The 115,343-nt window shown below is 64.8% G+C and carries 96 protein-coding genes, 2 tRNA genes and 2 pseudogenes (1 of these 100 running past the window's edge); 48 read left to right on the top strand and 52 right to left on the bottom strand.

The genetic code is table 11. The features are described 5' to 3' along the window. From AB3347_RS22515 to AB3347_RS22485, 7 genes are all read right to left on the bottom strand, one after another. Positions 1–887: the 5' portion of an amidohydrolase gene (locus AB3347_RS22515; RefSeq protein WP_369093965.1), read on the bottom strand. Its footprint begins 349 nt before the window's first position; 887 of the gene's 1,236 nt are visible here — the first part of the coding sequence; its start codon is at positions 885–887; the stop codon falls past the left edge of the window. 137 nt (positions 888–1,024) lie between these two features. After that, complete coding sequence (locus AB3347_RS22510) at positions 1,025–2,854, bottom strand: M61 family metallopeptidase (protein WP_369093947.1); 1,830 nt, start codon at positions 2,852–2,854, stop codon at positions 1,025–1,027. 83 nt (positions 2,855–2,937) lie between these two features. Further along, entirely contained in the window at positions 2,938–3,525 is a 588-nt protein-coding gene (locus AB3347_RS22505) for an NTP transferase domain-containing protein (protein ID WP_369093946.1), read from the bottom strand. Positions 3,526–3,529: 4 nt separating this feature from the next. Next, positions 3,530–5,761 carry a molybdopterin cofactor-binding domain-containing protein gene (locus AB3347_RS22500; RefSeq protein WP_369093945.1) on the bottom strand — a complete coding sequence of 744 codons (2,232 nt, stop codon included), beginning with the start codon at positions 5,759–5,761 and terminating at the stop codon, positions 3,530–3,532. Positions 5,762–5,770: 9 nt separating this feature from the next. Further along, positions 5,771–6,229 (bottom strand): (2Fe-2S)-binding protein, encoded by a 459-nt coding sequence (locus tag AB3347_RS22495; protein ID WP_369093944.1) that lies wholly within the window; start codon positions 6,227–6,229, stop codon positions 5,771–5,773. A gap of 77 nt (positions 6,230–6,306) precedes the next feature. Beyond that, positions 6,307–7,026, bottom strand: a complete 720-nt coding sequence (locus AB3347_RS22490; protein ID WP_369093943.1) for a DsbC family protein — start codon at positions 7,024–7,026, stop codon at positions 6,307–6,309. Positions 7,027–7,058: 32 nt separating this feature from the next. Next, entirely contained in the window at positions 7,059–8,285 is a 1,227-nt protein-coding gene (locus AB3347_RS22485) for an FAD-dependent monooxygenase (RefSeq protein WP_369093942.1), read from the bottom strand. A 130-nt stretch (positions 8,286–8,415) separates the two neighbouring features. Here AB3347_RS22485 and AB3347_RS22480 point away from each other — a divergent pair. From AB3347_RS22480 to AB3347_RS22460, 5 genes are all read left to right on the top strand, one after another. Beyond that, a tRNA-Phe gene (locus AB3347_RS22480) sits at positions 8,416–8,491 on the top strand. A gap of 54 nt (positions 8,492–8,545) precedes the next feature. Further along, positions 8,546–8,884 (top strand): zinc ribbon domain-containing protein YjdM, encoded by a 339-nt coding sequence (locus tag AB3347_RS22475; RefSeq protein WP_369093941.1) that lies wholly within the window; start codon positions 8,546–8,548, stop codon positions 8,882–8,884. A 121-nt stretch (positions 8,885–9,005) separates the two neighbouring features. Next, positions 9,006–9,596, top strand: a complete 591-nt coding sequence (locus AB3347_RS22470) for a TetR/AcrR family transcriptional regulator (RefSeq protein WP_369093940.1) — start codon at positions 9,006–9,008, stop codon at positions 9,594–9,596. Between the two features lie 96 nt (positions 9,597–9,692). After that, a complete protein-coding gene (locus tag AB3347_RS22465; RefSeq protein ID WP_369093939.1) occupies positions 9,693–10,727 on the top strand; it encodes an NADP-dependent oxidoreductase in 1,035 nt (344 codons plus the stop codon). A 23-nt stretch (positions 10,728–10,750) separates the two neighbouring features. Beyond that, entirely contained in the window at positions 10,751–11,431 is a 681-nt protein-coding gene (locus AB3347_RS22460; RefSeq protein ID WP_369093938.1) for a type 1 glutamine amidotransferase domain-containing protein, read from the top strand. 5 nt (positions 11,432–11,436) lie between these two features. Here AB3347_RS22460 and AB3347_RS22455 read toward each other — a convergent pair whose 3' ends face one another. The 9 genes and pseudogenes from AB3347_RS22455 to AB3347_RS22415 form a co-directional block, all read right to left on the bottom strand. Further along, complete coding sequence (locus AB3347_RS22455) at positions 11,437–12,603, bottom strand: ABC transporter permease (protein WP_369093937.1); 1,167 nt, start codon at positions 12,601–12,603, stop codon at positions 11,437–11,439. Further along, positions 12,600–13,781, bottom strand: a complete 1,182-nt coding sequence (locus AB3347_RS22450; protein ID WP_369093936.1) for an ABC transporter permease — start codon at positions 13,779–13,781, stop codon at positions 12,600–12,602. Before AB3347_RS22450 ends, AB3347_RS22455 begins: the two co-directional genes overlap by 4 nt. A 10-nt stretch (positions 13,782–13,791) precedes the next feature. Next, positions 13,792–14,769: an HlyD family secretion protein gene (locus AB3347_RS22445; protein ID WP_369093935.1), complete on the bottom strand. Its 978-nt coding sequence runs from the start codon at positions 14,767–14,769 to the stop codon at positions 13,792–13,794. A gap of 5 nt (positions 14,770–14,774) precedes the next feature. Next, positions 14,775–16,196, bottom strand: coding sequence for a TolC family protein (locus tag AB3347_RS22440; protein ID WP_369093934.1), 1,422 nt, complete (start codon positions 16,194–16,196; stop codon positions 14,775–14,777). A 138-nt stretch (positions 16,197–16,334) separates the two neighbouring features. Next, positions 16,335–17,006, bottom strand: a complete 672-nt coding sequence (locus tag AB3347_RS22435; RefSeq protein ID WP_369093964.1) for an EAL domain-containing protein — start codon at positions 17,004–17,006, stop codon at positions 16,335–16,337. Further along, positions 16,969–17,538, bottom strand: a pseudogene (locus tag AB3347_RS22430) (diguanylate cyclase); the annotation flags it as partial. The pseudogene AB3347_RS22430 and the gene AB3347_RS22435, both read right to left, overlap by 38 nt. An 18-nt stretch (positions 17,539–17,556) precedes the next feature. Next, the gene (locus tag AB3347_RS22425; RefSeq protein WP_369093933.1) at positions 17,557–19,245 is read right to left on the bottom strand and encodes a GAF domain-containing protein; all 1,689 of its coding nucleotides are present in this window, start codon (positions 19,243–19,245) and stop codon (positions 17,557–17,559) included. Positions 19,246–19,331: 86 nt separating this feature from the next. After that, positions 19,332–20,981 carry a M28 family metallopeptidase gene (locus AB3347_RS22420; protein WP_369093932.1) on the bottom strand — a complete coding sequence of 550 codons (1,650 nt, stop codon included), beginning with the start codon at positions 20,979–20,981 and terminating at the stop codon, positions 19,332–19,334. A gap of 59 nt (positions 20,982–21,040) precedes the next feature. Next, positions 21,041–21,580, bottom strand: a complete 540-nt coding sequence (locus AB3347_RS22415) for a hypothetical protein (protein ID WP_369093931.1) — start codon at positions 21,578–21,580, stop codon at positions 21,041–21,043. Positions 21,581–21,818: 238 nt separating this feature from the next. Between AB3347_RS22415 and AB3347_RS22410 the strand changes: the two genes are divergently transcribed. The 3 genes from AB3347_RS22410 (at position 21,819) to AB3347_RS22400 (ending at position 23,791) form a co-directional block, all read left to right on the top strand. Next, positions 21,819–22,190: a VOC family protein gene (locus AB3347_RS22410; RefSeq protein WP_369093930.1), complete on the top strand. Its 372-nt coding sequence runs from the start codon at positions 21,819–21,821 to the stop codon at positions 22,188–22,190. A gap of 13 nt (positions 22,191–22,203) precedes the next feature. Then, positions 22,204–22,374: a DUF2256 domain-containing protein gene (locus AB3347_RS22405; RefSeq protein ID WP_369093929.1), complete on the top strand. Its 171-nt coding sequence runs from the start codon at positions 22,204–22,206 to the stop codon at positions 22,372–22,374. A gap of 106 nt (positions 22,375–22,480) precedes the next feature. Then, positions 22,481–23,791 (top strand): diguanylate cyclase, encoded by a 1,311-nt coding sequence (locus tag AB3347_RS22400; RefSeq protein ID WP_369093928.1) that lies wholly within the window; start codon positions 22,481–22,483, stop codon positions 23,789–23,791. 6 nt (positions 23,792–23,797) lie between these two features. Here AB3347_RS22400 and AB3347_RS22395 read toward each other — a convergent pair whose 3' ends face one another. The 3 genes from AB3347_RS22395 to AB3347_RS22385 form a co-directional block, all read right to left on the bottom strand. Continuing rightward, a complete protein-coding gene (locus AB3347_RS22395; RefSeq protein WP_369093927.1) occupies positions 23,798–25,870 on the bottom strand; it encodes a M13 family metallopeptidase in 2,073 nt (690 codons plus the stop codon). 129 nt (positions 25,871–25,999) lie between these two features. Continuing rightward, positions 26,000–27,145 carry a branched-chain amino acid ABC transporter substrate-binding protein gene (locus AB3347_RS22390; RefSeq protein WP_369093926.1) on the bottom strand — a complete coding sequence of 382 codons (1,146 nt, stop codon included), beginning with the start codon at positions 27,143–27,145 and terminating at the stop codon, positions 26,000–26,002. A 97-nt stretch (positions 27,146–27,242) separates the two neighbouring features. Beyond that, entirely contained in the window at positions 27,243–28,127 is an 885-nt protein-coding gene (locus AB3347_RS22385; protein ID WP_369093925.1) for a class I SAM-dependent methyltransferase, read from the bottom strand. A gap of 331 nt (positions 28,128–28,458) precedes the next feature. Between AB3347_RS22385 and AB3347_RS22380 the strand changes: the two genes are divergently transcribed. Then, positions 28,459–28,965, top strand: coding sequence for a host attachment protein (locus AB3347_RS22380; RefSeq protein WP_369093924.1), 507 nt, complete (start codon positions 28,459–28,461; stop codon positions 28,963–28,965). A 56-nt stretch (positions 28,966–29,021) separates the two neighbouring features. Here AB3347_RS22380 and AB3347_RS22375 read toward each other — a convergent pair whose 3' ends face one another. Beyond that, on the bottom strand, positions 29,022–30,356 hold the full coding sequence (locus tag AB3347_RS22375) for a diguanylate cyclase (protein ID WP_369093923.1): 1,335 nt from the start codon (positions 30,354–30,356) through the stop codon (positions 29,022–29,024). A 325-nt stretch (positions 30,357–30,681) separates the two neighbouring features. On the opposite strand from AB3347_RS22375, the gene AB3347_RS22370 reads away from it, so the two are divergent. The 4 genes from AB3347_RS22370 (at position 30,682) to AB3347_RS22355 (ending at position 34,008) form a co-directional block, all read left to right on the top strand. Beyond that, positions 30,682–31,614 (top strand): CAP domain-containing protein, encoded by a 933-nt coding sequence (locus AB3347_RS22370; RefSeq protein WP_369093922.1) that lies wholly within the window; start codon positions 30,682–30,684, stop codon positions 31,612–31,614. Positions 31,615–31,731: 117 nt separating this feature from the next. After that, positions 31,732–32,619 carry a UV damage endonuclease UvsE gene (locus tag AB3347_RS22365; protein WP_369093921.1) on the top strand — a complete coding sequence of 296 codons (888 nt, stop codon included), beginning with the start codon at positions 31,732–31,734 and terminating at the stop codon, positions 32,617–32,619. A 25-nt stretch (positions 32,620–32,644) separates the two neighbouring features. Further along, complete coding sequence (locus AB3347_RS22360; protein ID WP_369093920.1) at positions 32,645–33,304, top strand: heme-binding protein; 660 nt, start codon at positions 32,645–32,647, stop codon at positions 33,302–33,304. An 8-nt stretch (positions 33,305–33,312) separates the two neighbouring features. Next, the gene (locus tag AB3347_RS22355; protein WP_369093963.1) at positions 33,313–34,008 is read left to right on the top strand and encodes an SDR family oxidoreductase; all 696 of its coding nucleotides are present in this window, start codon (positions 33,313–33,315) and stop codon (positions 34,006–34,008) included. Here the strand turns inward: AB3347_RS22355 and AB3347_RS22350 are convergent. Next, complete coding sequence (locus AB3347_RS22350) at positions 33,981–34,709, bottom strand: alpha/beta fold hydrolase (RefSeq protein ID WP_369093919.1); 729 nt, start codon at positions 34,707–34,709, stop codon at positions 33,981–33,983. The genes AB3347_RS22355 and AB3347_RS22350 overlap by 28 nt on opposite strands. A 50-nt stretch (positions 34,710–34,759) precedes the next feature. Beyond that, the gene (gene epsC / locus AB3347_RS22345; protein ID WP_369093918.1) at positions 34,760–35,677 is read right to left on the bottom strand and encodes a serine O-acetyltransferase EpsC; all 918 of its coding nucleotides are present in this window, start codon (positions 35,675–35,677) and stop codon (positions 34,760–34,762) included. 246 nt (positions 35,678–35,923) lie between these two features. Between epsC and AB3347_RS22340 the strand changes: the two genes are divergently transcribed. From AB3347_RS22340 to AB3347_RS22325, 4 genes are all read left to right on the top strand, one after another. Then, the gene (locus AB3347_RS22340) at positions 35,924–37,711 is read left to right on the top strand and encodes a methyl-accepting chemotaxis protein (protein WP_369093917.1); all 1,788 of its coding nucleotides are present in this window, start codon (positions 35,924–35,926) and stop codon (positions 37,709–37,711) included. Between the two features lie 62 nt (positions 37,712–37,773). Next, entirely contained in the window at positions 37,774–38,259 is a 486-nt protein-coding gene (locus AB3347_RS22335; RefSeq protein WP_369093916.1) for an acyl-CoA thioesterase, read from the top strand. Between the two features lie 81 nt (positions 38,260–38,340). Next, positions 38,341–38,910, top strand: a complete 570-nt coding sequence (locus tag AB3347_RS22330; protein ID WP_369093915.1) for a lipocalin family protein — start codon at positions 38,341–38,343, stop codon at positions 38,908–38,910. Positions 38,911–38,978: 68 nt separating this feature from the next. Next, positions 38,979–39,054, top strand: a tRNA-Phe gene (locus AB3347_RS22325). A 151-nt stretch (positions 39,055–39,205) separates the two neighbouring features. On the opposite strand, the gene AB3347_RS22320 is transcribed toward AB3347_RS22325, so the two are convergent. Genes AB3347_RS22320 through AB3347_RS22280 form a run of 9 tightly spaced genes read right to left on the bottom strand, consistent with a single transcriptional unit; the run spans position 39,206 to position 55,483 of the window. Continuing rightward, a complete protein-coding gene (locus AB3347_RS22320; RefSeq protein WP_369093914.1) occupies positions 39,206–40,147 on the bottom strand; it encodes a COG2958 family protein in 942 nt (313 codons plus the stop codon). An 18-nt stretch (positions 40,148–40,165) separates the two neighbouring features. Further along, positions 40,166–42,214, bottom strand: coding sequence for a BREX system Lon protease-like protein BrxL (gene brxL, locus AB3347_RS22315; protein ID WP_023113964.1), 2,049 nt, complete (start codon positions 42,212–42,214; stop codon positions 40,166–40,168). Between the two features lie 3 nt (positions 42,215–42,217). Continuing rightward, on the bottom strand, positions 42,218–44,572 hold the full coding sequence (pglZ, locus tag AB3347_RS22310) for a BREX-1 system phosphatase PglZ type B (RefSeq protein ID WP_369093913.1): 2,355 nt from the start codon (positions 44,570–44,572) through the stop codon (positions 42,218–42,220). Beyond that, positions 44,563–46,395: a DUF262 domain-containing protein gene (locus tag AB3347_RS22305; protein WP_369093912.1), complete on the bottom strand. Its 1,833-nt coding sequence runs from the start codon at positions 46,393–46,395 to the stop codon at positions 44,563–44,565. The genes pglZ and AB3347_RS22305 overlap by 10 nt, the downstream gene beginning before the upstream one ends. After that, positions 46,392–49,739 carry a DNA methyltransferase gene (locus AB3347_RS22300; RefSeq protein WP_369093911.1) on the bottom strand — a complete coding sequence of 1,116 codons (3,348 nt, stop codon included), beginning with the start codon at positions 49,737–49,739 and terminating at the stop codon, positions 46,392–46,394. The genes AB3347_RS22305 and AB3347_RS22300 overlap by 4 nt, the downstream gene beginning before the upstream one ends. A gap of 13 nt (positions 49,740–49,752) precedes the next feature. Beyond that, positions 49,753–53,193 carry a BREX system P-loop protein BrxC gene (gene brxC, locus AB3347_RS22295; protein WP_369093910.1) on the bottom strand — a complete coding sequence of 1,147 codons (3,441 nt, stop codon included), beginning with the start codon at positions 53,191–53,193 and terminating at the stop codon, positions 49,753–49,755. Positions 53,194–53,206: 13 nt separating this feature from the next. Continuing rightward, the gene (locus AB3347_RS22290) at positions 53,207–53,758 is read right to left on the bottom strand and encodes a BREX protein BrxB domain-containing protein (RefSeq protein WP_369093909.1); all 552 of its coding nucleotides are present in this window, start codon (positions 53,756–53,758) and stop codon (positions 53,207–53,209) included. After that, positions 53,745–54,545, bottom strand: coding sequence for a hypothetical protein (locus AB3347_RS22285; protein WP_369093908.1), 801 nt, complete (start codon positions 54,543–54,545; stop codon positions 53,745–53,747). The genes AB3347_RS22290 and AB3347_RS22285 overlap by 14 nt, the downstream gene beginning before the upstream one ends. 26 nt (positions 54,546–54,571) lie before the next feature. Further along, positions 54,572–55,483, bottom strand: coding sequence for a WYL domain-containing protein (locus tag AB3347_RS22280; protein WP_369093962.1), 912 nt, complete (start codon positions 55,481–55,483; stop codon positions 54,572–54,574). A 333-nt stretch (positions 55,484–55,816) separates the two neighbouring features. Here AB3347_RS22280 and AB3347_RS22275 point away from each other — a divergent pair, with 333 nt between their 5' ends. From AB3347_RS22275 to AB3347_RS22240, 8 genes are all read left to right on the top strand, one after another. After that, a complete protein-coding gene (locus AB3347_RS22275) occupies positions 55,817–55,978 on the top strand; it encodes a hypothetical protein (protein ID WP_369093907.1) in 162 nt (53 codons plus the stop codon). 101 nt (positions 55,979–56,079) lie between these two features. After that, positions 56,080–56,667: a hypothetical protein gene (locus AB3347_RS22270; protein WP_369093906.1), complete on the top strand. Its 588-nt coding sequence runs from the start codon at positions 56,080–56,082 to the stop codon at positions 56,665–56,667. Positions 56,668–57,055: 388 nt separating this feature from the next. Then, a complete protein-coding gene (locus AB3347_RS22265; RefSeq protein ID WP_369093905.1) occupies positions 57,056–58,222 on the top strand; it encodes a radical SAM protein in 1,167 nt (388 codons plus the stop codon). A 13-nt stretch (positions 58,223–58,235) separates the two neighbouring features. Beyond that, positions 58,236–58,967 carry a hypothetical protein gene (locus AB3347_RS22260; RefSeq protein WP_369093904.1) on the top strand — a complete coding sequence of 244 codons (732 nt, stop codon included), beginning with the start codon at positions 58,236–58,238 and terminating at the stop codon, positions 58,965–58,967. Positions 58,968–59,200: 233 nt separating this feature from the next. After that, complete coding sequence (locus tag AB3347_RS22255; protein WP_369093903.1) at positions 59,201–59,497, top strand: hypothetical protein; 297 nt, start codon at positions 59,201–59,203, stop codon at positions 59,495–59,497. A gap of 587 nt (positions 59,498–60,084) precedes the next feature. After that, positions 60,085–61,254: a tyrosine-type recombinase/integrase gene (locus AB3347_RS22250; protein ID WP_369093902.1), complete on the top strand. Its 1,170-nt coding sequence runs from the start codon at positions 60,085–60,087 to the stop codon at positions 61,252–61,254. A 637-nt stretch (positions 61,255–61,891) separates the two neighbouring features. Continuing rightward, positions 61,892–63,910, top strand: coding sequence for a phage/plasmid primase, P4 family (locus tag AB3347_RS22245; RefSeq protein ID WP_369093901.1), 2,019 nt, complete (start codon positions 61,892–61,894; stop codon positions 63,908–63,910). Positions 63,911–64,009: 99 nt separating this feature from the next. Beyond that, positions 64,010–64,327 carry a hypothetical protein gene (locus AB3347_RS22240; RefSeq protein ID WP_369093900.1) on the top strand — a complete coding sequence of 106 codons (318 nt, stop codon included), beginning with the start codon at positions 64,010–64,012 and terminating at the stop codon, positions 64,325–64,327. A gap of 577 nt (positions 64,328–64,904) precedes the next feature. Here AB3347_RS22240 and AB3347_RS22235 read toward each other — a convergent pair. The 5 genes from AB3347_RS22235 to AB3347_RS22215 form a co-directional block, all read right to left on the bottom strand. Next, a complete protein-coding gene (locus AB3347_RS22235; RefSeq protein ID WP_369093899.1) occupies positions 64,905–65,300 on the bottom strand; it encodes a hypothetical protein in 396 nt (131 codons plus the stop codon). Positions 65,301–65,480: 180 nt separating this feature from the next. After that, positions 65,481–66,509: a glycosyltransferase family 2 protein gene (locus AB3347_RS22230; protein WP_369093898.1), complete on the bottom strand. Its 1,029-nt coding sequence runs from the start codon at positions 66,507–66,509 to the stop codon at positions 65,481–65,483. After that, positions 66,506–66,907, bottom strand: a complete 402-nt coding sequence (locus AB3347_RS22225) for a GtrA family protein (RefSeq protein ID WP_369093897.1) — start codon at positions 66,905–66,907, stop codon at positions 66,506–66,508. Before AB3347_RS22225 ends, AB3347_RS22230 begins: the two co-directional genes overlap by 4 nt. A 2-nt stretch (positions 66,908–66,909) precedes the next feature. After that, positions 66,910–67,668, bottom strand: coding sequence for a class I SAM-dependent methyltransferase (locus AB3347_RS22220; protein WP_369093896.1), 759 nt, complete (start codon positions 67,666–67,668; stop codon positions 66,910–66,912). Continuing rightward, entirely contained in the window at positions 67,652–69,214 is a 1,563-nt protein-coding gene (locus AB3347_RS22215) for a hypothetical protein (RefSeq protein ID WP_369093895.1), read from the bottom strand. Before AB3347_RS22215 ends, AB3347_RS22220 begins: the two co-directional genes overlap by 17 nt. Positions 69,215–69,421: 207 nt before the next feature. On the opposite strand from AB3347_RS22215, the gene gdhA reads away from it, so the two are divergent. Next, a complete protein-coding gene (gdhA, locus tag AB3347_RS22210; protein WP_369093894.1) occupies positions 69,422–70,765 on the top strand; it encodes an NADP-specific glutamate dehydrogenase in 1,344 nt (447 codons plus the stop codon). A 30-nt stretch (positions 70,766–70,795) separates the two neighbouring features. Here gdhA and AB3347_RS22205 read toward each other — a convergent pair whose 3' ends face one another. The 3 genes from AB3347_RS22205 to AB3347_RS22195 form a co-directional block, all read right to left on the bottom strand. After that, positions 70,796–71,005: a DUF2945 domain-containing protein gene (locus AB3347_RS22205; RefSeq protein WP_369093893.1), complete on the bottom strand. Its 210-nt coding sequence runs from the start codon at positions 71,003–71,005 to the stop codon at positions 70,796–70,798. Positions 71,006–71,054: 49 nt separating this feature from the next. Further along, the gene (locus tag AB3347_RS22200) at positions 71,055–72,017 is read right to left on the bottom strand and encodes a MerR family transcriptional regulator (protein ID WP_369093892.1); all 963 of its coding nucleotides are present in this window, start codon (positions 72,015–72,017) and stop codon (positions 71,055–71,057) included. Between the two features lie 136 nt (positions 72,018–72,153). Next, positions 72,154–72,699 carry a DUF2058 domain-containing protein gene (locus AB3347_RS22195; RefSeq protein ID WP_369093891.1) on the bottom strand — a complete coding sequence of 182 codons (546 nt, stop codon included), beginning with the start codon at positions 72,697–72,699 and terminating at the stop codon, positions 72,154–72,156. A gap of 225 nt (positions 72,700–72,924) precedes the next feature. Between AB3347_RS22195 and AB3347_RS22190 the strand changes: the two genes are divergently transcribed. The 4 genes and pseudogenes from AB3347_RS22190 (at position 72,925) to AB3347_RS22175 (ending at position 79,439) form a co-directional block, all read left to right on the top strand. Further along, entirely contained in the window at positions 72,925–77,259 is a 4,335-nt protein-coding gene (locus AB3347_RS22190) for a DUF4214 domain-containing protein (RefSeq protein ID WP_369093890.1), read from the top strand. A gap of 195 nt (positions 77,260–77,454) precedes the next feature. Continuing rightward, positions 77,455–78,102 (top strand): choice-of-anchor J domain-containing protein, encoded by a 648-nt coding sequence (locus tag AB3347_RS22185; protein WP_369093889.1) that lies wholly within the window; start codon positions 77,455–77,457, stop codon positions 78,100–78,102. 162 nt (positions 78,103–78,264) lie between these two features. After that, positions 78,265–78,660: pseudogene (locus AB3347_RS22180) on the top strand (FAD-dependent oxidoreductase); the annotation flags it as partial. Between the two features lie 23 nt (positions 78,661–78,683). After that, entirely contained in the window at positions 78,684–79,439 is a 756-nt protein-coding gene (locus AB3347_RS22175; protein ID WP_369093888.1) for an FAD-dependent oxidoreductase, read from the top strand. 109 nt (positions 79,440–79,548) lie between these two features. On the opposite strand, the gene AB3347_RS22170 is transcribed toward AB3347_RS22175, so the two are convergent. After that, positions 79,549–80,346: a hypothetical protein gene (locus AB3347_RS22170; RefSeq protein ID WP_369093887.1), complete on the bottom strand. Its 798-nt coding sequence runs from the start codon at positions 80,344–80,346 to the stop codon at positions 79,549–79,551. Between the two features lie 142 nt (positions 80,347–80,488). After that, entirely contained in the window at positions 80,489–81,796 is a 1,308-nt protein-coding gene (locus AB3347_RS22165; protein WP_369093886.1) for a serine hydrolase domain-containing protein, read from the bottom strand. Positions 81,797–81,923: 127 nt separating this feature from the next. Between AB3347_RS22165 and AB3347_RS22160 the strand changes: the two genes are divergently transcribed. Next, a complete protein-coding gene (locus AB3347_RS22160; protein WP_369093885.1) occupies positions 81,924–82,910 on the top strand; it encodes an LLM class flavin-dependent oxidoreductase in 987 nt (328 codons plus the stop codon). A gap of 59 nt (positions 82,911–82,969) precedes the next feature. On the opposite strand, the gene AB3347_RS22155 is transcribed toward AB3347_RS22160, so the two are convergent. Then, on the bottom strand, positions 82,970–83,560 hold the full coding sequence (locus AB3347_RS22155; protein ID WP_369093884.1) for an isochorismatase family protein: 591 nt from the start codon (positions 83,558–83,560) through the stop codon (positions 82,970–82,972). A 100-nt stretch (positions 83,561–83,660) separates the two neighbouring features. Here AB3347_RS22155 and AB3347_RS22150 point away from each other — a divergent pair, with 100 nt between their 5' ends. Then, positions 83,661–84,731: a serine hydrolase domain-containing protein gene (locus AB3347_RS22150; protein WP_369093883.1), complete on the top strand. Its 1,071-nt coding sequence runs from the start codon at positions 83,661–83,663 to the stop codon at positions 84,729–84,731. A 40-nt stretch (positions 84,732–84,771) separates the two neighbouring features. Here AB3347_RS22150 and AB3347_RS22145 read toward each other — a convergent pair whose 3' ends face one another. Both AB3347_RS22145 and AB3347_RS22140 read right to left on the bottom strand, forming a co-directional pair. Further along, entirely contained in the window at positions 84,772–87,564 is a 2,793-nt protein-coding gene (locus AB3347_RS22145) for a M16 family metallopeptidase (RefSeq protein WP_369093882.1), read from the bottom strand. Between the two features lie 119 nt (positions 87,565–87,683). Beyond that, the gene (locus AB3347_RS22140; protein ID WP_369093881.1) at positions 87,684–88,844 is read right to left on the bottom strand and encodes a PQQ-dependent sugar dehydrogenase; all 1,161 of its coding nucleotides are present in this window, start codon (positions 88,842–88,844) and stop codon (positions 87,684–87,686) included. 136 nt (positions 88,845–88,980) lie between these two features. On the opposite strand from AB3347_RS22140, the gene AB3347_RS22135 reads away from it, so the two are divergent. From AB3347_RS22135 to AB3347_RS22125, 3 genes are read left to right on the top strand one after another with little or no spacing between them, the layout of a single operon-like run. After that, positions 88,981–89,520: a DUF882 domain-containing protein gene (locus tag AB3347_RS22135; RefSeq protein ID WP_369093880.1), complete on the top strand. Its 540-nt coding sequence runs from the start codon at positions 88,981–88,983 to the stop codon at positions 89,518–89,520. 4 nt (positions 89,521–89,524) lie between these two features. Beyond that, a complete protein-coding gene (locus AB3347_RS22130) occupies positions 89,525–90,331 on the top strand; it encodes a hypothetical protein (protein WP_369093879.1) in 807 nt (268 codons plus the stop codon). Next, a complete protein-coding gene (locus tag AB3347_RS22125; RefSeq protein ID WP_369093878.1) occupies positions 90,328–90,636 on the top strand; it encodes a hypothetical protein in 309 nt (102 codons plus the stop codon). Before AB3347_RS22130 ends, AB3347_RS22125 begins: the two co-directional genes overlap by 4 nt. 47 nt (positions 90,637–90,683) lie before the next feature. Here the strand turns inward: AB3347_RS22125 and AB3347_RS22120 are convergent, their stop codons facing one another. Further along, the gene (locus AB3347_RS22120) at positions 90,684–91,925 is read right to left on the bottom strand and encodes a diguanylate cyclase (RefSeq protein WP_369093877.1); all 1,242 of its coding nucleotides are present in this window, start codon (positions 91,923–91,925) and stop codon (positions 90,684–90,686) included. Between the two features lie 252 nt (positions 91,926–92,177). Between AB3347_RS22120 and AB3347_RS22115 the strand changes: the two genes are divergently transcribed. The 3 genes from AB3347_RS22115 to AB3347_RS22105 all read left to right on the top strand — a co-directional run bounded on the left by AB3347_RS22115 (position 92,178) and on the right by AB3347_RS22105 (position 95,514). Then, complete coding sequence (locus AB3347_RS22115) at positions 92,178–93,479, top strand: M20/M25/M40 family metallo-hydrolase (protein WP_369093876.1); 1,302 nt, start codon at positions 92,178–92,180, stop codon at positions 93,477–93,479. Positions 93,480–93,597: 118 nt separating this feature from the next. Further along, a complete protein-coding gene (locus AB3347_RS22110) occupies positions 93,598–95,055 on the top strand; it encodes a sorbosone dehydrogenase family protein (protein WP_369093875.1) in 1,458 nt (485 codons plus the stop codon). A 15-nt stretch (positions 95,056–95,070) separates the two neighbouring features. Next, positions 95,071–95,514, top strand: a complete 444-nt coding sequence (locus tag AB3347_RS22105; RefSeq protein WP_369093874.1) for a thioesterase family protein — start codon at positions 95,071–95,073, stop codon at positions 95,512–95,514. Positions 95,515–95,571: 57 nt separating this feature from the next. Here AB3347_RS22105 and AB3347_RS22100 read toward each other — a convergent pair whose 3' ends face one another. Further along, a complete protein-coding gene (locus AB3347_RS22100) occupies positions 95,572–95,973 on the bottom strand; it encodes a hypothetical protein (RefSeq protein ID WP_369093873.1) in 402 nt (133 codons plus the stop codon). Positions 95,974–96,093: 120 nt separating this feature from the next. On the opposite strand from AB3347_RS22100, the gene AB3347_RS22095 reads away from it, so the two are divergent. Genes AB3347_RS22095 through AB3347_RS22085 form a run of 3 tightly spaced genes read left to right on the top strand, consistent with a single transcriptional unit; the run spans position 96,094 to position 98,374 of the window. Beyond that, entirely contained in the window at positions 96,094–96,723 is a 630-nt protein-coding gene (locus tag AB3347_RS22095; protein WP_369093872.1) for an RNA polymerase sigma factor, read from the top strand. Positions 96,724–96,741: 18 nt separating this feature from the next. Then, the gene (locus AB3347_RS22090; protein ID WP_369093871.1) at positions 96,742–97,239 is read left to right on the top strand and encodes a hypothetical protein; all 498 of its coding nucleotides are present in this window, start codon (positions 96,742–96,744) and stop codon (positions 97,237–97,239) included. Positions 97,240–97,270: 31 nt separating this feature from the next. After that, complete coding sequence (locus AB3347_RS22085; RefSeq protein ID WP_369093870.1) at positions 97,271–98,374, top strand: hypothetical protein; 1,104 nt, start codon at positions 97,271–97,273, stop codon at positions 98,372–98,374. 123 nt (positions 98,375–98,497) lie between these two features. Here AB3347_RS22085 and AB3347_RS22080 read toward each other — a convergent pair whose 3' ends face one another. Together AB3347_RS22080 and AB3347_RS22075 are read right to left on the bottom strand one after the other, a co-directional pair. Further along, entirely contained in the window at positions 98,498–98,989 is a 492-nt protein-coding gene (locus AB3347_RS22080) for a DUF3016 domain-containing protein (RefSeq protein WP_369093869.1), read from the bottom strand. Between the two features lie 186 nt (positions 98,990–99,175). Next, a complete protein-coding gene (locus AB3347_RS22075) occupies positions 99,176–99,661 on the bottom strand; it encodes a DUF3016 domain-containing protein (protein WP_369093868.1) in 486 nt (161 codons plus the stop codon). A gap of 159 nt (positions 99,662–99,820) precedes the next feature. Between AB3347_RS22075 and AB3347_RS22070 the strand changes: the two genes are divergently transcribed. Continuing rightward, positions 99,821–100,561 (top strand): DNA-formamidopyrimidine glycosylase family protein, encoded by a 741-nt coding sequence (locus AB3347_RS22070; protein WP_369093867.1) that lies wholly within the window; start codon positions 99,821–99,823, stop codon positions 100,559–100,561. Between the two features lie 193 nt (positions 100,562–100,754). Beyond that, the gene (locus AB3347_RS22065) at positions 100,755–102,260 is read left to right on the top strand and encodes an HD domain-containing phosphohydrolase (protein ID WP_369093866.1); all 1,506 of its coding nucleotides are present in this window, start codon (positions 100,755–100,757) and stop codon (positions 102,258–102,260) included. Between the two features lie 33 nt (positions 102,261–102,293). On the opposite strand, the gene AB3347_RS22060 is transcribed toward AB3347_RS22065, so the two are convergent. Together AB3347_RS22060 and AB3347_RS22055 are read right to left on the bottom strand one after the other, a co-directional pair. Continuing rightward, on the bottom strand, positions 102,294–104,234 hold the full coding sequence (locus tag AB3347_RS22060) for a GAF domain-containing protein (protein ID WP_369093865.1): 1,941 nt from the start codon (positions 104,232–104,234) through the stop codon (positions 102,294–102,296). An 86-nt stretch (positions 104,235–104,320) separates the two neighbouring features. Then, positions 104,321–104,827 (bottom strand): hypothetical protein, encoded by a 507-nt coding sequence (locus AB3347_RS22055; protein WP_369093864.1) that lies wholly within the window; start codon positions 104,825–104,827, stop codon positions 104,321–104,323. Between the two features lie 573 nt (positions 104,828–105,400). On the opposite strand from AB3347_RS22055, the gene AB3347_RS22050 reads away from it, so the two are divergent. Continuing rightward, positions 105,401–105,775, top strand: coding sequence for a hypothetical protein (locus tag AB3347_RS22050; protein WP_369093863.1), 375 nt, complete (start codon positions 105,401–105,403; stop codon positions 105,773–105,775). Positions 105,776–105,932: 157 nt separating this feature from the next. On the opposite strand, the gene queC is transcribed toward AB3347_RS22050, so the two are convergent. Further along, on the bottom strand, positions 105,933–106,643 hold the full coding sequence (queC, locus tag AB3347_RS22045; protein ID WP_369093862.1) for a 7-cyano-7-deazaguanine synthase QueC: 711 nt from the start codon (positions 106,641–106,643) through the stop codon (positions 105,933–105,935). A gap of 161 nt (positions 106,644–106,804) precedes the next feature. On the opposite strand from queC, the gene AB3347_RS22040 reads away from it, so the two are divergent. The 3 genes from AB3347_RS22040 (at position 106,805) to AB3347_RS22030 (ending at position 114,190) form a co-directional block, all read left to right on the top strand. Next, a complete protein-coding gene (locus tag AB3347_RS22040; protein ID WP_369093861.1) occupies positions 106,805–108,667 on the top strand; it encodes an autotransporter assembly complex family protein in 1,863 nt (620 codons plus the stop codon). Then, positions 108,667–113,106 carry a translocation/assembly module TamB domain-containing protein gene (locus tag AB3347_RS22035; protein WP_369093860.1) on the top strand — a complete coding sequence of 1,480 codons (4,440 nt, stop codon included), beginning with the start codon at positions 108,667–108,669 and terminating at the stop codon, positions 113,104–113,106. Before AB3347_RS22040 ends, AB3347_RS22035 begins: the two co-directional genes overlap by 1 nt. A gap of 226 nt (positions 113,107–113,332) precedes the next feature. Then, positions 113,333–114,190 (top strand): PEP-CTERM sorting domain-containing protein, encoded by an 858-nt coding sequence (locus AB3347_RS22030; protein WP_369093859.1) that lies wholly within the window; start codon positions 113,333–113,335, stop codon positions 114,188–114,190. Positions 114,191–114,302: 112 nt separating this feature from the next. On the opposite strand, the gene AB3347_RS22025 is transcribed toward AB3347_RS22030, so the two are convergent. After that, a complete protein-coding gene (locus tag AB3347_RS22025) occupies positions 114,303–114,488 on the bottom strand; it encodes a hypothetical protein (RefSeq protein ID WP_369093858.1) in 186 nt (61 codons plus the stop codon). Positions 114,489–114,624: 136 nt separating this feature from the next. Between AB3347_RS22025 and AB3347_RS22020 the strand changes: the two genes are divergently transcribed. Continuing rightward, entirely contained in the window at positions 114,625–115,143 is a 519-nt protein-coding gene (locus AB3347_RS22020) for a hypothetical protein (RefSeq protein ID WP_369093857.1), read from the top strand. Positions 115,144–115,343: the final 200 nt, after the last annotated feature.

The following is a 115,343-nucleotide window of genomic DNA, read 5'->3' as shown; positions in this document are numbered from 1 at the left end:
GGCGCACCGGCCATGGCGGCGGAGGCGTTGGCGACGCGACGCACGCCCTCGAGCAGCCTGGCGCGCACGGCCGGGCTGTAGGAACGGATGGTGCCGCGCACCTGCACATTGTCCGGAATGATGTTGCCGACCGTGCCGCCCTGGATCGCGCCGATCGTCACCACGCCGAATTCCTTCGGATCCTTCTCGCGGCTGACCACGGTCTGCACGTCGACCACGAAGCGCGCGGCGATCGTGATCGGGTCGAGCGACTTGTCAGGCGCCGAGCCGTGGCCGCCGCGGCCCTTGAACACGATCTCGATCGCATCCGAATTCGACGACACCGGGCCATCGTTGAAGCCCACCGTGCCGTAAGCCAGCGGCCAGGAATGCAGGGCAAAAGCGTAGTCGGGCTTGGGGAAGCGCTTGAACAGGCCGTCGTCGAGCATGGCCCTGGCGCCCGACACGATCTCTTCTGCCGGCTGGGCGATGAACACCAGCGTGCCTTTCCACTTCGCCTTCATGTCGGCCAGGGTGCGCGCGGCGCCGAGCCAGCCGGCCATGTGCACGTCGTGGCCGCAGCTGTGGGCGACAAAACTTTCGCTGCCGTTGCTCACTGCCTTGGCGCGGCTGGCGTAAGGCAGGCCGGTCTTTTCTTCCATCGGCAGGCCGTCCATCTCGGTGCGCACCAGCACCGTGGGACCGGCGCCGTTCTTCAGCACCGCCACGATGCCGGTCTTGCCGACCTTCTCCGTCACCTCGAAACCGAGTTTTCGCATTTCGGCGGCCAGCTTGCCGGCGGTGCGCACTTCCTGGAAGGCGATCTCGGGGTTGGCGTGCAGGTCCTTGTACACCGTGTCGAGCCAGGGATAGATGGCGTTGACGCGGGTGCTGATGTCGGTTTTCAGCGGTGCGGGGAGCTGGGCGGATGCGGATGCGGTACAGAGAGAGAGGACGGCGGCGGTCAGGGCGTTTTTCAAATGAGCCTCAATGCGGATTCTGGTTGAACGCGCGGACGGCAACGCCGTCCACCCTACGAACGGCCTTAGACGGCGCTGGGGCGCTTGAGCGCAGTCGACTTCTTGCCGGCGACGGCCTGCGACACTGTGATGGTCGGCACCTTGTCGCCTTGCAACGTCACGTCGAAGGCCATCAGCTCGTCGCGGCGGAAGGCATGCACCGTCACCTTGTCGCCCACGCGGTAGCGCCCCAGCAGGGTATCCACGTTGGACGGGTTGCCGTTCACGCGCAGGCCATCGATCGCGATCAGCACGTCGAGCGCCGACAGGCCGGCCCGGTGCGCGGCGCCGCCTTCGTGGACCTGGTTCAGCTTGCCGCCCAGCGGGTCGCGACCGATGCTGGCGTCGAGCGAAGGCTTGCCGCCCTTGCGCTCGTCGGCCAGCTTGACGCCGAAGGGTGCGTACAGCTTGGCCAGCGGCAGGTCTTCGGTGCCGCGCACCCAGCGCTCGAACTGGGTGCGCAGGCGGGTGCCGGCCACCTCGTCGAAGATCGCCTCGACCTCGCTTTCCGTCACGCCGCGGCCGGCGCCGTTGTAGAAGTCGCGCCCGAAGCGCTCCCACAGCGCCAGCATCACGTCGTCGAGCGATTTGGCGCCGTTGGTCTTGGCGCGGATGGTCAGGTCGAAGGCCAGGCCGATCAGCGAACCCTTGGTGTAGTAGCTGATGATCGCGTTCGGCGAGTTCTCGTCCTGGCGGTAATACTTGCTCCAGGCGTCGAAGCTGGAATCGGCCACGCTCTGCTTCAGGCGGCCGCTGCCGCGCAGCACGCCGCCGACGGTCTTGGACAGCAGCTTAAGATAGGTCGCTTCGCCGATGATCCCGGCGCGTACCAGCAACAGGTCGTCGTAGTAGCTGGTGAAGCCCTCGAACAGCCAGAGCAGCGGCGTGTAGTTCTCCACCTGCAGGTCGTAGGGGGCGAACACGGCCGGCTTGATGCGCTTGACGTTCCAGGTGTGGAAGTACTCGTGGCTGCACAAGCCCAGGAAGCGCAGGTAGCCCTCGCCCGGTTCGGCGCTCTTGGGCGTGGCCAGGCTCGGCAGGTCGGCGCGGGCGCAGATCAGGGCCGTCGAAGCGCGGTGTTCGAGGCCGCCATAGCCGTCGCCGACCGCCATGGTCATGAACACGTAGCGGTCCATCGGCGCGCGTTTCGCTTGCGGGTCGAAGAACGCGATCTGGGTTTCGCAGATGGCTTTCAGGTCAGCCTGCAGGCGCGCCATGTCGAGGTTCGGCACGCGGCCGGTGATGACGATGTCGTGCGGGATGCCGTGCGCCTTGAAAGTGGCCAGCTCGAACTCGCCCATCTCCACCGGATGGTCGATCAGTTCGTCGTAGTCGGCCGCGACATAGGTGCCGAAGCCGTAGCGCTTGGCGCCCAGTTCCTTCATCGCGGTGGCGACGCGCCAGTTCCTGGCGGCCGGGTCGCCGGGGCGCTGGATGTCCACCTGGTGCGCGAGCGCCTCCTGGCCGGCCACGCGCAGGAACACGCTGGTGCCGTTGAAGAAGCCGTGGGTCTGGTCGAGGTGGGCGGCGCGCACCGACAGATCCCAGGCGTACACCTCGTAGTGCAGGGTCAGCGGACCGTCGACGCGCGCGGCGCGCCAGCTGTGCTTGTCCAGTTTGACCAGCGCCACGTCCTGTCCTGCGCTCTCGGCGCGGATGCGCACGATGTTGCGGGCGAACTCGCGGATCATGTAGCTGCCCGGGATCCATGCCGGCAGCGCGAATACCTGTCCTTCCGGATCCGGGGCCGCGACCGTGACCGTGACGTTGAACAGGTGCCCGGCCAGGTCCTTGGGAACGATGGTGTAGAGGATGGCTGGCTGCCCTGGCTTCTTTTTGGAGGAAGGTTTTTTCATATTGATTGGATGGTCATGCGGCCGGAATATGAGCCCTAGTGTAATCGGATTCCATCACGACTGGAAAGAATGACATGCATATGTCACGCCGGCAGGTCCGCGGGCGTATCGATGTCGCGCAGGATGCCGGGGTCGTCCACCGGCACTTCCTGCACCGGGTGCGCCTGCAGCAGGCGGCGCGCGCCCTGGTCGCCGCCCAGCGCCAGCAAGGCGTCGCGATGGCAGACCGCGAACGCGACCGGATTGCCGCGCCGCCCTTCGTGCACCGGCACGGCGATGCCCGCGCCCGCGCCCACCGCCGCGGCCAGCGCGGCCAGCGTCGATGCCGCGACCCAGGGCATGTCGCCCAGCGCCACCAGCCAGCCCTCGGCCGGCAGCGAATGGCGGACGGCGTGCACCAGCGAGGCGCCCATGCCGGTATCGGCGTCGGGGCACACGGTAATCTCGCAGCCGAGCGCGCGCAGGATCTCCGCCACGCCGCCGTCATCGGGCGGGACGACCGCGACCACACGCGGCACACAGGAGAGAAGCAGGCGGGCGCTGGCGGCGACCACCTGATCGCCGCCGGGCAGCTGCTGGAGCAGCTTGTTGCGGCCGCCCGCGGGATCGAAGCGACGCCCGCGGCCGGCAGCCAGCAGGATGCCGGTCAGGGAAGTGCGCGGCGGCGACATCGCGTCAGGCCGAGGCCAGGTCGAACGGCAGCTTGCGCAGGCGCTTGCCGGTCAGCCGGAACACGGCGTTGGCAAAGGCCGGCGCCAGCGGCGGCAGGCCCGGCTCGCCGATGCCGGTCGGCGGGTCGTCCGAGGGCACGATGTGCACCTCGACCTGCGGCATGTCGGTCATGCGCGCCACCGTGTAGTCGCCGAAGTTCTGCTGCTCCACCACGCCATCCTTGAGCGTGATGCGCGCGCCCGGCAGGGTCATGCCCAGGCCCATCAGCGCGGCGCCCTGGATCTGGGCCTCGATGGTGAGCGGATTGACGGCCAGGTTGCAGTGCACGCCGGCGACCGCGCGGTGCAGCTTCGGCACGCCGTCGACCACCGATGCTTCGACCACGTAAGCGACCACGGTGCCGAAGGACTCATGCACCGCCACGCCCCAGGCGCGGCCTTTCGGCAAGGTCTTCTTGCCGTAGCCGGACCTGGCAACCGCGAGGTCGAGCGCGGCGAGGTGGCGCTTGTGCTTCGGATCGATCAGGCGCTTGCGGTAGGCCACCGGGTCTTCGCCGGCCAGGTGGGCGGCTTCGTCGATCAGGGTCTCCATCACGAAGGCCGTGTGGGTCGAACCGACCGAGCGCCACCACAGCACCGGGACGTTGGCCTTGGCGATGTGCGCGCTCAGGTTCATCGGCACATCGTAGGGCGCGCCCATGCCTTCGACCATGGTGGCGTCCACGCCGTCCTTGATCATGAAGGCCTCGAACGGGGTGCCGGCGGCGATCGACTGGCCGACGATGACGTGATCCCAGCTCAGGATCCTGCCCTTGGCTTCCAGGCCGATCTCGGCGCGGTGCACGTGCGAGGGACGGTAATAGCCGCCCTTGATGTCGTCCTCGCGGCTCCAGACCAGCTTTACCGGTCCGCTGTGGCCGGCCGCCCGCCAGGCCTTGGCGATATGCACCGCCTCGACCACGAAGTCCGAGGTCGGCACGGCGCGCCGTCCGAAACCGCCGCCCGCCATCATGGTGTGCAGGGTCACCTGCGCAGGCTTCAGGCCGGCCGCGGCGGCGGCGGCGGCCTGGTCGCCGGTCTGGAACTGGGAGCCGACCCACAGGCTGCAGCTGTCGTCCTTGAGGTCGACCGTGCAGTTGATCGGCTCCATCGGCGCGTGCGCGAGGTAGGGGAACTCGTAAACCGCCGAGATTTTCCTGGTGGCGCTGCCCGGCGCCGGCGCCTTGGCCTTGCGCGCCACGGCGCCGCGGGTCTTCGACAGGGCGATGAACTCGGCCATCTGCGCCTCGCTGCTCGGCTTGCCGAGGCCATCGAGCTTCCAGTCGACCTGCAACAGGTCGCGGCCCTGCTTTGCGGGCCAGTAGCCGTCGGCGATCACGGCCACGCCGCGCCCGCCGCGGTCGAGCGGCACTTCCAGCACGTCGATCACGCCGCGCACTGCCCTGGCCTTGGCGGCATCGAACTTCGCCACCTTGCCGCCGAAGACCGGCGGGTGGGCCACCACGGCGACGGCCAGCTTGCCGCCTTCCGGCTTGAAGTCGATGCCGAACTGCTGGCGGCCGCTGGACTTGGCGCGGGCATCGAGGCGCCCCGTCGGCTTGCCGATGTAGCGGAACTGCTTCGGCTGCTTCAGCACGACCTCATTCGGCACCGGCAGCTGCATCGCCGCCTCGGCCAGCGAGCCGTAGCTCGCCTTCTGGCCTGCCGGGCCGTGCACCACGCCGCGCGCCGTGCGGCACTGCTCGGGACCGACCTTCCACAGCGCGGCCGCGGCGGCCACCAGCATGCTGCGCGCGGTAGCGCCGATCTGGCGGTAGCGGATGAAGGAATTCGGCACCGAGCTCGAGCCGCCGGTCATCTGCATGCCGAAGCCCGGGTCCTTGTAGACATCGGCCGCCGGCGCGAGCTCGGCGCGCATCTGCGCCCAGTCGGCATCCAGTTCGTCGGCGATCAGCATCGGCAAGGCGGTATGCACGCCCTGGCCGAACTCGAGGCGGTTGACCATGACGGTGACGGTATTGTCCGGCGCCACGCGCAGGAAGGCATTCGGCGCCTCTTGCACCTTGGGAGGAACGCCGGCCTGCGCCAGGCGCCCACCCGCGGGCAGGAAGAAGCCCAGCACCAGTCCGCCCGTGGCGCCGGCGCCCGCTTTCAGGAAAACGCGGCGCGAGGCCAGTCCGGGACCGCCTTCCTTGAGCACAGCCGCAGCTGCGCCATTCAACCATTCGGTACGCATGCCGGCTCCTCAGGCGAGGGTCCTGGCGGCATCCTTGATGGCCGCGCGGATCCGTTGGTAGGTGCCGCAGCGGCAGATGTTGCCGCTCATCGCGTTGTCGATGTCGGCGTCGCTCGGGCGCTGGTTGGTGCGCAGCAGGGCCACGGCGCTCATCACCTGCCCGCTCTGGCAGTAGCCGCATTGCGGCACGTCGTGCTTGACCCAGGCATCCTGCACCGCCTTGCCGACCTTGTCGTTTTCCATCGCTTCGATGGTGGTGATTTTTTGGCCTTGGGCCGCCGCGATCGGGGTGACGCAGGAGCGGATCGGGTTGCCGTCCAGGTGCACGGTACAGGCGCCGCACAGCGCCGCGCCGCAGCCGAACTTGGTGCCGGTCATGTCGAGATGGTCGCGCAGCGCCCAGAGGATGGGCGTGCTCGGGTCGGCGTCGACCTCGAGGTCGCGCCCGTTGATGTTCAAGGTGGCCATGGACTGCTCCCTGTTGGACTAGGTGGTTATTGGTTTTTTGCGAAAAGAGCGCCACCGGCGCTCTTTTATTTACTTGCTTACTTCAGCGACTGCAGCTTGGCTTCCAGCCCCTTCAGGTCGATCGCGCCCGGAATGCGCGAACCGTCGGTAAAGAAGATGGCCGGCGTGCCCTGGATCTTCAGCTTCTGGCCGAGGGCCGCGATCTGGTCGTTCGGCGATTCGCAGGCGGCCGGCGCGGTCGGCGGCAGCTTGCCGTTGATCATCCAGTCGTCCCAGGCCTTGACGCGGTCCGGCGCGCACCAGATGTTCTTCGACTTCACGAACGAATCCTCGGACAGGATGTTGTACATGAAGGTATAGATCGTGACGTTGTCGATTTCCTTGAGCGTGGTCTGGCGCAGGCGCTTGCAGTAGCCGCAGTTCGGATCCTCGAACACGGCGATGACGCGCTTGCCATTGCCCTTGACCTGCTTGAGCGCCATCTCGAGCGGCAGGTCGGAGAACTTGATCTTGTTGATCTCGTCCACGCGGGCGCGGGTCAGGTTGGTCGAGGTCTTGGTGTCGTAGACATGGCCGATGAACAGGTACTCGCCCTTCTTGTCGGTGTACAGGATGTCACCGGCGACACGCACTTCATACAGGCCGCCGTAGGGGGTCTCGCGGACCGATTCGATCTTGGCGCCGCCCAGGCGCGGTTCGAGCGCCTTCTTGATGGTCGCCTCGGTGGTGTTCTGCGCTTCCACGCAGGATGCAAGCAGGCCCGTCGCCAGCAGGACGGCGACCTTCGTTTTCAACATGACAATTCCTTAGAGGGGATCTTGATACTCGGTTACTTGCCCATCGCATGCGCCATCAAGCGGCGCTTTACTGCTGGCAATTTATCGAGCAAGTTTAATCCGAAATTACGGACCACGCGTAGGGGTTCAAGGTTGGCGCCGAACAAACGTTCGAGCCCGTCGGTTGCCCATTGCATGAGCAGCACGTCTTCCTTGCGCTTGCGGGCGTAGCGCGCCAGCACACGCTCGTCGGCGATGCCGCGCCGGTCTTCGCGCTCGCGCAGCACCTGCAGGAGGTCGACGATGTCGCCGAAACCCAGGTTCATGCCGTGGCCGGCCAGCGGGTGGACGGCGTGGGCGGCGTCACCCACCAGGGCGACGCGCGGCGCCACCAGCGAATGCGGGCGCACCAGCGCCAGCGGCACCGCCTTGACCGCTTCCGGCTGCAGGGGGCGCAGGGTGCCGAGTTTTTCGTCCGCGTATTCGGCCAGGCGGATCGCCAGTTCGCCGAGCGACTCTTCCATCACGGTGTCGGCCAGGGTTTCCGGAGCCGACCACACCAGCGAGACGCGCTTGCCCGACAGCGGCAGCAGCGCGATGATGCCGTCGGCGCAGGTAAACCACTGGTAAGCGACGCCGTGGTGCGGCTTGTCGCAGGCAAAATTGGTGACGATGGCGCGCTGGTGGTACATGCGGTAGTCGACGCCGATGTCGCACTGCCCGCGCACCCAGGATTCGCGGCCGTCGGCCCCCACCACCAGTTCGCAGGCGATCTTCGTGCCGTCTTCGAGCACGACCATCGCGCCCTGCTCGCTGCAGCTGAGGTCGCAGGCGCAGCCTGCCACCTGCTGGACGTTGGCGGCGAACTTGAGCGCCGCGTCCAGCGCGCCGTTCAGGTTGCTGTCCTCGACGATCCAGGCCAGCGTGCCGACGTGGGCGCCGAAGGCGTCGAAGCCGAGGTTGCCGCCCTGCTGGCCATCGCCGTGGATGTCCATCGCATCGACCGCCTGCACCCGGGCCAGGTCGAGGGCGCCCCAGACCTTGAGCGAGGCCAGCAGGTCGTGGGCGGTGTGGTTCAGGGCATAGACGCGCACGTCCCAGGGTTTTTCGGCAGCCGAGGAGCTGGGCGTCTCCGGCGCAGGGCGCGCTGGCGGCACCAGGAGGGTGACGCTGTATCCCGACTGGGCGAAACCGAGGGCGGCGGTCTTGGCGATGGCGCCATTGCCGACGATGCAGACGTCGCTGCGGTACTGGGCGGCGATGGTGGTAGTAGTAGTCATGAAACACATTATAGCGAGATGTCAACAGCGTGCTCCACCACTTGTGGCGTGCCGCCGGCCTCGCGATGCGGGGGAACGCGCGCGGGGACTTGCGCGGATGAGAATCGCTGGCTATAATCATGCCTCTCTTGGCCTGGTAGCTCAGTTGGTAGAGCAGAGGATTGAAAATCCTTGTGTCGGTGGTTCGATTCCGCCCCGGGCCACCAAGAATAAGAAAAAACGCCACCTCCGGGTGGCGTTTTTGTTTTCAAAGGTCTCCCATGCATACCCTGCCGCCCTGCCCCCAATGCCGGTCCACCCTCACCTATGAAGACGGTACCGGCCAGTACGTTTGCCCCGAATGCGCCCACGAGTGGCCGGTCCAGGCCGAAGCCGCCGAGGCGGCGCGGGTCTGGCGCGATGCCTCCGGCAACATCCTGCAGGATGGCGACACGGTCACCGTCATCAAGGACCTGAAGCCGAAGGGTTCCGGCGGCGTGATCAAGCAGGGCACCAAGGTCAAGAACATCCGCCTGGTCGACGCCGACCACGATATCGACTGCAAGATCGACGGCTTCGGCGCCATGAGCCTGAAGTCGGAATTCGTGCGCAAGAGCTGAACCACGGCGGGCAGGATGCGATGCAGCCTGCCCGCGACCCTTGCCGCATCGATGCGCGTCCAACGCCCGATTGAGGGCACGCCCCAAGACGACTGGTCTAATTGATGCTATCATCTGCAACATGAATACCGAACAGCACAGCGTGCGCCAGCACATCCTCGTCACCGGCCGCGACATCGTCATGGCCAAGGGTTACTCGGGCGTCGGCCTGAACGAGATCCTGTCCGCCGCCGGCGTACCGAAGGGCTCGTTCTATCACTACTTCAAGTCCAAGGAACTGTTCGGCAAGGCCATGCTCGAAGATTACGTCGATGGCTACCTGGCCGAACTGGACGCCCTGCTCGGCGCCGATGGCAGCGGGCTGGTGCGGCTGATGCGCTATTGGGACAGCTGGCTGGCGCTGAACGACCATGCCTGCGCGGGCAGCAAGTGCTTGGTGGTAAAGTTGAGCGGCGAGGTGGCCGACATGTCGGAAGCCATGCGCGAGGTCCTGCTGCAAGGCACCAATCGCATCGTGCAGCGCCTGGCGGACTGCATTGCCGATGGCGTCGCCGACGGCTCGGTCCGCGCCGGGACCGTGCCGCAACAGGCCGCCCTCGCCCTGTACGGGATGTGGCTGGGCGCGGCATTGCTGACCAAGCTGCGGCGTGAGCCGAGCGCGCTCGAGAACGCGCTGCAGGCGACCCGCGCCATGCTGGAGGCGCCGAACTGAACGGACACGGCGGCCGCGCGCCGCCTTTTTTTCACGCAGATGCTAGACGACCAGTCTAATATCCGCATGGCAATATTTACAAGAGAGGACCACGACATGCCCCAAGACCGCAACCGCAACCGCCGCTTCGTGTTGCAGCAACGCCCGCACGGCGCCCCCGACGCCAACACCTTCCGCCTGGAAGAGCAGCCGGTGCCCGTTCCGCAGGAAGGCCAGGTATTGCTGCGTACCTTGTTCCTGTCGCTCGACCCCTACATGCGCGGGCGCATCAGCGACGCCCCCTCGTATGCCGCGCCGGTCGAGCTCGGCGCCACCATGGTCGGCGGCACCGTGTCGCGCGTCGAAGCTTCGCGCAACCCCGACTTTCCGGTTGGCCAACTGGTGCTGGGCTATGGCGGCTGGCAGGATTACGCCCTCTCCGACGGCACCGGCCTGAACAAGCTGGGCGGCGACGTCGCCCAGTCCTCGCGCGCCCTCGGCGTGCTGGGCATGCCGGGCTTTACCGCCTACATGGGCCTGCTCGACATCGGCCAGCCGAAAGCCGGCGAGACCGTGGTGGTGGCGGCCGCCAGCGGCGCAGTCGGTTCGCTGGTCGGGCAGATCGCGAAGATCAAGGGTGCGCGCGCAATCGGCATCGCCGGCGGCGCCGAGAAATGCCGCTACGTGGTCGAGGAACTCGGCTTCGACGCCTGCATCGACCACCGCGCCCCCGATTTCGCCCAGCAGCTGGCGCAGGCCTGCCCGGACGGCATCGACGTGTATTTCGAGAACGTCGGTGGGGCCGTGTTCGACGCCGTACTGCCACTCCTGAACAGCAAGGCCCGCATTCCGGTGTGCGGCATGATCGCCGACTACAACGCCACTTCCCTGCCCCCCGGCCCCGACCGTCTGGGCCTGCTGGCGCGCACCATCCTGACCAAGCGCATCCGCATGCAGGGTTTCATCATCTTCGACGACTACGGCCATCGCTACGGCGAGTTCTTCAAGGAGATGAGCGCCTGGCTCGCCGAAGGCAAGATCAAGTTCCGCGAAGACATCGTCGATGGCCTGGAAAATGCCCCGCAAGCCTTCTCCGGCCTGCTCGAAGGGAAGAACTTCGGCAAGCTGGTCATCCGCGTCGCCCAAGATTGATTCATCACTGAAAGGAAGCAAACATGAAAAAGATTCTGATGGTACTGACCTCGCATGACCAACTCGGCGACACCGGCAAGAAAACCGGCTTCTGGCTGGAGGAATTCGCCGCGCCGTACTACGCGCTCAAGGATGCCGGCGCCGCCGTCACCGTGGTCTCGCCGGCCGGCGGCCGACCGCCGCTCGACCCCAAGAGCGACGAGCCGGATGCGCAGACCGACGCCACCCGCCGCTTCAAGGCCGATGCCGACGCCCAGGCCGTGCTGGCCTCGACCGGCAAGCTGTCCGAGGTGAAGGCGGACGACTTCGACGCCGTGTTCTACCCGGGCGGCCACGGCCCGCTGTGGGACCTGGCCGAGGACAAGGATTCGATCGCCCTGATCGAGGCGATGATGGCGGCCGGCAAGCCGGTCGGCGCCGTGTGCCACGCGCCGGGCGTGCTGCGCCACGTGAAGGCGGCTGACGGCAGCCCGGTGGTGAAGGGCAAGAAGGTGACCGGCTTCACCAACACCGAGGAAGAAGGCGTCGGCCTGACGAAGGTGGTGCCCTTCCTGGTCGAGGACATGCTGAAGGCGAATGGTGGCAGCTACGAGCGCGGCGCCGACTGGCAATCGTATGTGGTCACGGACGGCAAGCTGGTCACCGGCCAGAACCCGGCCTCGTCGGAAGCAGGCGCGCAAGCCCTGCTGAAGCTGCTGGGCTGAGCGGTTCAGCCGGCCGGCGGCGCCGGATCCATCGGCGCCGCCGGCCGGCGCCGCCATTTGCGCAGGCCCAGCACGATAAAGGCAAGGGTCAGCGCCGCCAGCACCAGCATCTCCTGGCCCACCTCGGCGAATGAAGCCCCCATCTGGTTGGTGGCGATGAAGCCCTGGATCCCCGCGGTCGAGGGCAGCAGCCAGCGCAGGGCCTGCAGCGGCAGCGGCAAGACCTGCGCCGGCCAGGCCAGGCCGGCCAGGAACAGCACCGGCATCGAGCTGGCCACCAGCAGCTGCACGCTGCGCTCGCGGGTGCGGAAGAACAGCCCCATGTAGATGCCGAGCGCCGCCACGCAGGCGCTGTACAGCAGGGTCAGCGCCAGGCTGGCGCCCGGATTGCCGCCGCGCGGATAATCCTGGAACCAGAACACGAAGCCGAAGAACCAGGCCGCATTCAGCACCACCACCAGCGAAAACGCGGCCAGCGCGCCGGCATATGCGGCGCCGCGCGGCGCATACGGAAAGCTACCCTCGCTGGTCCAGCTGCCGAACAGCAGGCCGATCCCCAGCAGGAAGGTCTGCTGCATCAGCAGCACCACCACTCCCGGCACGATGTAAGAGGCATAGCCCTCGCGCACGTTGAACATCGGCAGCGCTTCGACCGATACCGGCTGGCGCTGGGCCTCGGCCTGGGCCGCGGAGGGCGTGGCCGCGCCCAGGCGCTTGATTTCGACCCCGGCCGACAGCGTGCCCACCACTTCGGCCAGGCCGTTCAGGACCACCTTGTTCAGCAGCGGATAGGCGCCGAGTCCCCCAAGCTCCACTTCCGGCTGCCTGCCGGCCAGGATCTTGCGGCTGAAATCCGCGGGAATGATCATGACGCCGGCGGCCTCGCCGCGCCAGATCCAGTCCTGCGCCTGCTCGGGGCGGGTGGTGACGCCGGCCACCGCCAGGCCCGGATGGGCGCCGGTCCAGCGCACCAGCTGGCGCGACAGCGCAGAATTGTCCTGGTCGACGATCGCCACCGGCACCCGGCGCACCGTCTCGCCACTGTAGGGCAAGGGATAGAAAAAGGAATAGATGACCGAGGAGATAAAGAACAGCAGCAGCGCCGCCTTGTCGCCCAGGATCGCGCGCCAGGTCTGCCCCCAGGCTTGCAGGGCGGCGTCCAGCGCCTTCATGTCCGGCCCCAGCTGTCGGGCTGGCGCACGCGCGTGCGCAGGCGCAGGTAGGCGGCGGCCCCGAAGCCGGCCGTGAACAGGGCCAGCGCGCCCAGGGCGCCGAGACCGTAACGCAGCGGCGCGCCGCCCAGCCAGGTGTTGTTCACCAGTCCCAGGAAGTGGGTCAGCGGCAGCGCCTCGGCCCAGGCCCGCGCCGCGCCCGGCATCGCCTGCATCGGGAAGCCCTGGCCGGAAAAGGCGAAGGCCGGCGCCGTGATGAAGGCGCAGGCCGACAGCGCCGCGCGCAGCGAACCGCTCCAGGCGACCAGGCAGGCCCCCAGCGCCAGGTAGGCGCTCACCATCAGGATCGCGCCGAGCGCCATCGCCGGGAAGCTGCCCAGCACCGGCCAGCCGAGCAGTGCGCCGAAGGCCAGCGTCACCAGCGCCGCCTGCAGCAGGAACACGCCGAACGGGATCGCCAGCTTGGCCAGCAGCGCGATCCCGAGGCGGCCGTCGGCGGCGGCCAGCCAGTCCGGCACGGTGGCGTTGCGCAGCTCGCGTCCGACCGCGGTGAGCGCCGCCAGCGCCACGAAGATGTGCAGCAGGCTCCACACCGCCGGCAGCGCCAGCGCGGGCACCATGCTGCCGCTTTCGTTGAACAGCCCCACCGGGCGGATGGCCACCGGCTCGATCTGCTGCATGGCCTGCAGGCCGGCGCTGCCGCGCCTGGTGCGGCCCTGCAGCTCGGCGCCGGCCGACAGGGTCGCCACCACCGCGCGCACGTCGCGGGTCATGGCGCCCGTGTGCGAGGGGTACTGGGCGTTGTAGGCCCAGCCCAGGGTGACGTGCTCGCCGCGCGACAGGCGTTCGCCCATGTGCGCCGGAATCGAGACGATGCCGAACACGCGCCCGGCGCGCAAGGCATCCAGCGCCTCGGCGTCGCTGGACACGGACAAGGGCCGCAGGCCGGGCGACTGGTCGAGCATGCGCAGCAGGCCGCGCGATTGCGCCGACCGGTCGAGGTCGCGCACCGCCAGTGGCAGCTCGCGCGCGATCCCGGCCGAGAAGATCCACCAGGTCAGCAGGTATAGAAGCAGCGGGATCCAGCCCAGCATGGCCAGGTCCCAGCGGTCCGCGCGCAGGCGCGCCCACTCGCGCGCGAGCGAGGCCGACCAGGGCGAGGACGCGGCGGCTGGCATGGTCTTGCGCTCAGCGCTCGAACACCACCGTCATGCCCGGCCGCAGGCCCGGCACCGCCGCGGTCGGCCGCAGCCGCACCTCGAAGGTGCGCAGGTCGGTGCCGCCGGGGCGCGCCGCGCGCCAGGTGGCGAAGGCCGGCAGCGCCGACACCGCCGTCACCTTGAAGCGGGCGCTCGTCTTCAGGGCCGGAATGCTGGCCTCGTGCAGGCTGTCCTTGGCGAAGGGCTTGAACATGTCCTCGCGCACCGCCAGCACCACCCAGATGTCGTTCAGGTCGACCAGGGTCACCACCGGGAAGCCTTGCGGCGCCAGCTCGCCGGCCTGGATCGCCAGCTTGCTTACCTCGCCGGCGGCCGGCGCCACGATGCGGGTCTCGGCCAGCGCCGCGTCGGCCTCGGCCACCACGCCGTCGACCTGGCGCGCCTGGGCCTGGGCGGCGTCCTTGTCCTCTTTGCGCGCGCCCTGGCGCGCCAGCTCGTACTGGGCGCGCGCGGCGCGCGCCAGCTCGCGCGCGGAGCGCGCCTGGGCCCGGGCTTCGTCGCCCTTCTGGCGCGCCAGCACGCCTTCGGCCACCATCGCCGCCAGCCGCTCGTGCGTCACCTCGGCCAGGCGGGCGCCGGCTTCGGCACGCTCCCAGTTGGCGCGCGCAGCGGCAATCTCTTCGGGGCGCGCCCCGGCCTGCGCTTTCTGCGCGACCGCGCCGGCGGCCTCGCGCGCGGCCTGCGCCTGGACCAGCTTGGCGCGCACTTCCGGGCTGTCCAGCTCGAACAGCAACTGGCCGCGGTTCACCGCCTGGCCCAGCGCCACGTGGACTTGTCCGACCCGGCCAGGCAGCTTCGACGCGACGTTGATTTCCTGCGCTTCGACCTGGCCCTGCAGCGCATCCGGCACCGGCTGCAGCGAACGGTACAAACCCCAGCCCAGCAGGCCGAGCAGGAGGATGCCGGCGGCCCCGGCCAGCGCGCGTTTGCGGTGTGCGTTTGCCATGTTCTTCATTCCTTGTCCAACTCGACCACGTAGGTCGCGCCGCGCGCATGCTCGGCCAGACGCTCGGGCATGCCGGCGGTGCCGAGCAGGCGCGCCAGCGCCAGCACGTAGTCATGGGCGGCCTGGGCCCGCTCGAGGGCGGTCTTGGTCAGGTTCAGCGAAGCGTCGCTGACGTCGGCGGTGGCGGCCTGGCCATTCTTGAACGAGACCTGGGCCAGGCGCAGGGTTTCCTGGGCCAGCTCGATCGCCGACCCCATTGCCAGGTAACGCTGGCGGGCATCCTCCATCGCGCGCCACTGGCTCTCGGCCAGGGTCGGGATGTCGCGCCCGGCCTGCTCGGCGGCCACCTCGACGCGCTGCTGCTCGAGGCGGGCCGCGGCGCCCAGCCTGGCGCGGTCGATGCGGTCGACCAGGGGCACGCTCAGGGCCACCCCCACCAGCCAGTTGGCGCGCGCCGTGCCGCCGCGGTTCAGGTTGTAGTTGGCGACCCCGATCACGGTGGGGCTGAAGGCCTGGCCCTGCAGCTTGAGACTGGCGGCCGCCTGCCGGCGCTTGCTCGCGATCTGCTTCCAGGCCGCGTTCGAGGCCAGCGCCGCATCGACGAAGGACGCCAGCGAGCCGACCGCGCGCTCGTGCACGAACAAGGGCGTGGCCGGCACCACCTCCTGCTCTTCGGCCAGCAGGCGGCGCAGCGCCAGTCCGGCCACTTCCAGGTCGCTGGCGGCCTTGGCGGCTTCGCGCTGCGCATTGTCGACCGCGACGTCGGCCTTCAGGCGCTCGACTTTCGCGATCAAGCCGGTGCGCTCGAGCTTGCGCGCCATTTGCTGGTGCTCGCGGGCCACCTTCACGGCGGCGGCGCGCAGCCGGCTGGCCTTGCGCGCCAGCTGCACATCGAAATAGCGCTGCGCCAGCTGCAGCGCGGCCTCGTCCTGCGCGCTTTGCAGCGCGGCGCCGGCTTCGTCGGCGCGGCCCGCGGCCACCTCCTTCAGCGCCTGCAGGCGGCCGCCGGTATAGAGCGGCCAGACCGACCCCAGGCCCAGCGAACGGACATTGACGACGCGCTGCGCCTCGATGGTGTCGGGGATCTCGGGCAAGCTCAGGCCCGGCAGCGGCGGCAACAGCTCCAGCACCGGCGCCAGGCCCGGCTCCAACGCCTGCGTGATGCGGCTGGTGTCGACGCTGAGCGCGGTCGAGACGCGCCCGACGAAGCCGTTCAGGCGCAGGTCCGGGGCGTCGATGCGGCGCAGGGCCTGGGCCTGCAATTGCCTGGCGCGGTAGTCGAGGTCGGCACCCTGCACCGCGCCGGCGCGCTGGTTCAGCCGTTGCAATGCCTGGCCATATTCGAGAGGCGTGCCGTCCTGGGCCGGCGCCGGCGCGGCGACGAGCAATGCCGCCGCCGCGCCGGCCAGCATGAAGATACGAGGCATGGTCGGCTTCACCCGCCCTCCCTGTCGCGTGTGTGTTGTATGTACGACAATCATACAGCCGATTTGCTGAGTTCGGCCACACGCGATGCAGGCATCCGGCAGGGGGAATACGGCGGCAGGAAGGACAGGGCCGGCCGCTCAGCCGGCCAGGCGCACTTCGATGCGCTCGACCACCCGGTGCACGTCTTCGGGCGGCACCGGCGGGCTGAAGAAGTAGCCCTGGCCGATGTGGCAACCGTGGGCCAGCAGCCAGTTCATCTGCTCCCGGGTTTCCACGCCTTCGGCGACGACGCTCATCTTCAACGCATTTCCCATGACGACAATGGCCTGGGTCAGCTTTTCAGCATTCGCATCCTGCAACATGCTGCGGATGAAGGACTGGTCGATCTTGAGGCACTGGAGCGGCAACTGGCGCAGGTAACTCAAGGAGGAAAAACCGGTGCCGAAGTCGTCCAGCAAGGTGGCGATGCCGGCATCGTTCAGGGCCCGCAACACGTTCCGGGTCTCGTCGAGCTGGCGCATGAAACAGGATTCGGTCACTTCGATCTCCAGGGCCGCCGCTGGAACCTGGTATTCGTCCAGCAGGTCGGCCAGGTAGCCGGTCAGGTTCGGCGACAGGATATCGGCGATCGACAGGTTGATGGCGATCGGCAGCTTGGCCAGGCCCTGGCGGCGCCACTGGGCCTGTTCCGCGATGACGCTGCGCATGACCCAGCGATCGATCCGGATGATCTGGTCGCTGTTCTCGGCAATCGGGATGAAGGAGCCCGGACTATTCTGGCCGCGGGTCGGATGATTCCATCGGACCAGCGCTTCCAGCGCCCACCACTTTATGGCTGACCAGGTCTACCTTGGGCTGGAACACCAGCGAGAGCTGGTTGCGCTCCACCGCTTCGTCGAGGTCGCGTTCGAGCAGGTAATGGTCGCGCTGGTTGGCCGCCATCGCCAGTTCGAACACGACGCTGCGGCTGCGCCCGCGGGATTTGGCCTGGTACAGCGCCAGGTCCGCGTGCCGCAGCAGTTCGCTGAACGTACGGCCATGCCCGGGCGGGATTGCTATGCCGACCGAAATTCCCAGCCGGACTTGCTGCCCGCGGATGTCGAAGGGCATGGCGACCGCCTGGTGCAGGCGTTCGGCAAAGGTCAGGGCGGTGGCGGCGCTCGGGTGCGGAATCCGCAGCAACAGCATGAATTCGTCGCCGCCCAGGCGCGCCAGCAGGTCGAATTCCCGCATCACCGCCTTCAGTCTCAGGCTCAATTGCTGCAGCACCTGGTCGCCTGTTTCGTGGCCATAGGTGTCGTTGATCTTCTTGAAGTGGTCCAGGTCGAGCAGCATCAGCGCGGTATCGTATTGGCTGTCTTACAGGCGCCGCGACACTTCGTCTTCCATGGCCCGGCGGTTGTACAGCCCGGTGAGATGGTCGTGGTGGGCGCGCCAGTGCAGGGTCTCCTGCATTTTCCGGTTGACCTGCAGCTTGTTCACCTCGCACAACATCCGCAGCAGGTCCTGCAGTGCCTCGGCATCGGTATCCATCCAGGGGTCGGAATGGCCCAGCACGGACTCCTGCCACACGGCGAAGGACCGGCGCGGCTCCAGGCGCACGCGGCCATCGGGAAGCGCCACCATCTCCTTGGCGGGCTCTCCGCCCCAGCGCACCTGCTGCACGACTTCCTGCCGGGTCATGAAGCAAAAGATGATGTCCTCGTCATACCGCTGCGCCAGCAGCAGGCCCGCGGCTTCCGGCAGGAAGCGCAGTGCATGTTTTCCCGAGGCCAGCAGGTCGTCGCGCATGAATACCTGCGGCGTGAGGTTGCGCGGGTCCAGGCGCGTTCCGACCTCGTCGAGGATCTGGTGCGTGGCGCCCTGCCGCTTGCCCGGTCCCCCGACGAAGCCGAGCGTACCGATCCGCACCCCCATGCTGTTGGCATTGAATGCCGGCAACAACCTGGGCAACCAGAGTTCCAGCAGGTTCGGAATGCCGCCGTCCCGAATCGATGCGTGATGAAACTCGTTGAGCAAATGGTCCAGCTTCAGGCGGCGCTGTACCGTCTCCAGGCGGGACAGGGTCTCGATGCGCATGTTGACGATTTCCGCCAGCAACTTCGATAGCTGGCGCATGCCCTTCCCGAGTTGAAGCGGAGGCGTCCTGGGCCGATGGTGATGGCAGGCGACCAGGCCCCACAGCTTGCCGTCGAAGACGATCGACAAGGTCATGGTGGCGCGCACGCCCATGTTGCGAAGGTAGACCAGGTGTACCGGGGACAAGCCGCGCAAGATGCAGTGGCTCTGGTCGAGCAGCTCCCCGCTGGGTAGGACGGACGGAAACAGCGCATCCGTCGCGGCCTCGACATCCGCCAGCACGCGCAACTTGTTGCTCAGGTAGAGCCTGCGCGCCTGGCTGGGGACGTCGGACGCGGGAAAGCGCAATCCCAGGTATTTCTGCTGATGGCCCTTGCCGGTATGCTCGGCCACGATCTCACCGCAGCCGTCGGGAAGGAAGCGATAGATCATCACACGGTCGAAACCGCTGATTTCCTGGATCACCTTCACGCATTCGCGAAAGAAGGCCTTGAGTGCCTTGGCACGGCGCAGGCGGCCGATCACTTCGCCGAACTCGGCAAAGATCTGGTTCTGCCGCAGCAAGTCATCCGCGCAGGCAGTGACCGGCAGCCATTCGAGTACCGCCACCGTTCCGCTTCGGTGGCCGAGGCATTCCCATTGCGGCCCGGCCGCCCTGCCCTGCCGGCGGCGGGTGCGCTCGAAGCGCGGACGCCAGGGCAAGGCGACGAGATGCGTGGCGGGCAGCGATGCAATATCGGGGGCAGCGGCACCGGCGTCGACCCAGTCGGACAGCGGTTGCGAGAGGAGCGCGGCGGCATCCTGCAGCCCGGGCCAATGCCGTACGATGCCGTCGGAGACCTGGACGATGCAGCGGCTCGCCAGGTCCACCGCCATCGGGAAGCCGTAGGACTGTACGGTGCCCAGCAGATGGATCGGCTCCTGCGCACAGGATTGTTCCAGTTCCGCCGGAATGGTGTCGTCATGCACGCCCGGCCCCATGCTCTGCCGCCTCTTACATCGAAGACAACGGAACTAAGACCTGCGGCGAGGTCATTGGTTCCGGCGTGCTGCCCTTACTTGCGTTCGGATGCCGACTTGTCGCGGGTCACGCGGAACTCCGAATCGCGCGCCCAGTTCGGCCAGGCCGTCGAATTGGCCAGCTCGGCGCCGACGGCGTACAGCACTTCGAGGTCGCGCGCCATGCCGGTGAAGGTCCAGGCAGGGTCGAATGCATCCGATGGCTGGTGGTAGTTCTTCTCGGTGTAGGCCGCTTCGTCGGCCAGGCCCGCCTGCGTACCGCCCTCGACCCAGTCCTTGCCCGAGCCGAAGGAGATCGCCGGAACGCCGCGCTTGGCGAAGGGGAAGTGGTCGGAACGGAAGAAGTAGCCCGCTTCCGGCTTCGGATCCGGCGACAGGCGCATGTCCCAGCCCTTGGCCTTGGCCACCAGGCGGTCCAGCAGGTCGAGCTTGGCGCTACCCGAGATGTTGAAGTCGCGCGACGGGCCGCGCGGGCTGAGCGCGTCCATGTTGATCACGCCCACCGTCGAGGCCAGCGGGTACAGCGGGTTCGACGCGTAGTATTCGGAGCCGAGCAGGCCCTTCTCTTCCGCGGTGACCGCCAGGAACACGACGCTGCGCTGCGGCGCCGGCTGCTTGCCGTAGGCGCGCGCCAGTTCCAGCATCGCCGCGATGCCGGTCGCGTTGTCGATCGCGCCGTTATAGATCTTGTCGCCCTTGGCGTCGGGCTGGCCGATGCCGAGGTGGTCCCAGTGGCCGCTGTAGATCACGACCTGCTGCGGATGCTTGCTGCCTTCGCGGATCGCGACCACGTTCTTCGACTTGATGACCTGGGCGTCGGTCGCGTAGTCGGCCGACAGGCTGACGCCCTTGAGCTCGACCGGCTTGAAGGCGCGCGTCTGGGCCTGCTTCTTGAGCGCCTCGAAATCCAGGCCGGCCGACTTGAACATGGCGGCCGCGATGTCGCGCTGGATCCAGGCTTCCATCGGCGCGTGCGACTTGCGCGGTTCCTTGCGCACCACGTCGTACATCACGTTGGTATTCGAGTTCTGCACCGTCGGCCAGCCGTAGGAGGCCGGGGCGGTCTCGTGCACGATGATGGTGCCGAGCGCGCCGCGCCGCGCCATCTCTTCGTACTTGTAGGTCCAGCGGCCGTAATAGGTCATCGCCTTGCCGCCGAACTCGCCCTGCCCGGTCTCGAAGTCCGGATCGTTGATCAGGACCACCGCCAGCTTGCCCTTCAGGTCCATGCCCTTGAAATCGTCCCACTTGCGTTCCGGGGCAGTGACGCCGTAGCCGACGAAGACCAGCGGCGCGTTCTTGAACGAGACCTGTTGCAGGCCGCTCATCGAGGCGCGTACGGCCATGTCCGGCCCCTGTTTCAGTTCGCGGCTGGCGCCGCCTTCGGCGAGGGTCAGCTTGACCGGCCCCTTGATCTCGAAACGGCCGAGCGGCACGTCCTGGGTCCAGGCGCGCTTGCCCTTGACGAGGTCGCCGCCCGGCTGGAGGCCGGCAGCCTTGAATTGCTGGATCAGGTAATCGACGGTCTTGGTTTCGCCCGCGGTGTTGGGGCCGCGGCCTTCGAATTCGTCCGAAGACAGGACCTTCACGTCCTGCGCCAGGCGCTTGGGATCGAACTTCGGCGCTCCGGCCGCGTGCGCACCTGCCGCGGCAAGGCCCATCAGAACAAGCGTAAGGTGTTTCAAGGCAGTCTCCATAGTAGTAATGAACAGCATGATGACGGTAGCACAGGCGGCAAAATGCTTCAGCCCGGCACGCGCTCGAGCACGAATTCCGCGCGTGGCTTGTCGTGCCTGTCCAGGCGGTAGGTCAGCACGCTTCCATCCTGGCTGAGGCTGACGGTCCAGACATTGGTCTCGGCGCCGGGAACGAGCCTGGCGGTATAGGCATCGGCGCGGAAGGCCTGCGAGCGGGCCGACCCGCCCTCTTTCGCCAAACCGCCGTACATGGTCACCGCATCGGGCGTGCCGTCCGCGTGGCGATGATCGTGGCGCAGCTCCAGTCCCGCTGCCGGCCGGGTGAAGATCCAGGTACGCGAACGGTCCGTGCCGACCTGCACCGGCATGCGTACTTCGTTCGCCGAACACAGCACCTGGATGGAGATCTTCTTGCCGGCGAATTCGCTGTTGGGGTCGACCGCATACGACAGGCCGCCTTCGAAACGCTGGCCGCACATGCCCTGGAGCGTGGCCATGAACTGGTCGCGCATGTCGGTGGGCGCGGGCGCGGCGGCGCAGCCGGCAAGCAGGCCAGCGGCGGCGAAGCTGGTCAACAAGGATCGCATGGTGCTCCGTGAACGATTAACAAAACGCAAGAGTAGCACAGCAGCCCGGCAGCAAACACCGGCCCGGCGCTTCTGCCGAATGCGGTTCGCCGCCTCAAAGTTACGGTTCAGAACCCGGCAATGAATCGATATTGAACCGACAGAATCGATTCGCTCATCATGCCTTTTTCATGGGGGGCGCGACTGCATGGCCGCGCGCGGATGCGATAATGTCCGGCCCACCATTGCGGAGAATGCCATGCCCCACATTGCCGGTATCGACCACGTCCAGGTCGCCATCCCGCCCGGCGCCGACGAGCAGGCGCGCGCCTTCTATGGCGGCATCCTCGGCCTGCCTGAAATCCCCAAGCCGGCGTCGCTGAACGCTTCCGGCGGCCTGTGGTTCCAGACCGGCGCCAGCCAACTGCACATCGGCGGCCAGGCCGGCTTCATCGCCGCCAAGAAGGCGCACCCGGCCTTCGTCGTCGCGGATTTCGCGGCCTATTGCGCGCTGCTGCGCGAACGCGGCGTGGAGGTGCGCGAGGAGGTCCAGGTGAACGGCCGGCGCCGTGCGGGTATCGAGGATCCGTTCGGCAACCGGATCGAACTCATCGCAACTACCGTGGCGTGATACCCGACAGCCCATGAAGATGCGCAAAAAAACGATGTTGCCGTCGAAGATCTGCGTGCAGTGCGGCCTCCCCTTCAGTTGGCGCAAGAAGTGGGAACGCGATTGGGAGCAGGTGAAATATTGCTCCCAGCGTTGCCGGCGCACGGCCGCCGCGCCGACCCACGCGGAGCCGTCCGCAGCTTAGGCTATTCGAGGGATTGCACATTTGAAATAAATAATGATGTGCGTAAGTTTTTACGGTCCGCCCACCATTAGAATACATGCGTATGGGATACCGGATCGATACGCAGGTGAGCAGTTTCACCGACCTCTTGCTGGACGCCGTCTGCGTCGTCGACGCCGGCGGCAAGTTCGTGTTCGTCAGTGCCGCCGCCGAGCGCATCTTCGGTTACACCCAGCATGAAATGGTCGGCAAGGCGGTAGCCGACCTGGTGCTGCCCGAGGATCGCGAGCGCACCCTGGCGGCCGCCCGGGCCGTGATGGATGGCCGGTCCCATATCCACTTCGAGAACCGCTACCTGCGCAAGGACGGCAGCATCGTGCATGTCATGTGGTCGGCGCGCTGGTCGGAAGCCGACCAGGTACGGGTGGCGATTGCGCGCGACGTCACCGAACTGAAGCAGGCGCAGGCTGTGCAGGCCGCCCTGTATGCGCTGTCGGAAGCCGCCCACGTCAACGAAGACCTGGCCGGCCTGTTCCAGCGCAGTCACGAGATCATTGGCGGGCTGCTGCCCGCAGCCGGGTGTGCCGTGGTCCTGCGCGATGGGCCGGGCGAGAGCCTGCGCTTCGCCTACCGGGTCAGCGATATCGGACTCGAAACGCCGATGCGCCTGTTATGCGAAGCGGTGCTGTCCAGACAGGCGCCGATGCTGCTGGCGCCGTCGAGCGAGGCTGACGGAGCGCCGCCGGCGCCCGGCGTGTCGATGCTGGCGGTGCCTTTGCCAGCCGGCCAGAGCACGCTCGGCGTGCTGGTCCTGCACAGCGGGAACGACGGCCGGGCCTACGGCGCCCAGGAACGCAGCCTGCTGCTGTTCGTGGCCAACCAGCTTGCCGCCGCCATCCAGCGCAAGCAGCTGCAGGCGGGCATGCTCTTCATGGCGATGCACGACGAACTCACGCATCTGCCCAACCGGCGCCTGTTCCACGACCGCCTCGGCACGGCGCTGGCACGCGCCCAGCGCCAGCACACCAGGCTGGCCCTGTTGTTCATCGACCTGAACCGTTTCAAGCAAGTGAACGACCAGCATGGCCACCTGGCCGGCGACCGCTTGCTGCAGCAGGTGGCGCGCCGCATCGCCGCCTGCGTGCGCGATAGCGATACCCTCGCGCGCCTGGGCGGCGACGAGTTCGTGGCCTTGTTGGAGAACGTCAGCTCGCGCGAAGACGCGGCGCCGGTCGTCGACAAGATCCGCGAGGCGCTGTCCCAGGCTTTCGACCTGGGCGACGGACTCGTCCTGACGGCGTCCGCCAGCATCGGCGTGGCCCATTATCCCGAGCATGGCGACAGCATCCAGGAACTCATGTCGCGCGCAGACCAGGAGATGTACGGGGCCAAGCAGGCCCCGTCCGGCGCGCCGGCAACAGCGGCTACGCCGGACTGAACTCCCTTACCAGAAGATCACGCGGTCTTTCGGCTCCAGGTACATCTTGTCGCCCGGCTTGACCTCGAAGGCCTCGTAGAAGCCCGGGTGGTTGCGCAGGCTGCCGTTGACGCGGAATTCCGACGGCGAGTGCGGGTCGGTCTTGACCTGCGAGATCAGCGCCGCGTCGCGCGCCTTGCCCTTGCGTGCCTGCGACAGGCCCATGAACAGGCGCTGCTCGGCGGTGAAGCCGTCGATCACCGGGCCCGGCTTGCCTTTCAGGTAGATCTTGTAGGCGCGGCTGGCCATGATGGCGCCGGCATTGTCGGCGATGTTCTCGCCCAGGGTCAGCTCGCCGTTCAGGTTGTAGCCCGGCAGCGGGCTATAGCCGGCGTACTGGGCCACCAGCACCTTGCCGCGCGCCGCGAATTTCTCGGCGTCTTCCTTGGTCCACCAGTTACGCAGGTTGCCGTCGCCGTCGTACTGCGAACCCTTGTCGTCGAAGGCGTGGCTGATCTCGTGGCCGATCGAAATGCCGACCGAACCGTAGTTGACCGCCGGCTCGGCGTTGGCGTCGTACAGCGGATACTGCAGGCGCGCCGCCGGGAACACGACTTCGTTCAGGGTCGGGCTGTAATAAGCGTTGACGGTCTGCGGCGACATGCTCCACACCGTGCGGTCGACCGGCTTGCCGAGGCGGTTGACCATGTAGTCGTGGCCGAACTCGCGCGCGCGCAGCACGTTGCCCACCAGGTCGCCGCGCACGATCTTCAGCTTGGTGTAGTCGCGCCACTTGTCCGGGTAGCCGATCTTGACGTTGATCTTGGCCAGCTTGGCATGGGCCTGCTTCTTGGTCTCCGGCGACATCCATTCGAGCTGGTCGATGCCTTCGGCGAACGCGGTGATGAAGTTCTTCGCCATGTCCTGCACCTGCTGCTTGCGCTCGGCCGGGAAATGACGGGTGACGTATTCCTTGCCCACCACTTCGCTCAGGGTGCGGTTGACTTCGGCGATCGCGCGCTTCTCGAGCGGACGGTTTTCCTTGGAACCGGACAGCACGGCGCCGCGGAAGGCGAAGCTCTCGTCGACGAAGGCCTGCGACAGGTAGGGCGCGTAGGCGCTCAGCATGCGGAATTCGAAGTAGGACTTCCAGGTCTCGACCGGGGTCGCGGCGATCAGCTTGTCGAGGCCTTCCAGGTAGGACGGCTGGCTGACGATCACCGATTCGACCTTGCCGGCGCCGGTGCCCTTCAGGTAGGTGTCCCAGTCGAAGCCCGGGGCCAGGGCGCGCAGCTCGGCCAGGGTCTTCTTGTTGTAGCGCTTGACCGGATCGCGGTTCTCGACCTTGGTCCACTGGATGCGCGCGATTTCGGTTTCCAGCGCCAGGATCTGCTGCGCCTTGGCGGCGGCGTCCTGGTGGCCGGCCAGCGCCAGCATCTTCTCGATGTGGGCCTGGTACTTGGCGCGCGTGTCCTTCAGGCGCGCGTCGCTGTCCAGCAGGTAGTAGTCGCGGTCGGGCATGCCCAGGCCGGACTGCGAGATGCCGACCACGTAGCGGGTCGAATCCTTGTTGTCCTGGCCGACGCCCATGCCGATCGGGCCGCCGACGTCGATGCGCTCGAGGCGCGCCATCAGGGCCGCCATGCCGCGCTTGTCCTTCAGCGCCTGGATGCGGGCCAGTTCCGCCTTCAGCGGCGCCAGGCCGAGCTGGTCGCGGCGCGCCTGGTCGACGTAGCTGGTGTAGAGGTCACCGATCTTCTGGGCTTCCGAGCCGGCCTTGGCGTTCTTGTCGGCGGCGGATTCGGCGATGATGGCGCTGATCTGCTGCTCCACCTTTTCCTGGGCGATGTTGAAGGCGCCCCAGCTGGAACGGTCCGACGGAATGTCGACGTCCTTCAGCCAGGTTCCCTGGGTGTAGCGGAAGAAGTCGTCCTGCGCGCGCACGTTGCGGTCCATCGCCGCAACTTCGATGCCGGATACCGCGCCCGCCGCCGCCGCCGACGGCGCTGCGGTGTTGGCGGCGGTCCCGTCATGGGCGCCGGCCTGGGACGCTACTGCAAACAGCCCCGCGATCAAAGTGCTGCACAGGCTACGTTTCATCTCTCTCTCCAGATTGTTGGTGTTAGGAACCGAACGATCCTAATCCAACTGGAGGAGCAATGCCAAGGGCATTTTTGTATGCATGTTGTTTCAGAGCGCCTGTCAATACGGGCTTCCTGGCCGATCGCGCTACTTTCCGCGCACCACCTGCAGCTTCACTTTCCTGCCCTGGCGGTAGGTGTAGAGCGTCATCGCGGCGTCGCGCAGGTCGCCCTTGGGGTCGAAGGCGATGGTGCCGGTGACGCCTTCGTGCCGGAGCGCGGCCAGCGCCGGCAGGAAGCGGGCCGGCTCGGTGGATTGCGCCTTCTGCATGGCGCCGGCGAACACCATCACCGCATCGTAGGCATAGGGCGCATAGGTCTCGACCGGGCTGCCGTAGCGCCGGCGGAAGCGCTCGGTGAAGGCGGTGTAGGCCGCCTCCTGGGCGCCGCTGACGCCGCCCGCTACCGCGCAAAAGACCTTGTCGTCGCCCAGCGCATCGCCGGCCAGCAAGGGCAGCTTTTCCGAGCAGACGCCGTCGCCGGACACGAGTCTGGCCTGCACGCCCAGGGTCTTCATCTGCTTGAGCATGGGACCGGCCACCGCATCCATGCCGCCGTAGAAGATCACGTCCGGCTTGTGGGCGCGGACCTGGGTCAGGATGGCGCTGAAGTCGGTCGCCTTGTCGTGGGTGAACTGGCGGCTGACGATGGTCGCGCCGCCGCTGCTGCGCACCTGGCGCGCGAACTGGTCGGCCAGGCCCTGGCCGAAGGCGGTGCGGTCGTCGATCACCGCGATCCGCTTCGCCTTGAGGGTGCCGAGCGCATAGCGCGCCAGGGTGCGCCCGATCAACTCGTCGTTGGCCACCACCCGGAATGCGGTCTTGTAGCCCTGGCTGGTGTAGACCGGGGTGGTGGCGGCCGGCGAGATCTGCGGGATGCCGGCGCCGGCGTAGATCTTCGAGGCCGGCACGGTCGGCCCCGAGTTCAGGTGGCCGACCACGCCCGCGACGCGCGCATCGACCAGCTTCTGGGCCACCGCGGTTCCCGTCTTCGGGTCGCTGGCGTCGTCTTCGGCCTGCAGCACCCATTTGATCTTCTTGCCGCCGATGACGATGCCCTTGGCGTTCAGGTCGTCGATGGCCATGCGCGCGCCGTTCTCGATGTCCTTGCCCTGGTGGGCGCCGGGGCCGGACAGCGGCGAGGCGGTGCCGATCCTGACTTCGGTCTGGGCGCCGGCCGGCGCGGCCAGCAGGAGCGTGGAGACGAGGACGGACAAGGCAGGTGCAGGACGCATGGCAGGCTTTCTCGAATGGATGCGTCGATTGTACTGCCGTGCCCGCGCGGCACCAAGCGCGGGCACGGCGCTGGTGGGTGAAGGAGCTCAGAGCGCCTTAGTGCAGTACTTCGGGCGTGCGCTTGATGACCAGCGCTTCGAGGTACTCGGCCGGCACCACCAGCGAATTGTCGCCGGCGACGTTCCAGCGTTCGAGCAGTTCGGTCAGGTCCTGCTCCAGCGCCTGCCGGCCGCCCGGGTCGAGTGCGGCGAAGGCCTTGTGCACCGGCCCGTAGTAATCGCGGAACACCTGGATCATGTGCGCCGCCGAGGCATAGCGGAAGTTGAAGATCCTGGGCTGGGCGCGGATGCTGGCCGCCTCGCTGCCGAACAGCTGGCGCAGGTAGTCCTGCTTGCCCCACATCGCCGGCGACACCAGACCGGCCGGCGGCGGCACATGGCGGCCGACCGTCTTGAACAGCTGGCCGATGAAGCCTTCCGGCGTCCAGCTGGCCAGGCCGATGCGCCCGCCCCCGCGCACCACCCGCATCATTTCGCCGGCACAGCGGGCGTGGTCGGGGGCGAACATCACCCCGAAGGTCGAGAGCGCAACGTCGAAACTGCCGTCGTAGAAGGGCAGCGCCTCGGCGTCGGCCTCGCGGAACTCGACGTGCAAGCCTTCGGCGGCGGCGCGCGCCCGGCCTTTCTCGAGCAGCGCGGGCACGTAGTCGGTCGAGGTCACGTGGGCGAAGCGGCGCGCGGCGGCCAGCGTGGCATTGCCGTTGCCGGCCGCGATGTCGATGACGCGCTCGCCGGCGCGGATGTCGGCCGCTTCGGCGAGCGACTCGCCGACGATCTGCAGCGTCACCCCGATGATGGCAAAGTCGCCGCTGGCCCAGGTGGCCTGCTGGCGCTGCTTGATGGCCGCGTAGTCCGGCGTTGCGGCGGAGCCGGCATCGGGCGGCTGGCGCGGCGAGGGTGTGGAAGGTCTGGCTTGGCTCATGACAGGTCTCCTCGGAAATACCCGGCAACGGGTGCATGCCTGGACGCACAGGGAGAAGCAGGAAGCGGCAGCACCCTGCCGGCTCCTTCAGCTTATGCCGCCTGCGCCGGAAGTCCACCCCGGACGCGCGGGTTGGAGCGGGCGCGGCGGGCTGCGCACGACCGCTGGGCGTCGGTGCGCCGGGGTTCCGGAAGCGGCGATATACTGGGTTCATAGCCTGATCGACATGTGGGCAGGCCCGCATGCGGTCGCCGCTCCATGCCTTGTTTCCCGGCCGCTATTCCGGCGCGCCGCGGAAGACACTCATCATTCACTACTGACAGGGGGTAGCATGCCAACAACCTGGATTCTTTCGGCCAACGCCGGCCGTGCGCGCTTCTTTTCGGAGTCGGATCCGGCAGAGCCGCTGCAGGAAATCGAAGACATGGTCAGCTCCGCTGCGCAGCTGCGCACGGTGGATACGGAAACCGACCGGCTCGGCCCGACCGCGGCCGCCGGCAGCCGGCACGCCATCGGCGGCAACGAGGGGGCCGGCATGGCGCACAATGCCAAGGCCGGCGCACCCAACAAGCAGTACCAGCCGGCGCAGACGCCCGACCAGCACGCGGCCGACCTGTTCGCAAAGGACATTGCCACCTACCTGCTGAAAGCGCACAACGAAGGCCGCTATCAGCAGTTGACGATCTCGGCTTCGCCGGTTTTCCTGGGTGTCCTGCGCACCAAGCTGGACCCGCAAGTCCAGAAGCTGGTCAAGTCCGAGTTCAACAAGGACTATACGCACTCGAACGCGCAGCAGCTGCGCGAACAGCTGCACGCCCATCAGGCCAAGGCCGAGTAAGCCGGCACTGCCCGCCCGGGGCGACCGTACGCCAGCCGCGGCTGGCGTTTTTTCGTTCAGAGCGCGGCGGCGCGCGGCCGGCCCGGCTCCCGGGCGCAGATCTGGTTGCGCCCGCCCTGCTTGGCCGCGTACAGCAGCGCATCGGCGCGCAGGAACAGTTCGTTCTCGCTTCGGCATTCGGGATAGGACGCCACCCCGCCGCTGAAGGAAAAGTGGCGCAGGTCGCCGGGCCCGACCTCGAAGGGAATCGCGCCGAAGGCCAGGCGCATGGCGTCCAGGCGGCGCCGGCCCTCTTCCTGCGTGCAATTCCAGAACACCACGACGAATTCCTCGCCGCCGAAGCGGCTGAGCAGGTCGGACTCGCTCACGTGCGAGGCCAGGATCAGCGACAGGCGCTTGATGACGATGTCGCCGAAGTGGTGCCCCCAGGTGTCGTTGATGGTCTTGAACTTGTCAATGTCGAGCACGCCGAAGGCCAGCGGGCAGCCTTCCTGGGCGGCGCGCCGGATCAGGTCCTGCGTCTTCTTCTGCAGCCCGACCTTGTTGAGCAGGCCGGTGGCGCGGTCCTTGCCGATCAGGTCCTTGTTGGTGCGGATCTTGTTGGCGCGGCTGACCAGCTGGGCTTCCAGCAATCCATGTTCGCAATTCGCCAGCACGGCGTCGAAGCCGTCCGCCAGCGCGCGCCGCGTCAGGGCGGTGTCCGCGCGGCACTGCAGCAAGGCGATCTCGCGCACCGGGTCGGCTTCGATGTTCTTCTGCAGCACCCGGACGATGGCGTCGGTGCGCGCGTATTCGCTGTCGGTCACCAGCACCAGGTCGGGCTGCAGCTCCCTGACCCGCAGGTGCAGGGTGGTGGCATCGGGATGGCGGATCACTTCGACTCCGCGCGCCAGCAGCGCCGCATCGTCCAGTCCGGGCACCTCGCCGAGCACCACCATGCGCACCAGGTCGCCGCGCTTCTTCTGCACGAACAGCTTGAACAGCTTGTCGACGAACACGTCGTTGGGGATCGGCTTTTCGGCATACGCCAGGCAATGGCTGTCGACCAGGCGCTGCTGCAGCAGGAAACGGCTGCCCTGGCGCGCGCTCTGCAGGTAGACGTAGCTGTGGTCGCCCGGCAGGCGTTGCAGCAGTTCGCCCAGCATCAGGGTGCGGCGCCCGTCCGGCATGTCGGCCTGCATGTTGTGCAGGGCGTCGAGGTCGATCACATACAGGTTGTCGCCGCCGTCGCCGGCCACCACCTCGACGAAGCGCGAGACATCGTCGAAGAACAGGATGTCGAAGTCATACTTATGGGCGTGCAGGAGCAGTTCAGCCCGGTTGTCCTTGATGAAGAAGCTCTGCGATAGCAGCAGGACATGGTTCCTGTACAGCGGCACGGCGTGCGTCATGGTTCCTCGACTTCCTTGCTGATTGCCTGACGGCTGCACGGTGTCGGTGCGCCGCCCTCCCCTCGATTCCAATGTTATATTTATTGCAGGAATCTCATTGTGTCGCTGTCTGTTCCAAAAGGCAAACTCTTTGGGGGCATCCAAAGGTTTGATGTCGCACAAACCACAGTGCGCCTGAGCCCGACGCGCGCGCCGCCGACGCCCCTGTCGTGGAGCCGCGGCGGCCGGGCTGCTTGTTGCGCTTGCTTACAGCGGCGTGCTTTGCAGGCCCCGGCGGCGCTGCTATAGTGAGTGGACGCTCCCGACGGATGCGCCACCCGCACGCATGGCCGCGACGTCGCGGCCGTCGCCGATCACGCTACCGACCATGCCGACCCTGCCCTACCGGGCGCGCTGCGCCTTGCCCCTTCTGTTCTCCCTGGCCGCCTGGCCTGGCGTGGCGACAGCCGTGCCGGCGCCGGCCTACGGCGCCGAACAGCTGGCCACCCTGGTCAATGCCTACCGCCTGGCGCCGGGCAGCTGCATGGGACGTTCGGCCGCGCCGGCCCGTGCGCTGGCGCCGCATCCGGCGCTGGCCCGGGTGCGCATCGGACCGGCCACCTTCACCGAAGTGGCGCTGGAACAAGCCGGCTATGCCGCCGAACGTGCCGTCTCGGTGAGCGTCAACGGTCCCCAAACGCCGGCGGACGCACTGGCGGTGCTGCAACAAAAGTACTGCAGCACCTTGCTCGACACCCGCTTCTCCGCAATCGGCAGTTACCGCGAGGGCAACGAATGGACCGTGATCCTGGCGCGTCCGGCGCCACCCCTGCCCAGCGACAGCTACCCCGACTGGCACGATGCCGGCCAGGCCATCCTGGCCGGGGTGAACGCTGCGCGCGCCAGCGCGCGCAGCTGTGGCACCCAGCAGTTCGGGCCGGCCCCGCCGGTGAGCTGGAACCCGCAGCTGGGCGAGGCCGCGCTGGCCCACAGCCGCGACATGGCGGCGCGCCGCTACTTCAGCCACCGCGCCAGGGACGGCACCCAGCCGGCCGACCGGGCGACGCGGGCCGGCTACGCCTGGCAGCGCGTGGGCGAAAACATTGCCTTCGGCCAGAGCACCCCTGGCGAAGCCGTGGCCGGCTGGCTCGACAGCCCCGGCCACTGCGCCAACATCATGAACCCCGGCTTTACCGAGATGGGCGCCGCCTATGGCGTGAGCGCCGACAAGCGCAGCGGGATCGTGTACTGGACCCAGGTGTTCGGCCGGCCGCGCTGAGTTCCGGCGCCGTCGCCCTGCTGTCCCTCGTCTGTCCCGTTGGCGTCCGGCTGGCGGGCGCTTCGACAGCCTGGTTCGGCTAGACTGGCAGGCACCGGAAACCGCCCCAGGGAACCCATGCCACCGCATCTCGGCCTCGTCTGCATTACCGCTTCGAAAGACGTCCGCTACCGCACGGTCACGCGCAAGCGCCTGCTCGAGCACAGCCTCGACGCCCAGCGCAAGCTGCTCGAAGACCTGTACCGCGACAACATCCAGACCTTCGACAATGCCATGCGCTATTGCGAGGCCGAGGGTATCCGCCTGTACCGCCTGCCTTCCTCGATCTTTCCCTTCGCCGACGAAGACATCGGCCGCGAGGTGCTGGCGCGCTTCGCCGCCACGCTGGGACGCTCGGGCCGGCGTGCGCTCGATCGCGGCATGCGCCTGGTAATGCATCCGGACCAGTTCGTGGTCCTGAATTCCGATTCGGAAGGGGTGGTGGCGAACAGCGTCAAGATCCTGCAGATGCACGCCGACATCATGGACCTGCTGGAGCAGCCGCGCTCACCCTGGGCCCTGCTCGAGATCCATGGCGGCAAGGGACAACGCGCCGACGCGCTGGTCGAGCGCATCGGCCTGCTGCCCGATGCGATCCGCTGCCGCCTGGGGCTGGAGAACGACGAGTATGCCTATGGCGCCGAGGAGATCCACGAGATCTGCATGCGCGCCGGCGTGCCGATGGTGTTCGACGCCCACCACCACGTGGTGCACGCCAAGCTGTCGAGCTACGAGGACCCGAGCGTGGGCGCCATGCTGCGCAAGGCGCGCGAGACCTGGGCCGATCCGGCCCAGCAGCTGGTGCATATCTCGAACGGCCGCGAAGGCTTCAACGACCGCCAGCATTCGGACCTGATCGCGGTGATGCCCTCGTCCTACCTGGCCGCGCCCTACATCGAGATCGAGGCCAAGCTCAAGGAAGAAGCGATCCGCGGCTTGCGCGGCTGGTCGGCATCGGCGCAATGACGCGCCAACCTGTAAGAGGCCCACTATGAAACCCGCTTCGCAAGTCCGCCGCCGCAGCCTGCCCAGGCAGGCGCCATGGCTGATCGGTTCGCTGGTCCTGCTGGCGCTGGCGGTGCTGCCCGCGACCAGCCACGCGGTCGAAGAACCCGCCTACACGACGGTCCAGACCTTCCCTGCATTCGAGATCCGGCAGTATGCCGGCTATGCCGTCGCCGAAGTGGTGGTGCCGGGTCCCGCAAGCGATGCCGGCAACCAGGCCTTTCCCATCCTGGCGGGCTACATCTTCGGCAAGAACAAGGGCGAGCGCAGGTTCGCCATGACCGCTCCCGTGACCCAGGCTGCCGCGCCGGTCAGGCTGGAGATGACGGCGCCGGTCACGCAGCGCGCCAGCCCGGAGGGCTTCCTGGTCCAGTTCGTGCTGCCCGCGGGGGTCAGCATGGCGAATGCGCCGGAACCCCTGGATTCCCGCGTCGTGTTGCGCGACGTACCGGCCAGGCGGGTCGCGGTTCTTCGCTATTCCGGCTTCTGGTCGGCATCGAACTACGACAAGCACCTGGCCAAGCTCCAGGATGCCTTGCGCGCGGCCGGCATCGCCTGGAAAGGCGAGCCGGTGCTGTCGCGTTACAACGCGCCGATGACGCCCTGGTTCATGCGGCGCAACGAGATCTGGCTCTACCTCGATTGAGCATGACGATGGACAGTCTTCCCGAGGGTTTCCATGCGCTGGTGATCGGTTCGTCTGGTGCGATCGGCGCGGCCTTCGTCGACCTGCTCGGCAATGCGCCGCGCTGCGCCTCGGTGCGCGGCCTGCACCGGCAGTCCATGCCGCCGCTCGACTTCGCCGACGAGGCCAGCATTGCGCAGGCGGCGCGCGCCCTCGAGGACGGCCCGCGCTACCACCTGGTCATCAATGCAGCCGGAGTGCTGCACGGCCCTGGGTTCACGCCGGAAAAACGGCTGGCCGACCTGAATTACCCGCAGATGCTGGCGACCTTCCAGGCGAACGCCTTCGGCCCGGCCCTGCTCATGCGCCACTTCACGCCGCTGCTGGCGAACGAACGCGCGATCATGGCCATGCTGTCGGCCAAGGTCGGCAGCATCGGCGACAACCGGCTGGGCGGCTGGTACAGCTACCGGGCGTCCAAGGCGGCCCTGAACATGATGGTCAGGACCGCCGCCATCGAACTCGCCCGCAGCCGGAAGGAGGCCGTGCTGGTCGCGCTGCATCCGGGAACGGTCGCTTCGTCCCTGTCGCGCCCGTTCCGGGGCGACAGCATCGGACGGCCCGCGCGCGACGCCGCCGCCGACATGTTGCGGGTGCTCGATGCGCTGACGCCCGCCGACAGCGGCACGTTCAAGGCCTACGACGGCAGCGCGCTTCCCTGGTAGCCATCGTCGCCATGCCCGCGTTTTTCGAGCCAGGGCAGGACGATCGCCAGCAGCGCTTCGGGCGCCTCGATCGGCAGCATGTGGCCGCTGTCTTCGACGACGGCAAGCTCCGAACCGGGGATCCCGGCATGCAGCTCTTCGGATTCCTCGCGCGAACGCAGCCGGTCCTGTCCCGCCGCGACGATCAGGGTCGGGCAGCGGATCTCGTGCAGCCGGTCGATGTCGCCCGCGCGCACGATGGCCGACTGGCGCCGGAACACCTTGCCGCCGAGGCGCACGCCCATGGCGCGTACGCGCTCGACCAGCGCCTCGTTGCCGGCCTGCTTCGGGTGCAGCGAGGTGGCGATCGCGGTCTTGCTCAGGCCCGAGAACGCAACCGAGGCGGCGGCCTTGCCGACCGTGCCGCGGCTCTGGCGCAGCGAAGGCGTATCGGGGCGGGTGGAGGTGGCGATCAGCACCAGCGCGCGCACCCGCTCGGGCGCCAGGCGCGCGATCTCGCGGGCGACGTAGCCGCCCATCGAGAAACCGACCAGGATGAAGTGCGGCGGCGCATCGGCCAGCGCGCGGCCGGCCATCGCTTCGATGGAAGTATCGTGGCGCAGGTCGGCGTGCACCACGGGCCCGAACTTGCCGAGCGCCTCACGCACGTCGTCCCAGAGCGTTTCGTCGGCCATGTAGCCGGGTACGAGCAGGATGGACATCCTGCCATGATAGCAAAGGCCGGCAGGTACCCTGCGTCAGGTACCCTGCGTCAGGTATTGCGTGACTGCGCCTGCGACACGTTGCTGCCCGGCGGGACGCTCTGCGTCAACCAGACATTGCCGCCGATGGTCGAGCCGGCGCCCACCGTGATGCGGCCCAGCAGCGTGGCGCCGGCATAGATGACCACGTCGTCCTCGACGATCGGGTGGCGCGGCGCGCCCTTCACCAGGGCGCCGCTGGCATCCACCGGGAAGCGCTTGGCGCCCAGCGTCACCGCCTGGTACAGGCGTACGCGCTCGCCGATGATGGCGGTCTCGCCGATGACCACGCCGGTGCCGTGGTCGATGAAGAAGCTGCCGCCGATTTGCGCGGCCGGATGGATGTCGATGCCGGTGAGCGAATGGCCGATGTCGGCGATGAGGCGCGCCAGGAAAGGCACGCCGAGGCGGTGCAGGCAGTGCGCCAGGCGGTGATACAGGATGGCCAGGGTGCCGGGGTAGCACAGCATGATCTCGGCCACCGAACTGGCCGCCGGGTCGCCCGCCAGCGCGGCCTGCACGTCGGACACCAGCAGCGCACGCAGCGCCGGCAGGCTGGCGGCGAATTCGCGCGTGATCGCCTGCGCGCGCTCGGCCAGCCGGGCGTCGTCGGCTTCTTCGAACTGGGGCGAGAAGCGCAGGGCGCGCCGCACCTGCCCCACCAGCCGGTCGAGCGTCACGTTGAGGGTGTCGGCGACGAAGTAGTCGATGCTCTCGTCGTTGAGGTCAGGCCGCCCGTAATGGGTGGGAAACAGCGCCGCCGAGAGGCCGTCCACCACCTGGCCCAGCACCTCGCGCGAAGGCAGTTCGCGCACGCGGCCCTGGTGGCGGATGTTGTGGGTCGACTCGCGCGAGGTGCGTAGCGCGTCGATGATCGGGCCCAGGTGCCACTGCACCGAGCCGGAGGAGGTCGGGAAATCGCTGTTCATGCCCCCCAGCCTAAGCGCTTTTGCAGCGCCGGCGAACGATGTAGATCACAGATCGAAATGCAAAAACCATTGCGCCACATTGGTCATCGATACATTGAGCAACTTCATTACTCCTGGTTCACATTTTGCTCTATGTCAATGGACTGCGGTCTTCTCCAAGAGACCGTCGCCGACGAGGTGCAGCCCTGCCCCCTTCCGGGGCAGGCCGCGCCAGCATGGAAGTCCACCAGCCACCCGGGAGCAAACGTGTTCAAAGCCGTGTCCAGTGTCCGTGCCCAACTCCGCATCGCCTTTGCCTTCGTCATCCTCGTGTCCGCCATGGTGACCGCCGTCGCGGTCTGGCGCCTGCAGCTCATGTCCGGCGCAACCGAGGCGCTCACCCAGCGCCCGCTGATCAAGGAGCGCCTGAGCTCGCATTGGCTGCTCAACACCTCGGTGTCGGCCAAGCGCACCGCCGCGGTCGCCCGCTCGAGCGATCCGGAATTGGCCAAGGCCTTCGCGGCCGAAAGCACCGAATCGAGCCGGCGCACCAGCGTGCTGCAGGAACAGGTCGGCGCACTGCTCGACACGGCGGAAGAAAAGGCCTTGTTCGGCGCGATCGTCGAAGCGCGCAGCCAGTACATCGCCAGCCGCGACCGGGTGATGAAGCTGAAGACCGACGGCCAGGCGGCCGAGGCGACCGCGCTGTATGAGCGCGCTTTCCTGCCGGCCACCCAGCTTTACCTGGACAAGGTGTCGGCGCTGCAGGCGCTGCAGCACAAGGCGATCGACGCCGGCGCCGCGGCGGTGCTGGACGACGCCCGCGCCAGCACCGCCATGCTGGTCTCCCTGTGGCTGCTGAGCCTGGCCGGCAGCATCGCCGCCTCGATGCTGTTCGCGCACACGCTGTTCCGGTGCCTGGGCGGCGAGCCGGCCGAGGCGGCGCGCGTGGCCGAGGAGATCGCGGCCGGCAAGCTGAACGTGCGGATCGACCTGCGCGCGGGCGACCAATCGAGCCTGCTGCACGCCCTGCGGCACATGCGCGACAGCCTGGCCGGCATCGTCGGCCAGGTCCGCGAAGGCACCGCCACCATCGGCGCCTCGGTGGATGCGATGGCCAGCGAAGCGCAGGAACTGTCGCGCCGTACCGAAAGCCAGGCGGCGGCCCTGGAGCAGACCGCCTCCTCCATGAACGAACTGGCGCACGCGGTCCAGCACAGCGCCGCCAGCGCCGAAGAAGCGAACGGGCTCGCGGTCACCGCCTCGACCGTGGCGCAGCAGGGCGGCGCGATGGTGGGCCAGCTGGTCGACACCATGGGCGCCATCAACGCCTCGTCGGCGCGCATCGTCGACATCATCGGGGTCATCGACGGCATCGCCTTCCAGACCAATATCCTGGCCCTGAATGCGGCGGTGGAAGCCGCGCGCGCCGGCGAGCAGGGGCGCGGCTTCGCGGTGGTGGCCGGCGAGGTACGCAACCTGGCCCAGCGTTCGGCGGCCGCGGCGAAGGAAATCAAGGAGCTGATCGACGACTCGACGCAGCGCGTGTCGCAGGGCGCCGACCTGGCCGGCCGCGCCGGTACGACCATGACCGGCATCGTCGAGAGCATCGGCCGGGTGACCGCGATCATGGGCGAGATCGTCGATTCGAGCAAAGAACAGTCCAGCGGCATCCAGCAGGTGCACCGCGCGGTGGCGGACATGGACGGCGTCACCCAGCAGAACGCGACCCTGGTGGAAGAATCGGCTGCCGCCACCGAGTCGATGAAGGAGCAGGCCGTGCGCCTGGGCCAGCTGGTGGCGGTGTTCGAGCTGGCCGAGCGGCCGGCACGCGCCGCGGCAGCCAAGCCGGCGCCACGCCCGGCCTCCCGCGTGGCCGGGCCGCGCAAGGCGGAAGCGCCAACCGACGCCACGCGCGCCGCCAGGGCGGCTGCGCCCTCGGCCAAACGCACGCCGGCGGCAGAGCCGGCCGGGCCCGCCAAACCCGTCGGCCGCCCTGCCCCGTCCGGTGCGACCCAGCGCAAGGCCGCGGAAGCGGAGTGGGAAGAGTTCTGAGATTGCCGGCCGGGCGATTCTGAAGCACCATAGCAATATCTTTATTGACGATCGAGTCCCGCATGAACCTGCCTTCCCACCAGCTGTCGATGACGGTCCTGATGACCCCGGACACGGCCAACTTTTCCGGTAACGTCCACGGCGGCACCATCCTGAAGCTGCTCGACCAGGTGGCCTATGCCTGCGCCAGCCGCTATGCCGGCCGCTACGTGGTGACGATGAGCGTCGACCAGGTGACTTTCCGCCAGCCGATCCACGTCGGCGAGCTGGTGACCTTCCTGGCCTCGGTGAACTATGCCGGACGCAGCTCGATGGAGATCGGCATCAAGGTGATCGCCGAGGACATCCGCTCGCAGGCGGTGCGCCACGTGAACAGCTGCTTCTTCACGATGGTGGCCGTGGACGACGGGCGCAAGCCGGTCGCGGTGCCGCCCCTGCAGCCATCGACGCCGGACGAACAGCGCCGCTTCGAGGAAGCCAAGGCGCGCAAGGCCGCCCGCCTGGAACTCGAACGCCGCTACGCCGAACGCGCCGCCGCGCGCGCCTGAACCGCCCCGGCCAAGCCTGCCGTGCGTCGGTGCACGCCGGGCTTGGCTACCATTGAAGCTCGACCATTCCCGGACACCCATATGAAAACTGCCTTGCTTGCACCGCTGATCGCGGCCCTGTTGCTCTCGTCCGCGCCCGCCGTCCGCGCCGCCGACCAGCCGGCAGGCGCCGCCGCCCCCCTCGCCACCATCCCCGCACTCGACGCGAAGCGCTACATGGGCACCTGGTACGAGATCGCAAAATTTCCGAATTCCTTCCAGAAGAAGTGCACCGGCTTCACCACCGCCACCTACAGCCTGCGCGAGGACGGCCGGGTCGACGTGGTCAACCGCTGCCGGCGCGCCGATGGCGGCACCGAGGTCGCCGAAGCCGTGGCGCGCCAGCTGGGCGGCCCCAGCTCACCGAAGCTGGAGGTGCGCTTCGCGCCGGCCTTCCTGTCCTGGCTGCCGATGGTCTGGGGCGACTACTGGGTGATCGACCTCGACCCGGACTACCAGCTGTCCGCGGTCAGCGAGCCCAAGCGGGAATACCTGTGGATCCTGTCGCGCACGCCGAAGGTCGAGCCGGCCGCGTACGAGGCCCTGCTGGGGCGCCTGGCCGCCAAGGGACTGGACATGAGCCGCCTGGTGCCGACCACACAGGCACAGTAAGGCCGGACGCGGAGATTTCGCAGAAGCACTACCGCCGCGGAAACGCTTGTGCTAGAATGCGAGCCCTTGGCCTGGTAGCTCAGTTGGTAGAGCAGAGGATTGAAAATCCTTGTGTCGGTGGTTCGATTCCGCCCCGGGCCACCAAGAACATACCTCACGAAACGCCAACCCTCACCGGTTGGCGTTTTTGTTTGTCGGACGAAAAGTCCTTGTGTCCGGTCGATTTCCGGTAGCCATCTCGACAACCAAGAGTTTCTCTTAAAGCCTTAATTTGGCCTGCGAACAGTAACTACCTTTAGTTTGTCGCCTCGGACGCATCCCAATCCGCCAGCCGCGCTTCGCCGGTCTGGTAGAACTGTTTTACTAATTTCACATACTCCAGAAAATCCGGGTTCTCGGTGGCCAACCGGTTGGCCATGTCCCAATCGATTTCGTCCCTTTCGCGGGCTGGAATCAAGACCTGACTTTCTGCTGGATTGTCGGCATCCAGTTTGATCAAGCCGATCCCGTGGGCAGCGAACAGCATTCGCAGTTCCTTGAGCGTGTCCTGGCCCTCGATCTCGGCAGCCACAAGATATCCGAAATTCGACCATGATGAGTTTGAAACAGACTGAAAGAAGCACTCACGGACGTTCGACCGGTTGATCAATAGCTTGACCTCGAACGACCACAACTTGGTGCGCTTGTCTGAATACTGATTTACGCAGTCCTTGATCTCTTGGTGCCAGTCGGCGCCCAGGTCCTCCATACCAACCAGGTCCGGATAGAGCCAACGGTTGCCATTGGGTCCACGTTTATTTGACGAACGTTTCTCATCGATGCGCTTTGAGTACACTCCAAACTCGGCCCACAGATAGGCGCTCAGCAACGGATACAGACCATGTTCCCCGATCTTTGCATCCTCTTTTCCGACCGGAGCAGCGACGCCGACGTTTTCCGCTGCTGCGACCTCAGCGCTGTCGGATTTCTCCGAGACGTAGTATTTGCGGGGGCGGCCTTCGGTAGTCTTGAGACGGGGATGCTTCTTCTGCAAGCGCGGGCGCTGTGAGCCAATTTCCGCCACCAACTGCTGCAGAAGGTCCGCGTCCGTCTCCAGCGCCTGGCTGCTGGCCTTCTTGGCGCTACACTCGTCCGGAAAGGTCGCGACAAGCCACTCGGCAATTTGTCGAGCGGAGAATTTCTCTTCAGGATGCGCGGTCAAGAAGTCGACGACCGCCTTGCCAAGGTTAAGAGCCATAGTGTTGTTCCTTTGGGTTCACTCGGCCATGGCCTTCAGCAACGCGTCTCGGGCGTCGGAGTAGAACTGGATGTCAATCTTGGTCGCCATGTCATCGGACAAGTCGACCAACTGGCGCCGACACGCCACCGGCATGAGTAATGAGGTCGCGCCTTTCTCAACGGCGATCTCAGCGATCGTGACCGCGTTGTGGACTGGTTCGATTGAGCCGCCGAGGTTGATCTCGCCAACGATGATCAAGCCGCCGCGAACGCTTCGCTTCAAGAGCGACGTGCATAAGGCCACCAACGAGGCCACGCCCAGCTTCGCGCCGGACTTGGCAGCGTCAAACGCCCGAAGCTGCACAGTAAACTCGTGCTGTCTGGGATCTTTGTCACCAACCAACTGCGTGGATCTGGCGTACAGATTCTGCTCGGCGAAGCCAATGCTCTCGCGGAACGCTGGAGGAATGGGTTTGTTGAGCACCTTCAAGCCATTCCCCGGGCCTTCATTGACCTCAATGCGGTAAAGCCCCGAGTTTTCTTCGCCACCACCTGGGCTAATAGACCACACCTGACCTGGCTCTAGCGGATCGCCGCCGATGCTATTTTCGCTTTGCAGCTCCGGCGTAGAAACGAACTTCTCGACCCCGTCCGCGCCCATGATGTAGCTGAAGTGAGTGTTCCTAAACTCTGCGGCACCAACTCTCTTCTGTTGCTCTTTGACTCGGCGCCGAACTTCCATGGCGATGCGAACCGCCCACTCCAGGTCTTCGTCCGGCACAGCGGCATCCGAGCTGGGATAGAGCAGCTTGAGCAAACCGCTGACTGTCTTGTTAATCGCATTCGTATCGCGGCCAGACAAGGCACCGCCAAAGAACACGCGGTTTTGCAATTCGCTCACGCGGCTCTGATTGCGGAGCTGGCTCCAGCACTCGGACAGGAAGTCGCTGACTAGGCCGAAGTGGTTGGTGACCAAGTCCTTGTTGATCTTGGGCACGTCCCAACCCGGCAGGAATGCGTGGATGCGGTCCATGAAGGCGGTGTCGTCCCGCATTTCTGGCGGCATCGGCCCAAAGAGGTGGCCGATGCGCTGCTGGTGCTCTACATCGACGTCGAAATTGCCTACCATCACGATGCTGCCATCGGCGCGAATGCTCTCTTTGCCTCGACTGAATTCACCGGACTCCATGTAGCCTTTCATGATGTTCACGCCATCCTTCTGGTCGAAGGAGATGCCCGACACCTCATCGAAGCAGACCACGTCGTATTGGCAAACCAAGCCCCTACGACCTCTGGCCGTGTTTTCCACGAACATCTTGGCAACGGTAGCTTTTCCGCCTGATACAAGGTGAGCGTAGGGCGAGACCTGCTGGAACAGATGGCTCTTACCGGTGCCGCGAGGCCCGAGTTCAACCAGGTTGTAGTTGCGCTCGACGAACGGCACCATGCGCAGTAGCAGCGCATTCTTCTGCCGCTCGTTCAAACCAGCGGGTTCAATCCCAATGGACCGGAGCAGAAACGACTTCCACTCCTCGCTCGTGAATTCGGCGCGCGCCTTGGACAGTGTCTCCAGCACGTCGCGTTTCGATAGCTGAATCTCCCGCAGGGAGGTGATCCCAAACGGACGCCCCTTGGCTTCCTGCGCGATTGCCACATCAAACGTCACGCCCAGCTCGGCATAGAAGCCTCCCGTCAGCATGCGTTCGTGTTGGTTCACCAGCTCGCTGCTGATCCGCACATCCGTCAGCCGCAGGCTCGGCAAACTTGCAACGTACTCGCCCTTGTTGTCGACACGCGCCGTCACGAGGTCAATGATCTTTACCTCGCCAGTCTCCAGAGCCTTTGCCTTGAACAGTTCCTCCTCGCCGGCCCGCACCGTGCGGGACTTGAGCTGGCGTTGAACAATCTCTAGCCCTTCGTCAATTTCTTCCTGATCCGTGCTGGCGCAATACCTCCCGAGCATGAACTCGACCACGTATGTGGGTACCGGAAATTGCCGACTAAAGGTGCGGACCAAGTCTTTCCGGACCAGATACCCGTCGAGTACCGAGGCGGCTTTCTTGTCTATCTGATCCAATTCAATCATTCATCATCCTCCGCCAATCACGGTGTTTGCCTCTGCCGCCAGCTCGCCCGATGCGCTGAGCAGGACCAAAAACGCCGCGCGGCCTTGCAGTTCTTCGTTCTCAACAACCACCGATGCGGTGCCGTTGTCCTTGAACGACTTCACGCTCACGACCACGCTGGACGCCGGGTCGCCAGCCTGGGTGCGAATATCCACGGACAAATTCGCGTACTGGCCATCCACAGCTACCGTGCAGCGCAAACCCTTCCAGGCGATGTCGGTGACCTCGACTACCTGCTTGCCTAAAGCGTTCCCTCTTCGGGTCACCATCAACTCCAGCGTCAGACACTCCTGCAAACTCAATCCGCCGTGGTTGTAATCCACCGATTTGCCATAGCAGCTCACACCGTCCGCCAGCGCGAACTGCTGATTGGGGTTCCAAAACCAAGGGTACAAACGCTCACTGGTGGAAGCTCCAGGCTTGATTGAGGCGCAGCGTCCCCATTTGTTGTCAGTGAGGTCCTTGGACATTTGGATCGTGGGTAACTTGCCCGGCATAAGTAGCCAGCCGTGGTCAGTCACCACCCTAACGCTGTTCCAGCCTGCAGCCAACAAGGTGGCGATGCGTTCTGCAATTTCTGCGAGAAGCGCGTCTATGTGCTTGGCAAGTTTCCAGCCCCGCGCATGTCCCTCGTTGTCGATGTCGCCAAACTCGCACCACGCGTTACCCTGGCCGTGACCATTCTCAGTGCGCTCCAGCACTTTCCAGTGGTTATCGTTCAGCAGCTTCTTCAAGTGGTAGCCGCCCTTGAGCGACTGGCCAGTGGCGGCGACGCAAGGCTCAAAGTCGTCGCAGTCGTCGGTGCCGCTGATCTTGGTCCTTACTGGGGAAGCAGCCGCTTTGCCTGTCGCGGTCACGCTGGGCAATGCCGTCCAGCCGATGTTCTCCGCCACCAGGCAGCCGCGCGCCTCCAGGGTCGCCGAGAGACGGCGGGCCGCGTCAAAGCGCAAGCCATCCACGAAAAGCACACACTCACCCTTGGCGGTGGCGAAGGCCTTGGCACTGGCACTGGCACTGGCAATCGTCCCTCCGGGGTAGCTCGATCCATCGACCAGTTTCTGCAGGTAGCGCGCAGACTCCTCCAGCCAGGGTAGATAGATCGCCCGGGCGGCAGCCGTCACCGCATCAACATCCGCCACTTTGTCTACGCACGCCAGCGCCGACAGAATCGCATCGTCGGCGCGCCAGCCCTGCGTGGCATAACCGGCCTGCAAGTCCGCAACTGAGCCAGCCGCTAACGCCGTCTTGGTTACTTCCGCAACCAATGCTAGGTGCTTGGCGGCCAGCGCCAGCGGCGATTCACCCAACTCAGCCCACACCAACTCACGGCGCGGCGCATGGGTCCTCTCCAATTCCAGCACCCGCTTCCTCGCCTCGTGCGCCGGCATATGGCTTAAGGCGAGCAAGTCACGATGGAGTGCTTGCTCCTGTTCCTCGTTCCACTGTGGCCAGCCACCAGCAGAGTCAGCCGTGACGAAGAGGTCAAAAATCGGTGGCTTGCACTGACGGATTCGGCTCGGGATGTTGGGGTAACGCTTCGGCGCCTCGCCGTAGCGTTCCCACACCGAATGCCAGGGCCCCTCGCGCGTCGCCAATTTGCTTGCACCGGCCAGAACGCCGTCAGCTTGGGGGTTGAACGCCAGCTGTGACTTGCAGACCTCAACAAAAGCCTTCCACTCGTTGGTGCCGCGCGTGGCCTGGAACGCATCGCCGAGATCCAGCCACTGCAGCAGGTCGCGCACCGGGTCGCCGCCAGTCAGCAAAGTATTGAAGTAGTCCTTATCCAGCCGTTTGCCCTTCAGCAGTTCAAGCTCTTCATCCAGCAGCCGGTACAGCGCAAGTTGCATGGCATTCTTGGCATCGTTGTCCTGCGCCACATCCAGACCCATGCCGCCTTGGTCAGATTTCAAGAAGGCCATGATGGTCCAGTCCTTGGCATTGGCTTGAGACCAGATCACGCCCCGGTACTGCAGCTCAGCAAGGGGCTTCAAGAGCTCAGGGCAGTCCTCGATCGCTCGCAGGTCCTGGCGGCTCACCCCAGGCAGGTAGAACACCGGCACATGGTCGGCTGGCAGGGTGACATCGGGCGCATTGCCCGCGATCACACAGCGCAGCCAGATGGCTGGGCCCACACGATTTTCTGGGGCGTACTCGCCCAGTACCAGCAGCTCTGCCAATTCGCTCTGAAGGCGTGGAATCACCGCCTCCCACTGGCGGTCTTTGTCGGGCCACAGGATGCACGAGGGCGCGACTTGAACCTCGGGATTGAAAATCGCCGAGTCGCGCAGTGTTTTCACCAGATGCTCGATCACGCGCATGGCTGAGTCTCCGTCATGGCGAAGAGGCTCATCACCTGGTCAACCAGCGTGGCGGTCCGCGCATCGATCTGCGCCACGCTCCACGCCTCGGCCGTCGCCAATTCAGCGTTGAGCTTGAGTCCGTTCTTGTAGCCGACCTCGCGGCCCTTGCTATCGGTGCGGTCACGCTTGTCTTTGAAGCTTTTGTTGCCCAGCGCGCTGTTGAAACCGGAGATCGTCAGGTTGCCCAGCTTGTGAACGTGGGTCTCTTGAATGGCCTTCGCTTTCTTCGCATCGCCGTCAGCAATCATCGTCACCCATGACGCGGGGATGTTGTCGCCTTGGGGGAAGATGTGCTCAATGGTCCACACGAAGAGCTTGCCTTCATATTTCCACAGATCGACCCATGTCTCCTTGGTCATGCTCTGCTCGGCCAAGGCGCACAGCACAAACCGGGTGACCCCGGCGTTCTCCTCGTAGATCGCGCCTTCGAGCTTGTTGCGGAAAGTCGCATCGCTTGCCGACACTGCCAGCAACTCGTCGCAGATGATCTTCACCACGGCGGCCCCCGAAAGCTCTGCCACCTTATCGATGGTGGCCATGAACAGGCGCGTCAGGTCACGGGTGGGCGGCGTATCGGTGAGGTTGCGTCGAACGAAGAAGCAGACCAGCAGCCGCGCAATCTCTTCGAGCTGCGCTACGTCGATGCCCAGCGCCTCACGTCGCACCAACAGGTACAGCATCAACAGGTAAGACGGAGCGCCCTGAATGCGGTCCAGGTCCTTCAGTGGCTTGTCCAGCGGAGCCCAGGCCTCGTCCGTATTCCGGCCCAGCATCAACGCATATAGCTGGCCAGCGGAGCGAATAGCCTGAAGGTGGTGCTTGGCGTCCTGATTGATCAGCTTCTCGTAGATCTGGATCAGATTAGACCGTGTGGCCACCGGGCCCAGAGGGTCCTTCTTCTTGTCCTCGTCCTTGCGGAACGGCACGTTCAGGGGGTCTTTGAACGCGTTGTAGTAGTGCCGGAAGAAGCGCTCTTGGACGCTGTAGTCGTCGCCCAGATACCCCAACAGCTTGTTCCAAACATCAAAGTAGTGGTCAACCTTGCCGGGCTCGGCGGTCTCCAGCCGCGCCAGCAGCTTGTTCTTGATCAGGTCGATGGCCGTGAGCGGCATGCCACGGTTGTTGAGCGACTCAAACAGTGTGTAGGCATCAGCGTGGCTGGCCACTTCGATCTTCACCAAGCAGGCCTGGCTCACCTTGTCGAGAAAGGCCATGATCAACGCCAGGCGATCGCTCCCACCATTCACCATCTCTTCGATGCGTGCCTGGAAGTAGCGGAAAGCGCGGAAGATCTTGCGGTTGCCCGCATAGGCTGGCGTATCAAAGGGGCTGATCACGCCCACGTCGGACAAGACGGCACGGTAGTCGCTCTGGTTGTTATTCTGAATCTGCGGGATGACGCGCAACTGGTCGTCTCCCTTCTTCAGCACGAGCTTGCGCTTGAGGTTGATCAGCTCCACGCGCTGATCGTCATCCAGGTCTTTTTCGTGCAGTTTTAGCGACTGGTATACCGCAGCGAAAAGCAGCGACAGCGTCGTCAGCCGCTGCTGGCCGTCCACCACTTCCAGCCGCTGTACCGCCAAGGTGTCAGTAGTCTGGTTGATGCAGATGATCGAACCCAGGAAATAGCCGGGGTCGTTCTCTTGCACGTCATCAAACAGCGACTCCCACTGAGCCTTGCTCCAGGTGTACTCCCGCTGGTAGCGCGGAATCGCATAAACCACGCCTGCTTCAATGTCGAAGAGCTGCGAAACTGGATAGTTATTGACCGACTTGATCACTTGGCCTTCTCCCGTGCCTTCTGTTTTTCCTCAAGGCTCAAGTGGTGGTCGTTGACGCGGTCACCAACCTTGCCGCCGTATTGCAGGCCGAGCTCATACCAAGGCGCAGAGGGCGCGTCGCTGCCACGGTCCTTTTCCCAATGCAGACTCTTAGGTTTGTCACGCAGAACGCCAGCCCCTTTTTTTCCGACATCCGGAACAGAGAGGAAGGGGCGGATGTTGAGGCGCACACCGTCGTTAAGATCGGGGTTCCAGCCAATGGGCTGCTGCTCGATGGGCTTCCAGCGCACAAAGATGTCGTAGGGCGCCTCACCGGCCAGGATCAACTCCAGGCGCTTCTTCAACGCTTCGGCGGCTGCCAATTTTTCCTGAGCTGCGTCAACGCTGTTCTCGGCATCACGCTTCTGGCGGCTGATCCAATCACCCAGGTAGGTGTAGATCAGTGCTTCCAGCGTCTTGTAGTCAAGCTTGTGGTAGTTGACCAAGGCGGCAAAGCCATCGGATAAGCCGTCCCAGATGTGCCACACAAACGGGCGATTACCGAACAGCGCACAGTGCTGTGTAAAGAACTTGTCGCGCAGCCAGGTTTCTAGCGACTTGCCGGCGTGGTCAGCGGCCTTCAGCAGCTGTGCCAGGACGTCATTACTCCAGTCTGTACCGTAAGCATCCGCTAGCAGATTCAATAGTCGATCACTTGCCGATGCTTCGCGGCCTACCGGCGGAATGCAAACGATGCCGTCTTTGTCGGCATGACTTACAAGCGCTTGGCTCTTGGCAATCCAGTCGCGAGCATCGTCGGACAACTCCATCTTTTCGTCCGTCTCAGTGGGCCAGGTGTAGCCGAGCAGGCGAGCGACGGCCACTTGCAATGGATCGGTCGAAGGTTGCGGGTGGCCGTGAAAAATGCGCTGCGTCGGGTCATCTGAATACGGCAGTGGAAATTGCTTTTCACTTTTGAATATCCCCCCTCGCGCCCAATCCTGCTTAGAAAAGACTACCTTTTCGAAGCTACTGTTCGTCGGCTTAATTGATTGGTCAAATTCACGAACCAACCGTGAGAGTTCACCGGAGAATGCGAACTCCAGTAACGCTGGGGCATCGTCGCTTGCTCTGGGGAAAATTACCGTAACATTGCTATCAAAGGCCCCTCCTGCGTACATCGTGCATGGAAGTGCCGACATTTGGCTAACTACCACGCCTCTCTTCCCCCACGCACGCAGACCTTGCTTACGAGCCAATAGTCCGCCGTCGTCACTCCAATCAATAACGCCTTCGAGGCCGCCAAAAAGCCGTGTAGAACTAACTGTGCTTTGTAGAGGAATCCAGCGACTTTCGCTCCGACATACCTCCCAGAATAATTTCGTTAGTCGCTCATCATCACCCGACTTTATGCCTTGCACCGAGGATGCGTGCTGACCAAGAAACGCCGATCCTTCAGCTTTCTCCGCCAGGAATATCGAGTAGCCCGGATTTTTAAGGATGTTTGCCTGCGATATTGCATCGAATGTGCCTGAGCGAATCAATTCGGATTTCTCCAGGTAGGAGCTCCCTCTTCCACAATCCAATGCAAAATAAGAGTGGCCGGTCTTCGGGTGGCCATTTGCGAAACCCAGGAGAACCACGTTGACCACTTCGCCGGTTATTTCTCGAAATGCGCCCGGCCCGAGTCGGAATATGTAATTAATAGCGGCACCCGAAACTAGGTCGCGTCGGAATGTCGTGTAACTCGGTTGAACAAGCCAGTCCTGCGGCAAAACCAAGTTGACTACTCCCCCATCCCTTAGTGCCAATTCCGAGCATCGTAGGAGGAATGCCGTAGCAAGATTTGCCTTGCCGGAGGCATAGTGATCCTCGATGTAACCACGCAGAGTTTCGTCAAGATTCAGACCAGCGCTGTAAGGCACATTCGTGATGACAAAGTGATACTTTTGAGACAATAGACGAGCAGCTTCGAGTAATCCTTGAGCCCCGATGGCTAACTCCCAACGATCGTTGTCCTCATCGGATTGGTTCCGAGTGCGTTCCGTGCCTAGCGCCTTGCTCAGAAGATTTATCAGCGTTTCGTAACTTGACGTAGCAAGGTCATTTTTCAGACTGCGCGCCGGGTCCAGCAAGCTACCAAGTACCGGAGCATTGGAGAAACTTGCGTGCAGTTGGCGTAATTCTTGGCGCACGTACTCAGCGTTTGGTACCTCATCGGGCACCAATGCCTCCCAGTCCTGAGCCTTAGCGGCTACTTTCAGACCGCAGCAGGCGATGTTGGGGGCCGGAATCTCCCGCACACCGAGCGACTTGCCAGATGCATCTGGATAGCGCCACGCCTCCAGAGCCACCGCGAATACGGCGATCTCCACGCAGCGCGGGTCCAGCTCTAGCCCATGGATGTTCTCGGCCAAGACTCGGTTAATCGCCTCTTTGGCACTCAGGACCTCCGCCGCCATGCGCATCGGCACCAGCATCAGGAAGGCTGCCACCAGGAAGTGCCCCGAACCGCAGCACGGATCAAGCAGCTTGAAGTCGGCCAGGGAGTTGGGCCAGCCCTCGAACTTGCCAGCAGCGGGCGTACCGTCTTCCAGGGTGCGGAAGTAGTCGAGATTGACCGGGCACAGTTTGCCTGGATGCCGGGTGGCCCACCATGCGCCGAGCGAGTTGTGCAGCAAGAAAGCCACCATGTATGGCTCGGTGAAGAGCTGGGTGACGGCCGGCAACTCGTCGGCGCCGATCTTCACTTCCGACTTGTTGATGCGCTCCTTGTTATCGGCTTGCCAGAACTGGTACACCCAGCCCAGGCTGTCGCTAGCCTTGAACACGGCATCGGGTAGATCCTTCAGCAGACGCTCAAGCTCGCTCTGGTGCTCGGGTGCAAAGGTCAGCTCGAACACTGGCGAGCCGGGCTTGAACACCTGCGGCAACATGCGGGCGGCCAACTTGCCAGCCAGCTCCCAGCCGCTCTTGGCGCCCTCGTCGGGCGCCAGTTCATCGCACTCTTCGATGGTGACAGCCACGCCGTCGTACATCAGCAGGTTGTTGTCGGCCAGGAAGCGGGCGAAGAGCATGCGGTGCCAGTGCTGGTAGGCCACTTCTTGCACTAGGTGCTGCACCTCTTGCTTGCCGTAAGTCGGGTTGGTGCTTTTCGAGTCACGGGCGTCACCGAGCTGTTTGCCGTGGGTGCGCAGGCGGTTGCGCAGCGCCTTCTCGGCATCGCTCAGAAATGCTTCCGGCTTGTCGTGGCCAACGCCCAGTTGGTCTACCGCCGCGTGCGCAGCAGCTTCAGCAACCGTGCGAGCTGCTTTAACCGTTTTCTCCAGCGCGCTGCGCAGGTCTTTATCCAGAGCTTGCATCATGCGTGTTCAGGCCTCAGTGAAGAACGACCGGGCCGTTTTTCAGGGCCTGCGCTATGGTTTGTCGGGCATCGTTCAGCCAGGCGTCGATCTCGGCCTCAGACTTGATGGTGCGGCTGGGCAGCTTGACGAATTGCGCCTTGGGCTCCATCAATTCAGCGGCAGCCACCAGCACGGCGTCGAAACGCGAGTCGATGGCGGCCACGCGGTCGGCGAAGGACCCCAGCGAGAGCCGATCCACCGTGGCCAGCACCTCATCGGTGTTGGCCACTTGTACTTTGGGTGCGTCGGTGAGAGTGAGCTTCTGGGCGGCCAACAGGCTGTTGCGCTGCTCGGGCTCCAGCTGCTTCCAGTTGGTATCGATGTCCAGGCGCGCCATGCCATTCTTGTGGCGTGTCTGGTATTCGCCGTGCAGGCGATTAAGCTCATCACGCAGTAGCTGGGTGAGGCTGGCCATCAGCGGCGTGACGGGATCAGGTTCCTCCAACAGCTGGCGCTGCTGCTCCAGGTGCGCAACCTGCGCCACCAAGACTTCGGCACCGGACAAGCCGTTGGCCTGGGCTAGCAGACGCTTGAGGGTGTTCCATGCAGGCAGGCGTTTGTCGATGCGTTCGGCCAGATCCGTCCATGTGTCGATGGCGGCACTGAGTTCGTCGCGCTGGTTGTAGAGGGCCAGCAGCTGCTCATTGCCTGCGGTCAGGCGGATTTCTTCCAGTCCCTTCGTTTCTGGCCGTGCTGGGCGAGGTGCATCGCCGCCGGCGCGGTTGGCAAGCTCCTGCGCGCTGACCAGAAACTGCGGCACGTAGGCCAGTTCTTCGCCTTGCTTGGCGCTGAGGCCGACTTTCTGCAGCACCTTACGAATCTGGATGCGCTGGGCAGCCGAAACGGTAGCCGACTCGACCTTGAACATGGTCTTGCCGATAACCTTGCGCTCCATGTCTTTCGGGTCAATGGTTTGACCCTTCTCGTCCTGGGCGCGGATCAGCCCAGCTACCAGCAGCACCTGTAAGCCACCGTCCACCGCGTCACCTGGCCAGCCGTAGGTGGCACCTTCGAAGTTCTTGCGGATGTCGATGCCCTTCTTGCCGCCGGCAATGAAAGCCAGGATGGCTTTGCACACCGGGTTCTTGGCGGGTTCACCGTCGTCGCCCACGCTCTTGAGGGCATCTGGCGCGCCGTTTTGGGCCTTCTTCAGAACGTTTTCCCAACCAGCATGGTCGGCAATATGGAACTGCGGGTAGAGGCGTTGCAGCGCGTTGGTAGCGGCTTCTAGCGTCATGTCCTGTAGGTCGGTGCCTAGGATCTCGTTGCCGCCCCCCTGGAAGACGCGGGCGCCAGAGAAGGCCTCTTGCAGCAGTTCGCGGATCTTGCCTTCAGCGGTTTGCTTGGTGGTCTCCATCGCCGAGCGGGCCTCGGTTCCCTCAGCGGTGTTGGGCACGCCGCGCGTGTCCAGCGTGGCACTGGCCGCCTTGAAGTCGATAAGAAAGTGGCGCAGATCGTCAGCCGAACGCTTGGGGATGAAGACGAACACCGTGGGCGACTGGTTGCCCGCCTGACGTGCGTCGGCACGCACCGAATTATCGTCAATGCTCCAGCCGTCACGCACCCAAACGCAAACCTTCTCGCTGGCGTCAGCAGGCAACTGTGCATCGAACACTGGGAAGATGTCGCGCGTCACTTTGGACGTGCCCTGGGTCAGCGAGAGTTTGCGTACCATCTCGCCGAACTTCTTCCGAATGCGGTCGTCGCGCTCGGCGTCCACCCGATGGGCTTCATTGGCCAGGCTGTTTCGCTGGCTGAGGAACTCGTCGTTCCAGGCGGCGCTTTCCTCGGTTTGGATGCGGTACTCGTCACCCACCTTCATTAGCAGCTCGCACTTATCGAGCAACCCGGGGAGCTTGCTGCGCAGGGCGCTGGAACCTTGTGTGAGATCTTCCACCAGCAGATCAGCCAGCGTGTCGACCGTGGCGCGGATACCGATCTCGTTGTTACTGCTGGCCAGCTTGTTGATGAGGAAGACCAAGCCGCAGGACCGTGCCATCAGACGCTGGTCATCGGTTCCCTTGGCCCAGACCATGGTCTTCTCATGCACCTTGCGCGGCAGGATGCGCGACTGCAGTAGCTTGTCGGCTGCGTCGAAGTAAAGGTAGTCCGCTGGCACAACGCTGCCTACCGGCGCGTCCACATTGGTCTGGATGACCTTGTGGATCATTGAAAGCTGGTTGCGAAGCTGGCTATCGGTACCGGTTTGGTCCAACACGCGCAGCGTGTTTTCCCAGAATCGGCGCCGCACCGGCAGGATTGGGTAGTCCTGCGGAAAGAACTGGATGTCATCGCCACGGTGGCCGATCGTGGTACCTGCCAAGTGGCGAGAGATTTCGCCCAGGTTGGTTTGCATCACTTTCTCGACCGGGGCTTTGGCTTCTGGCTTCTTGGCCAGGATGACCTGACGGATCACAGCATCTACGTCCGCATCTGACAACTCCACGCGCACAGTAAAGCGGCCCTCGAGCTTCTTGAGATTGGAGGTGCCTGTGACTGCGGTCTGGCCGGTGCCGATGAACAGCATCTTGGCGCCGATGTTCTTGCAGCACGCTTCGACCACTTCCTGCACATCGATGGAGCGTTGGCTGTCTTCACCGATGTACTGCTGCACCTCGTCGAGCACCACCAGGGTCAGCGGAAACTTGCCGTCGCGGGTCAGCGCCAGGCGGATAGCTTTGAGCATGTCACCGCTGGAGACGTCCTGCACATAGGGGTACAGATTGTTCAAGGTCTCGACGCAGGACGCTGGCGACGTGAACAGGTTAGGCTTGGCTTTGACCAGGGCTTCGTGCAGACCCTCGGCCACGTAGAAGTTGTCGAGTTCTTCGTTCCAGTCGAAGCCGCTCTTTTCAACATGGCTGCGAACGGCTTCGTAGATGCCTTCATGCTGAAGCCACATGACAAAGCGCGCCACCGGGTACTGCTCGGGCAGGCCAACAGACTTGAAGAGGATGCCAAGTAAAGCCATGCGGACGGACTTGTCGCGCGAGCTGGAGCCTAAGGTGCCAGACGCCGCGTGTAGCCCACCGTGGCGCTTGGCCTGGGTGCTGAGTTCTTTCAGGGAGTCGCTGACGCCTTGAGGCAGGTTGGCAATACCGCGTGCAGTGGCGCCATCGTCAAACTGGCTATCTACCCAAAGGGCCCGCAGCATCTTGACCAGGTGCGATTTACCCGAGCCATAGAAGCCGCTGACCCACACGGCTGGCTGCTCGGCCTGTTCGATGTTCTTCAGGTAAACGTCAAGGATGTGCTCCAGACCCTTTTCGTACTGGCCATCGCAGACGAAGGTCTCAAGTTCGTACCGCAGCACGGAAAGCGCCTGGTTGGTCTTTTCGTCGTTGACGCTGGCAACGCCCTCGTTGACCAATTTGCGGGTCGACGGGTCCTTTTGATAGATGTCGCGATTGAGCATGGTTTCCCTTTAATCAGAATTCTTTGTCTGCGGTGATCGGTACCGCCAGGTAGTTCCAGCCGTCGTACCCGTCCAGTAATCGGTAGTTGTTGTCTTCGTAGCTGCCAGGGAAGAACACAAGCAGCCGGCCCTTTACCTTGGGCGCGAGCTTGTCCACGACTTCCTTGACCTTCAGGAAACCGAACAGCGAACCGACGCCCTGCAGCGCCACGACGAAGTCGCCGCTGATATTTTTGTCTTGCAGGAAGGCATCGAACTCAGCCTCAATGTAGCCTAGGTATTTAGGCAACAGCGTCGACAGAAGATTGGGCTTCTGGAAATAGCTCTTGGCGTAGCGCTGGGACGCAAGCCAGTTCGGAAAGGAGTCGGTCAGGTCAAACACAACCCAGTCATGGCCCGCCGCGCGAGTCGCGATCTCAAATTCATCGACCTTCGCACGCAAGCGCAGCTCTTCCGTTTCGTGGTACACGCAAAAAATGACGCGCTGGGCAGCGGCGGCGTCGTCACGCCATGGCACAGAGACGTATTTGCTGTAGGACTGAATCAGTCGTTTAATTCGGCTCACGTAACCACTCCATTTCCTGCGCGGTGATCAGGTTTGGGAAAAGCACTTCGACCACTTGCCCGACACGCTTGAGCGAGATCCAGCCCCGGCGTGAGGCGTCCTCGGCCAACTCCATCGTCCTTTCGAAGGAACAGTCGAGCATCTTTGTGTAATCACTTTTGAACAGCGACTCGCCGCGCAGACCGCTCACGTAGCCAAGCAGAAGCGCTACGGACACCGCGCCAGGCGTCGCCACTGCGCGGGCCCGCACTTTGCGCACACGCCCAGCAAGGTGGCCGGATTGAGTCCAGGACGAGTTGATGTTCTGCGCGGTGGACTTGAGCGTGGCTTTACTGAAGCGTCCCGGCTCTTGCGCGTCGATAAGATCTTCCATCGACTCACGAGTGATGGTGGCCCCTTCCGGAAATCCCAGAATGAAGGGTGCGGTGGCCCGAAGCATGGGGTCGCGCGTGTAGGCGCACAGGGCGGCCAACAGCGGCTGCCCATCCACATCACGCTGCCAAAAGAAGCGTAGAGCGCGAAACACCAATAAGCTGGGGTCGAGCGCATAGAGGTCGGCCAGATGCCGAAAGGTCAGCGTCCGCGTTTTGCCGGAGCGCTTACCCAAGCAATTGGCGGTCTGGATGGCATCCAGATAGCCTGACTTGGCTGCGGCGCTCGTGTCTACATAACAAAGCAAGGTCCGCAACTCGGCGAGCATCATCGTACGAGCGGTATGTACGCCACCGCGCTCAAAACTGAATCCCAGCCGCTCCAGCTTTTCGTTCTTTTTATTTTGAATATTCACTTATCTTCAATCCTTATGCCGTGGCCTCAATCGGCATCGAAATCGATACGCTGTTGATCAGGGGCTCGGTAGCCAGGTGCTAGGACAGCACTCATCACTCCATAAAGGGCCAGGTGATCTTTTAGCCAGAGGCTGTACTCATGACCATTCAGGCTGTGATCCGGTGACGCATCCACTCCCCAACGCAACAACATATACCCAGCTACTGCAGCTCGAACGCGCATCCTGATCGCACCGTCCTTCATTCCATAATCCGTCTGGATAATCTCCGGGCGCTTAAGACGTGGATGGGGAACCAAGTCCAGTTCTACTATCCTGGTCCACTGAATGTCGGCATCCATCTGCTCATGCGCAAACGACTCTTCGTTAAGAGAAACTGGATTCTGGATACGAGTTATGACGAAGTCTCGGAACTCACCAGACTTACGGTCGAACGCCCGGACGTGCCAGCGAAGGCCTGTATCGACCAACGCGAATGGGACGATGACCCGCTCTGACTCACCACTAGTCATAGACTGATAGCGGATTGCTACCGGACGCTTGGCATAGATCGCCCGGCAGATAGGCGCTAACACATCCATCCGAGGGCAGCTCAGTTTTACTGGAAACTCGCATGGAAGCAGTGATCTTGGCTCCCCGTCAACCCCATCCCCGAAACCCAGCGAGAGCGCCGATAAGACGCGCTGCGGAGGGTGTTCAAAAATCGGGGCGAACTCACTACTGATCCGATAAGTCTTGCTGCTGTTGTCAAAATCGATATTTTGTGGGGCCAGTTCCCGATACATTGCGATGTCTCGGGTGGCACCAGCTGGGGCAACGCCAAATCGAGCGGAAAGATCTGGGCGACCTATTTCCCCCATGAAATACAGGCGAAATTCAAGGTAAGTCAGTCGTTCACGCTGAGCCTGGCTCAGGCTACCGATACGCTGCGAATACATACGCAATTGCTCCTCGTCAATGAAAATCAACGAAAAGCCCAAAATCACACAGCATTCTGCTCATTACCCACCCAACACCTGATCAAATTGATTAGATCATACATCGACCTTTTTCTTATTGCAATAGATTTCTGGTATGCATTTCCGCGTAACCGTGCTGATTGGAATGGTTCAGCGGAGCAACATCGTCTCCTGCGCCCCAAGATCGTGACCCAAGACCGAAGCGAGGGATTCTTCACATATATATGATTTTCATGGCTGCCCGAAGCCAAAGCCCGAAACCGTGAATATGTTTCGTGCCTTCTCATTCGTACCAGGAAAAGGAAATCCCAAATGATAGACATCACAGCAAAACCGACCTGGCAGTGGTCAAGCAAGAACGCCAACACCCCTTCGGCCAATACGCGAACCAACCATGCAAGCGCAATCGTAATCAAACAGACTTTGCTGCCACGCAGCCTTGACCTGGCCTTCTCGCTCAAGTACCGGCGCTGACCGACCCGTCACGCCCCCCCCAAAACCAACTGAATCCCCATGACCGCGAAGTCATGGGGATTTTTGCTTTCTGAAGCATCGACATACAACAGGAGATCAACATGACAAAGACAAACCCCACGGATACATCGCCGACGATTCCCGAATCATCGACACCCATCGACGCGACCACGCCGGATGCCGCCGTCCCACAATCGTTCTGGCTGCTCAAGGACGGCACGGCCCCCAAGCTGGGCGCACGTGCCGAAGGCAGCATCAACTACAACGTGCTTGCTGACGATGAACGTCAACTGCTTTTCATCGCCATCACCGGCAACAAGGGCGGTGGCTACTTCAGCAAAGAACATGTGGACATTTCCAAGATCGAAGCGTGCCTGGACACAACGGCGGCCGCCAAGCCCTTTCCATCGAAAACGCTCAAGGACGCCTTCGTCGGTCGCAGCAGCAATAACGCCGGATTTCTCGTCGCCGTGCTGCGGCACGAAGGTTTGCTAGCAGCAGCGCCTGAGGCAGAAACGCAGCATGTGCGATCCGGGGATTGGCCTGCATGGAAGAAAGCGATGCTTGCCGAAGCGGGAAAGCTGATTGAGGTCGGTATCACGGATGCTGACAAAAAGCCGCTCGAAACAGCGCAGGCTCCGGAACAAAAGGAACAGGCAAAAACGCTGTCCCTCCCGCGCAAAAAATAGCACTGCGCAGGGCAACCTCGCAGATCGCTTAGTGGAATGCCACCAGACGTTTGGGCTGCAAGTTCTATTACGACTTCAACGACGGCTACAAGGCCGAGTCCAGTCATCTACCAACAAAACGCCCGAAGCTCCGTAAAGGACCTTCGGGCGTTTCCCATTTAAACCTACCAGCCAGAAGCTTCAATCATGACCAGTCAATCACCTACCCCAATCCTCAGTTGGTCGCGTAACACTTGGCGGCGATGCGCCGCAGGTGAACCGCCAATTCGCATCCATTGGCCGCCAAGCACCGGCTTCATGTTTCGCTTATCAACACGCTTCAGCCGTCTGGCTAGTGCCCCCGTTGGCGAACAAGACCCGTGACACCCCACCTCCGAAAGAACAAGTCATGAAACCAGCATCTCAAAACTTTACGATCATCGTGAACTGGAAAAAGAAAGGGTTCGGTTGCGCCAAGGTCTGCTCGTACTGCAACTGGCGCGATTCACCACTTCTGCCGCACGGCGCTCAAAGTGCCAAGGACATTTCAGCCTTCATCAAGCAATGTGATAAATCGTTTATCACGATTAGCGGCGGTGCCGACCCTCTGTACAAGTTCGAGGAATACGAACCGCAATTGCTGGCGATGATTCAGATCATCAAAGAGCATGGCTTCAAGGTCCGCATCATCACCCGCGAAATTCAACATGTCGCCAAGCTCAAGGGAATCGTGGATTACGTATCGATCTCACTGGACCCTGATGTGCTGGCCGCCATTGGTCACTATCAGCACGAATGGGAGGGTATTGACATCGAATACTCGCTGGTCCTGCCGCCACTACCGACCGCCGCCATCGTCACGCTAAAGCCCCAGTATTTTTCGCTCTACGGCCAACTGGGCAAGCGCCTCGTGCTGCGCGAAAACCTCAACAGCATTTTCCCACTGGACTTCAGCCAGCTAGTCTTCGGACACAGCGGCATCGTGTTCGTCACCAAGGCACTTTGCCTGGCAAGCCGATACCTGACGACCGTCGATAGCGTAGGCCACGACCTCGTTCAAGATGGCGAACGCCTCGCTAACTATTTCATGAATGAGCCGCGCCTGCGTTTGTTTGGCGGCATCGTCAAGCATCTGATCAATCCCAGCATGCATCCTGAGTTTTCAGACATTGACATGATCGCACTTGATGCCGACGTGATGCGGATTCTTGAAGATCAATTTAGCTACACCTTCAAGGACGTATCGCAGACGGCAACCAGCTATCCACGCTACTTCCTCGGCAAGTCAGTACGGGCCGGGAAGACTATCCAATTGATCTTGATGAACACGCCAGCCGACGCGATGAAATTTATCGCGGGTGCGCAGTTCGACGTGGATAGGGTCAGTTTCAGCGCGGGTCAATTTCACTTCGACAGCACCATCGGCGAAACGGCCATCCGTCATGCCATCAATACCAAACAGGTGAGTCTGATCGACGGTGATCGGGACCTCAGCTTGTTCAGCATCAATCGCCCCCTCGTGGAACAGCGCCACAAAATCAAGCTGCTGCGCAAGGGGTTCACCATCAACGAATAAGGATTAACAATTCATGCAAGCCACTCTCTATATCAGCGCCGATGCAATGGCGACCATCAATGCCATCAAGGACCTCGACTACTATGATCGCGTGAGTCTGAGCGATGCCCAGGAGACAGACCTGACGACCGCTCCAGGCTACTTCCTCAACACGAACGCTCTTCAATTGGCCGAACTGCCAGCAGATGCCGACGTCGCTCTCCACCTGACACCATCGGCAGCCGCGACATACGATCGCCATGTCAACATCCCAGCGCATCTGCGCGGCGTCATCTTTTCCAACGCGCCGGACTTACCGCCCCAGTACTCTGAAATCATCGGGTACTGGTCACCGCTTCATTTGACCAATCATCATCGGTATGCTTGGGCATATCAGAACGTCCTCAACAGCTATTGCGTTAGCCTTACCGATATAGACAGCGATGTCGAAGTTCACAGCGATGACGAGCCCAAGACAGACCGTCTCCTTAACGATGGGCTTGTAGTCACCGTTACTGGCCTGGCCGCGCTGTTAGCCGTTTTTAGCCCCGAGCAATTCATCGCCGTTGACGTACCGATCAATCCGACAATGATTGGCCTCGAACTCGAGGGGTACCGATCCGCAGTGGCCTACTGTTCAACGCCGACACCGCAGATGGAAACGCTGTACTTGCAAATCGCTGACATCCTGGCTTCACCCGACGCCGACCTCGTTGCGATCTCGGCTATCCGGACTGAACTATCCGACTATGGGTACACGTACTAGCGCAATTCTTTTCGTTGGGCTGCCGCACGCGCCGCCCTCAATTTCGGCAAGAACTTTCCAGCACTACCGGGTTAGCAGCAATCGTCGATCTACCGTCGAGCAGCTAATTCAATCAGTCAAAAAGCCGAAACGGCATAAGCGCATCTTATATCCAGACAGGCGAACATCGCCCCCCAGTAACTGCTGGTGGGACAACTCCGTATGTCCGCCTTTACCATCATCAAAGGAAATCTATGAACCAAACGCATCATGTCAACGCAATGCTGTTCCCATTGGGCGATCTGGTCGCTACGCCCGGCGCCCTGAGCCTCCTCGAAAAAAATAGTGTGCTCCCAATGCGGCTAATCGCACGCCACATGCGCGGCGACTGGGGCGACGTGGCACTCGATGACGCCCGCGCAAACACGGCAGCCTTGCAACTGGGCTCACGTGTGCTATCGAGCTACACGCTGCCCGACGGGGCGCGGATATGGATAATTACGGAAGCCGACCGCTCGGCAACGACGGTACTACTCCCAGAAGAATATTGACCCACGTCGTCGCCATTAAGTTCTTGAAGTTGAACTCACTTGATCTATGCGCAGAAAGTTTTGCGCAGCGCCTCCCTCCCTCCCCTCTCGACCGGTTCCAGGGCTCGCTGCGGATCCCCGGACCTTCGCTGATCATCCACGCGCATCGCCGTCTCGCCGGGGAGGGAGGGATGCAGCTCGCGAAAATTCCGGGCCAAACGAACGCCACGTTTACCTGAAATGGACCGGAAGAAAAATTGATCGTGCCGGGTATGAATCCGTTGGAAGTTGACTGGCTTGCGAATGCTTACGCCATGCGCAACCGCGAGCGATTGGCTGCGCCCGGGCGGTAGGTCTAGTGAAACCGCTGTCGGCCCGCTCAACCAGTGCTGGTGCCTTTCCCAAACGTGGCTGGGAAGCCTAGTAGAAGACGAGCGCCGCCCAGCAAGGTCCTTGCGCCCGTGTCCTGTCGGGGCTTCACTAACGAGGTTCTTCACGAACCTTGAACAAGATAATAGGAAGGAAAATTAAAGGTTCCTCCTGAAGCAAATATCTGCCGCCCCGGTCTCCACCGCTGGCGGCTTTTTTCATTCCTAGGAGAACAAAAAATGCAAAGCCGCACAATCCAATTCACCACTCGCGTCTGCGAGCGCCTTGAGGGCCCAGCCCCTGACTCGAAAAGCAAAGACGTGGAATATACGGACGCTGCAACTAGCGTCAAGCTGACCGTGTCCAGGTCAAAGCTCAAGACTTGGTATTACCGTTACACGATCGGCGGTAAAAAACGGGCTATTCGGATCGGCGCCTTTCCTGGGATTTCCGTTGATGAGGCACGAAAAAAAGCGATCGAGTACGGTGCAATGGTCGACCGTCGAATCGACCCGCAATCGCAACGAGATGTGTTCAAAAAAACGCCCACTTTCGGGGAGTTCGCCATCACCGAATACCTTCCGTACGCCTACGAGCATAAGAGGTCTGCCGATATGGATGAAAGCAAGCTAAAGTTGCATATTTTGAAACGCTTTTCACACAAACGACTGTGCGATATTACTCGTTACGATGTCGAGATGTACCGAACTGAGATCGCTAAATCCCACTCGAACGCAACGAGCAACCGCCACCTCGCGCTGCTGTCCAGGATGCTGAATCTGGCCATCGAATGGGAGCGAGGCATCGAGAAAAACGTGTGCAGCGGTATGAAGAAACTGCAAGAGTCGAGCGACGTAGGCCGTGCATTGAAGGCGGACGAAGTGAAGCGTTTGGAGGCAGCACTGAACGCCGAGCCGAACCGCCTAGGCGCGCAGGCAGTCCTTCTCTTGATGTACACCGGCCTCCGTCACGCCGAAGTTCTCACGTTGCCGTGGAGTGCCGTTGATCTTGTTGGAGGCAAGCTATTCCTTGAGCATACGAAGTCGGGTAAGTCCCGGACGGTGACACTTAATCAGGTGGCGATCGATCTGATCAAGGAAATCAAACCGACGGGCAGTCCGTACCTGTTCCCGAACGCCGTCGATCCCCAGCGCCCGATGAACAATATTCGCAAATTATGGATGCGCGCCCTAGCAAATTCAAAATGCCAGCACGCCCGGCTTCATGATTTGCGACATTCCCTGGCAAGCGCAGCAGCAGTAGCTGGCGTGAGCTTGTATGCAATTCAAAAGATGCTGGGCCACGCCAGCAGCCAGACTACGCAACGGTATGCGCATTTGTCGGACAGCCGTGCTATGCGCGAAGCGTCCATGGCGGCGGTGACGATGCTGACTAACACTGATCGCTGATAATCCTACCCGCATGGGTCTCACGAAAGCCGTGCAGACCCATGCGGGCATTTTTTTCCGGACTGTTTCAGAAGTGCTGAAGTAGCCAAGCATAGGAACTTGCGCTCGCTCAGGAAATAAAAATTGACATCCATAAACCTTTTCGTTATTCTGCACACCGAATCTAGCCAGCCTCTATCTCTCGCCTGTCGCGAAGAGGCAACTGGGCCTAGATCAAGTAACAAAATACAGACAGGACTTCCTCCGGTTTCACAGCCGCACGGACGATTCGGCGAATAGACGAACCAGACCACCTGGAATCTAAACGCGACAACAATACATCCGGCGTGATAAAGCGACTTTTCGCAATATCACCCGAGACTAGTGTTTTGGGAATCGTACCGTTAATCCCACCACACGACCTGCGATACCTGCTGTTGAGCGAGTATTGTCATGTCCTGTCGGGTTTAACGGACCAGAAAACCACGTAATTGGACGTGGAACTGGTCGGCGCCGTGGTGCTCTTCCCCTTCTACTAGAATCCCCTCGCGCTTGCCAGCACGATAAGGATTACTGGCTTCGATCCACCATTAACTGGTGCTCGTGGCGTCAAGTTTAAAGCGGCGTCGGTGTTTACTCATATGCGAGAACCGACAACATGAATTCGAACTCAGAAGCATTCGACGGCGCAGAAGCCGCCCCGTCCCCGCACAGTACCGATAGAACGCCATTTATTATTACGTCGTTCCGCAATCAAACTGACAACGAACCAGACGCATGCGAGGTGATGTGGACGGATCTGTGCGAAAACTTGCTCGACCGCGACATCCGCGAAAAAAAGGATGGCCCAGCCTTTTCAGGGGCGGAATATAAGCCTGGCACCACCCGTTCTGATAGCAACGTAGTACGTTTGCACCTCGCGATCTTTGACATTGACTATGGAGACCGTGACGCTTTCGAAGCCAAGTGTCTCGAACTCAACTGGCAAGGCATTCTGTACTCAACGCATCTCCATACGGCAAAGGCTCCTCGTTTTCGTGCTGTCTTCCGCCCATCCCGCCCCATTTTGCCCAATGAGTGGAAGGCAATTTGGCCGGTGATGAACGAACTGCTGGGCGGAGACGCCGACCGCGCAGCTCGCGACCTGAGCCGCATGTATTTTTTGCCTAGCGCTCCCGCAGCAACGGAAAAACAGGCGTTCGTCAAGCTTCTCGATGGTGCAAATCCAGTCGATATCGACAAGCTGCTGGCGATGCCCATCGCTAAAGCAGGCGCGACCAAGCGGGCCAAAAAGGGGTCCAGTGGATCTTCCGAAGAACTCAAGATCCGTGAAGTTACCGACGCCGTGCATGCAGCGTATGCTGGCCGGCTCTGGTATCACTGCGAAAATTTCCGTATCTACGAGAACGGCTACTGGCGCAAAACCGATCAGCGTACCGAGATCGTCAAGCCTATTTTGGAGGACTTCCCTTGGCTTACTGCGGCTGGGTCCAATGAAGTGGTCGAGACGCTGAAGATCCTGTGCGCCTCGGCGGACACTGGCAGCAACAAAGACAAGGCGCAGGTCGATCAGGAACTGATGCGCCGCCTGATCTGCATGAAGAACGGAACGCTCGATCCGGTTACCGGTGAATTGCTTCCGCACGCTCCAGATTATCACCGGCTGTGCGCTCTCAACATCGACTGGGACCCGAACGCGAAAGCACCTCGCTTCTTGAAGTTCTTGGACGAAATTTGGGGCATGGAACCCGATTTCAACGAGCGCGTCAACTTCCTGCAAGAGTTCATTGGTTACATGCTTCTTCCAAGCAATAAATTCGAACGCTTCCTTTGGCTAACGGGTTCCGGTGCAAACGGCAAGAGTGTGCTGCTCGAATTGATGGCAAATCTGGTAGGCCGTGAAAACACGACCTGGGTGCATCTTGATCGCCTCAATAAAACCGCAGTTCGTGCCTCGCTCGAAGGCGTAATGTTGAATATTTCTACCGAAATGAATGCTGATGGCACGATGGCTGACGGTTACCTGAAGTCCATCACTTCCGGAGAGCCTATCGATGCCGAACCGAAGTACAAGGCGCCCTATTCATTCATTCCCACTGTGAAGTTGGTCGCGGCGACGAACCATCTTCCACGTTTGAAGGATACCTCGGGCGGGTTCGCTCGTCGCGCTGTCATCCTGTCTTGCAACAAGGTGTTCGCGAAAGAAGAACGCGACGCCGATCTCGGCAAGAAACTGGCTGGCGAACTCGATGGCATTCTGGTCTGGGCCGTGGAGGGGCTCAAACGTTTGCTGACCCGAAACCATTTCACCCCACCGCCGTCGTCTGATGCGACGGTACAGACCTACCGCACCGAGGCAGATTCTGTCGCCATGTTCAATCACGAGTGCCTCGACCCATGCGCGGAAGGAACTACATCTGGCGAACTCTACGCTGCCTACCGCGAGTTCTGCACGACGAACGGCTTCCAGCCGACTAATGTGGCGATCTTCGGCCGCAGGCTGACGGAGGTGAACGTCGGCACGCTCAGGAAATCCGGGGGCAAACCGATCCGCGCCGCGAAAATTCGTGTGCCTGTCGTGGGCGAACAGGTGGTGGAAGCGGAGCTGCTTGCTAGCAATGTGCGGACGCTGAACCGCAAGGGAACCAAGGTCAGCTCGGATGAGATGTTTGGTTAGCACTTGTGAGCAACACTTGCTCCAGATCAGATATCCATACTAAACGTTAACAAAAGTCCCGACCAACGGTCGGGATCGAAATAATTCGACATATTTATCATGGCAAAAAAAATTAGCAATACGAAGCAAAATCTCGACACTAATCTTACCGAAGACGCTGCAGTCCACGACGATCTGGGACAGTTCGCCTTCGATCAAATGAAAGCGCTAACAGATAATCTTTTACGCTCGAAGTCCTTGTCTCTCAGTCAAGTTATGCATGTGATACATTCGTTCGCTTACGCGACTGAAGCTGCCGGTTGCAAACAAGACTTTGGTTTCTACCGCTTTGAGTCTTTGCTGGTCCAATGCGGCATTGAGGCTATTACCCACTACTGCCAAAACGACGAGTCTCACCGCCTTAACAAGCTGCCGTAAGCAGCGAAACGCGACGCCGAGAAAGCATCAGCCAGTTCGGCGCCGAGTTTTTGTTCCCCCAACCTACGGGTTGGGGGTCTCCCAAATCGCAGCACCATACACGCAGCTACGGCGACACCGAACGGCCTGGAAGTGGCCTCGAAAATTTGATTGGTGGTCTTCAGGTGGGCTGCATTTCGCCTGTGCGGCCTCGGCGGACCACCAAGAAAAAGATTGCGTCAGGAAGACACCTGATGCCACAAGTTTTCCTGGTGAAGCTTCGCTGGTCCATTACCGGTCCGTGAGGCAAAAATTGTGCGTATCGATTGGGCGGCAAGCGGCAACGAAATGCGGCCGCAGCCGGGATTTCTCGGCACGCACAGCCACGCAAACGCGGCGCCAACGAAAGACTATCCTACTTTCGCTGAGTGATAGGATATCCTTGATGGGCGCGTTTTGACTGGGCTTGCCCCAAGGGGCAGCCGTCTTGAAAATCCTTGTGTCGGTGGTTCGATTCCGCCCCGGGCCACCAAGAATGCAGCAGCAAAGCAAAACGCCACCTTCGGGTGGCGTTGTTGTTTCCGTCTGCAGTAACTTCTTACTCTTTCCTTTCCCTGAATTCCCCTTCGATCACATTGTCGTCGACGCTGGCAGGCGCGTTCCGGCCGGGAGCGAAGGCGAAGACCGACGACAGGCGGCCGAACAGGGTTTTCCTCAACCAGGGATAGCCGAGCAGGAAGGCCATCGTGAAACCTGTACACAGTGCGGGCAGGGTTTCGCCCAGCAACAAGAAGCGCAACAGGCAAAGTGCGAGCAAGCCCACGAAGAGCGGTCGGCGCACAGCTTGCGGCAAAACCCCGACGATGCGCGGCCGGCCCTGGCTTATCCAGGGAAACCGCGCGAATACGGCGCCCAGCAGCAGGCCCGCCACGACCCGGCTGGTGCCGAGATGATCGGCCAGCACCCCGACGACCAGGAAGCCGGTATAGGTCATGGTGCTGGCCAGGGCTGCCAGCACGCATAAGGCAAGGGCAAGCGCCAGCTTGGGCCTGCCGATCGCAGTTCTGATGAAAAAACCCAGGATTTGTGTACTCCGGAAAACGGTATTGGAAGGCTGAGACAGATTTTAACAGCACTCCCAACGCGCCGTTTTCCGGACTCACCCTTTCCATGCTCACCTCTCCATGTAGTCTTCCTGCGCCTCGACCGTTGCCGCGACTGCCGGCGCGGCCAGCCGGAACGGCGCCGTGCTGCGCCCGCTCTTGAGGAAATACAGCGGCCGCTTCTTGCTTTCGTCGAACAGGCGCGCCAGGTACTCGCCGATGACGCCGATGCTGAGCAGTTGCACGCCACCGAGGAACAGGACGATCACCACGAGCGAGGGATAGCCGGGAACGGGATTGCCGTACAAGAGGGTGCGTACGGCGAAATAGGCGCCGTAGCTGAGCGCGGCCATGGCAGTTGCCAGGCCGGCGTAGGTCGCCACCTTCAGCGGGCCGCCGGTGAACGAGGTAATGCCTTCCAGGGCGAAATTCCAGAGCTTCCAGTAATTCCATTTGGTGGTGCCGGCATAGCGCCCGGCGCGCCGGTACGGCACCGCCTTTTGCGGGTAGCCGATCCAGGCAAACAAGCCCTTCATGAAGCGGTGCTGCTCCCGCAACTGCTTGATCGCGTCGACCGCCCGCCTGCTCAGCAGGCGAAAATCGCCCGTGTCTTCCGGGATCGCCACCCGGCTCAGTTTCTGCATCAGGCGGTAGAACAGGAAGGCCGTGGCGCGCTTGACCACGCCTTCGCCGTCGCGCTGGGTGCGCTTGGCGTACACGACGTCGTAACCGTCCTGCCAGTGCGCGATCAGTTCGGGGATCAGTTCGGGCGGATCTTGCAGGTCGGCATCGATGACGATGACGGCGTCGCTGTCGGCATGGTCGAGGCCGGCGGTAAGCGCGATCTCCTTGCCGAAATTGCGGCTTAGGTCCACCAGCTGCACCCGTACCTGCCGTGCATCGAGCTCGTGGATGAGCTCCAGCGTGCCGTCGGTACTGCCGTCGTTGACATAGATGATCTGGCTGTTCATGTCGAGCGTGGCGAGCACGGCGCAGACGCGCCGGTGGAACTCGGGCAGGACTTCCATTTCGTTATAGACCGGCACGACGACCGACAGCGAACGCCTGGTGTCATGGGTCCTCAATGATTCCCGCATCATGCCATGTCCTTTCCGTGAGAAAACGTTCGACGTGCCCGAAAGATCCGCTGTGCACCGACGAAATTGCACGCTACCACTGTGCCGATCGCCAGCAACTGGACCGCCAGGTAGTTCAGTCCAAGCCACGCCACGCCAAGCGCCATGACGGCCGCGTTGACGCCAAACCCCAGCACGCTGGCCAGCATGAATTCCGGTAGCGCCCGGCCGTGCGGCACCTGGCTGCGAAAGGTCCAGGCGCGGTGCAACAGGTAGTTTTCGACGACCACCAGCACGAACGCGCAGCAGCTTGCCGGCACGACGGGCCAGTGCAGCACATCCACCAGGCTCCAGAGCAGCGCGAAATAAACCAGGCTGCCGGCCAGGCCCACCAGTGCGAAACGGAGAAACGCGCCGCGCATCGCTAGGCCGCGCGGGCAACGTAGTATTGCGTCCATAACAGGCCGGCCCCGGCCGTTCCGCGCAGCTTGCGCTCCAACCATTGCTCGAACCGCAAGGCGAGCTCGCCCCCGAATTCGGCAAGCAGCGGCAGGTACATCCCCGACTGGTGCTGTTCGCACAGCGCGAATCCGGCCTCGCGCAACTGGCGCTGCACCGTGCGCGCCGTCATCAGGTTGATGTGCCCGGTTTCGAGCACCGGCTCCCGGTAGATGCGCCGCACCAGCGCGATGACGCCGGGAAGAAACGCGACCCTGGCGGCCTGTTCGAGCGGGCTGTAACGCTGCGGCGTCGACAGCACCAGCACGCCGCCGGGCCTGAGCAAGCGCCGCATGCCGCGCAGCGCCAGCGCCGAGTCGGCGATGTGCTCGACCACCTCGGTGCAAAGGATCAGGTCGAAGCTCGCCGGCGGCAGCGCCGAATCGCAGATGTTGTCCAGCGCCAGCTGCAGGTTCGGCAGGCTGTGCCGCAACGGCGCGGCATGCTTCAGGAAGGCCGCCTCGACGTCGCTGGCCACCACGTCGGCAAACAGGCGCGCCAGCACCGGCAGGTAGATGCAGGAACCGGGACCGACCTCCAGGGCGCGCGCGGGATGAGCCTGCGCATGACGGCGCAAGGCCTCGATGATCCAGTCGCGCCTGCTGCAATGCAGCCAGCGCCGGGTCGGATTGCGCGACCGGTACAGGGTTTCCTGCAGCGCGACCAGTTCACTGTCGGACGCCATGGCCTTCCTCCTGCTTGTCCGCCCTGCTCGACAGGATGGCCGCGCGCGGCACGGTGCGCAGCAGCACGGAATGCCGCTTGTCGCCGAAGACTTCCCTGAAACTGCCGTCGGCCAGCAGCAACTGCCGGATCGGCGCGTCCTTGCCGAGGATCGCGTAGTCGATCGCATGCCGGTCGAATCTCCGCTTCCAGTCGGCCGTGCCCGTGTAGATCTGGAGGTAGTCCTCGAAAAACTGGTCGCCATACACATCGACACGGCCATCGATGAACACCTTGTGCTGCGGTCCGAGCCGGTAGATCAGGTAGCCCCCGTCGCCGTACACATTGAACATGTTTCCCTGAATCCGGTTCGCGATTACATAGTCTGCCGCCGCGGCCGGCAGGTGTGTGCCCTGCCTTGCCGCGTTGGCGCGGAACGCCGGCTGGAAGGCCCACAGCAGCATCGCAATGGCCAGCAATACGATCCCGTTCAGCACGCCTTCCGCCTGTCCCAGTTGCTTGCCACCCCCGACCGTGCTGGCATAGGTGCGCGCCAGCCAGGAGCGCCGCCATGCGGCGGCACAGGCGGTTCCGCCGCCGCGCGCGAGCGCAAGTGCGATGAAGGGCATGACCGCCAGTACCGCGAGCGGAACATGCCTGCTCGAGACAAACCCGTTGAACAGGAAGAATCCCGGAACCAGCAGTTCGGTAATGTCGGCCCTCGGCGTCGCGTAGATGGTCGACAGGACAAACGCGGCGCACAGCAGCAGGTACAGCTTGTGGCTGAACTCATGGAAATTCGGGCTCTGCCATTCCAGGATGTGCTGGTTTGCCTCCATGCCGAGGACCTGGAAGGGGTAGAGCCAGTGTCCTGCGAATTCGGGATTGGCCAGGCTGGCCAGCGTGGTGGCGACGGCCATCCAGCTCAACCAGACCAGGCGCTGCTTCTGCGCAGGAGCGCGCTGCGCTGCGAAGCAGTAATTCAGCCATTCGGCGCAGGCGAACAGGACGGTGAGCGCGATCCCGATCACGTAGCCGCCATGGACGTTCACCCACACGAGCATCAGCAGCGGGAGCGCGAACAAGGCGCGCCGGGCGCCGTGGTACTTGTCAGCCAGGAGGATGGACAGGTAGATGGCAAACAACAGATAGGTCACCAGGTGCGGGCGCGGCGTCCATCCGCCTGCCAACACGACGCCGCCGCAGATGGCCAGGGCGGAGGCGACCAGGGCCGATCGCCCAAGCCGCCGCGTCAGGGAGTAGATCACGCCGAGCGTGCCCACTGCGAGCAGCGCCGTCAGCAAGCGGACGCCGAACGCCCCCCAGCTTGCGAACGCGCCGAACAGGAGTACTTCGAACAGCCACTCGTGCAGCACCCAGGGCTGGCCGGCGCGCGTGTACGAAAAGATATCGCCTGGCGGCAGCGCACGATGGGCAAGCATGTACTCTCCTGCCTTGAGGTGCCAGAAATAATCTGGATCGGTCAGCGGCAGGACCATGACCAGAATCATGAACAGCGCCACGAAGGCCGTCCTGGTCTTCGTTAGCAGGGGGGCAGCGGTGAACATTGGACGTGCCTATAGGAAATTAATTAGTCCCCAATATAGGCGGGCAGCCTTTTTAAGTAGTTGACGACACGCAACTTTTTAAAATCCTCTTCCCATGCCTTGCACAAGGCATGGGCTGCTTTTCATGAGGACAGCATGCTCCGGCGTCCGTTGATACCATGCACATGCCAAAGCATGCTTTCGACGCTACCCGTCCCGAGGACCGACATGAGATACGCCTCCGTACACCAGTTTCTGCAACACGTCGCCGATAGAAATCCTGGCCAGCCCGAGTTCTTGCAGGCCGTAACCGAAGTCATGGAGAGCCTGTGGCCCTTCATCGAGCGGCACCCCAGGTACGCCGAACAGGGCCTGCTGGATCGCCTGGTCGAACCCGAGCGCGTAGTCATCTTCCGGGTTGCCTGGGTCGACGACCACGGCCAGGTCCAGGTCAACCGCGGTTACCGCATCCAGCACAGCATGGCGATCGGCCCCTACAAGGGCGGCCTGCGCTTTCACCCCTCGGTGACCCTGTCGGTGTTGAAGTTCCTTGCCTTCGAGCAGACCTTCAAGAATGCCCTGACGAGCCTGCCCATGGGCGGCGGCAAGGGCGGCGCCGATTTCGACCCCAAGGGCAAGAGCCCCGGCGAGGTCATGCGCTTCTGCCAGGCCTTCGTGAGCGAACTGTTCCGCCATGTCGGCGCCGCTACGGATGTCCCGGCCGGCGACATCGGCGTCGGCGGGCGCGAGGTCGGCTACATGGCCGGCATGATGAAGAAGCTGAGTAACCGCGCCGATTGCGTGTTCACGGGCAAGGGCCTGAGCTTTGGCGGTTCCCTGATGCGCCCCGAAGCGACCGGCTACGGCACCGTGTACTTTGCCCAGGAGATGCTCAAGACCCGCGGCCGCTCCTTCGACGGCCTGCGGGTGAGCGTCTCGGGTTCGGGCAATGTTGCGCAGTATGCGGTCGAGAAGGCCATGTCCCTCGGCGCCAAGGTCATCACGGTATCGGATTCGAGCGGGACCGTGATCGACATGGACGGCTTCACGGCCGACAAGCTGGCGGTCCTGATGGAAGTGAAGAACCACCTGTATGGCCGCGTCAGCGACTACGCCGCCCGCACCGGCAGCCGGTTCGAGGCGGGCGTGCGTCCCTGGCATGTCCCGGTGGACGTGGCGCTGCCCTGCGCGACCCAGAACGAACTAGATGCGAACGATGCCGCAAGCCTGATCGCGAACGGGGTAGTGTGCGTGGCCGAGGGCGCCAACATGCCTTCCACCATCGAGGCGGCCAGGGCCCTCGAAGCCGCCGGCGTACTGTACGCGCCGGGCAAGGCGAGCAATGCGGGCGGGGTGGCGGTGTCCGGCCTCGAGATGAGCCAGAATGCCGAGCGCATGAGCTGGCCCGGAGAAGAAGTCGATGCCCGCCTGCTGCAGATCATGCAGAGCATCCACGCGGCCTGCCTGAAGTACGGCGCCCGCGCCGACGGCAGCGTCAGCTACGTGGACGGGGCCAATATTGCCGGCTTCGTCAAGGTGGCCGACGCCATGCTGGCCCAGGGCGTGATCTAGGTTCCGGGCGCGGGGCAGGCAGGCGCGGCGTCACGCCTTCTTCAGCGCCTCGGCCTTGTGCGCCGCCTCGGCGCCGGTCTTGTCGCTGACGACCAGGTATTCGGGATGCTCGCGCGACGCGGCCACATGGTGTCCCTTGATCTCGGTCGGGGACGTCAGTTTTTTCTTGATCGTGCCGTGCACCGTGCCTTGCGACGATTGCCATTGCACCTTGTCGCCGGGTTTGAACGCGTCTGCCATGCTGACTCCTTCGCTTGGAATGTTGTCTCGCCCGCCGGCCGGATGACGTTCAGCCGGACCTGCCCGGGATGGGCAAGCCTTCCGCCAGCGCCAGCCTTTCCATCGCCGTTTCCAGCACCATGCGTGCGCGTCCCGAGGCGAGCTCGAGCTCGCGGTGCAGGCGCGCATCTTCCTGGTTGCGCGAGGCGCACTGGGCGCTGTAGCGCTCGAAGCTGCCGACCATCATCAGGATCTCGGACAGGTGGCGCGGGCATTCGCAGGACAGGCGGTTGCCGGCCGCCGTGATGGCGGCCAGCGCCTGGTCGTCGAAGCGGCGCGGCGCCACCGGTTCGCCCTGCGGCTCGGGCGCCGGCAGGCCCTGCCCGGCCAGCGCGGAGCGGCACAGCAGTACCAACTCGCCGATCTCGGCCGGCACGCGCGCCACCAGGCAACCTTGGGCGCGCAGCGCGCGGATCGTGGCGCTGCCGCAGAAGCGGTACAGCACCACGGTGGCCGCCGGACGCGTGATGTCGCGCGCGGCCGCCACCTGCGCCACCGCGGCTTCGTCGAGCTCGGAGGCTTCGATCAGCAGCACGTCCAGCGCCATCCCGTCGGCGAGCGAGCCGACCTGATCCAGCCGGGTGCAATGGCGCTGTACGTGCAGCGCACGACCGTCGCGTCCGCTGGCGGCGATCCGGCGCACCAGGCTTTCGCCGACCACCAGCACGCGCATCGGTCCGCTGACGTCGGCTGCACGCGCCGCGTTCGGCGCCAGCATTTCTTCCAGCCGCTCGACCGGCAAGCCGGTCAGGACCCCGATCGGATGCCCCAGGTCGACCAGTTGCTTGAGCAGGCCCAGGCGCCGTACCTGCTCGGCCGTATAGAGGCGCTGGCCATGGGCCGAGCGCTGGGTGTCGGAGAGCGCATAGCGCCGCTCCCAGACCCGCAGCGTTTCCACGGGCAGGCCCGCGAGCCGTGCAGCGACACCGCTGCGGTAGGTGACTTCGCGGTGTTCGCCCCGCGGTGCATCCATTCTGTCGTTCATATGACCCGCCCCTGAACCATTTATCGATGAGTTTCCCGCTACAAATGCGAGACATTGCAAGTGTAACGCAAAATCGTCAAAGATAGCTGTTCAATACCGATTCATCCGCCAGCCTTGCACAGGCTTACCAGGTGAAGTCGTCCGGGATCTTGAAGTCGGCGTAAGGATCGTCCGAATCGACTTCGGCACTGGATTGCTTGACCTGGATGACGCTGTCCGGGTCGCGCTCGGCAATCTTTTCGCCGATGACCTTCGGCACCAGTTCGTAATTCCCTTTCAGGAACACGATCACCAGCCGGCCTGCCACCAGGTGCTGCCGCACCTGCTCGGACACATAGATGCGCTCGATCTTGGTGCCGTGGGTGAAGTTGTAGGCGATGTCGCCCTTGCCGGTCTTGGCGCGCGGCTGGCGGTTCTGTTCCACCAGTTGGGCGATCTGAGCCCGCACCGCCTTCTGGGCCGCCTCGGCGTCGCGCTGCGCGTTCAGTTCACGCGCCCGCTCGGCGTTCTTGCGCTGCATTTCCAGCGCGGCCTCGCGCGATTCGTTGACCGACTCGAGCCCGGTGCGGCGCTCGATCTTCTTCTGCTTGCTCTTGTCCTGGTTGACCTTCTGGACCTTCTTCTTGTCCACCAGGCCGGCTTTCAGCAACTGCTCCTGCAGCGAGACCATCGTATTACTCCTTGCTTACATGGTGAGGTGGCCGGCGGCACGGCGCCGCCGGCGAAGCCGCTAGCATAGCAAACCGCGCAGGCCGAGGAATACCATTCTTCTTGCATGATATGCATGTGCCCTGTAGACGCTGCCAGTTAACTCAGCCATAGTTCCTTGTCCACATTCACCGTGTTTCTCATGCGCCCACTCTCCCGCCCCCTGGATCGTCTCTACACAGCAACGATGTCGAGCAGCGCTGCCGACACGGCCGACACGATCGCCCCCACCCTGGTCGAGCGGCCGCGCGACGGCCAGGCGGCCAATGGCCCGCTGGTGTTCACCTTCAGCGAAGCCGTCAAGCTCGGCCCCAACGCGAGTATCCGCGTCTACCCGGGCACCAAGGCCGGGATCACGATCGCCCTGGCGGACAATCTCGCGGTCACCCTCTCGGGCGCGACCCTCACGGTCCAGTTGCCGCAGCAGCTGGACTATGCGACCTCGTATGCGGCCCAGTTCAGCGCCGGCGCGATCGTCGACCTGGCCGGCAATCCGGTCTCCGGCGGATCCTCGTTCAACGTGAGCTTTCGCTCCGGCCTGAGCCCGGTGGCACTCGATCTCAGCGGCACGAGCGGCAACGATACTCTCGACGGCAGCGACCTGGACGACACCATCGACGGCGGCGCGGGCGCCGACACGCTCAATGGCCACGGCGGCAACGACCTGCTGTACGGCGGCCCCGACGCCGGCGTGGACCGGATCAACGGCGGCGCCGGCGACGACGGCCTGTGGGGCGGCGGCGGTAACGACGAGCTCAACGGCGGCAGCGGCAACGACCGACTCTACGGCGAGGGCGGCAACGACCGCCTGAACGGCGACGAAGGCGACGACCTGCTCGAAGGCGGCGCCGGCGACGACATGCTGAACGGGGGCACGGGCGCCAACACCTTGCGCGGCGGCGAAGGCAAGGACACGCTGGTGGGCTCCGCCGGCAGCGAATATGACGGCGGCGCGGGCGACGATGTCTTCATCGTCAACTACAACGCCCAGTCCAGCGGCCCGACAGTAATGCGCGGTGGCGACGGCAGCGACACGTTCCACCTGGGCCTGCTGCCCTCGCCCGCAGGCACAACCCTCATCTCCGGCGGCGCCGGCACCGACACCTACGTCCCGACCACCGGCAATTTTGCCAGCTTCCCCGACATTACCATCACGGATTTCACGCCGGGCGCCGGGGGCGACCTGATCGACGTACGATCGGTCGTTTCCGGCAGCGGGGAGGAGCGCAATCCCTTTGACGGCGGACTGCGCCTGCTGGGATCGGGCAGCGACACCCTGCTCCAGCAACGCCTCCTCGCAAGCGGCGCGTGGGTGACCGTGCTGACCCTGGCCGGGATCGCGCCTTCGCAGCTGCTCGCCGCCAACTTCGTCGAGGGTTTCGATCCGCTCGGCGGCACGGTCGGCCTGACGCTCACCGGCACGGCCGACAGCGATACCCTGAACGGCGGGCGCCTCGACGACAGCTTGTTTGGCCTCGGCGGCAACGACCTCCTGGAGGGCGGCGAGGGCAACGATCTGCTGGAAGGCGGAGACGGCAACGATACGCTCAATGGCGACGTCGGCAACGACACGCTGCGAGGCGGTGCCGGCGACGACACGCTCAACGCCAGCCTGTTCGGCGACAACCTGCTCGAGGGAGGCGCCGGCAATGACCGCCTGCGCAGCTACGGCGGCGGCAACGACCGCCTGCTCGGCGGCGACGGCGACGACAGCCTGCTCCTGATGGAGCACAGCAGCGGCGTACGCGGCGCCACCATCACCCTGTCGGGCGGGGCCGGCAACGACCGTATTTCCATCGTGTCGATGGGCCGCGCCGCGAGCGTGATCGCCAGCGGCGGCGAAGGCGCCGACCTGTTCCACCTGGGCGGCATTGCAGGTGGAGGAAAACTCAGGATCCTCGATTTCGGCGCGGCCGACCAGCTCGACCTGCAGGAATGGCTGCCGTACGGGATCACGGACAATCCCTTCGGCGCCGGTGGCTACTGGAAAGCGGTGCAGGAAGGCGCCGACGTCGGCATCTATGTCGACCGCGACGGCACAGGGCCCCTTCCCGCAGGACTGCTGCTCACGCTCGCCGACGTCGCGCTTGCCTCGCTCAGCGGGGCGAACTTCGTGGGCGGATTCGATCCGGCCGGCGGCAGCCTGGGGAACAACGGCCCGATCGGCCTGACCCTGACCGGCAGCGCGGGCGACGACGTCCTGTCCGGCCGCGACCTGAACGACACCATCGACGGCCGCGCCGGCAACGACGACCTGCGCGGCGAGGCCGGCGACGACAAGCTGTTCGGCGGCGACGGCCACGATCGGCTGGACGGCGGCGCCGGCAACGACCACCTCGAAGGCGGCGACGGCAACGACACCCTGTCCGACGGCTTCGGCGACGATGTCCTGATCGGTGGCGCCGGCGACGACATCCTGAGCGACGGTACTGGCGACAACGTCCTGAGCGGCGGCGCCGGCAACGACGTCCTGAGCAGTATCGGATCGGCCGGGAATCGTCCGGCCGGCACCATCCTCGACGGTGGCGACGGCAATGACCGCTTCCACGTGGGCAGCACGGTCAAGACCGTGCTGGGCGGCGCGGGCGACGACGACGTGACGGTCGACGACGAGGGCGGCCCAGCCGGCAGGGCGCCGCTGCTCGTGGACCTGGGCGACGGCAACGACCGCCTGAGCTTCAGCGCCTTCTACGAGGAAGCACGCGCAGTGCGGGTCAGCGGCGGCGCCGGCGTCGACAGCTACCGGTTCGGCGGCGGCTACCACTGGCCGCTCCTCACGATCACCGATTTCCAGACCGGCGCCGGCGGCGACGTGCTGGACGTGTACACCTTCGCTCCCGCCAGCCGCGACAGCAATCCGTTCGCCGCGGCCGGCAATGCGCGGCTGCTGCAGGAAGGCAGCCACGTGCTGCTCCAGGTAATTCCCCCCGAGGCGGGCGCAGCATCGTGGGTGACCCGGGTGGTGTTCGAGAACACGCGCGTGGCCGACTTCACGGCCGCGAATTTCACCGACAACGCCCGCCCCAATGCCGAGCCGGGGGGGCTGGTTCTGAACGGCACCGCCGCCGGCGACCTGCTGTTCGGTGGCATGCTTGCCGACGTCCTGCGCGGCGGCGACGGCGACGACGAGCTGTTCGGCAATGGCGGCGCCGACCAGCTGTATGGCGACGACGGCAACGACTTCCTGTTCGCCGGCGACGGCAACGACCGCCTCGACGGCGGCGCGGGCGACGACGTCCTGAATGGCGAGGCGGGCGACGACGAACTGCTGGGTGGCGCCGGGAACGACACCATGGAAGATCGTCTCGGCAATAACGTCCTGCGTGGCGGCGAGGGCAACGACCAGATCCACACCGGCGCGAACGGCAGCGCCCAGGTGTTCGGCGAGGCGGGCGACGACCTGCTGTTCATCGCCGGCAGCGGCCGCTACGACGGCGGCGATGGCCACGACAGCTTCTTCATTTCCCTCGACAAGGCAGCCACCGCCACCCTGCTGCTGACCGGCGGCGCCGGCCGCGACAGTTACACGCCATCCGGCGCCGCGCCCGGCGCGACGGTGACGATCACCGATTTCGCCGTCGGCGCCGGAGGCGACTTCATCAACGTCGACAAGCTGCCGCCGGCCGGCAACCCGTTCGCGCCCGGCGGCAGCCTGCAGTTCGTGCAGCGCGGCGCCGACACGGTGCTGCAGCTCCGCGTCAGCCAGGACAGCAGCGCCTCCTTCCAGGACGTGCTCATCCTGCGCGACGTCGTCAGAACGGCGCTGACCAGCGAGAACATCGTCCTGGGCTTCGATCCGCACGGCAGCCTGCGCGGGCTGAGCGTCCATGGCACCGATGGGGCCGACAAGCTGGCCGGCACCGTGCATGAAGACATGCTGCGCGGCGGCGCCGGCAACGATGTGCTCATCGGGGGCGGCGGCTACGACCTGCTCGATGGCGGCGCCGGCATCGACACCGCCGTATTTACCGGCGCGCGCAGCCAGTACAAGGTGGAGCGCTTGCCGCACGCCCCGCAGGATCCGCTCGACATGGTCGTGTCCGACGTGCGCCCCGGCCCCGGCGACGGCAAGGACCGCCTCACCGGCATCGAACGCCTGGTGTTCGCCGATGGCGCCATCGCCTTCGACACCGGCGTCCGGGACGTGGCCGGCCAGGCCTACCGCATCTACCGCGCGGCCTTCGATCGTACGCCCGACCAGGGCGGCCTGGGGTTCTGGATCGCGGCGATGGACCGCGGCAGCACGCTGGCCGAGATCGCGAGCGGCTTCGTGCGTTCGCAGGAATTCATCGACCTGTACGGCGCCGCGCCGACCAATGCCGAGATCGTGACCCGGATGTACACCAACATCCTGGACCGCGCACCCGAGCGGGCCGGCTACGACTACTGGCTCGCGGCCCTCGACAACAAGGTAGTCGACGTCGCTGCGATGCTGGCGATGTTCAGCCAGAGCAACGAAAATTACGCGGCGGTGGCGGAGCTGATCTCCGACGGGATAGCCTACCAGCCCTTCGGCGGCTGAGCCGAGTTATCCTGTCGAAGATTTTTACATATTTATAAGTATTTCTTATGGGAAATGGTTGATTTATAAGATAAATCAATGATTTAGACGCTTGGCATGATCTGTGCTTTTAACAAATTGATCGAATGCCCGGACAGCAAGCGATGCTATCCATGGTGCATGAACCCCTTTCAATTCACCGTACGGAGGCAACACATGATCAAGAAGCTGATGCTTGCCCTGACCCTTGCATCGACGATGGGCTGGACCCAGGCAGCAGTCCTGCTGGCCGAAGATTTCGACGATGTCGCCGCCCTGCCGGGCCAGGGCTGGGTGTTCGACAACGCGAGCGTGCCGCCGGGCATCGCCCCCGGTTGGGTGCAAGGCAACCCGCTCGTGTTCACGGCCCACCAGGGCGCCGACGATGCCTATATCGCCTCGAGTTTCGAGAGCGCAGCACCGGGCGGGCAGCTCGACGACCGCCTGTTCACGCCCCTGTTCTCGCTGCAGGACGGCGCGGTCGCCACATTCTGGCTGCGCGGCGCCGATGATCCTGGCTTCAGCGACATCGTGGTGTACGGCTATACCAACGGCGCCACCGATCCGGGCGCCTTCATCAAGTCGATGACGGTCACCGCGCCGCAGGATGGCTGGACCATGTACACCCTGACCATCGACCCGATGGCCGGCATGATGGCGCGCCTCGGCTTCGTCCACAGCGGCGCGGAAGCGAGCTCGAACTATGTCGGCCTCGATACCCTGCGCATCGAATCGCTGCCGCCGGCCGGCGTGCCGGAACCGGCCTCGCTGCTGATCCTCGGGATCGGCGCAGCCGGCCTGGCGCTGGCGCGCCGTCGCCGCTGATCCCGGCCCGGCGTAAAGGCCGGGCCCACCGTACTACCTCCCTGCACACCCGCCTGCTGCCCCGCAGGCGCTTTGCCCTCCCTGCCGGCATGGCCTCGACGCCGCGGCCGCGCCATCGTGCTCCAGCCTTTTTCGCCGCACAGTAGACTGTCCCCAGTTCCGATGATGTGCGCCGCTGCGCCCGGCGACGCTCCTGCACAGAAAGGACGCGACATGACTGCCTCCACCAATGGCGTCTCGGTCTCGGTCTGGATGGATACCGTCGAGCTGCCTGCGTCCCCGCCCCTGTCCGGCGACCTCGATACCGAGGTCTGCGTGATCGGCGCCGGCATCGCGGGCCTCACCAGCGCCTACCTGCTCGCGAAGGAAGGCCGCGAAGTCGCCGTGATCGACGCGCTCGGCATCGGCGCCGGCGAGACCGGCCGCACCACCGCCCACCTGTTCCCGCCGGACGAGTGGTACACCACCATCGAGGACAAGTTCGGCGCCCCCAGGGCCCGCCTGGTGGCCGACAGCTACGCCAGTGCGATCGGCCTGGTCGAATCGATCGCGGGCGAGATCAGGGCCACCGACGACATCGATTGCGGCTGGAAACGCCCGACCCGGCGGCCGACCACGACATCCTGTTCGTCGGCGGCGCCGACCACAAGACCGGCCAGGACGCGCACCCGGAACACCGCTACGACGAGATCGAGCGCTGGACCCGCGAACACTTCCCGATGGCCGGGGCGGTGGCCTACCGCTGGTCCGGCGAGGTGATGGAGCCCTCCGACGGCCTGGCCTACCTCGGACGCAACCCGATGGACGACGACAACGTCTACCTGATCACGGGCGACTCCGGCAACGGCATGACCCACTGCACCATCGGCGCCATGCTGGTGAACGACCTGATCGCCGGCCGCGACAACCCGTGGGCAGCGCTGTACGACCCCTCGCGCAAGCCGGTGCATGGGCTGGCCGACTTCGCGCACGAACAGGCCAATACCATGGCGCGCTACGGCGAATGGCTGACCGGGGGCGACGTCGACTCGGTACACGAAATCGCCGCCGGCGAAGGCGCGGTGGTGCGCGACGGCTTGCGCAAGATCGCCGTCTACCGCGACGCCCAGGGTGGCCTGCACGCGGTGTCGGCCAAGTGCACCCACCTCGGCTGCGCCGTGCACTGGAACTCGGCCGAGCCCTCCTGGGATTGCCCTTGCCATGCCTCGCGCTTCGACATCGAGGGCAATGTGCTGCACGGACCGGCGCCGGAACCGCTCGACAAGGTCGAACTGGCCGACGAGACCCCGCCGCCGCGCTCTCCCCGTCCCGGCGTGCGCGGCCGCAGCGCGCGCTGAACGCCGCGGGAACGGGAAGCGTTAACGACGACACCAGCCCGCAGGCTGGTGTCGTGCGCGGCCGCGCGGGCCGCATCCGGAGTCCGCGAATGACGCGGATGAACGCGGATCAGTAGCCGCGGCCGGTAGTGCCGGTGGTGGTGCCGCTGGTGCCCGTGCCGGTGGTGCCGCTGGTGCCCGTGCCGGTGGTGCCGGTGGTACCCGTGGTGCCGCTGGTGCCGCTGGTACCCGTGGTACCGCTGCGGCCGGTGGCGTCCATGGTGCCGGTCGAACCGCTGGTGCCCATGGTGCCGGTCGCGCCGGTGCCCATCGAGCCGCTGGTGGTGCCGGTGGCGCTGCTCGAGCCACTGGTGGTGCCGCTGGAAGTGCCGGTGTCCATCGAGCCGCTGGTGCCCGAGGCGCCGCCGGTGCCCATCGAGCCGGACGAACCGCTGGTGCCCATCGAACCGCTGGTCGAGCTACGGGTTTCCGGCTCGCTCGAACGGCCGGAGGCGGTGCGGCCCGCTTCGACACCCGAGCTGCCGGTGCCCATCGCACCGCTCGAGCCGCTCTGGCCGCTCATGCTGCCCGAAGCGCCGGAGTCCATCGCGCCGCTCTGGCTGGAACCCATCGCGCCGCTATGGCTCGAACCGCTCGCGCTGCTGCTCGAATGCTTCTTGGCATGCTTCTTGTGCGTCATGCTCTTCTTGTGGTGCTGGTCCGAGCTGCCGGTCGCGCTGGCCGACGAGCTGCCGCTGCTTTGATCGTTCATGCTGCCGCTCTGCTGGGTGCTGGCGCTGCTGCCGGTGCCGGCGCCACGGGTGTTCTGGGTGCCGTCCGAGGATTGGGCGTGCACCGCGCCGGCGCCGAACATGGCGGCGGCAATCGAAGCGCCCAGCAAGCCTTTCAGTAGCTTATTCGTCTTCATGTCGATCTCCTCAATTTGTCTTCGGGGCTGAAAGCTCAACAATATCAATAAGATATTGAATTAGGGTTCCGAGTGTAGAGAGGCCGCATCGCGGAAGGCGCACGGTAGCCTTCCGGAAAAAACGAAAAGTAGACGCAGCGGATCAGGGCGGCGTCGGTGCGGCGGCCGCAGCGGCCGCGGCGGCCGTGGTGCCGGCGCCCGTGCCCGGTACGCCTGCCGCCTGCGCCGACAGCGTGCCGAGCTGGGTGTACAGCGCCAGCACGTTGCTCTTGTCGTCCGGGTAAACGCGGTTCGACAGGAACACGTAGAAGGTGCCTGACTGCGGATCGACCCACAGGATGCAGCCGGTGAAGCCGGTATGGCCGTAGGAGCCGACCGGGAACACGCTGCCGCGCGGGCGCTGCGCGTAGGGCGAGTCGATGTCCATGCCCATGCCGCGCAGGGCCAGCCCGGACGGCGACTGCACGGTGGTGAGCAGGCGCACGCTCCGCTCGCTCAATACCCGCACGCCATCCAGTTCGCCTCCATTCACGAGCATGCGGCCGAAGCGCGCCACGTCGCGCACGGTGGAGAACACGCCGGCGGAACCGCCGACCCCGCCCATGCGGCGCACGGTCGGATCGTGCACCACGCCGGCCAGCAGCCGGCCGGGCGCCAGGTCGCCATGCAGGGCTTGGTCGGCGCCCCCTGCGGCAGCGGGATCGGCGCCGCGCTGGGTCGGTGCGATGCGCGCGGCCGCCATGCGCGCCAGCGGAAGATAGCCGGTGTCGCGCATGCCGAGCGGCGTAAAGATACGCTGCTGCGCGAAGCGCTCCAGCGGCATGCCGGCCACGCGCTCGACCAGCAGGCCAAGCAGGGTGTAGTTGATGTCCGAGTAGCGGAACAAGGTCCCCGGCGTGTGGGTCACGGCCTGGGCGCAGGCCAGGTCGCGCGCCGCTTCCTTGCCTTGCCAGGCCGGCTTGGCCGGCAGGCCCGCCGGCAGCCCGGACGAATGGGTCAGCAAGTGGCGCAGCGTGATCGCTTCCTTGCCGCCGTTGGCGCATTCCGGAAAATAACGCACCAGCGGCGCTTCCAGGTCGAGCTTTCCTTCTTCGGCCAGCAGCAGCACCGAGGGCGCGGTGGACAGCACCTTGGACAGCGAGGCGGCGTCGAACACCGTCTCGGGTGTCACCATCGGCGCGCCGTCCTCGTAGGTGTAGCGGCCGTAGGCCTTCTCGTAGACCGCGCCTTCGCGCTCCAGGTGGAACACGGCGCCGGGCAGCTTGCGCGCGGCGATGCCCTCATTGATGGCGCGGTCGATCTGCGCCAGCGGGGCCGTGGCGAGCCGCGTGTCGGCGTGCATCGCGCTGCCCTGCCCCGGCAGCTGCGCGCAGCCGGCGGCCAGCAAGGCGGCGCACAGGGTGGCAAGGAAGGTCGTGCGGCGGCATGGCAGGGTCGCGAAGCTGGTCATGGCAGGCTGGAATGGTGGCTCGGGTCGCCCGATGATAAGGAGGGGGCTGACACTGGTCAATCTTTACAACGCGGCAATTTCGGAGCAGCTGCGCACGCCAAAAATCGCATCGGCGTATGATATTTGGATGATTCCATTCTCCATACTCGACCTCGCGCCCATCACCGAGGGCAGTGATGCGGCAACTTCTTTCCAACGTACACTCGATCTCGCCCAGCACGGCGAGCGCTGGGGCTACCACCGTTTCTGGCTGGCGGAACACCACGGCATGCCGGGCATTGCCAGCGCGGCAACCGCGGTCCTGATCGGCCACGTGGCCGGCGGCACCAGCACGATCCGGGTCGGCGCCGGCGGCATCATGCTGCCGAACCATTCGCCGCTGGTCATCGCCGAGCAGTTCGGCACGCTCGCCTCGCTGTACCCGGGGCGCATCGACCTCGGCCTGGGCCGCGCCCCTGGCTCGGACCACACCACCGCGCGCGCCCTGCGCCGCAACCTGGCTTCGGATGCCGACGAATTCCCGCAGGACGTCGTCGAGCTGATGGATTATTTCGCCGGCTCCACCCGCCGGCCGGTCAGCGCGGTGCCGGGCGCGGGCCTGGACGTGCCGGTCTGGATCCTCGGTTCCAGCCTGTTCGGCGCCCAGCTGGCGGCGGCGCTCGGCCTGCCCTACGCCTTCGCCTCGCACTTCGCGCCGCAGATGATGATGCAGGCCATCGAGATCTACCGCTCGACCTTCCGTCCGTCGAAGCAGCTCGACAAGCCTTATGTGATGCTGGGCTTCAACGTGTTCGCGGCCGATACCGACGACGAGGCGCACCTGCTGGCCACCTCGATGCAGCAGGCCTTCGTGAACCTGCGCAGCGGCCGCCCCACCAAGCTGCAGCCGCCCAAGCCGGGCTACCTGGAAAGCCTGGGCACCGCCGAACGCATGATGTTGGACAGCGTGCTGTCCTGCACCGCCATCGGTTCGCCGGCCACGGTGGAGAGCCAGCTGCGCAGCTTCATCGCGCGCACCCGGCCGGACGAGCTGATGATCACTTCGCAGGTCTTCGACCATGCGGCGCGCCTGCGCGCCTACGAGATCACGGCCGAGATCAACCGCAAGGGCTGAGCCCGATGCAAGCCTGGTCGCCCCGGCGAAGGCCGGGGCCCGGTTTGCACATCGCTGGCTCAAGCGTCGCCGGTGCCCATCTGCAGCATGTCGATCAGCGCCCGGGTCGACCTGACCCTGCCCATGCGCGGGAAGATGTGCTTGCACGCGAAATGGTGGGCCTCGGCGTCGATGCTGGTCATCGCATCTTCCGCGAACACCAGCGTGTAGTTGCGGTCTAAGGCGGCGCGCGCCGTCGATTCGACGCCGAAGTTGGTTGCGATGCCGCCCAGCACCAGGGTGTCGATATGGCGCCGGCGCAGCAGCAAATCCAGCTCGGTGCCGTAGAAGGCGCCCCACTGGCGCTTGGTGACCACGATATCGGTGGCGTCCACGCCGGCCATGTCGGCCAGCTCCGAGGCGTCGTAGGGCGGCGCGGCAGCGCCCGGCGGGCGCATCGGCGCGTCGGCCACGGGCGTGGGCAACTGATTCACCAGCACTCGCACATAGATGACCATGGCCCCGCGGTTGCGCATTTCCTGGGCCAGCAGCACGCAGTTGCCCACCGCCTGCTCGGCGGTATAGGGCCCCAGCGCGCGTGAGACGTTGCTGTTCTGCAGGTCGATCAGCACCAGGGCCGTGCGCGCCAGGTTCAGGGATTGTTCGGTCATGGCATTTCTCCTGCTGCTTCGTTGATCCAAGTATTCACGATTCGCGTGCCTTGCGGCGCACACGGCTACAATGGCCCGAACGATTCTTCCTGGAGCAAGCATGCAACGTCGCCAGTTCATCCATCTTTCCTCGCTCGCCGCCGCCGTCGCGGTCCTGCCCGGCTGCGCCGCGGTCGCCAACCTGACGACCGGCCCCCTGATCGAGCGCCACCTGCCCAAGGACTACAGCGGCGTGGTGGCGGTGCGCAAGGATGCGCGCTCGACCCTGGTCACCCACGCCGGCGGCCTGGCCCTGCGCGAAGAGAAGCAGCCGGTCACCAAGGACACGCGCTTCCTGATCGGCTCGATCACCAAGTGGATCAGCGCCGTGACGGTGCTGCGCCTGGCCGACATGGGCACGCTCGACCTCGACGCACCGATCGCGCGCCACCTGCCGGAACTGCCGGCGGCGAACGGCGCGGTCACGCTGCGCCAGCTGATGTCGAACCGCAGCGGCATCCCGAACGGCCTGCTCGAGGCCTTGAAAAAGGACCGGGCGGCGGTCGAGAAGCTCGAGATCGGCCCGGTGGAGGCGGCCCTGCGCTTCGGCACCGGCACGCCGACATCCAGCCCGGGCGAGCGCTGGGACTATTCGTACACGAACTGGATCCTGGTCGCGGCGGTCGTCGAGCGGGCCCGCAAGGAGCCCTTCACCGAGACGGTGGAAGAACTGGTGCTGGCCCCCAGCGGCGTGCGCGACACCAGCTTCGCCGCGACCGGCTATGAAGACGAGGTGGGCATGGCGGTCGCCTACAACGAGGCCGGCCTGCGCAAGACCTCGCCCGTGCCGCCGATGATCGTGGCCAGCGGCACCATGTACAGCACGGCCAGCGACCTGGTGAAGATCGCCGACACCGTCTATTTCACGAAACTGCTGTCGGATAAGGCGCGCAAGGAGCTGTCCACCGTGGTGGTGCCGTCGGAAGACTATGCGCTGGGCGGGAAGGTGAAAACCATCGCCACGAAAGAAGGCGCCCGCACGCTTGCCTGGGAAGCGGGCGCCATCGGGGCCTACAAATCGCTGCTGGCCTACGATCCGGCCGATGGCCGGGTCGTGGTCCTGCTGAACAACACCGACATGCCGCAGTCGGAACAGGCCAGGATCGCCGTGGCGCTGTTCCAGGACATGTGACATGTGACGCGAACGGCAGCGCCGTTCGCGTCAAGCTTCCTTACTGCACCGGTTTCCCGTCGGCGTCGATCTTGCGGACTTCGCCGATGTTCAGCGAGCGGATGCCCGCTTCCACCTTGCTCATGTCGCCGACCACGATCCACACCAGGCGGTCCGGGGTGAAGCTGCGGGCCGCCAGCGCGTTGGCCTGCGCCGGGGTCAACGCGGTCGCCTTCTGCGTGTAGGTGTTGTAGTAGTCGTCCGGCAGGCCGAACTGCACGATGTTGGTGTAGGCATTGGTCAGCTGGCCGGCGGTTTCGAAGCCGCCCGGCAAGCCCAGCGTGTTGTTGTCGACCGAAGCCTTCAACTCTTCCGCCGTGATCGGCTTGCCGCCTGCGATGTCGCGGTACTCGCGCACCAGTTCCTGCATCGATTCACGGGTCTTGTCGGTCTGCACCGGCGAGACGCTCATGAACGGACGCTGGCCCAGGGCTGGCTGCAGCATGCTGCGCACGCCATAGGACCAGTGCTTTTCTTCGCGCAGGTTCATGTTGATGCGCGAGTTGAACGAGCCGCCAAACACGTGGTTGACGAGTTCCAGCGGCAGCGCATCCGGATCGTTGCGCGGCGTGGCCAGCTGGGCGCCCACGATCACGCTCTGCAGCGCGCCCGGACGGTCGACCAGGTAGACCACGCTCTTCTCGGGCGCGGCGACCTTGCTCAGGACCTTCTTCGGCACCTCGCCTGCTTTCCATCCCGCGAACGCTTTTTCCAGCATCGGCTTGACTTCCGCCAGGGTGGTGTCGCCCACCACCAGCAGGGTCGCGTTGTTCGGCTTGAACCAGGTGGCGTGGTACTTCGCCAGGTCGTCGCGGCGCATGCTCTGCACGGACGCTTCGGTGCCGGTGCCGGTGAAGGGCTTGGCGTAGGCATGGTCCTGGCCGTACAGGATGCTCGGCAGGACGCGCAGGGCCAGGGTCTGCGGCACGGTCTTCTCGCGCGCGATCGCGGCCAGGCGGTCCTTCTGCAGGCGCTCGAACTCGTTCTGCGGGAAGGACGGGTTCAGGATCAGGTCCGAGTACAGGGTCAGCGCCTGCGGCATGGTGGCCTTCAGGGCGTTCAGGTACACGAAGCCGCTGTCCAGGTTGGCGCCCGCGCCGAACTGCGCGCCCATGCTTTCGAAGGCTTCGCCGATTTCCAGCGACTTGCGGGTCTTGGTGCCTTCTTCCAGCATGCGCATGGCGAAGCTGGCCACGCCCGGCTTGTCTTTCGCGTCCGAAGCATAGCCACTGTCGACCAACAACTGGAAGTTGACCACCGGCGCGTCATGACGCTCGGCCAGCACGACCTTCAGGCCATTCGACAGGGTCGTCTTCTGCATTTCCGGCAGCTTGAGCGCCATCGGTTTGCCCAGCGCCGGTTCCTTGCTGCGGTCCACGCCCGGCTTGCCTGCCGCCAGGCCGGTCGGATAAGGGTCGACCTGCAGGACGAAGTCGCCGTCGCTGAGCCAGTCGTTCATGGCCTTCTTCACGGACGCCGGGGTGGCGTCCTTGATGCGCTGCAGGTAGATCTTGTAGCAATCCGGATTGCCGGTGTAGGTCTGGCACGAGGCCAGCAGGTCGCTCTTGCCGCCGAAACCGCCGACGCGCTCGATCATGCGGGTGTAGCGCGCCAGGATGGTGGTCTTGGCCAGGCGCAGTTCGCTTTCGGTCGGGCCGTTCTTCATCAGGGCCTTCAGCTCTTCGTCCGCGGCGCGTTCCATCTTCGCCACGTCGGCGCCCGGACGCGCGGTCAGGGTCATGTCGAACTGGCCGCCGATTTCCGAACCGTCGTCGCTGGCGACCGCGCTAGTAGCCAGCTGGTCCTTGTACACCAGGCGCTTGTACAGGCGCGAGGTCTTGCCGCCGCCCAGCACCAGTGCGGCCAGGTCGAGCTGCGCTTCTTCCGGCGTGTTCGCGCCCGGCACGTTCCAGGTGCGGTAGATGCGCGACTGCGGCACGCGGTCCTGCACGACCGTGCGGTGGGTGCCGGTGCGCTTGGCGATCCAGGCTTCATGCTTGGCCAGCGGCGGGCCCGGGGGAATATGGCCGTAGTACTGCTCGACCTTCTGGCGCGCCACTTCCGGGGTGATGTCGCCGGACAGCACCAGCACGGTGTTGTTCGGGCCGTAGTTGGTCTTGAACCACTCCTGCACGTCGGTCATCGAGGCCGCATCCAGGTCTTCCATCTTGCCGATCACGGTCCAGGAATACGGGTGGCCGACCGGATAGGTATTGTTCACCAGCAGTTCGTAGGCCACGCCGTAGGGCTGGTTCTCGCCCTGGCGCTTCTCGTTCTGCACCACGCCGCGCTGCAGGTCGAGCGTCTTCTTGTCGACGGTGCCGAGCAGGTGGCCCATGCGGTCGCTCTCGGCGAACAGGGCGTAGTCCAGCATCGAGGTCGGCACGTTCTGGAAGTAATTGGTGCGGTCCTGGTTGGTGGTGCCGTTCAGGTCGGTTGCGCCGATGCCTTGCAATGCGCTCAGGTAGGTCTTCTTGAAGTTGTCGCTGCCACCGAACATCAGGTGCTCGAACAGGTGCGCGAAACCGGTCTTGCCGACCTTTTCGTTCTTGGAGCCGACGTGGTACCAGGTGTTGATCGCCACCACCGGGGTCTTGTGGTCTTCGTGGACCAGCACCGTCAGCCCGTTCTTCAGGGTGAACTTGGTGTACTTGACGTCGGGGATCGGGATGTCGGGCGTGCTGGCCGAGGATTTGGCCGAAGTCGGGGCCGGGGCCGCGCTTGCGGCGGATACGCCAGTGGCCAGCGCGAGCGCGACGGCCATCTGGAGAGTGCGACGAACGGATGCTGCCATGCTGCTCCTCCAAGGAAACGGCGGGTTGCCGATCCTGGCATTCTAGGCAGCTTTTGTTATTGCAACAAAGAATTAATGCGCAGGAGGGAGAATCCATGCGCACAGCATTGGCTTGCGCTCTATTGCGGCACGATCCGCAGCAGGCTGCCCCTGGTTTCGTCGGTGATCGCGTACAGGTAGCCGTCCGGTCCCTGGCGCACGTCGCGCACGCGCTTGCCGATCGCCAGGCGCTCCTGCTTCACCACCTTGCCCTGGGCGTCGAAGGCGACGCGGCGGATGTCCTCGGTCGCCAGCCCGCCCGAGAACAGGCTGCCGCGCCAGGCCGGGAAGGCCTGGCCGGTGTACCAGGCCAGACCCGAGGCGCCGGTGGACGGCGTCCACACCACCAGCGGCTGCACCATGCCCGGCACCACCTGCTTGCCGACCGGCTCGCGGGTCTTGTAGTCCATGCCGTAGCTCTGCAGCGGCCAGCCGTAGTTCTTGCCGCCTTCGATCAGGTTGATCTCGTCGCCGCCGCGCGGGCCGTGCTCGCTGGCCCAGACGCGGCCCTGCGGGTCGACCGTCATGCCCTGGATGTTGCGGTGCCCGATGCTCCACAGCTCGGGCAGCGCGCCCTTCTGCGCCGCCAGCGGGTTGCCCGGCGCCGCCTTGCCCTCGGCGCTGAGGTGCAGGATCGAACCATTGTGGCTGCCCACGTTCTGGGCCTGGTCGCGCGCCAGCATGTCGCCCACGCGCGCGGGCGGGTTGCCGCCGTCGCCGATGCTCATCAGGAGCGTGCCGTCCTTCAGGAACACGATGCGCGAGCCGAAGTGCTGGCCGCCGCTCTTCGCGGGCGAGGCCGTGAACAGGGTCTTGATGCCGTGCACCCGCTTGCCGTCGAACACGCCCTGTACCAGCACCGTACGGTTCGCGTCCTCGGTGCCGCTGGCCATGGTCATGTAGATGCGCGGGTTGGGTCCTTGGTCGGCCGGGTGGACGGCGATGTCGAGCAGGCCGCCCTGCCCGCCCGTGAACAGCGCGGGCAGGCCGTCGACCGGAATGTCCCGCACCTGCTTGCCTTCCACCAGGTGCAGCGTGCCTTTCTTGCCGGTGACCAGCACGCGACCGTCGGCCAGCCAGGCCATGCCCCAGGGCTGCGGCAGGCCGTCGGCGACGGTCTCGAGCTTCCAGCCCTTGGCCGCGGGCGGCTCGGCCACCGGCGTGACCTGGGCCAGGGCATGCCCGGCAAGGGACGTGAACAAGCTGGCAACAGCCAAAGCAATTCCTTGATAACTCGTCATGAAAGTATCTCCTAGGATTGGTCAAACCATTAACAAAGTGTGCTTTTTACCGCATTTTCCTGCATTTTCTCTGCACGTTTAATACAAGGAGCGTAGAATTCACGCTTCAGCGAACCAGCCATAAGGATTTCATCCGATGATGCAACGCCGAGCGTTTCTGAAGTCTTCCCTCCTCCTTGCAGCTCCATCCCTCAGCATCCCGGCACTTGCCAAAACAGCACAACCCGAATCGGGTGAGCGTGTCCTGCGCCTGTACAACACGCATACGGGCGAGAAGGTGACGACGCCGTTCTGGGCCGAAGGCGCCTTCATCCCCGACGGGCTGAAGGACCTCAACAAGGTACTGCGCGACCACCGCAACAACCAGGTGGCCCAGATGGACCCCGAGCTCCTGCTGCTGCTGTCCCAGCTCAACGACAAGCTGGACAACAAGCACGAACTGCACATCATTTCCGGCTACCGCTCGCCGGAATCGAATGCCAAGCTGCACGCGGCCAGCAACGGCGTCGCCAAGCGCAGCCTGCACATGGAAGCCAAGGCGATCGACATCCGCCTGCCGGGCAAGGACCTGAAGATGCTGCACCGTGCGGCCATGTCCCTCAAGGGCGGCGGCGTCGGCTACTACGCCGATTCGCAGTTCGTCCACATGGACACCGGCCGCGTCCGTTATTGGTGATGCCATGACGCGGCTCCGGCTCCGCGTCATCCTCAGCCTGGCCGTGCTGGCCGGCGCCACCCAGGCTTCGGCTGCCCTGGCCCAGAGTACCGGGCAGCCCGCGACCGTCAAGGTGCAATCCACCCGCGACCCGGTCGACAAATCCTACCGAAAAATGATCAAGGGCATGGAACGCTTCGCACGCGCGCATGCCTTGGCGCCGAACGCGCCGCTGCGCTTCCACCTCCTGCCGCGCTCGCCCACGGTGGACATGCGCGGCATCACGCTGCGGATCGCGGGCGACAGCGTCAGCATCCCGGTGCCGGTGGCGCAGGACAACAGCTTCGTCCTGCCGCGCAACGAGACCGCCTTGCGCGAAGACGCCGCCGTGGTCGCCAACCGCAAGACCACCAGCATGACCTGGCGCGCCCAGGTCATCACGCCCGGCCTGCCGCCCGGCACGCGCCGCCTGGGCGACATGCGCCTGGAATGCCTGGTCGGCGTCGAGGCCGGCCTGGTCTCCAACAGTTCCCCGCTGTTCGGCTGGATCTCGAAGGCGCTCACCACGCCCGAGCAGGTGTGCAATAGCCCCAACGGCAACTACCTGTTCTTCGCAGAGCGCCCGGTGTTCTCGGTGCGCCTGCGCGCCGGCGAACGGATGGAAACCCTCCCCTTCCACATGCTGTACGCGGGCGGCGAGCAGACCGGGGCCGACCTGCAGTACTGCGACTGCCAGGTCATGCTCGACCGCACCTACTACGCGCCGATCTGGGACAAGTCCTGGCCGGACGATACGCTGGTCGAATTCGAGTACATGGAGGATGCGCCATGAAGCGGGTCCTGTTGGCGGCGCTGTGTGCAAGCCTGCTGCTGGCCGGCTGCGCGACCGGCTCGGCGCCGTCCGGCACGCAGGTGGCGGCCGAGCGCCTGCAGCAATCCGTCATTCCGGGCGCGACCACCAAGGCGCAATTGCTGGCGGCCTTCGGGCCGACCAGGAACGTCGTGTTCGACAGCGGTTACGAGGCCTGGGTCTACCAGTCGCCTGCAGGCGGCGGGCGCTTTTCCGAGTTCGTGGTCCTGATTAACCGCGACGGTGTCGTCACCAAGACGCGCACGCGCGCCGCAACCCAGCCTTGATCCGGGCCGTACGCCGCGGGCTTTGTCGGTGTACGAACATGAAACGCTCAGCTTTCCACGCACTCGACCTGTGCCGGCACGTGCAGATGCGAGCGCACCTGGTTGCGCCCCTCGTTCTTGGCGAGATAGACGGCGGCATCGGCCGCGGCAAACAGCTCGTTGATACTCTGCTTCTGTTCCATGGCCGCCACGCCGATGGACACCGTGACCTGCAGTTTCGGCTTGTCCAGCAGCGGAGCCTGGGCGATGCCGTGACGAATACGCTCGCCCACTTCCATCGCCGTGGCCAGGGAAGTGTCCGGCAGGACGACGACGAACTCCTCGCCGCCGAAGCGCACGCAAAAATCGGCCGCACGCAGGAAGCCGCGCAGCGCCTGCGCGAAAGCGCGCAGGACATCGTCGCCGACCAGGTGACCGAATTCGTCGTTGATATGCTTGAAGAAGTCGATGTCGAGCATCAGGATGGAAAAAGGCCTGCCGGTGGCGGCATGCCGCTCGACCTGCTGCGCGAGGATGTCGTCGAGCGCACGGCGGTTCCAGTGCCCCGTCAGCGCGTCGGTCGCAGCATCGAGCTCGACCTTCTGGAGCGCCGTGCGCAGCTGCACCGCCAGCGAACCATTCGCGTGCTGCAGGCGGATCCCTTCGAGCAAACGTTGCGAAATCGCGCGCGTATAGTAGGCGATCAGGGCGATGAAGACGCTCAGGCCGGCCGTGTAGTCGAGCGCACTCCGGTGGCTGGCAAATTGCCACAGCCCGAATACCGCGATCGCCCACAGGATGCCGATCTGCCCGTAGTAGGCCACCACATGGGTGCCATATACCTGCGCATTGACCGCCACGACGCCGCACAGCAGCGCCATCAGGGTGGCGTCGAGCACCGGGTCATGGCCGACCAGGAACCACGTGAGCAGGCCCCAGGCAAAGCCATCCAGTGCGGCGATCCAATGCAGCTGCTTGCGGTGCATGGCCAGCGTCGGGCCGGCGCCGATCATCTGCTGCAGCACCCACAGGCTGCCGGCCCATAGCACGGCAGCGATTCCCAGCCACAGCGCGATCGAGCGGGCGGGCACGCGGCCCCAGCAGAACCATGCGGCGAGCAGCCATCCGACCGGCGTGGTCGTCAGGGCGCGCCGCAGCGCAAGCGCGCATTCCGAAAAGCCCGTCGCACGCGCAAGGGACACGTCGGTCTCAATGATTGAGTGATGGGTGGTCACGGCTTGCCTGTGCGCTGAGGGGGAAAGATCTTTGCTGCCGGCGTCATGCCGTTGTTGTTGAAAGCCGGGCTGCACATCGTTCTCTTCTTCAAAGAGGCCTGGGGATATGTGACAGTTGTTCAGGAGTATTTACGAAGCACCAGCCTGCGAGGGGCAAGCGGTATCGAAGAAGTTCAATATCTTCTCAGTACCACCTGGAGATGTCCAGAAGAAATACGTACGTGTTGCCAGCCGTCCGCATGTCGACCCATACCGCATGAGAAGCACAGGTTTGCGCTACGCTTTCCGCATAGTAAAGTTGTGCATCTTCACTGCCCAGGATCCGACATGGCCCGCAAGCTTGCCCTCTCCTTCGTATTGACAGCCTTGCTTGCCGCAGGCGCCCAGGCCCAGGGCCTGTCCCCGCTCGAGCAGCGCATCGCCGACGAGGTCAAGGCCTGGCAGCCGGAAGCCATCGGACTGCTCGAACGCAGCGCGCGCATCAACAGCGGCACCTTCAACCTGGCCGGCGTGCGCGCGGTCGGCGAGGTGTACCGCAAGGAGCTGGAAGCGCTCGGGTTCAAGACGGTCTGGATCGACATGCCGCGCGAGATGGGCCGCGCCGGCCACCTGGTGGCCAACCGCATGGGCAAGCAGGGCAAGCGCCTGCTGCTGCTCGGCCACCTCGACACCGTGTTCGAGCCGGACGCAACGGCGCCGCTGTGGGAACGCGAGAGCGAGACCGTCGCGCGCGGCCAGGGCGTCGGCGACATGAAGGGCGGGAACGTGGTCGCGATCGCCGCCCTGCGCGCGCTGCACCGCGCGGGCGCGCTCGACGGCACCACCATCACCGTGGTGTTCACCGGCGACGAGGAAGAAGCCGGCCACCCGCGCGAAGTCTCGCGCCGCGACATGGTCGAACTGGCGAAACGCAGCGACGTGGCGCTCAGTTTCGAAGGCGCGATCACCGGGCCGGACGGCCAGGCCATGGCCACCGTCGGGCGCCGCGCCACCGCCTCGTTCGACCTCGACGTCAAGGGCCGCCAGGGCCACTCGCAGGGCGTGTTCGGTCCGGCCGGCTACGGCGCCGTGTACGAGGCCGCGCGCATCCTCGACGGCTTCCGCCAGCAGGTGGTGGAACCGGGCCTGACCTTCAACCCGGGCGTGATCCTGGGCGGCACCGACGTGGCATACGACGAGGCCAACGCCAAGGGCACGGCGGCCGGCAAGACCAATGTCGTGGCCAACACGGTCACCGTGCGCGCCGACCTGCGCTACCTCGACTACGCCCAGCGCGACCGCGCCCAGGCGCGCATGCGCGAGATCGTCGCCCAAAGCCTGCCGGGCGCCAGCGCCAGCATCACCTTCCGCGATTCCTATCCGCCGATGGCGGTCACGCCGGGCAACCTGAAGCTGCTCGCGCTGTACTCGCAGGCCAGTGCGGATGCCGGCCTGGGCCCGGTGGGCGCGGTGCCGCCGACGGCGCGCGGCGCCGGCGACATCCAGTTCGTGGCGCCCCTCATCGACAGCCTCGACGGCCTGGGCGCCAGCGGCGGTGCGGCGCACTCTCCCAACGAGCGCGTCGACCTGCCCTCGCTGGAGCGTTCCGCGATCCGGGCCGCGCTGCTGATGTACCGCCTGACGCGCTAGCCACGCGTCAAGGAGGGGAGCCCCCGCACGCTTGGCCGGATTCACCGGCAAAGCGGGCGATTGCTGGCAGAATGACCGGACCGATGTGCTGCCGATGTGGAAAATCCGGGAGGCTGTCATGCGTGCGTGGACTCATTTGCAGTTCCTGTTGCTGGTCCTGCTTGCCCTGTGCCTGAGCGCCTGCGGCGGCGGCGGGGGCAACCCGGGCACGACGGGCCCGACACCGCCGGCGGCCGGCACCGGCTCCCTGGCTGTCGTCAGCAGCGGCCTGCCCGCAGGCGTCAATGCCGCGTTGCGGGTGAGCGGCCCCAACAATTACCAGCAAGACCTGAGCGGCTCGCAAACCCTGACCGGCCTGGCGCCGGGCAGCTACAACGTGGCGGCCAGCCCGGTCACCGCGGGCGGCGTCACCTACACCCCGTCACCAGGCACGCAGAGCGCCATCGTGAGTGCTGGCGCCACCGCCACCGCCACCGTGGGCTACGGCAGCGCGGCGCTGAACATCGCGCTGAGCCAGGTTGCGGCCAACCTCGACAGTCCGACCTGGCTCACCGCCCCGCCCGGCGACGCACGCCTGTTCGTGCTCGAGCGGGCCGGGCGCGTGCGCATCGTCGAGAACGGCAATACGCTGGCCCTGCCCTTCCTCGACATCGGCGGGCGCGTATTCACGGGCGGCGAAGGCGGCCTGCTGTCGATGGCCTTCGACCCGCAGTTCGCGCGCAACGGCTACTTCTACCTCTACTACACCGACCTGCAGCAGAACATCGTCATCGAGCGCTTTACTGCCGGCGCCAATCCCAACCTGGCCGACCCCACCTCAAACCTGGTCATCCTGCGCATCCCGCACCCGATCTTCACCAACCATTTCGGCGGCCAGGTCGCCTTCGGCCCCGACGGCAACCTCTACCTCGGGACCGGGGACGGCGGCGGCGCAGGCGACCCCAACCGGAATGCCCAGAACCCGAACTCCCTGCTGGGCAAGCTGCTGCGGATCGACGTGCGCAATGCCGGCGCTGCCCAGCCCTACGCCATCCCGGCCGGCAATCCGTATGCCGGCCAGGCCGGACGGCGTGCCGAAATCTGGGCCAGCGGCCTGCGCAATCCGTGGCGCTTCAGCTTCGACGGCGGCCAGCTCTACCTGAGCGACGTCGGCCAGGACCAGCGCGAAGAGGTCAACATCGGCGCGGCCGGTACGGCCGGGCTGAACTACGGCTGGAACACGATGGAAGGCACGCTGTGCTACAACGCCGCCAGCTGCGACCGCAGCGGCCTGACCCTGCCCGCTTTCGAGTACGAGCACGGCGCCAATGACGTCAACGGCTGCTCGATCACGGGCGGTTTCGTCTACCGCGGCCGCGCGATCCCGGAGCTGGCCGGACGCTACTTCTATTCGGATTACTGCCGCGGTTTCCTGAAGAGCTTCCTAGCCGGCGGCGGCAGCCTCACCGAGCAGCGCGAGTGGAACGTCGGCAGCATCGGCAACGTGCTCTCCTTCGGGCAGGACGGACAGGGCGAGTTGTACCTCATGACGTCGCGCGGCATCGTCTATAGAATTGTCCGGTCGACCACTCCCTGAGTTTAGAATAGAGAAATGGCACGCTTACAACTCAACTTTCCCGAAGACCAGTTCTACTATTCCACCCCGATGTCGGTCCGCGTCACCGACATCAATGCCGGCAACCACCTCGGCAACGATTCGATGATCTCGATGATCTCCGAGGCGCGGGCGCGTTTCCTGTTCGAGTTCGGCGTCGCCGAGACCGAGCGCGACGGCACCGGCATCATCGTCACCGACCTGGCCACCACCTACCGCGCCGAGGCGCACGCGCGCGACCAGTTGCTGTTCGAAGTCGGGGTGATGGATTTCAACAAGTACGGCGGCGACATCATCTTCCGCATCACCCGCCCGCGCGACCGCAAGCTGATCGCCATGGCCAAGTCGGGCTTCGTCTTCTACAACTACAAGACCAGCCAGGTCGTGATGATGCCGGAAGAGTTCCGCAACAAGTTCGACCGGGTGAACTGGGTCGACTAGCAGCTGCAAGCGGCTAGATGATTCCCCCGGCGGCGGCCTTGCATCCGGTCGGCGGGTTCAGGCCGGGCCCGCCCCCGGCGCTTCCTTCTGTGCCCGGGGCGGGCCCGCGGACGCAGCAGCAGGGCGGCAGTCGGCGAGCGGCATGTCGCCGACGTCGACCGGGCCATACCATTCGTAGACACCGGCGAAGCCGCCGGTACGCAGGATCCAGGCCTTTTTCGCCGCAGGGCTCAGCACGACCGTGTGGCGGAAGCCGTCGCTCACCATCCTCGCGTCACGCAGCGGCATCCTGACCAAGGGGCCGCTGGCCGAGGCGTCCGGCTCCTGCGTGGACGGGATCGGCGTATCGAAGCCGGAAAACGAGATGCCGTAGCGGTCGGCCAGCTTGTCCGCCACCGGACAGGCAAACGCGTTTGCGCAGAGCACGGCGGCCGAGAAGGCAAGGGTAAAGGCTTTCATCCCGCAACGATAGCAGCTTTCCGCGCGCGAAAATACGCGCTTTCTCAATTCCCCTTCCCCATCCGGCTATCTCGAAAATAGTTGGAACTTTTCGCTCCCGTCATCGGAATACAGGTAAAGATGACGACCATGACCACCCTCACGCTTGATACCGCCGACCACGAACTGCTGCGCCTGATGCAAGCGGGCCGCGCCGACGCCTTCACGGCCCTGTACCGGCGCCACCAGGGTCCGCTGTACCGCTACGCGCTGATGCGCTGCGGGTCGCCGGAGATGGCGGCGGACGTGGTGCAGGAAGCCTTCATGGGCCTGTTGATGCAGCGCTTCGGCTACGACCCGCTGCGCGGCCAGTTGCAACACTTCCTGTTCGGCGTGGCGCGCAAGCTGGTCCTGAAACTGGAGGAAGCGCGCCGGCGCCAGGTGGCGCTGCCCGAGCCGGGCGGGGAGGACGACCTGGATGGCGAACTCGCCCTCGACGTCGCCGCCGAGGGCGCCGAGCCGCTGGCCCGCCTGCTGGGCAACGAGGCGGCCGAGCAGGTGCGGCGGGCGCTGGCGCTGCTGCCGGCCCACTACCGCGACGTGGTCATCCTGTTTGAACTGCATGAGCTGTCGTACCAGGAGATCGCCGCGATCTGCCAGGTCGACATCGGCACCGTCCGCTCGCGCCTGTCGCGCGGCAGGGCGGCCCTGGCCAAGCGCCTGCAGGCACACGCGCCTGTCGCGGCCGGGCCGGCATGCGCCACGCATTGAATGGAGTACGAAATGGATATGAACCCCAGGGACATGAACGACAACCCGGATGCAAGGCTCGCTGCTGGCCTGCTTGCATTGCGCGGCGAACTGGCCGCCTTTGATGCGCCGCGCTGCGTCGAGAAGGAACTGCTGCAGGCATTCGACCGCCAGTTCACACCCCGCCGCCGCTGGTACCACGCCCTGAGCCTGTCGCAATGGGGCGCCGCCGGCGCCCTGTGCTCGCTGACGGCGGTCGTGCTGCTGCTGGCGCAAGCGCCGCACGAGGCGGTGCGCGTGAGCGGTCAGCCGCTCGTCAGCATCGACAAGGGCGGGGCTTTCGTCGCCCTCGATTCGCTCGAACGCATCGAAGCCGAACCCGATGCGCAGCTGGTCGAGGCTGACGTGCCGCGCACCGCGCTGGCGCCGTTCGGCGTGCCGGTCAGCCCGGACAACGCGGCCGACACCGTGCGCGCCGAAATGCTCGTCGCCGCCGACGGCCAGCCGCTGGCCGTACGGATCAGTTCCACCAACTAGGCCAACCATCCACCGACAAGAGGAAACGATGATGAACAAAACAATCCTGATTGCAGCACTGCTGGCTTGCGCCGTGGCGCCGGTCCTGGCCGAAGACATGGGCTTCGAGGGCGAACCGCGCGTCGAGCGCCGCATCGTCACCCGTAGCGGCGGCGAAGCGCACGCCGGCGCGCTGGCCGGGATGGACGTCGAGGCCAGCGGCGGCGCGTCGATGGCGTACTTGTCCAAGCCCAGGATGGTGAAGAACGCTCCCTACAGCGCCGAAACGGTGTCGGAACGTACCCAGACCCTGGGCGACGGCAACCAGATCGTGCGCAAGACCAGCGCGATGAGCTACCGCGACAGCGCCGGCCGTACCCGCCAGGAAGTGCGCAACGAAGACGGCGACGTCAGCCTCGTGACGATCCACGATCCGGTGGAAGGCGTGCGCTACATCCTGCGTCCGCGCGACAAGACGGCAATCAAGCTGCAGGCGCCCGATGCGGCGACCCGGACCGCCATTGCCGCGGCAGCGCGTGCCGCCGGCGCCGAGGCCCGCGGCGCGGCCGGCCAGGCGCGCGCCAAGGTCGAGCAATTGCGCCGCGAAGGCAAGCTGCCCGAAGGCGAGCGCTTCACCCTGACGCAGGATGGCGAACGCGTCATCATCAAGCAGGTCGAGCGCTCCGCCGCCGCCGCGGGCGAACGGAAGGACGTGCAGATCCGCATCGCCCAGCTGGTGGGCCCACAGGCCGCGGCGCGGATGGGGCCGATGATCGCCGGCGTGCTCGGCGAACAAAAATGGGCCGCGAAGGCGGAAACCAAGGACCTGGGCACCCGCGAGTTCAGCGGCGTGAAGGCGAGCGGCGTCCAGCGCAGCTACGAGATCCCGGCCGGCGAGATCGGCAACCGCAACCCGATCGTCGTCAGCACCGAGACCTGGACCTCGCCGGAACTGCAGGCAGTGGTGTACCAGAAACGCAGCGATCCGCGCAGCGGCGAGTTCGTGTTCCGGGTGGAAGGCCTGAAGCGCGACGAACCGGCTGCCGCCCTGTTCACCGTGCCCTCGGACTACACCGTGAAGGACACGGCGGCGCTGGCGAAGGCCGCGGCCGAGAAGGCGGCGGCGGCCCACGCCAGGGCCGACAAGAACGGCTGAAAATCGGCTGAAAATCGGCTGATGATCGATTGATGGTCGGCTGAAAATCGGCCGACGATCGGCAGCCCCAAGAAAAAACCGGCGCCTCGGCGCCGGTTGTTCGTTGATGCCGCAGCAAGGGCCTCAGGATTTCTTCTGCAGGATGGTCTTGTCGAACCACTCTTCGATCATGCGTTTTTCGTAGCGCAGGCTGTCGTTGTCGGACAGGCGGCTGGCGCGGTCCAGGTAGTTCATGTCGCTCAGCTTCGCGGTGCCGCTGCGGATCACCTGGCCGTTCGCGCTCAGGGCATAGCGCAGCTCGATGATCGGCCAGTCGGCGCCGCCCTGCAGCACGCGCAGGTCGCGCGTGCCGCGGCTGGTCGGATATTCGCGGCCCGCAAGGTCGATGTCGGTGACGTCCACCGTCAGGTCCTGTCCGGCCGGCAGCGACTTGCCCAGTTCGGCGAAGTAGCGCGCCAGCTCATCCAGCACTTCCTTCCGCTCCCAGGGAGCGAAGGGCACGTCGGCGAACTTGTCCGAGTCCACGTAGTTGACGGTCACGCCCGCCGAGGCGGCGCCGGCGGCACCCAGCGCGAGCACGGCCGCAAGGGCCGTTTTGCCGATCGAGGCTTTCATCGCATTCCTTTCCATGTTCCATATGTATCCATGCATGGAATATACGCTCTTTCCATCGCCTTTCCAGTCCCCCCTTTGTCGAAGTTTTGTATCGAAATGTTAGGTCGCGCACGGCGTGCAACGGGCCGCGCAGGCATGAAAAAACGGCGCCGTGGCGCCGTCCTCGCGTTGCTGCGGCCCGGCCGCCTATTTCTTCAGGATGGTCTTCTTGAACCAGTCCTGGATCATCCGCTTCTCGTAGCGCAGATTGTCGTTTTCCATGGACAGCTTGGTCGGGCGCAGCAGGTAGGTCTGGTCCCTGAGCTGGGCCACGCCCTGGTCGAGCACCTGGCCATTGGCGCTCAAGGTGTAATGGATCTCGACGTAGGGCCAGTCGGATTTGCCCTCGCGGACCCGCATGTCGCCGGCCGCGCGTGCGCCCGGGTATTCACGGCCGGCCAGGTCGATGTCGGTGATGTTGACGGTCAGGTCCTGCCCTGCCGGCAGGTCCTGCGCCAGCTTGTCGAAGAACTTGACCAGTTCGCGCAGCACTTCTTCGCGTTCCCAGTCGGTGGTCGGGAGGTCCGAGAACTTCTCGGGATTCACATAATTGACGGTCATGCCCGCCCAGGCGGCTCCGGTGGACAGCACGCACACGGCCGCTAGGGCGGCTTTGCAAATCGATGATTTCATGGCACTCCCTTTATTGTTCAATATTGTCCCAACCGTCGAATATACGCTTTTTGTTCCTGCTGTCTACACGCCCATCTGCTAAAGTTTGCGTTCGAATGTTAAGTTACGCACAGGGCATATTCCGGGCTCGGCAGACAATGGCAGCGAGGAGAGCGCGCCATGCCGGAAGGACCATCGCTATATATCTTGAAGGAGCTGGTGAAGGATTTCAGCGGCCAGGAGATCGTCCGGGCCGACGGCAATGTCCGCGCCATCGATCCGGCCCGCCTGGTGGGGCAGCGCATCGACGCGATCCATACCTGGGGCAAGCACCTGCTCATCGAGACGACCGCCATGGTGCTGCGGGTCCACTTCCTGTTGTTCGGCACTTACCGCATCGACGAAGGACGCGAGGGCAAGACGCCGCGCCTGTCGCTCGAGACCGCCAACGGCCATGTGCTCAACCTCTATGCCTGCCAGGTCCGCGAGATCGACCGCGCCACCTATGCCGCCTACGACTTCAGCGCCGACGTCATGTCGGATGCCTGGGATCCGAAGAAGGCGCGCAAGAAGCTGCGCGCGAATCCGGACATGCTGGCCTGCGACGCCCTGCTCGACCAGGACATCTTTTCCGGCGTTGGCAACATCATCAAGAACGAAGTACTGTTCCGCATCCGCGTGCATCCGCTGTCGACGGTCGGCGCCCTGCCCGCGCCCAAGCTGCGGCTGCTGGTCGACGAAGCCCGGCAATATTCCTTCGACTTTCTGGAGTGGAAGCGCCAGTACGTCCTCAAGCAGCACTGGCTCGCACATGCGAAACGCATATGCCCGCGCTGCAACATCCCCTTCCTCAAGGCCCATCTCGGGCGCAGCAACCGTCGCAGCTTCTACTGCGAACGCTGCCAGAAACGCTACGTGTAAGGCCGCTTGCTGACATTTCTTTTACTCATAGTTCATAGCTTGCAGCTATGTGACATCGTTAACCAACACTTTTAATGTTGCCTGTTGTTAAGGACTGATGGTCGTACTACAATCGATTTGACTCGCGGCTATGTTTCCTAAGTATATTGCCGCTCAATGCTGCGATTGATCAACCCAAGCGAACGGTAAGCTTATGTCCTTCCTCTCCAACGCGGCGCCAAAGTTGGCTCCATGGAAAGTCCTGCTGGTCGACGACGAGCCGGACATCCATGACATCACCAAGCTGACCTTGTCGCGCTTTCGCCTCGACGGCCGTGCGCTGCAGTTCCTGCACGCGTATAGCGGCGCTGAAGCCAAGCAAGTGCTGGCGCGCGAAAAGGACATTGCGCTGGTCTTCCTGGACGTGGTGATGGAGCAGGAGGACAGCGGCCTGGAAGTGGCGCGCTGGATGCGCCACGAGCTCGACAACCAGTTTACCCGCATCGTGCTGCGCACCGGCCAACCCGGCCAGGCCCCGGAAGAGCGCGTGATCGTCGATTACGACATCAACGACTACAAGGAAAAGACCGAGCTCGATCGCACCAAGCTGTTCACCACCACCTTCGCCGCCCTGCGCGCCTACCGCGACATCATGAAGGTCGAAGAGGCGCGCCGTGCCCAGCAGACCTACCGCGAAGGCCTGGAGCGCGTGATCGCGGCCTCGACCCATATCTTCCAGCAGCGCAACCTGAAGGATTTCGCCAACGGCCTGCTGCAGCAGGTGGTGGCGCTGCTGCGCCTGGAGCAGAGCATGTTGCTGCGCCTGAAGGGCGCCAGCCTGATCGCCGGCGAAAGCCAGTACGAGGTGCTGGCCCAGATCGGCGAGATGGAAGGCCACGAGATCGGTCCGGAACTGGTGGCCCAGCTGGACGACGCGCGCCACAACCGCATCTCGCGCCTGCACGGCGATACCTATGTCGGCTACTTCCCGAACCGCACCGGCAAGGCTTCGCTGCTGGTGCTCAAGGGCGTGGAAGAGATCGCGGAGATCGATTCCCAGCTGCTCGAGGTGTTCTGCTCGGGCGTGGCGATCGCCTTCGACAACATCCTGCTGAATCAGGAAATCACGGACACGCAGGCCGAGCTGATCCTGCGCCTGGGCGACGTGGTGGAGTCGCGCTCGAACGAAGCGGGCAACCACGTGCGCCGCATGGCCCAGGTCTGCCACCTGCTGGCCCAGGCCTCCGGCATGCCGGAAGACGAGACCGCGACCCTGATGCACGCCGCGCCGATGCACGACGTCGGCAAGATCGCCACCCCGGACGCGGTGCTGCTCAAGCCGGGCCGCCTGAACGAGGAAGAATGGGAGATCATGAAGCAGCACCCGACCGTGGGCCTGCAGATCCTCGACGGCTCGCAACGCCCGATCCTGAAGGCCGCGGCCGTGATCGCCCACCAGCACCACGAGAAATTCGACGGCAGCGGCTATCCGCAGGGATTGCGCGGCGAGAGTATCCATCCCTACGCGCGCATCGTGGCGGTGGCCGACGTGTTCGACGCCCTGAGCCACAAGCGCTGCTACAAGGACGCCTGGCCGGCCGAGAAGGTGACCGAGCACCTGCGCGAGGTGGCGGGGCACCACCTGGATCCGTACTACGTGGACCTGCTCATCAAGAACATGGACAAGGCGCTGGAGATCAATGCGCGGTGGCCGGATTGACGCAAGCTTGAACCGGGCTTGCTTGTGTAGGCATCACTTCTTGAGCGAGCGCGGAAACCGCAGCTGATACTGCAATCCCTTGCCCGGCTCGCTGTCCGCCTTCACCGTCCCGCCCAGCGCCCCCGTCACCAGGTTGTGCAGGATGTGCGCACCCAGCCCGCTTCCCCCGGTGCCGCGCTTGGTGGTGAAGAAGGGGTCGAACAGCTTGCCCAGCGTTTCCTGGTCCATGCCGACGCCGTCGTCGGCATAATCGAACACCACCTGCTCGCCCTCGAGCGCGGCGCGGATGACGATGTTGCCGGGCTGTTCGCGTTCGAAGCCGTGCAGCAGCGAATTCATGACCATGTTGGTGACGATCTGCGACACCGCGCCCGGCGAGCTGTCCAGCACCAGGTCCGGCGGGCAGTCGACCGTCACCTTGACCGGCCGGCCCTTGAGCTTGGGCTGCAGCGACAGCAGCACTTCGTCCAGGTAGGCGCGCAGCTTGAAGTGCCGGATGTCGCCCGAGGAACGGTCCACCGCCACCTGCTTGAAGCTGCGCACCAGCGCCGCCGCCCGCTGGGTGTTGGTGGTCATGATGCGCAGCGACTGGTCGACGATGTCGAGGAAGGAGTTCAGGCTGTCCTCGGTCATCTCGCCGGCGGCCAGCTCTTCGCGCGTGAGCTTGAGTTCCTGCACCAGGTGGCTGGTCGCGGTCACGCAGATGCCCAGCGGCGTGTTGATCTCGTGGGCCACGCCGGCCACCAGCCCGCCCAGCGAGGCGAGCTTCTCCTGGCGCACCAGTTCCGACTGCGCCTGCTGCAGCTGCAGCAGCGCCTCGTTGAGCGCCGCGTTCTGCACTTCCAGCGCTTCCTTGGTCTTGCGGATCTTGCGGTCGGCCTGCATCCGCGCCAGCGCCACCGCGACGTGGCTGGCCATGAAGGCCAGCAGGTCGAGGTCGGCCTTGGTATAGATCACCGAGGGATCGTAGCTCTGCACCACCAGCACGCCATAGGGCTGGTCGTGCACCAGCATCGGCGCGCCCATCCAGCTGGCGATGTCGAGGTTCCCGAAGGGCTCGCGCACCAGGCCGTTGCTCACCAGGTGACGGAAGCTGGTGGCGTCGTGGAGTTGCGCCTGCTTGCTGGTCAGGACATACGAGCACATGCCCTGCCCCACCGGGAAGCGTTTTACCGGCGCCTCGGCGTCCTTCTCGTCGACGAAATACGGAATGCTGATCTCTTCGGTATCGGCGTGGTGCAGGCCGATCAGGAAGTTCTTGGCCACCATCAGCTCGCCGATGATGTCGTGCAGGCTGGAGGTGAGCGTGGCGGTGTCCAGCGCCTGCGCCGACAGGCTGGCGATCTGGTACAGCGCGTGCTGCACCTGCTCGGCGCGGCGGCGCTCGGCCACCTCCACCGCCAGCGCCGCGGTGCGCTCCTGCACCGCGCGCTCGAGCCGGTCCATGCTCTGCAGGCCCTGCAGCGCGTTCGACACGTGATTGGCGATCTCGGAGAACAGCGCCTGGTCTTCCTCGCTGTAGGTGACGCCCTCCGTATAGCTCTGGATGACCATCGCGCCCAGCGCCTGCTGGTGGCGGTCGAGCAGCGGCGCGCCCATCCAGTGCTCGGCGGCGCTGCCGTGGCCCCACTGCATGCCTTCGCGCTCGCGCGCCTTGAAGTCGTCGGCGGTGATCATCAGGCGGCGCTTGTTCACCACCACCCAGGAGGTGGGCGATTCTTCGGGAGCGGCCAGCAGCACCTTGCGGCCGGTGATCGGCACCTCGTCGTCGGCTTCGTCGACGAAATACGGGAACCAGATCATCCCTTCCTCGCGGTCGCACAAGGCCACATAGAAGTTGGCCGCATACATGATGCGGCCCAGTGCGCGGTGCACCGCGCCGATGAAGTCGACGATGTCGCTGCAGGTGGTCGAGAGCTCCCCGATTTCGAGCAGCATCGACTGGACCGCTTCCAGCCGGGCGAGACGTTCCATTGCTTCCCCAGAGTAATTAATTCCGAGGGGAAATATTATCAGCTTAGGCGCGGCACCCGAAGCCTATTCGGGCGAAGTGTCTCGTTTTATCCGCGCGGGGCGCGGAAATCGTTTTCGACCCAGGCATGGGCCGACGCCGGGGTCAGCTTGAACCCGGCCGACACGCGCACCTTCGCCACCTGCTCGCCCATCTCGTCGGTGGCGGCCAGGATGGCATACGGGTCGTCGTCGTCCGGCACGATGTCGAGCGTCACCTTCAGGTCGCCGTTTTCGGTCGAGACCACGGTGTTCTTGTGCAGGATGGCGTGCAGGTGCTGCTCATGGCGGCGGATGACTTCCGACGCGGTCTTGACCAGCGTGTTGAAGGCGTTGACGTCGAGCGGTTTCGGGTTCTTCTTGTCGCGTCCCATGGTCCAGGGACCGACCAGCGCCGGTTCCGGCTCGCCGTCCTTGTACATCGCGACGGCCCAGCCCTCGTCGTCCTCGTTCTTGATCACGCGCGCGGTCCAGCCGTTGGCCTGCCACAGGCGGGCTTCCTGCACGGGGGCGTTCTCGTCGCCGCCTTCGTGCTCGTGTTCGATGTTGTCGTTCATGCTCGTGTTTCCTCTGCTTCAAAGTACAGATCATAGAGGAAACCGGCCCCATGAAGAAGCCCGATTGGCTTAAAGCTCAGGCATAGCGCGGGCAGCGCCAGTCGGGTCCACGCGGCGGTCGCACCGGAGGTCGTATCGGTGTCGGGCGTGGATCGACCGCGGGCGGCGGCGTTTCGCGATTGAACGGATTGATGATGATCGGCGGAATGGTAGGTGGCGCCGATGGTGGCCCCTTGGGACCGCTGTTGGCCAACGCGGGATGCAGAACGGCCAGGTGGTCCCCCATTTTCTGGATGACAGCGTGCATAGGATCCCCCTGCTTCGGAACAGGCTGTCAGTATAGGAAAGGATACGTCCATTGCAAGGCCAAATCGACCACGTTCGTTGCCCCGTGCTTGCACCCGCGCCTCCATGCCGTGCGGGCCATTCGTCGCATCTGCACGCGTCCCGGCGCGCAAAAATTGCAGCCCGTCGCAAAGCCGTGGCCGGTGAAGAGCGAGGCGCTTACAGTGCAACCATGCCAGCGACAAAGCGCGCATCCAACCGACCAACGAGCCACCGATGAGGACCACCATGAAAAAATATGCCCCGTATATCATCCTTTTCCTGTTTGCCCTGCTGCTGTGGGACCTTGCCACCGAACCCGACTTCATGACGGTGAACTTCGACGGCGAGGAAATCGGCGGGCCGCTGGGCGCCTTGCTGGCCGTGGTGTTCGCTGGCGGCGGCATGGTGATCGCCGGTGTGGTGCTGCTGGTGGTGGGCGTGGTGCTGGCCGTGGTGTTTGCCGGCCTGGGCGTGATCCTGCTGGGCGCACTGGGGGTCGCGGCGGTCACCGTCGCGCTGGCGATCTCGCCGCTGCTGCTGCCGCTGCTGGTGCCGGTGGCGATCGTCTGGTTCCTGGTCAGCCGCAGCCGCAAGGCCCGCATCGTGCAGCCGGCCGCCTGATCTTCCTCCTGCTTCCGACGCAAACGGCCGGGCCCTGCCCGGCCGTTTGCGTTGCGGCTGCCGGTAGGCGGAACAGGTAGAATTTACGCAAGACCCTGAGCCGCGCCGTGGAGCAGGAGCGCGCCCACGGCCAGGTACACAGGCTCGCGGCGGCGGCTCAGCCGGCCTTGTTCGCCACGTACTGTTCGTAGCCGCGTGCCCGCAGCGCGCAGGCCGGGCAAGTACCGCAGCCGTGGCCCCAGGGATGGGCCGCGCCGCGTTCGCCCAGGTAGCAGGTGTGGGTATCGAAGCGGATCAGGTCGACCAGGGCGTCGCCGCCACAGTCGTGGGCCAATTGCCAGGTCTGCGCCTTGTCGATCCACATCAGGGGCGTCTCGACCTTCAGGCGCGTGGCCATGCCGAGGTTAAGCGCCACCTGCAGCGCCTTCATGGTGTCGTCGCGGCAGTCGGGGTAGCCCGAGAAATCCGTCTCGCACATGCCGCCCACCAGCACGTTCAGCCCGCGGCGGTAGGCAACGGTGGCCGCGACCGTCATGAACAGCAGGTTACGGCCGGGCACGAAGGTGTTCGGCAACCCGTTCTCCTGCATCGCGATGGCCACGTTGCTGGTCAGGGCCGTATCCGAGATCTTCGCGATCAGGGACAGGTCGATCACGTGGTCCTCGCCCAGGCGCGCATCCCAATCCAGGTTCAGCGCACGCATCCTGGACAGCAGCGCCGGGCGCACTTCCATCTCGATGGCATGGCGCTGGCCGTAGTCGAAGCCGATCGTCTCCACGCGCGCATAGCGCTGCAGGGCCCACGCGAGGCAAGTAGCGGAGTCCTGGCCGCCGCTGAAGAGGACGAGTGCGGTGTCGTTGGTGTGCATGATCGAGTCCGGAAAGAGGCGCGCAGGCGCCGGAGAAACCGCGAATTCTGGCACAAAACAGTGGTTTGCGTGAAGCCGGGCTGTACCGCACTGCTGGCTAGAGTCCGTCATCGTTTTTGCCAATCCGTTAAGATTGCCATGAACTTTTCCATTGGAGCGCCATGTTTCCTGCAAGATCGACCCCTAGCCGCCTGCGCCCCCTGCCCCGCCTGCTGACGGGCCTTGGGGCACTGGTATTCGCAACGGCGCTGCATGCCCAGGGGATCGACTACCAGGTCCGCATCGACGCACCGCGCCAGCTCGAGAACATGCTCGAAGAAAACCTCGACCTGATGCGCTGGCGCGGCAATCCGCGCGTAGACATGGAGCAGCTGCAACGCCTGGTCAAGGAAGCCCCGGAGCAGGCCAAGACCTTCATCGCCACCGAGGGCTATTACTCGCCCAAGGTTTCCGCCGGGCTCGACACCAGCGGCGGGCGGCCGGTGGCGCGCGTCATCGTCGACCCGGGCCCGCCCACCGTGGTCGGCGACGTCGACCTGGTGCTGCAGGGTTTCGCCCCCATCGACCAGGGCAGCGCGCCGTTCGACGCCACCGCCCTGCGCCAGAGCTGGTCGCTGCCGGTCGGCGCGCGCTTCGTCCAGTCCGATTGGGAAGCGGCCAAGCGCGGCCTGCTGCGTGAAGTGGCGCAGCGGCGCTTCCCGCGGGCGCGCCTGGTCGAGACCAGCGCCACCGTCGATCCGGAAGAACGCCGCGCCATGCTGCGGGTCGTCATCGACAGCGGACCGGAAATGCGCTTCGGCGAGCTGCGCATCCGCGGCCTGAAGCGCTATCCGCGCGAGGTCATCAGCAACCTGAACAAGATCAAGCCGGGCGACGAGTACAGCGAGGCGGCGCTGACGGCCCTGCAGTCGCGCCTGCAGGACACCGGCTACTTCAGCAGCGTCGAAGTCAGCGCCGACATGCGCCAGGTGCTGAATGCCGAACTGCAGGAACTGAAAGAAGGCGACGACGACGCCGACGCCGAGTCTGCAAAAAGCGCGGCGGCGCCGGAACCGCCCACCGGCCCCACCGTGCTGCCGGTGCTGGTGCGCGTGGTCGAGAACAAGCGCAAGAACGTCGAGGTCGGCCTCGGCTTCTCCACCGACACCGGCGCCCGCGCCCAGGCCAGCTACGACGACCTGAACGTGTTCGGCAAGCGCATGAAGAGCGACCTGATCTACGAACAGAGGCGCCAGACCGCGCGCGTCGACTTCTTCTGGCCGACCACGCCCAAGGGCTACAACGACAGCGTGGGCGCCGGCGTCGAACGCAACGACGTGCGCGGCGAAATCACCACGCTGGCCACGGTCGCCGCGCGCCGCTCCTGGGGCTCGCCGCTGCTCGAACGCAGCCTGACGCTCGAGGCGCTGGTCGAGAAACGCGAAGTGCCGCCGAGCGAACCCACCTCGACGCGCAGCCTGCCGCTCACCTACGCCATCACCAAGCGCAAGCTCGACAGCCTGATCCAGCCGACCAACGGCTACGTGCTGCAGGGCCAGCTGGGCGGCGCCCTGCTGCCGATCCTGACCGACGAAAAATTCCTGCGCCTGTACCTGCGCGGCCAGATGTTCAAGCCGCTCGGCGAGGCCGGCACCCTGGTGCTGCGCGGCGAGTTCGGCGCGGTGGCGGCCAAGGAAAAGCTGGGGGTGCCGAGCACCTTCCTGTTCCGCGCCGGCGGCGACCAGTCGGTGCGCGGCTACGGCTACCGCGAATTGGGCGTGCGCGAGAACGACGCCATTGTCGGCGGCAAGTACCTGCTCACGGCGAGCGCCGAGTACCAGTATTACTTCCGCCCGCCATGGGGCGTGGCCGTGTTCTACGATGTCGGCAACGCCGCCGACAAGGTCGGCGACCTGAAGCCGAAATCCGGCTTCGGCGTCGGCGCGCGCTGGCGCAGCCCGGTCGGCCCGATCAACGTCGACCTGGCCTACGGCCACGCAGTCAAGAAAGCGCGCCTGCACTTCTCCCTGGGATTCACCTTCTGATGGACACCAACGACACCACCTCCGGCACCGCCAGGCAGCCGGCACCGCACAAGCCGCGCCGCTGGCCGCGCCGGGTCGCCATCGGCGTGGCCGTGACCGGCGTGATCGTGGGCGGCACGCTCTGGTACCTGGGGCGCGAGACCACGCTGCAGATGATCGCGCAAAAAATCGCCGCTTCCACCGGCGGCAAGCTCACGCTCACCGGCGTCTCCGGCTCGCTGTATGGCGCCATGCACATCGAGCGCGCCGTGTGGCGCACCGACGAGCAACTGGTGATCGCCAACAAGATCGACTTGAAGTGGTCCCCCAGCCAGATCGTGTCGCGCGGCATCCTGGTCGATAGCCTGCACGCCGCCAGCCTGCGCGTGGAGACGCTCAAGGAAACCGAGGAACGCTCGCCGATGCCGGCCAGGCTGGCGCCGCCCTTCACGGTGGAGATCGACGATGCGCGCCTGAACCGCGCCACCTTCGTGAACAAGGGCGCCGAAACGCACATCGACAACATCCGCCTGCGCCTGTACGGCGACAAGCAGCGCTGGAGGCTGGCGGACGCCGCCGCCGTCACCCCCTGGGGCGACGTGGCGGCAAATGGCAGCATCGGCGCCCAGCGCCCTTTCAAGATCGACGCCAAGGCCAGCCTCACGCAGTCGCAGGCCAAGGCCGGCGCCAAAGCCGCCCAGTTGCGCCTGAAGCTCGGCGGCGACCTGGAAACGACCCTGGTCGACGCCACCGGCCAAGCCGGCCGCGCCGTTGGCGACGCCCACTTTGCCTTGTCTCCCTATGCCGAGATTCCGCTGCGCGAGCTGCGCATCAACGGCCGCAATGTCGACCCGGGATTCTTCAATCCGGCGCTGCCGACCGCCGACCTGACGTTCGCCATCGCGGGCAAGCTCGATGCGAAGCGCAACATCAGCGGCAGCGTCGACATCACCAACGAGGGACCGGAAGGCACCATCGACCAGCAACGCCTGCCGCTGCGCAGCATGCGCGGCCGGCTCGGCGGCAACCTCAGTGCGCTGCAGGTCTCCGACGTGCTGATGGACTTCGGCGATGCCGGCCGCTTCACCGGCACCGGCGGCGTGCAGCGCGAACAAGACCAGGAAGGACTCGGCACCGCGCGCTTCACCCTGCACACCGAGCGCTTCGATTTGAAAGGCATCTACTCCACCATGAAGCCGACCGCGATCCGCGGCGACATCCAGGTGACCAATGCCGGCAATACCCAGACGCTGCAGGCCAACCTGGCGGACAAGGCCCTGCGCCTGGCGGCGCTGGCGACGCTGGAAAACAACGTGGTCACGGTGCGCGAAGCGCGCCTGTCGAGCGGCAGCAGCCGGGTGGACCTCAGCGGCAACATGAAGCTGCTCGAAGACAAAGCCTTCAAGGCCAGCGCCAACGCCAGCCGCTTCAATCCGGCCGATTTCGGCGACTTCCCGCAGGCGGACATCAATGCCAGCGTCAAGGTCGCCGGCGCGCTGGCCCCGAGCTGGCGTGTCGACGCCGATTTCGCCGTGCGCCGCAGCCGCCTGCTGAACCAGCCGCTGTCGGGCGAAGGCAAGCTGCACGCCGATGCCAAGCGCATCAGCGGCATCGACGCCGAGCTGGCGCTGGGCCAGAACACGGTGGCGCTGGGCGGCGCCTTCGGCGGCGCCGGCGACAAGCTCCAGTGGCGTCTCGACGGCCGCCAGCTGTCGGCCGTGCGCAGCGACCTGTACGGGGCCGTGACGGCGAGCGGCGTCGCCACCGGCACCATGGCCGCCCCGCGCACCAGCTTCGAAGTGAACGCCAATGGCCTGGGCTGGGTCGCCGCCCAGCGCAAGAACGCCAACGGCAGCCTGCGCGCCAATGGCGAAGCCTGGCTGGCCGGCACGGAAGGGGCGCGCTTCGTCGAAGCGAAGATGAGCGGCGCGATGCAGCGCTTCAATCCGGCCGCCTTCGGCTCGCCGCTGGCCGGCTCGATCAATGGCGCTTTCGACGCCGGCGGCCGCAGCGGCGCCGACTGGCGCGGCGCGCTCGACCTGCGGGTGCAGGATTCGACCCTGTCGAATTCCCCGCTGTGGGGCCATGCCAAACTGACGGCCGACCGCCGCCACGTGTCGAATGCCGACGTCGACCTGCACGTGGGCGCCAACGTGGTCGCGGCCAAGGGCAGCTTCGGCCTGGGTAGCGACCAGCTCGACTGGCGCATCGACGCCCCGCAACTGGCCGCCCTCGGGCCCGATTTCGCCGGCGTGCTGCGCGGCCAGGGTACGCTGTCCGGCACCATGGACACGCCGTCCCTGAGCGCCGCGCTCGAAGGCCAGAACCTGCGCCTGCTCGGCACCCACAGCATCCGTTCGCTGCGCGCCAATGCCAGGCTCGGCTCCGGCCGCGGCGCCAGCGATGCGCTGGCGAGCGACATCCAGATCCTCGACTACGCCAGCGGCGACACCCGGATCGCCTCGGCCAGCCTGAAGACCGAAGGCACGCGCGGCGCGCATACCCTGCGCGCGGCCGCCGTCGGCGATGCCTTCGACGCCAATCTCGAGCTGCGCGGCGGCCTGGCGGGCGACACCTGGAACGGTACCCTGGCCGCCCTGCAGAACCGCGGCCGCTACGCGATGCAGCTGCAGGCGCCGGTGCCGCTGCGTATCGGCGGCGCGAAAGGCAGCGGCATGATGGGTCTGGCAAAGCCGCAGAACATCGCCTTCAACGGTGCGGTAGTCCGCCTGCCGGCCGGCAGCATCACGGTCGACTCGCTGGTAAAGAACGGTCCGCGCTGGAGCAGCCGCGGCCACGCGGACAACGTGCCGCTGACCTACCTGTCGCAGTTCTCGCCTTCGATCCGCGACAATGCGCGCGGCGACCTGACCCTGGGCGCAAAGTGGGAACTCGACCTGCGCACGGCCAGCACGACCGGCGCTGCGCCGGCGCTGGACGGCATGGTCCAGGTGTACCGCGAGAAGGGCGACGTGATCGCCGGCGGCGACCGGCCGGTTCCGCTCGGCCTGCGCACCTTCGAGGCACGCGCCGACGTCGTCGGCAGCTCGCTGCGCGTCCACCTGAATCTGGACGGCGCGCGCACCGGCAGCGCCAACGTCGAAGCCACCGCCCAGCTGCTGCAAGGGCGCCTGGACCGCGACAGCCCGATGCGCATGACGGCCAAGGCCAACATGGGTTCGATCGCCTGGCTGGCTTCGTTCGCGGGGCAGACGGGCCTGGAACTGGACGGCGCGCTGAACCTGGCCCTCACGGGCAGCGGCACCATCGGCGACCCGCGCCTGGACGGCAGCGTGCAGGGCGACAAGCTGGCGGTGCGCTGGCCCGAACAGGGCGTGCGCCTGCACAACGGCGAGCTGCGCGCCAGCCTGGCCGGCGACCAGCTCCAGCTGCAGCGCCTGAGCTTCCAGGGCCGCCAGGGCAGCGCCTCGGCCGAAGGCTTCCTGCGCTTTTCCAGCGGCCTGGCGGCGGCCGACCTGCGCCTGACGCTCGACAAGCTCGAAGCGCTGTCGCGTCCCGACCGCACGGTGGTCCTGAGCGGCAAGGCCTCGCTGGTACGCGATGCCGAGCGCTTCGCGATCGAGGGCAATGTGCGCGCCGACCGCGCCCTGATCGAATTCGCGCCGCAGGGCCGCCCGACCATGTCGGACGACGTCATCGTGCTGGGCCAGGGCGGCGCCAAGCCGGTTCCATCGAACAAGAAAGAAGAACTGCCATTGACGATCGACCTGCGCGCCGACCTGGGCGACGAGTTCCGCCTGCGCGGGCTGGGCATCGATGCCACCCTTGCCGGAAACGTGCGGGTGCGTAAGGTCGGCGCCGGCGCGCCGCGGGTCAACGGCACCATCCGCGCCGTCGAAGGCGATTACGCGGCCTATGGCCAGAAACTGGCGATCGAGCGCGCCGTCATCACCTTCAGCGGCCCCTACGACAACCCCGCCCTGGACGTGCTGGCGGTGCGCAAGCGTCCCGAAGGCGAGCAGCTGTCGGAGACCAACGTGGAAGCCGGCGTGCAGGTGCGCGGCACCGCCCAGGCGCCGCAGGCCCGGCTGGTCTCGACGCCGAACGTGCCGGACAGCGAAAAGCTGTCCTGGCTGGTACTGGGCCACGGCATGGAAGGCACCAGCGGCAACGACAAGGACGTGCTGGCCGCCGCCGCCGCTGCCCTGCTCGGCGGCAAGGGTGGCACCGGCGGTATCACCCAGAAGCTGGCCAACTCGCTCGGGGTCGATGAACTGGGGCTGAAACAGGCCAACGGATCGGCAAACGGACTCGAGGGCACAGTGGTCACGGTGGGCAAGCGCATTTCTTCGCGCACTTACCTGAGCTTCGAACAGGGCGCGACCACGGCGTCGAGCCTGGTGCGCCTGCGCTTCAAGTGGACGCCACGGATCACGCTGCAGTTCCAGACCGGCACCAATACCGCGCTGGATGTGCTGTATTCCTGGGCCTTCGATTAACACCCGGTCTGCCCACTGCGGCAGACCGGGCTGCGCCAGCCTGGCCCAAGATGTCGGCAAATCTTACACCTTTGACTCAAAGAAAAAATTTCCCGGAGGCGAGCATCGTTTTCGCGATGCAAGTACTTGTTTATAAAAGGAAAAATTTTCCTATTAACAACTGGCACAGTTCATGCTTATACATTGGCGTGCAAGATGCCTTTACCTCCAACATTGAAAGAGCGCAATGAACGTCAACAAAATCACCGCTGCTGTCGCCGGTACTGTTCTGGCACTGGGTTTGTCCGCTCCTGCGAGCGCAGTTGTCCTGAATACGGGTGACTTCAAGATCACCATCAATGCCTTCGACGCCGGCACCATCGGCTATGGCAATACCAACGGCACCCGCTGCCAGACGATCGCACAATGCGATGCGGCTGCCGCTTTACAGGCGCCGAATGCCTACGGTAGCGAAGATACCTGGGGTATCTTCTCGGTGCAGAGCATTTCGCGCGTGTCGGACGGCAGCCTGATCTTCACTGCCGGCAAGAACGGCGAATACCTGACCGGCATGTTCGGTGGCATCAAGGACACCTACGTCGAAGTCAACGGCCAGATCTCGCCGACCACCCTGGCGCTGGGAACCGGCGGCTGGCTGAACATGTACCTGACCAATTCCAACTACAACAGCTCCTATGGCCCGAGCGGCCGCCTGGGCGAGTTCGGCTACAAGGGCGTCACCGACGTCGGCGGCACCTTGGCTCTGTCGGCCGTGTTCGGCGCAGGCGCGCTGGGTGGCCATCCGGAATACACCTACGTCTCGAACTACGCCAACAATTCGATCTCGGGTGGCTCGCAAGCCTTCCTGGACGTGACCGGCGGCTCGATGAAAGGCCTGTTCGACACCAACCGCCAGGAAGACCCGAACGGCAACATGCACGACATGTTCCTGAAGGTCACCTATGGCCAGACCGGCGCTTCGGCTAAAGCAGGCTGGACCGTCGACGCTTCGGGTGACGTGCAAGGCAACATCCCGGAACCTGGTTCGCTGGCCCTGCTGGGCCTGGGCCTGGCCGGCCTGGCATCGCTGCGTCGCCGCGCTTAAGCTTCATCGCGACTCGGATAAAACTGCATGGCTTCGCGCCATGCAGTTTTTTTTACGCCTAAATATTATCTGTCGGAAATTCTTACAACCCAGGGAGTGGCGGCGCGTCCTGCTACGCGAACATGCTGGGTTTGGGATCGGGCACCGGATCGTCGTCGGCCTGCGGGGTGTGGGTATGACCGGGCTGGTGATGCGGATGCGGCGTGTCAAATGGCTCGGGCGAAGGTTCCTCAATGGGTGCCGGGTCCGGAGCGCGGTGCGCCTTGATGGGAAGACCGGGGGGCAACGCAGCATTCATGGCGGGTATCTCCTCGGAACAAAACGGAACGGACACCTTACCATGCCGCGCCATTTGCCGCCCTTTGGCGCAGCCTGGCGTGCGGCGGCCGGGGCAGCTCCATTACAATGGCGGGCCTGAACAAACTCATCGCACCATGGACCTTTCGATCACCACCCTCGCCCTGCTCGTCCTGACGCCACTCCTCGTCTGGCGCGTCTACAACCGCATCAAGGCGCGCATGACGCGCCAGCGCTCGATCGTCTCGCGCCACTACACCGGCGTGCTGGTGTTCAGCGCCATGATCGTGGTGCCGCTGGTGCAGCTGTTCGACAAGCTGCCCAGCCTGGCCGCACTGGTGGCCGGCGCGGCTTTCGGCACCGGCTGGAGCATATACGCCCTGAAACGCACCCGCTTCGAGGACACGCCGCAGGGCTACTACTTCACGCCGCCGGCGCGGCTGGGCATCCTGATGGCGATGATCCTGGTGGCGCGCATCCTGTACCTCGGGGTCGAGATCTATGCGAACCAGGGCAAGGGCTTGCCGGCGCCACGCCTGACCGACGAGCCGCTGACCATGCTGTGCGTGGGCCTGACGGCGGGCTACTTCGCGTGGTATTCGGCGGGCCTGCTGCAGTGGCGCCGCAGGCTGCGCAAGGCGATCGACATGGAATGATCCGCGCTGCGCGGCAGCAAGCATAAAAAAGGGAGCCGGCGGCTTAATGCCGTTCAGTTAAGACTGAACGGCATTTTATTTTGTCGTTGTAAACGCGCGGCAACGCTGTTAACCTTCGTCGCCATGTTCGACGACACTCTACATTTCCTGGCGAATCACCTCGAGGCTCCCGACTGGGCAAGGTTGGGAGAGCATCTGCC

It is taken from the genome of Massilia sp. X63 (assembly GCF_041023745.1).
Lineage (GTDB): Bacteria > Pseudomonadota > Gammaproteobacteria > Burkholderiales > Burkholderiaceae_D > Telluria.
Note: the sequence above shows the minus strand (reverse complement) of the source record. Positions and strands in the feature narration are given on the sequence as shown.

Bases quoted from the DNA above. Each gene is read 5' to 3' on its own strand.
- AB3347_RS22510 (WP_369093947.1), bottom strand. From the start codon at position 2,854: ATGAAAAAACCTTCCTCCAAAAAGAAGCCAGGGCAGCCAGCCATCCTC.
- AB3347_RS22505 (WP_369093946.1), bottom strand. From the start codon at position 3,525: ATGTCGCCGCCGCGCACTTCCCTGACCGGCATCCTGCTGGCTGCCGGC.
- AB3347_RS22500 (WP_369093945.1), bottom strand. From the start codon at position 5,761: ATGCGTACCGAATGGTTGAATGGCGCAGCTGCGGCTGTGCTCAAGGAA.
- AB3347_RS22495 (WP_369093944.1), bottom strand. From the start codon at position 6,229: ATGGCCACCTTGAACATCAACGGGCGCGACCTCGAGGTCGACGCCGAC.
- AB3347_RS22490 (WP_369093943.1), bottom strand. From the start codon at position 7,026: ATGTTGAAAACGAAGGTCGCCGTCCTGCTGGCGACGGGCCTGCTTGCA.
- AB3347_RS22485 (WP_369093942.1), bottom strand. From the start codon at position 8,285: ATGACTACTACTACCACCATCGCCGCCCAGTACCGCAGCGACGTCTGC.
- AB3347_RS22475 (WP_369093941.1), top strand. From the start codon at position 8,546: ATGCATACCCTGCCGCCCTGCCCCCAATGCCGGTCCACCCTCACCTAT.
- AB3347_RS22470 (WP_369093940.1), top strand. From the start codon at position 9,006: ATGAATACCGAACAGCACAGCGTGCGCCAGCACATCCTCGTCACCGGC.
- AB3347_RS22465 (WP_369093939.1), top strand. From the start codon at position 9,693: ATGCCCCAAGACCGCAACCGCAACCGCCGCTTCGTGTTGCAGCAACGC.
- AB3347_RS22460 (WP_369093938.1), top strand. From the start codon at position 10,751: ATGAAAAAGATTCTGATGGTACTGACCTCGCATGACCAACTCGGCGAC.
- AB3347_RS22455 (WP_369093937.1), bottom strand. From the start codon at position 12,603: ATGAAGGCGCTGGACGCCGCCCTGCAAGCCTGGGGGCAGACCTGGCGC.
- AB3347_RS22450 (WP_369093936.1), bottom strand. From the start codon at position 13,781: ATGCCAGCCGCCGCGTCCTCGCCCTGGTCGGCCTCGCTCGCGCGCGAG.
- AB3347_RS22445 (WP_369093935.1), bottom strand. From the start codon at position 14,769: ATGGCAAACGCACACCGCAAACGCGCGCTGGCCGGGGCCGCCGGCATC.
- AB3347_RS22440 (WP_369093934.1), bottom strand. From the start codon at position 16,196: ATGCCTCGTATCTTCATGCTGGCCGGCGCGGCGGCGGCATTGCTCGTC.
- AB3347_RS22415 (WP_369093931.1), bottom strand. From the start codon at position 21,580: ATGCGATCCTTGTTGACCAGCTTCGCCGCCGCTGGCCTGCTTGCCGGC.
- AB3347_RS22410 (WP_369093930.1), top strand. From the start codon at position 21,819: ATGCCCCACATTGCCGGTATCGACCACGTCCAGGTCGCCATCCCGCCC.
- AB3347_RS22405 (WP_369093929.1), top strand. From the start codon at position 22,204: ATGAAGATGCGCAAAAAAACGATGTTGCCGTCGAAGATCTGCGTGCAG.
- AB3347_RS22395 (WP_369093927.1), bottom strand. From the start codon at position 25,870: ATGAAACGTAGCCTGTGCAGCACTTTGATCGCGGGGCTGTTTGCAGTA.
- AB3347_RS22390 (WP_369093926.1), bottom strand. From the start codon at position 27,145: ATGCGTCCTGCACCTGCCTTGTCCGTCCTCGTCTCCACGCTCCTGCTG.
- AB3347_RS22385 (WP_369093925.1), bottom strand. From the start codon at position 28,127: ATGAGCCAAGCCAGACCTTCCACACCCTCGCCGCGCCAGCCGCCCGAT.
- AB3347_RS22380 (WP_369093924.1), top strand. From the start codon at position 28,459: ATGCCAACAACCTGGATTCTTTCGGCCAACGCCGGCCGTGCGCGCTTC.
- AB3347_RS22375 (WP_369093923.1), bottom strand. From the start codon at position 30,356: ATGACGCACGCCGTGCCGCTGTACAGGAACCATGTCCTGCTGCTATCG.
- AB3347_RS22370 (WP_369093922.1), top strand. From the start codon at position 30,682: ATGGCCGCGACGTCGCGGCCGTCGCCGATCACGCTACCGACCATGCCG.
- AB3347_RS22365 (WP_369093921.1), top strand. From the start codon at position 31,732: ATGCCACCGCATCTCGGCCTCGTCTGCATTACCGCTTCGAAAGACGTC.
- AB3347_RS22360 (WP_369093920.1), top strand. From the start codon at position 32,645: ATGAAACCCGCTTCGCAAGTCCGCCGCCGCAGCCTGCCCAGGCAGGCG.
- AB3347_RS22355 (WP_369093963.1), top strand. From the start codon at position 33,313: ATGGACAGTCTTCCCGAGGGTTTCCATGCGCTGGTGATCGGTTCGTCT.
- AB3347_RS22350 (WP_369093919.1), bottom strand. From the start codon at position 34,709: ATGTCCATCCTGCTCGTACCCGGCTACATGGCCGACGAAACGCTCTGG.
- epsC (WP_369093918.1), bottom strand. From the start codon at position 35,677: ATGAACAGCGATTTCCCGACCTCCTCCGGCTCGGTGCAGTGGCACCTG.
- AB3347_RS22335 (WP_369093916.1), top strand. From the start codon at position 37,774: ATGAACCTGCCTTCCCACCAGCTGTCGATGACGGTCCTGATGACCCCG.
- AB3347_RS22330 (WP_369093915.1), top strand. From the start codon at position 38,341: ATGAAAACTGCCTTGCTTGCACCGCTGATCGCGGCCCTGTTGCTCTCG.
- AB3347_RS22320 (WP_369093914.1), bottom strand. From the start codon at position 40,147: ATGGCTCTTAACCTTGGCAAGGCGGTCGTCGACTTCTTGACCGCGCAT.
- brxL (WP_023113964.1), bottom strand. From the start codon at position 42,214: ATGATTGAATTGGATCAGATAGACAAGAAAGCCGCCTCGGTACTCGAC.
- pglZ (WP_369093913.1), bottom strand. From the start codon at position 44,572: ATGCGCGTGATCGAGCATCTGGTGAAAACACTGCGCGACTCGGCGATT.
- AB3347_RS22300 (WP_369093911.1), bottom strand. From the start codon at position 49,739: ATGATGCAAGCTCTGGATAAAGACCTGCGCAGCGCGCTGGAGAAAACG.
- brxC (WP_369093910.1), bottom strand. From the start codon at position 53,193: ATGCTCAATCGCGACATCTATCAAAAGGACCCGTCGACCCGCAAATTG.
- AB3347_RS22280 (WP_369093962.1), bottom strand. From the start codon at position 55,483: ATGTATTCGCAGCGTATCGGTAGCCTGAGCCAGGCTCAGCGTGAACGA.
- AB3347_RS22275 (WP_369093907.1), top strand. From the start codon at position 55,817: ATGATAGACATCACAGCAAAACCGACCTGGCAGTGGTCAAGCAAGAAC.
- AB3347_RS22270 (WP_369093906.1), top strand. From the start codon at position 56,080: ATGACAAAGACAAACCCCACGGATACATCGCCGACGATTCCCGAATCA.
- AB3347_RS22265 (WP_369093905.1), top strand. From the start codon at position 57,056: ATGAAACCAGCATCTCAAAACTTTACGATCATCGTGAACTGGAAAAAG.
- AB3347_RS22260 (WP_369093904.1), top strand. From the start codon at position 58,236: ATGCAAGCCACTCTCTATATCAGCGCCGATGCAATGGCGACCATCAAT.
- AB3347_RS22255 (WP_369093903.1), top strand. From the start codon at position 59,201: ATGAACCAAACGCATCATGTCAACGCAATGCTGTTCCCATTGGGCGAT.
- AB3347_RS22250 (WP_369093902.1), top strand. From the start codon at position 60,085: ATGCAAAGCCGCACAATCCAATTCACCACTCGCGTCTGCGAGCGCCTT.
- AB3347_RS22245 (WP_369093901.1), top strand. From the start codon at position 61,892: ATGAATTCGAACTCAGAAGCATTCGACGGCGCAGAAGCCGCCCCGTCC.
- AB3347_RS22240 (WP_369093900.1), top strand. From the start codon at position 64,010: ATGGCAAAAAAAATTAGCAATACGAAGCAAAATCTCGACACTAATCTT.
- AB3347_RS22235 (WP_369093899.1), bottom strand. From the start codon at position 65,300: ATGACCTATACCGGCTTCCTGGTCGTCGGGGTGCTGGCCGATCATCTC.
- AB3347_RS22230 (WP_369093898.1), bottom strand. From the start codon at position 66,509: ATGATGCGGGAATCATTGAGGACCCATGACACCAGGCGTTCGCTGTCG.
- AB3347_RS22225 (WP_369093897.1), bottom strand. From the start codon at position 66,907: ATGCGCGGCGCGTTTCTCCGTTTCGCACTGGTGGGCCTGGCCGGCAGC.
- AB3347_RS22220 (WP_369093896.1), bottom strand. From the start codon at position 67,668: ATGGCGTCCGACAGTGAACTGGTCGCGCTGCAGGAAACCCTGTACCGG.
- AB3347_RS22215 (WP_369093895.1), bottom strand. From the start codon at position 69,214: ATGTTCACCGCTGCCCCCCTGCTAACGAAGACCAGGACGGCCTTCGTG.
- gdhA (WP_369093894.1), top strand. From the start codon at position 69,422: ATGAGATACGCCTCCGTACACCAGTTTCTGCAACACGTCGCCGATAGA.
- AB3347_RS22205 (WP_369093893.1), bottom strand. From the start codon at position 71,005: ATGGCAGACGCGTTCAAACCCGGCGACAAGGTGCAATGGCAATCGTCG.
- AB3347_RS22200 (WP_369093892.1), bottom strand. From the start codon at position 72,017: ATGGATGCACCGCGGGGCGAACACCGCGAAGTCACCTACCGCAGCGGT.
- AB3347_RS22195 (WP_369093891.1), bottom strand. From the start codon at position 72,699: ATGGTCTCGCTGCAGGAGCAGTTGCTGAAAGCCGGCCTGGTGGACAAG.
- AB3347_RS22190 (WP_369093890.1), top strand. From the start codon at position 72,925: ATGTCGAGCAGCGCTGCCGACACGGCCGACACGATCGCCCCCACCCTG.
- AB3347_RS22185 (WP_369093889.1), top strand. From the start codon at position 77,455: ATGATCAAGAAGCTGATGCTTGCCCTGACCCTTGCATCGACGATGGGC.
- AB3347_RS22170 (WP_369093887.1), bottom strand. From the start codon at position 80,346: ATGAAGACGAATAAGCTACTGAAAGGCTTGCTGGGCGCTTCGATTGCC.
- AB3347_RS22165 (WP_369093886.1), bottom strand. From the start codon at position 81,796: ATGACCAGCTTCGCGACCCTGCCATGCCGCCGCACGACCTTCCTTGCC.
- AB3347_RS22160 (WP_369093885.1), top strand. From the start codon at position 81,924: ATGATTCCATTCTCCATACTCGACCTCGCGCCCATCACCGAGGGCAGT.
- AB3347_RS22155 (WP_369093884.1), bottom strand. From the start codon at position 83,560: ATGACCGAACAATCCCTGAACCTGGCGCGCACGGCCCTGGTGCTGATC.
- AB3347_RS22150 (WP_369093883.1), top strand. From the start codon at position 83,661: ATGCAACGTCGCCAGTTCATCCATCTTTCCTCGCTCGCCGCCGCCGTC.
- AB3347_RS22145 (WP_369093882.1), bottom strand. From the start codon at position 87,564: ATGGCAGCATCCGTTCGTCGCACTCTCCAGATGGCCGTCGCGCTCGCG.
- AB3347_RS22140 (WP_369093881.1), bottom strand. From the start codon at position 88,844: ATGACGAGTTATCAAGGAATTGCTTTGGCTGTTGCCAGCTTGTTCACG.
- AB3347_RS22135 (WP_369093880.1), top strand. From the start codon at position 88,981: ATGATGCAACGCCGAGCGTTTCTGAAGTCTTCCCTCCTCCTTGCAGCT.
- AB3347_RS22130 (WP_369093879.1), top strand. From the start codon at position 89,525: ATGACGCGGCTCCGGCTCCGCGTCATCCTCAGCCTGGCCGTGCTGGCC.
- AB3347_RS22125 (WP_369093878.1), top strand. From the start codon at position 90,328: ATGAAGCGGGTCCTGTTGGCGGCGCTGTGTGCAAGCCTGCTGCTGGCC.
- AB3347_RS22115 (WP_369093876.1), top strand. From the start codon at position 92,178: ATGGCCCGCAAGCTTGCCCTCTCCTTCGTATTGACAGCCTTGCTTGCC.
- AB3347_RS22110 (WP_369093875.1), top strand. From the start codon at position 93,598: ATGCGTGCGTGGACTCATTTGCAGTTCCTGTTGCTGGTCCTGCTTGCC.
- AB3347_RS22105 (WP_369093874.1), top strand. From the start codon at position 95,071: ATGGCACGCTTACAACTCAACTTTCCCGAAGACCAGTTCTACTATTCC.
- AB3347_RS22100 (WP_369093873.1), bottom strand. From the start codon at position 95,973: ATGAAAGCCTTTACCCTTGCCTTCTCGGCCGCCGTGCTCTGCGCAAAC.
- AB3347_RS22095 (WP_369093872.1), top strand. From the start codon at position 96,094: ATGACGACCATGACCACCCTCACGCTTGATACCGCCGACCACGAACTG.
- AB3347_RS22090 (WP_369093871.1), top strand. From the start codon at position 96,742: ATGAACCCCAGGGACATGAACGACAACCCGGATGCAAGGCTCGCTGCT.
- AB3347_RS22085 (WP_369093870.1), top strand. From the start codon at position 97,271: ATGAACAAAACAATCCTGATTGCAGCACTGCTGGCTTGCGCCGTGGCG.
- AB3347_RS22080 (WP_369093869.1), bottom strand. From the start codon at position 98,989: ATGAAAGCCTCGATCGGCAAAACGGCCCTTGCGGCCGTGCTCGCGCTG.
- AB3347_RS22075 (WP_369093868.1), bottom strand. From the start codon at position 99,661: ATGAAATCATCGATTTGCAAAGCCGCCCTAGCGGCCGTGTGCGTGCTG.
- AB3347_RS22070 (WP_369093867.1), top strand. From the start codon at position 99,821: ATGCCGGAAGGACCATCGCTATATATCTTGAAGGAGCTGGTGAAGGAT.
- AB3347_RS22065 (WP_369093866.1), top strand. From the start codon at position 100,755: ATGTCCTTCCTCTCCAACGCGGCGCCAAAGTTGGCTCCATGGAAAGTC.
- AB3347_RS22060 (WP_369093865.1), bottom strand. From the start codon at position 104,234: ATGGAACGTCTCGCCCGGCTGGAAGCGGTCCAGTCGATGCTGCTCGAA.
- AB3347_RS22055 (WP_369093864.1), bottom strand. From the start codon at position 104,827: ATGAACGACAACATCGAACACGAGCACGAAGGCGGCGACGAGAACGCC.
- AB3347_RS22050 (WP_369093863.1), top strand. From the start codon at position 105,401: ATGAAAAAATATGCCCCGTATATCATCCTTTTCCTGTTTGCCCTGCTG.
- queC (WP_369093862.1), bottom strand. From the start codon at position 106,643: ATGCACACCAACGACACCGCACTCGTCCTCTTCAGCGGCGGCCAGGAC.
- AB3347_RS22040 (WP_369093861.1), top strand. From the start codon at position 106,805: ATGTTTCCTGCAAGATCGACCCCTAGCCGCCTGCGCCCCCTGCCCCGC.
- AB3347_RS22035 (WP_369093860.1), top strand. From the start codon at position 108,667: ATGGACACCAACGACACCACCTCCGGCACCGCCAGGCAGCCGGCACCG.
- AB3347_RS22030 (WP_369093859.1), top strand. From the start codon at position 113,333: ATGAACGTCAACAAAATCACCGCTGCTGTCGCCGGTACTGTTCTGGCA.
- AB3347_RS22025 (WP_369093858.1), bottom strand. From the start codon at position 114,488: ATGAATGCTGCGTTGCCCCCCGGTCTTCCCATCAAGGCGCACCGCGCT.
- AB3347_RS22020 (WP_369093857.1), top strand. From the start codon at position 114,625: ATGGACCTTTCGATCACCACCCTCGCCCTGCTCGTCCTGACGCCACTC.